At 55.0% G+C, this 115,343-nt stretch carries 94 protein-coding genes (2 of these 94 only partly in view); 52 read left to right on the top strand and 42 right to left on the bottom strand.

Going from position 1 to position 115,343, the window contains the following annotated elements:
- Both HII27_RS07280 and HII27_RS07275 read right to left on the bottom strand, forming a co-directional pair.
- Nucleotides 1-1,560, bottom strand: the 5' portion of a protein-coding gene (locus HII27_RS07280) for an ATP-binding protein (protein ID WP_185667259.1). It extends 93 nt beyond the left edge of the window; only the first 1,560 of its 1,653 coding nucleotides appear in the window; the start codon lies at nucleotides 1,558-1,560; its stop codon lies off the left edge, out of view.
- 148 nt (nucleotides 1,561-1,708) lie between these two features.
- Nucleotides 1,709-2,461, bottom strand: coding sequence for a DeoR/GlpR family DNA-binding transcription regulator (locus HII27_RS07275; RefSeq protein WP_185667258.1), 753 nt, complete (start codon nucleotides 2,459-2,461; stop codon nucleotides 1,709-1,711).
- Between the two features lie 82 nt (nucleotides 2,462-2,543).
- Between HII27_RS07275 and HII27_RS07270 the strand changes: the two genes are divergently transcribed.
- Entirely contained in the window at nucleotides 2,544-3,131 is a 588-nt protein-coding gene (locus HII27_RS07270) for an NUDIX domain-containing protein (RefSeq protein ID WP_185667257.1), read from the top strand.
- 60 nt (nucleotides 3,132-3,191) lie between these two features.
- Here HII27_RS07270 and HII27_RS07265 read toward each other — a convergent pair whose 3' ends face one another.
- The 20 genes from HII27_RS07265 to HII27_RS07170 all read right to left on the bottom strand — a co-directional run bounded on the left by HII27_RS07265 (nucleotide 3,192) and on the right by HII27_RS07170 (nucleotide 31,197).
- Entirely contained in the window at nucleotides 3,192-3,692 is a 501-nt protein-coding gene (locus tag HII27_RS07265) for a hypothetical protein (RefSeq protein ID WP_185667256.1), read from the bottom strand.
- 45 nt (nucleotides 3,693-3,737) lie between these two features.
- The gene (locus HII27_RS07260; RefSeq protein ID WP_185667255.1) at nucleotides 3,738-5,306 is read right to left on the bottom strand and encodes a formylglycine-generating enzyme family protein; all 1,569 of its coding nucleotides are present in this window, start codon (nucleotides 5,304-5,306) and stop codon (nucleotides 3,738-3,740) included.
- A gap of 47 nt (nucleotides 5,307-5,353) precedes the next feature.
- A complete protein-coding gene (locus HII27_RS07255; protein ID WP_223883165.1) occupies nucleotides 5,354-6,568 on the bottom strand; it encodes an ABC transporter permease in 1,215 nt (404 codons plus the stop codon).
- Nucleotides 6,558-7,283, bottom strand: coding sequence for an ABC transporter ATP-binding protein (locus HII27_RS07250; protein ID WP_185667254.1), 726 nt, complete (start codon nucleotides 7,281-7,283; stop codon nucleotides 6,558-6,560). Before HII27_RS07250 ends, HII27_RS07255 begins: the two co-directional genes overlap by 11 nt.
- Nucleotides 7,283-9,244, bottom strand: a complete 1,962-nt coding sequence (locus HII27_RS07245; RefSeq protein ID WP_223883164.1) for a vWA domain-containing protein — start codon at nucleotides 9,242-9,244, stop codon at nucleotides 7,283-7,285. Before HII27_RS07245 ends, HII27_RS07250 begins: the two co-directional genes overlap by 1 nt.
- A complete protein-coding gene (locus tag HII27_RS07240) occupies nucleotides 9,241-10,236 on the bottom strand; it encodes a hypothetical protein (protein WP_185667253.1) in 996 nt (331 codons plus the stop codon). Before HII27_RS07240 ends, HII27_RS07245 begins: the two co-directional genes overlap by 4 nt.
- The gene (locus HII27_RS07235; protein WP_185667252.1) at nucleotides 10,230-12,938 is read right to left on the bottom strand and encodes a virulence factor SrfC family protein; all 2,709 of its coding nucleotides are present in this window, start codon (nucleotides 12,936-12,938) and stop codon (nucleotides 10,230-10,232) included. Before HII27_RS07235 ends, HII27_RS07240 begins: the two co-directional genes overlap by 7 nt.
- Nucleotides 12,938-16,006: a virulence factor SrfB gene (locus tag HII27_RS07230; protein WP_185667251.1), complete on the bottom strand. Its 3,069-nt coding sequence runs from the start codon at nucleotides 16,004-16,006 to the stop codon at nucleotides 12,938-12,940. Before HII27_RS07230 ends, HII27_RS07235 begins: the two co-directional genes overlap by 1 nt.
- Before the next feature lie 17 nt (nucleotides 16,007-16,023).
- The gene (locus tag HII27_RS07225; protein WP_185667250.1) at nucleotides 16,024-17,547 is read right to left on the bottom strand and encodes an SrfA family protein; all 1,524 of its coding nucleotides are present in this window, start codon (nucleotides 17,545-17,547) and stop codon (nucleotides 16,024-16,026) included.
- A gap of 50 nt (nucleotides 17,548-17,597) precedes the next feature.
- Entirely contained in the window at nucleotides 17,598-18,740 is a 1,143-nt protein-coding gene (locus tag HII27_RS07220) for a tellurite resistance domain protein (protein ID WP_185667249.1), read from the bottom strand.
- A 114-nt stretch (nucleotides 18,741-18,854) separates the two neighbouring features.
- Nucleotides 18,855-19,337 (bottom strand): hypothetical protein, encoded by a 483-nt coding sequence (locus tag HII27_RS07215; RefSeq protein WP_185667248.1) that lies wholly within the window; start codon nucleotides 19,335-19,337, stop codon nucleotides 18,855-18,857.
- Between the two features lie 90 nt (nucleotides 19,338-19,427).
- The gene (locus tag HII27_RS07210) at nucleotides 19,428-20,258 is read right to left on the bottom strand and encodes a coiled-coil domain-containing protein (protein ID WP_223883163.1); all 831 of its coding nucleotides are present in this window, start codon (nucleotides 20,256-20,258) and stop codon (nucleotides 19,428-19,430) included.
- A 565-nt stretch (nucleotides 20,259-20,823) separates the two neighbouring features.
- Nucleotides 20,824-21,783 carry a lysozyme inhibitor LprI family protein gene (locus HII27_RS07205; RefSeq protein WP_185667247.1) on the bottom strand — a complete coding sequence of 320 codons (960 nt, stop codon included), beginning with the start codon at nucleotides 21,781-21,783 and terminating at the stop codon, nucleotides 20,824-20,826.
- A gap of 230 nt (nucleotides 21,784-22,013) precedes the next feature.
- Nucleotides 22,014-24,308 carry a formate C-acetyltransferase gene (gene pflB / locus HII27_RS07200; RefSeq protein ID WP_185667246.1) on the bottom strand — a complete coding sequence of 765 codons (2,295 nt, stop codon included), beginning with the start codon at nucleotides 24,306-24,308 and terminating at the stop codon, nucleotides 22,014-22,016.
- Nucleotides 24,309-24,337: 29 nt separating this feature from the next.
- Nucleotides 24,338-25,546, bottom strand: a complete 1,209-nt coding sequence (gene tdcD, locus HII27_RS07195) for a propionate kinase (protein WP_185667245.1) — start codon at nucleotides 25,544-25,546, stop codon at nucleotides 24,338-24,340.
- Between the two features lie 26 nt (nucleotides 25,547-25,572).
- Nucleotides 25,573-26,904, bottom strand: a complete 1,332-nt coding sequence (gene tdcC / locus HII27_RS07190; RefSeq protein ID WP_185667244.1) for a threonine/serine transporter TdcC — start codon at nucleotides 26,902-26,904, stop codon at nucleotides 25,573-25,575.
- A 31-nt stretch (nucleotides 26,905-26,935) separates the two neighbouring features.
- Complete coding sequence (tdcB, locus tag HII27_RS07185; RefSeq protein WP_185667243.1) at nucleotides 26,936-27,925, bottom strand: bifunctional threonine ammonia-lyase/L-serine ammonia-lyase TdcB; 990 nt, start codon at nucleotides 27,923-27,925, stop codon at nucleotides 26,936-26,938.
- 99 nt (nucleotides 27,926-28,024) lie between these two features.
- On the bottom strand, nucleotides 28,025-28,963 hold the full coding sequence (gene tdcA / locus HII27_RS07180) for a transcriptional regulator TdcA (RefSeq protein ID WP_185667242.1): 939 nt from the start codon (nucleotides 28,961-28,963) through the stop codon (nucleotides 28,025-28,027).
- A 675-nt stretch (nucleotides 28,964-29,638) separates the two neighbouring features.
- Nucleotides 29,639-30,265 carry a LysE family transporter gene (locus HII27_RS07175; RefSeq protein ID WP_185667241.1) on the bottom strand — a complete coding sequence of 209 codons (627 nt, stop codon included), beginning with the start codon at nucleotides 30,263-30,265 and terminating at the stop codon, nucleotides 29,639-29,641.
- A gap of 95 nt (nucleotides 30,266-30,360) precedes the next feature.
- Nucleotides 30,361-31,197: a LysR family transcriptional regulator gene (locus HII27_RS07170; RefSeq protein ID WP_185667240.1), complete on the bottom strand. Its 837-nt coding sequence runs from the start codon at nucleotides 31,195-31,197 to the stop codon at nucleotides 30,361-30,363.
- 96 nt (nucleotides 31,198-31,293) lie between these two features.
- Here HII27_RS07170 and HII27_RS07165 point away from each other — a divergent pair, with 96 nt between their 5' ends.
- The 5 genes from HII27_RS07165 (at nucleotide 31,294) to urtA (ending at nucleotide 39,758) form a co-directional block, all read left to right on the top strand.
- On the top strand, nucleotides 31,294-32,028 hold the full coding sequence (locus tag HII27_RS07165; protein ID WP_185667239.1) for an SDR family oxidoreductase: 735 nt from the start codon (nucleotides 31,294-31,296) through the stop codon (nucleotides 32,026-32,028).
- Nucleotides 32,029-32,299: 271 nt separating this feature from the next.
- Complete coding sequence (gene atzF, locus HII27_RS07160) at nucleotides 32,300-34,102, top strand: allophanate hydrolase (protein WP_185667238.1); 1,803 nt, start codon at nucleotides 32,300-32,302, stop codon at nucleotides 34,100-34,102.
- The gene (gene uca, locus HII27_RS07155; RefSeq protein ID WP_185667237.1) at nucleotides 34,095-37,712 is read left to right on the top strand and encodes an urea carboxylase; all 3,618 of its coding nucleotides are present in this window, start codon (nucleotides 34,095-34,097) and stop codon (nucleotides 37,710-37,712) included. The genes atzF and uca overlap by 8 nt, the downstream gene beginning before the upstream one ends.
- Before the next feature lie 10 nt (nucleotides 37,713-37,722).
- Nucleotides 37,723-38,421 carry a GntR family transcriptional regulator gene (locus HII27_RS07150; protein WP_185667236.1) on the top strand — a complete coding sequence of 233 codons (699 nt, stop codon included), beginning with the start codon at nucleotides 37,723-37,725 and terminating at the stop codon, nucleotides 38,419-38,421.
- Between the two features lie 65 nt (nucleotides 38,422-38,486).
- The gene (gene urtA, locus HII27_RS07145; RefSeq protein ID WP_185667235.1) at nucleotides 38,487-39,758 is read left to right on the top strand and encodes an urea ABC transporter substrate-binding protein; all 1,272 of its coding nucleotides are present in this window, start codon (nucleotides 38,487-38,489) and stop codon (nucleotides 39,756-39,758) included.
- Between the two features lie 506 nt (nucleotides 39,759-40,264).
- Here the strand turns inward: urtA and iutA are convergent.
- On the bottom strand, nucleotides 40,265-42,475 hold the full coding sequence (iutA, locus tag HII27_RS07140) for a ferric aerobactin receptor IutA (protein ID WP_185667323.1): 2,211 nt from the start codon (nucleotides 42,473-42,475) through the stop codon (nucleotides 40,265-40,267).
- 442 nt (nucleotides 42,476-42,917) lie between these two features.
- Here iutA and urtB point away from each other — a divergent pair, with 442 nt between their 5' ends.
- Genes urtB through urtE form a run of 4 tightly spaced genes read left to right on the top strand, consistent with a single transcriptional unit; the run spans nucleotide 42,918 to nucleotide 47,070 of the window.
- On the top strand, nucleotides 42,918-44,510 hold the full coding sequence (urtB, locus tag HII27_RS07135; protein ID WP_396401350.1) for an urea ABC transporter permease subunit UrtB: 1,593 nt from the start codon (nucleotides 42,918-42,920) through the stop codon (nucleotides 44,508-44,510).
- Nucleotides 44,510-45,586: an urea ABC transporter permease subunit UrtC gene (gene urtC / locus HII27_RS07130; RefSeq protein ID WP_185667234.1), complete on the top strand. Its 1,077-nt coding sequence runs from the start codon at nucleotides 44,510-44,512 to the stop codon at nucleotides 45,584-45,586. The genes urtB and urtC overlap by 1 nt, the downstream gene beginning before the upstream one ends.
- Entirely contained in the window at nucleotides 45,579-46,370 is a 792-nt protein-coding gene (gene urtD / locus HII27_RS07125; RefSeq protein WP_185667233.1) for an urea ABC transporter ATP-binding protein UrtD, read from the top strand. The genes urtC and urtD overlap by 8 nt, the downstream gene beginning before the upstream one ends.
- Nucleotide 46,371: 1 nt before the next feature.
- The gene (gene urtE / locus HII27_RS07120; RefSeq protein WP_185667232.1) at nucleotides 46,372-47,070 is read left to right on the top strand and encodes an urea ABC transporter ATP-binding subunit UrtE; all 699 of its coding nucleotides are present in this window, start codon (nucleotides 46,372-46,374) and stop codon (nucleotides 47,068-47,070) included.
- Nucleotides 47,071-47,128: 58 nt separating this feature from the next.
- On the opposite strand, the gene HII27_RS07115 is transcribed toward urtE, so the two are convergent.
- Nucleotides 47,129-48,037, bottom strand: coding sequence for a LysR substrate-binding domain-containing protein (locus HII27_RS07115; RefSeq protein ID WP_185667231.1), 909 nt, complete (start codon nucleotides 48,035-48,037; stop codon nucleotides 47,129-47,131).
- Nucleotides 48,038-48,173: 136 nt separating this feature from the next.
- Between HII27_RS07115 and HII27_RS07110 the strand changes: the two genes are divergently transcribed.
- Nucleotides 48,174-49,367 (top strand): MFS transporter, encoded by a 1,194-nt coding sequence (locus HII27_RS07110; protein WP_185667230.1) that lies wholly within the window; start codon nucleotides 48,174-48,176, stop codon nucleotides 49,365-49,367.
- Nucleotides 49,368-49,379: 12 nt separating this feature from the next.
- Nucleotides 49,380-50,561 carry an amidohydrolase gene (locus HII27_RS07105; RefSeq protein ID WP_185667229.1) on the top strand — a complete coding sequence of 394 codons (1,182 nt, stop codon included), beginning with the start codon at nucleotides 49,380-49,382 and terminating at the stop codon, nucleotides 50,559-50,561.
- Nucleotides 50,562-50,650: 89 nt separating this feature from the next.
- Here the strand turns inward: HII27_RS07105 and HII27_RS07100 are convergent, their stop codons facing one another.
- The gene (locus HII27_RS07100) at nucleotides 50,651-51,919 is read right to left on the bottom strand and encodes an MFS transporter (RefSeq protein WP_185667228.1); all 1,269 of its coding nucleotides are present in this window, start codon (nucleotides 51,917-51,919) and stop codon (nucleotides 50,651-50,653) included.
- A 321-nt stretch (nucleotides 51,920-52,240) separates the two neighbouring features.
- The gene (hpaR, locus tag HII27_RS07095) at nucleotides 52,241-52,654 is read right to left on the bottom strand and encodes a homoprotocatechuate degradation operon regulator HpaR (protein WP_185667227.1); all 414 of its coding nucleotides are present in this window, start codon (nucleotides 52,652-52,654) and stop codon (nucleotides 52,241-52,243) included.
- 264 nt (nucleotides 52,655-52,918) lie between these two features.
- On the opposite strand from hpaR, the gene hpaG reads away from it, so the two are divergent.
- From hpaG to HII27_RS07045, 10 genes are all read left to right on the top strand, one after another.
- Nucleotides 52,919-54,196: a 4-hydroxyphenylacetate degradation bifunctional isomerase/decarboxylase gene (gene hpaG, locus HII27_RS07090; protein ID WP_185667226.1), complete on the top strand. Its 1,278-nt coding sequence runs from the start codon at nucleotides 52,919-52,921 to the stop codon at nucleotides 54,194-54,196.
- Nucleotides 54,193-55,659, top strand: coding sequence for a 5-carboxymethyl-2-hydroxymuconate semialdehyde dehydrogenase (hpaE, locus tag HII27_RS07085; RefSeq protein WP_185667225.1), 1,467 nt, complete (start codon nucleotides 54,193-54,195; stop codon nucleotides 55,657-55,659). The genes hpaG and hpaE overlap by 4 nt, the downstream gene beginning before the upstream one ends.
- A gap of 1 nt (nucleotide 55,660) precedes the next feature.
- Nucleotides 55,661-56,512, top strand: a complete 852-nt coding sequence (gene hpaD, locus HII27_RS07080; RefSeq protein ID WP_185667224.1) for a 3,4-dihydroxyphenylacetate 2,3-dioxygenase — start codon at nucleotides 55,661-55,663, stop codon at nucleotides 56,510-56,512.
- 9 nt (nucleotides 56,513-56,521) lie between these two features.
- Nucleotides 56,522-56,902 (top strand): 5-carboxymethyl-2-hydroxymuconate Delta-isomerase, encoded by a 381-nt coding sequence (locus tag HII27_RS07075; protein WP_185667223.1) that lies wholly within the window; start codon nucleotides 56,522-56,524, stop codon nucleotides 56,900-56,902.
- A 132-nt stretch (nucleotides 56,903-57,034) separates the two neighbouring features.
- On the top strand, nucleotides 57,035-57,838 hold the full coding sequence (gene hpaH, locus HII27_RS07070; protein WP_185667222.1) for a 2-oxo-hept-4-ene-1,7-dioate hydratase: 804 nt from the start codon (nucleotides 57,035-57,037) through the stop codon (nucleotides 57,836-57,838).
- A gap of 14 nt (nucleotides 57,839-57,852) precedes the next feature.
- Nucleotides 57,853-58,644: a 4-hydroxy-2-oxoheptanedioate aldolase gene (gene hpaI / locus HII27_RS07065; protein ID WP_185667321.1), complete on the top strand. Its 792-nt coding sequence runs from the start codon at nucleotides 57,853-57,855 to the stop codon at nucleotides 58,642-58,644.
- Nucleotides 58,645-58,755: 111 nt separating this feature from the next.
- Nucleotides 58,756-60,132: a 4-hydroxyphenylacetate permease gene (gene hpaX, locus HII27_RS07060; protein ID WP_185667221.1), complete on the top strand. Its 1,377-nt coding sequence runs from the start codon at nucleotides 58,756-58,758 to the stop codon at nucleotides 60,130-60,132.
- Between the two features lie 12 nt (nucleotides 60,133-60,144).
- Complete coding sequence (gene hpaA / locus HII27_RS07055) at nucleotides 60,145-61,035, top strand: 4-hydroxyphenylacetate catabolism regulatory protein HpaA (protein ID WP_185667220.1); 891 nt, start codon at nucleotides 60,145-60,147, stop codon at nucleotides 61,033-61,035.
- 194 nt (nucleotides 61,036-61,229) lie between these two features.
- Nucleotides 61,230-62,792, top strand: coding sequence for a 4-hydroxyphenylacetate 3-monooxygenase, oxygenase component (gene hpaB / locus HII27_RS07050; protein WP_035896538.1), 1,563 nt, complete (start codon nucleotides 61,230-61,232; stop codon nucleotides 62,790-62,792).
- Between the two features lie 19 nt (nucleotides 62,793-62,811).
- The gene (locus HII27_RS07045; protein WP_185667219.1) at nucleotides 62,812-63,327 is read left to right on the top strand and encodes a 4-hydroxyphenylacetate 3-monooxygenase reductase subunit; all 516 of its coding nucleotides are present in this window, start codon (nucleotides 62,812-62,814) and stop codon (nucleotides 63,325-63,327) included.
- Between the two features lie 277 nt (nucleotides 63,328-63,604).
- Here HII27_RS07045 and HII27_RS07040 read toward each other — a convergent pair whose 3' ends face one another.
- Nucleotides 63,605-63,904, bottom strand: a complete 300-nt coding sequence (locus HII27_RS07040) for an ECs_2282 family putative zinc-binding protein (protein WP_185667218.1) — start codon at nucleotides 63,902-63,904, stop codon at nucleotides 63,605-63,607.
- A gap of 81 nt (nucleotides 63,905-63,985) precedes the next feature.
- Between HII27_RS07040 and HII27_RS07035 the strand changes: the two genes are divergently transcribed.
- The 8 genes from HII27_RS07035 to tauD all read left to right on the top strand — a co-directional run bounded on the left by HII27_RS07035 (nucleotide 63,986) and on the right by tauD (nucleotide 72,695).
- Nucleotides 63,986-65,284: a sensor domain-containing diguanylate cyclase gene (locus HII27_RS07035; protein WP_223883162.1), complete on the top strand. Its 1,299-nt coding sequence runs from the start codon at nucleotides 63,986-63,988 to the stop codon at nucleotides 65,282-65,284.
- 105 nt (nucleotides 65,285-65,389) lie between these two features.
- Nucleotides 65,390-66,511 (top strand): ribosomal protein uL16 3-hydroxylase, encoded by a 1,122-nt coding sequence (locus tag HII27_RS07030; RefSeq protein ID WP_185667217.1) that lies wholly within the window; start codon nucleotides 65,390-65,392, stop codon nucleotides 66,509-66,511.
- A 223-nt stretch (nucleotides 66,512-66,734) separates the two neighbouring features.
- Nucleotides 66,735-68,144, top strand: coding sequence for an S-methylmethionine permease (gene mmuP / locus HII27_RS07025; RefSeq protein WP_185667216.1), 1,410 nt, complete (start codon nucleotides 66,735-66,737; stop codon nucleotides 68,142-68,144).
- Nucleotides 68,131-69,063, top strand: a complete 933-nt coding sequence (mmuM, locus tag HII27_RS07020) for a homocysteine S-methyltransferase (RefSeq protein ID WP_185667215.1) — start codon at nucleotides 68,131-68,133, stop codon at nucleotides 69,061-69,063. The genes mmuP and mmuM overlap by 14 nt, the downstream gene beginning before the upstream one ends.
- Before the next feature lie 216 nt (nucleotides 69,064-69,279).
- Nucleotides 69,280-70,245, top strand: coding sequence for a taurine ABC transporter substrate-binding protein (gene tauA, locus HII27_RS07015; RefSeq protein ID WP_185667214.1), 966 nt, complete (start codon nucleotides 69,280-69,282; stop codon nucleotides 70,243-70,245).
- 10 nt (nucleotides 70,246-70,255) lie between these two features.
- Nucleotides 70,256-71,023: a taurine ABC transporter ATP-binding subunit gene (gene tauB / locus HII27_RS07010; RefSeq protein ID WP_185667319.1), complete on the top strand. Its 768-nt coding sequence runs from the start codon at nucleotides 70,256-70,258 to the stop codon at nucleotides 71,021-71,023.
- Complete coding sequence (gene tauC / locus HII27_RS07005) at nucleotides 71,020-71,847, top strand: taurine ABC transporter permease TauC (RefSeq protein ID WP_185667213.1); 828 nt, start codon at nucleotides 71,020-71,022, stop codon at nucleotides 71,845-71,847. The genes tauB and tauC overlap by 4 nt, the downstream gene beginning before the upstream one ends.
- Nucleotides 71,844-72,695: a taurine dioxygenase gene (gene tauD / locus HII27_RS07000; RefSeq protein WP_185667212.1), complete on the top strand. Its 852-nt coding sequence runs from the start codon at nucleotides 71,844-71,846 to the stop codon at nucleotides 72,693-72,695. The genes tauC and tauD overlap by 4 nt, the downstream gene beginning before the upstream one ends.
- A gap of 61 nt (nucleotides 72,696-72,756) precedes the next feature.
- Here tauD and HII27_RS06995 read toward each other — a convergent pair whose 3' ends face one another.
- Nucleotides 72,757-74,463: a lysophospholipid acyltransferase family protein gene (locus HII27_RS06995; RefSeq protein ID WP_185667211.1), complete on the bottom strand. Its 1,707-nt coding sequence runs from the start codon at nucleotides 74,461-74,463 to the stop codon at nucleotides 72,757-72,759.
- Nucleotides 74,464-74,663: 200 nt separating this feature from the next.
- The gene (gene hemB / locus HII27_RS06990; RefSeq protein WP_035895610.1) at nucleotides 74,664-75,638 is read right to left on the bottom strand and encodes a porphobilinogen synthase; all 975 of its coding nucleotides are present in this window, start codon (nucleotides 75,636-75,638) and stop codon (nucleotides 74,664-74,666) included.
- Nucleotides 75,639-76,167: 529 nt separating this feature from the next.
- Here hemB and ehaB point away from each other — a divergent pair.
- Nucleotides 76,168-79,092 (top strand): autotransporter adhesin EhaB, encoded by a 2,925-nt coding sequence (gene ehaB / locus HII27_RS06985; protein ID WP_185667210.1) that lies wholly within the window; start codon nucleotides 76,168-76,170, stop codon nucleotides 79,090-79,092.
- Nucleotides 79,093-79,184: 92 nt separating this feature from the next.
- Nucleotides 79,185-79,811 (top strand): helix-turn-helix domain-containing protein, encoded by a 627-nt coding sequence (locus HII27_RS06980; protein WP_185667209.1) that lies wholly within the window; start codon nucleotides 79,185-79,187, stop codon nucleotides 79,809-79,811.
- Here HII27_RS06980 and ampH read toward each other — a convergent pair.
- On the bottom strand, nucleotides 79,808-80,965 hold the full coding sequence (gene ampH, locus HII27_RS06975; protein ID WP_185667208.1) for a D-alanyl-D-alanine-carboxypeptidase/endopeptidase AmpH: 1,158 nt from the start codon (nucleotides 80,963-80,965) through the stop codon (nucleotides 79,808-79,810). The genes HII27_RS06980 and ampH overlap by 4 nt on opposite strands.
- Nucleotides 80,966-81,296: 331 nt before the next feature.
- Between ampH and sbmA the strand changes: the two genes are divergently transcribed.
- Together sbmA and HII27_RS06965 are read left to right on the top strand one after the other, a co-directional pair.
- Nucleotides 81,297-82,520 carry a peptide antibiotic transporter SbmA gene (gene sbmA / locus HII27_RS06970; RefSeq protein WP_185667207.1) on the top strand — a complete coding sequence of 408 codons (1,224 nt, stop codon included), beginning with the start codon at nucleotides 81,297-81,299 and terminating at the stop codon, nucleotides 82,518-82,520.
- 31 nt (nucleotides 82,521-82,551) lie between these two features.
- Nucleotides 82,552-83,655, top strand: coding sequence for a DUF1615 domain-containing protein (locus HII27_RS06965; RefSeq protein WP_185667206.1), 1,104 nt, complete (start codon nucleotides 82,552-82,554; stop codon nucleotides 83,653-83,655).
- Here the strand turns inward: HII27_RS06965 and HII27_RS06960 are convergent.
- The gene (locus tag HII27_RS06960; RefSeq protein WP_185667205.1) at nucleotides 83,652-83,954 is read right to left on the bottom strand and encodes a DUF2755 family protein; all 303 of its coding nucleotides are present in this window, start codon (nucleotides 83,952-83,954) and stop codon (nucleotides 83,652-83,654) included. The genes HII27_RS06965 and HII27_RS06960 overlap by 4 nt on opposite strands.
- A gap of 249 nt (nucleotides 83,955-84,203) precedes the next feature.
- Between HII27_RS06960 and HII27_RS06955 the strand changes: the two genes are divergently transcribed.
- A complete protein-coding gene (locus HII27_RS06955; protein ID WP_185667204.1) occupies nucleotides 84,204-84,398 on the top strand; it encodes a DUF2754 family protein in 195 nt (64 codons plus the stop codon).
- Between the two features lie 77 nt (nucleotides 84,399-84,475).
- Here the strand turns inward: HII27_RS06955 and ddlA are convergent, their stop codons facing one another.
- A complete protein-coding gene (gene ddlA, locus HII27_RS06950; RefSeq protein WP_185667203.1) occupies nucleotides 84,476-85,576 on the bottom strand; it encodes a D-alanine--D-alanine ligase in 1,101 nt (366 codons plus the stop codon).
- A 275-nt stretch (nucleotides 85,577-85,851) separates the two neighbouring features.
- Between ddlA and HII27_RS06945 the strand changes: the two genes are divergently transcribed.
- The 4 genes from HII27_RS06945 to HII27_RS06930 all read left to right on the top strand — a co-directional run bounded on the left by HII27_RS06945 (nucleotide 85,852) and on the right by HII27_RS06930 (nucleotide 89,561).
- Nucleotides 85,852-87,051, top strand: a complete 1,200-nt coding sequence (locus HII27_RS06945) for a multidrug efflux MFS transporter (RefSeq protein WP_185667202.1) — start codon at nucleotides 85,852-85,854, stop codon at nucleotides 87,049-87,051.
- A gap of 305 nt (nucleotides 87,052-87,356) precedes the next feature.
- Nucleotides 87,357-87,611, top strand: a complete 255-nt coding sequence (locus tag HII27_RS06940) for a sigma-S stabilization anti-adapter protein IraP (RefSeq protein ID WP_185667201.1) — start codon at nucleotides 87,357-87,359, stop codon at nucleotides 87,609-87,611.
- Between the two features lie 105 nt (nucleotides 87,612-87,716).
- A complete protein-coding gene (phoA, locus tag HII27_RS06935; protein WP_185667200.1) occupies nucleotides 87,717-89,126 on the top strand; it encodes an alkaline phosphatase in 1,410 nt (469 codons plus the stop codon).
- 99 nt (nucleotides 89,127-89,225) lie between these two features.
- Complete coding sequence (locus HII27_RS06930; protein ID WP_185667199.1) at nucleotides 89,226-89,561, top strand: PsiF family protein; 336 nt, start codon at nucleotides 89,226-89,228, stop codon at nucleotides 89,559-89,561.
- Nucleotides 89,562-89,629: 68 nt separating this feature from the next.
- On the opposite strand, the gene proC is transcribed toward HII27_RS06930, so the two are convergent.
- A complete protein-coding gene (gene proC, locus HII27_RS06925) occupies nucleotides 89,630-90,439 on the bottom strand; it encodes a pyrroline-5-carboxylate reductase (protein ID WP_185667198.1) in 810 nt (269 codons plus the stop codon).
- A 157-nt stretch (nucleotides 90,440-90,596) separates the two neighbouring features.
- Between proC and HII27_RS06920 the strand changes: the two genes are divergently transcribed.
- The 4 genes from HII27_RS06920 (at nucleotide 90,597) to ppnP (ending at nucleotide 93,181) form a co-directional block, all read left to right on the top strand.
- Complete coding sequence (locus HII27_RS06920) at nucleotides 90,597-91,049, top strand: YaiI/YqxD family protein (RefSeq protein ID WP_185667197.1); 453 nt, start codon at nucleotides 90,597-90,599, stop codon at nucleotides 91,047-91,049.
- Between the two features lie 272 nt (nucleotides 91,050-91,321).
- Nucleotides 91,322-91,846 (top strand): shikimate kinase AroL, encoded by a 525-nt coding sequence (gene aroL / locus HII27_RS06915; protein WP_185667196.1) that lies wholly within the window; start codon nucleotides 91,322-91,324, stop codon nucleotides 91,844-91,846.
- 294 nt (nucleotides 91,847-92,140) lie between these two features.
- Nucleotides 92,141-92,818: an AroM family protein gene (locus HII27_RS06910; protein WP_185667195.1), complete on the top strand. Its 678-nt coding sequence runs from the start codon at nucleotides 92,141-92,143 to the stop codon at nucleotides 92,816-92,818.
- Nucleotides 92,819-92,896: 78 nt separating this feature from the next.
- Entirely contained in the window at nucleotides 92,897-93,181 is a 285-nt protein-coding gene (gene ppnP / locus HII27_RS06905) for a pyrimidine/purine nucleoside phosphorylase (RefSeq protein ID WP_035895638.1), read from the top strand.
- 40 nt (nucleotides 93,182-93,221) lie between these two features.
- Here the strand turns inward: ppnP and rdgC are convergent, their stop codons facing one another.
- On the bottom strand, nucleotides 93,222-94,133 hold the full coding sequence (gene rdgC, locus HII27_RS06900) for a recombination-associated protein RdgC (protein ID WP_123649988.1): 912 nt from the start codon (nucleotides 94,131-94,133) through the stop codon (nucleotides 93,222-93,224).
- 87 nt (nucleotides 94,134-94,220) lie between these two features.
- Here rdgC and mak point away from each other — a divergent pair, with 87 nt between their 5' ends.
- Nucleotides 94,221-95,123 carry a fructokinase gene (gene mak / locus HII27_RS06895; RefSeq protein ID WP_185667194.1) on the top strand — a complete coding sequence of 301 codons (903 nt, stop codon included), beginning with the start codon at nucleotides 94,221-94,223 and terminating at the stop codon, nucleotides 95,121-95,123.
- 99 nt (nucleotides 95,124-95,222) lie between these two features.
- Here mak and sbcC read toward each other — a convergent pair whose 3' ends face one another.
- Both sbcC and sbcD read right to left on the bottom strand, forming a co-directional pair.
- Nucleotides 95,223-98,363, bottom strand: a complete 3,141-nt coding sequence (gene sbcC, locus HII27_RS06890; RefSeq protein ID WP_185667193.1) for an exonuclease subunit SbcC — start codon at nucleotides 98,361-98,363, stop codon at nucleotides 95,223-95,225.
- Nucleotides 98,360-99,562: an exonuclease subunit SbcD gene (gene sbcD / locus HII27_RS06885; protein WP_185667192.1), complete on the bottom strand. Its 1,203-nt coding sequence runs from the start codon at nucleotides 99,560-99,562 to the stop codon at nucleotides 98,360-98,362. Before sbcD ends, sbcC begins: the two co-directional genes overlap by 4 nt.
- Before the next feature lie 191 nt (nucleotides 99,563-99,753).
- On the opposite strand from sbcD, the gene phoB reads away from it, so the two are divergent.
- The 4 genes from phoB to proY all read left to right on the top strand — a co-directional run bounded on the left by phoB (nucleotide 99,754) and on the right by proY (nucleotide 104,970).
- Entirely contained in the window at nucleotides 99,754-100,443 is a 690-nt protein-coding gene (phoB, locus tag HII27_RS06880; protein ID WP_185667191.1) for a phosphate response regulator transcription factor PhoB, read from the top strand.
- A 21-nt stretch (nucleotides 100,444-100,464) separates the two neighbouring features.
- Nucleotides 100,465-101,760, top strand: coding sequence for a phosphate regulon sensor histidine kinase PhoR (phoR, locus tag HII27_RS06875; protein WP_185667190.1), 1,296 nt, complete (start codon nucleotides 100,465-100,467; stop codon nucleotides 101,758-101,760).
- 409 nt (nucleotides 101,761-102,169) lie between these two features.
- Nucleotides 102,170-103,489: a branched-chain amino acid transporter carrier protein BrnQ gene (gene brnQ, locus HII27_RS06870; RefSeq protein WP_185667189.1), complete on the top strand. Its 1,320-nt coding sequence runs from the start codon at nucleotides 102,170-102,172 to the stop codon at nucleotides 103,487-103,489.
- Between the two features lie 128 nt (nucleotides 103,490-103,617).
- The gene (gene proY / locus HII27_RS06865; protein WP_185667318.1) at nucleotides 103,618-104,970 is read left to right on the top strand and encodes a proline-specific permease ProY; all 1,353 of its coding nucleotides are present in this window, start codon (nucleotides 103,618-103,620) and stop codon (nucleotides 104,968-104,970) included.
- Nucleotides 104,971-105,078: 108 nt separating this feature from the next.
- On the opposite strand, the gene fba is transcribed toward proY, so the two are convergent.
- The 5 genes from fba to HII27_RS06840 form a co-directional block, all read right to left on the bottom strand.
- A complete protein-coding gene (gene fba, locus HII27_RS06860; RefSeq protein ID WP_185667188.1) occupies nucleotides 105,079-105,939 on the bottom strand; it encodes a class II fructose-1,6-bisphosphate aldolase in 861 nt (286 codons plus the stop codon).
- A 29-nt stretch (nucleotides 105,940-105,968) separates the two neighbouring features.
- Nucleotides 105,969-106,931, bottom strand: coding sequence for a carbohydrate kinase family protein (locus tag HII27_RS06855; protein WP_185667187.1), 963 nt, complete (start codon nucleotides 106,929-106,931; stop codon nucleotides 105,969-105,971).
- A 66-nt stretch (nucleotides 106,932-106,997) separates the two neighbouring features.
- Nucleotides 106,998-108,389, bottom strand: coding sequence for a PTS ascorbate transporter subunit IIC (locus HII27_RS06850; RefSeq protein WP_185667186.1), 1,392 nt, complete (start codon nucleotides 108,387-108,389; stop codon nucleotides 106,998-107,000).
- Between the two features lie 20 nt (nucleotides 108,390-108,409).
- Entirely contained in the window at nucleotides 108,410-108,697 is a 288-nt protein-coding gene (locus tag HII27_RS06845; protein WP_185667185.1) for a PTS sugar transporter subunit IIB, read from the bottom strand.
- Nucleotides 108,691-109,146 carry a PTS sugar transporter subunit IIA gene (locus HII27_RS06840; RefSeq protein ID WP_185667184.1) on the bottom strand — a complete coding sequence of 152 codons (456 nt, stop codon included), beginning with the start codon at nucleotides 109,144-109,146 and terminating at the stop codon, nucleotides 108,691-108,693. The genes HII27_RS06845 and HII27_RS06840 overlap by 7 nt, the downstream gene beginning before the upstream one ends.
- A 514-nt stretch (nucleotides 109,147-109,660) precedes the next feature.
- On the opposite strand from HII27_RS06840, the gene malZ reads away from it, so the two are divergent.
- Nucleotides 109,661-111,481: a maltodextrin glucosidase gene (gene malZ, locus HII27_RS06835; RefSeq protein ID WP_185667183.1), complete on the top strand. Its 1,821-nt coding sequence runs from the start codon at nucleotides 109,661-109,663 to the stop codon at nucleotides 111,479-111,481.
- On the opposite strand, the gene HII27_RS06830 is transcribed toward malZ, so the two are convergent.
- Nucleotides 111,475-112,377, bottom strand: a complete 903-nt coding sequence (locus HII27_RS06830; RefSeq protein WP_185667182.1) for a LysR family transcriptional regulator — start codon at nucleotides 112,375-112,377, stop codon at nucleotides 111,475-111,477. The genes malZ and HII27_RS06830 overlap by 7 nt on opposite strands.
- A gap of 251 nt (nucleotides 112,378-112,628) precedes the next feature.
- Here HII27_RS06830 and HII27_RS06825 point away from each other — a divergent pair, with 251 nt between their 5' ends.
- The 3 genes in view from HII27_RS06825 to HII27_RS06815 are tightly spaced (at most 60 nt apart) and all read left to right on the top strand, a layout consistent with a single transcriptional unit that may run on beyond the window.
- Nucleotides 112,629-113,270: a hydrolase gene (locus tag HII27_RS06825; protein ID WP_185667181.1), complete on the top strand. Its 642-nt coding sequence runs from the start codon at nucleotides 112,629-112,631 to the stop codon at nucleotides 113,268-113,270.
- A gap of 60 nt (nucleotides 113,271-113,330) precedes the next feature.
- Complete coding sequence (locus HII27_RS06820; RefSeq protein WP_370631759.1) at nucleotides 113,331-113,873, top strand: antibiotic biosynthesis monooxygenase; 543 nt, start codon at nucleotides 113,331-113,333, stop codon at nucleotides 113,871-113,873.
- Nucleotides 113,874-113,893: 20 nt separating this feature from the next.
- A protein-coding gene (locus tag HII27_RS06815) for an amidohydrolase (RefSeq protein ID WP_185667179.1) crosses the window boundary here: on the top strand, nucleotides 113,894-115,343 show its 5' portion. It continues 419 nt past the right edge of the window; the window shows 1,450 of its 1,869 coding nt (coding positions 1-1,450); it begins with the start codon at nucleotides 113,894-113,896; its stop codon lies off the right edge, out of view.

The raw sequence follows: 115,343 nt of genomic DNA, 5'->3' as shown, positions 1-115,343 counted from the left end.
GCTGCCGCCAGCCCGGCGCACATATCCCGCGACCAGGTAGAGGCCAATGCCGTGCTCTGAGCCGGTGAACTCGCTGCCGTCGGCGGATTTGCTGGTAAATCCTTGTTCAAAGATATGAGGTTTCATCGCTTCATCTACGCCGCAACCCCGGTCTGCCACCTCGATAACCAGCTCGTGGTTGCGGTCAGAAATATAGATTTCCACCGGCGCGGTGCGTGTGGTGGTATTCAGCGTGGCATCAACGGCGTTGTCCACCAGGTTGCCAATAACTGACATCAGCTCGGTTTCGCTCAGCCCTTCCGGCAGGCGTGACATCCGGCAGGCTGGGTCGAACGTCAGCTCCACGCCTTTCTCGCGTGCGCTAACGTATTTCCCCAGCAGCAGGCCGCACAGCGCCGGAGAGGCAAACTGCATTGAGAGGAAATCCAGCACCTGCTGAGCGCCTTCCGAATGCACCCGGATATAGCGCAGGGCATCGTCATAGCGCTGCATTTGCAGCAGGCCGACCAGCGTCGCGGTCCAGTTAAGCTGCTCGTGGCGCATGATGCGCAGGTTATCGGCATAACGGGTCACCTGGCTGAGCTGGCTGCTGAGCGTCGTGATATCGTTTCTGTCGCGGAAGCTGAAAACCCAACCGCTTTGGGTTCCCGGCTCCACCTCAATAGCGACGCGGTTAACGATGGTCTCCCGATGATTCAGCACGGTGATGTGATCATGATGACGGCTGTCGTACGCGGTATTGCCCGGCGCAAAGAATGCTGGCGGCAGCTGAATAACCTCATCCAGCGGCTTGCCGAGCAGCGCCTGCTCACTCTGCTGAATATTGAGCATCTCCCTGGCGGCGCGGTTGATAAGGATCAGCTGTTTATCGGCATTGACCGCAAATACCCCTTCGTACATCGCCTCAAGCAGCGCTTTTTGCTGGAGCACCAGCTGGGCGATATCCTTCGGCTCGAGGCCGAACATCTGCTTTTTTAGCGTGCGGGCCAGCACCCAGGAGAAGATAAACAGCAGCAGCAGTAGGGCAATGCCATACAGCCCGGTGCGCCACAGCAGGCGGGCGTTGATGTTGGCAATGTAGGAGGTGAGGTAGCCGACGGAGACAATACCGATAACCCGATGCTGGCTGTCGAAAATTGGCGCCTTGCTGCGCAGCGACACGCCAATCCCGCCTTTACGTATTGAGATAATGGTTTTGCCCTGCAGCACCTCGGCGTTATCGCCGCCGATCATCGGCAGGTTCAGACGCTCCGGTGATTCCGAATGGTAGAGGTGCTGCTCGCGGGCGTCGCCCACTACGATATAGCTAGCGTCGCTCTCGGCGCGTAGCGGCTGGATCAAACGTGCAATGCCGGGAATATCCCGCCGCTCGACCATGGCGGCAAGCCCCGGCATTAGCGCAATCTCGCTGGCCTGAATCCGGGCGCGCTGGCCCAAATCATGATGCAACTGGCGGTCGATAAAATGAAACAGCAGTGCGCCAAGCAGCGCCAGCAACAGGCAGGAGAACGCCAGCAGCGACAGAAACAGCTTCATCTGGAAGGTCAATCGGAGCGTCATACGGTTCGCCGCGGCCAGTGCCGAAAGGAGTCATCCAAAAAGCCTATCATGCGAAAATACGAACCGTTATCGAGCGACCGCAGAGTTGTGAGCTACCTACCTTCTCCGGGTTAAAGCCACTTCTGGGAATAAGGTCATTTGCGCCGCGTTACGCGATAACCGACACGTCGTGGCTGGCTAAGGCTGCCGTCAGCGGCGCATCCAGCTCGCCGTCGATAATCAGGGTGCTGGCGAGATTCAGCCCGCCAATCGCAAAGGCGGAAGCGGCGTTAATTTTCTCCTGCGAGGCCATTACGATGGTCTCCGAGGCCCGCTCGCTGAGCAGGCGCTTGACGGCCGCCTCTTCAAAGCTGCCGGTAGTAAAGCCCGCTCGGTGGTGCACGCCGGTCACGCCCATAAAAAACAGATCCGCGTTAATACGGCTGGCCGCTTCGCTCATGGCCGAGCCGGTGGTGACGACGGAGTGCTTGAACAGCGTGCCGCCCAGCAAAATCACCTCAATCGCCGGGTAATCAATCAGCCCGACGGCAACGCTCGGGCTGTGGGTGACCACGGTAAAGGGCAGATCGACTGGCAGCAGCTTGATCATCTCGGTGGTGGTGGTTCCCCCGTCGATGATGACTACCTGACCTGCGCCGATCAGCGAAACGGCTTTCTGGGCAATGGTTTTCTTTGCGTCTATTTGCACGTTTTTTCTTGCTTCGAACGGCGCAATGGCGGCAGAGACCGGCAGCGCGCCGCCGTGGACGCGCTGGAGTAATCCGGCGGCGGCAAGCTCCCTGAGGTCGCGGCGAATAGAGTCTTCCGAAACCTGAAACTGCTGGCTGAGCTCGGTGGAGTGAACCTGTTTATCCCGGGCGAGAATCGCCAGGATCTGCTGCTTTCGTTGGCTGGCTAACATGTTTTTTCTCATGCGTGTTTTTTCTTGATGCTGCACGATTATGCGTGATAGTTTGCAAAATGTCATCGACAGGAGAGAAAAAATGAGCGCTATTGAGCCGTTAGTGAAAAATATTCAGTCGCAGCTGCTTTCTGACGACTGGTACACCCTGAAAAAATACACCTTCGACCTGCGCCGCCGCGACGGCACGTGGCAGCGGCAGAGTCGCGAAGCCTACGATCGCGGCCACGGCGCAGTGGTGCTGCTTTACAACCGCCGTAAGCAGACGGTGGTGCTGACCCGCCAGTTCAGGATGCCGGTATACCTTCATGACGGCTGCGGGATGCTTATTGAGGCGGCGGCGGGGCTGCTGGACAGCGCTTCCCCGGAAGCGCGCATTATTGCTGAAGCAGAAGAAGAAACCGGCTTTCGCATTACGCAAATCGAACCGGTTTTCAGGGCCTTTATGAGCCCAGGTTCGGTGACCGAGAAGCTGTGGTTCTTTATCGCCGAATACCAGGATGAGGATCGCGTTAGCCACGGCGGCGGCGTAGCAGAAGAGGGCGAAGATATTGAAGTGCTGGAGTGGCCGCTACAGCAGGCGCTGCAGGCAGTCGCCAGCGGGGAGATTATGGATGCCAAGACCATTATGCTGCTGCAGTATGTGGCGTTGAATAAGCGGTTGGGGTAGGGCGATTACCGTCAAACGAGAAATAAGGGATGCAGCTATCGCATCCCTTATGGATGTTGATTATTGATTTATAAGGTCAACGACTCGGTCAAATTCACTGTCTTCCTCAGCGGCACGGCTAGAAATAGAACTGCTGCTCTGTGTGCCCACTTTGATGGGTTCTTTACATGCTTTATGGAAGATGGTTTTCCCGCTTTTTGTCACGACTACGCCTGACATATCACCACGTTGCTCTTTATCGTAGACAATATACTCGTAAGGACCTTTGACAATACGGATCCAGTATAAAGAGCCGCCAGAAATCATCCCCGCGTTGTAGTAGGCGGTAACGCCATGCTGATTAGTGACGAGATTGAGCTCTGAAGTTGGTGTCTGCGTTTTCCCCAGAGCGTACCCTGCTGCATCCTGAGCAATAAACGCACTGGCTAATTTATTGTTAGTTAATACGCATTCAAGCGTCAGTTGTTCCTGATCACCTTCGTTATAATGCTCGGCAAAGGCAGTATGGCTAACTGAAATACCACCTAAGATTACTGCAACTATTTTTAGCGCTAATTTCACGGTCGTCACTCCTTAAGCAATATGCGTATTAACGATGGATGAGTGTTAATTACTGCCTTTAATTTTCTTGCAGTTTTCCAGCCAACTGGCGGTATCAATTTTGCCATCAGCCAGATATTTTTGCTGATTCTGCCAGTGAGCCGTAAGGAATGGCTTAAGGCCAGAAAGTCGTTTATTCAGGGTGAGCATTTGATCGAAAACAGATACCTCCTGCTTCAGACCCTCTTGCCCATACAGAGTAGCTGAGTCGACCAGGCTGCTGGCGTAATACCCCGTAAGCTGCTGCAAACGATCGGATTGCTCACCGAGCTTGGTTTTTCGGAGTGCACAGTTGGCATCGCTGCTGTCTTTGTCCTTACACAGCAGTTCATAATTGTGATTCAGGAAGTCCAGAAAACGACCATCATCCTGCAACTTAGTGCAAAGGAAAGAACCTAGGTTAAGGCTTGCACGAATTGACTGTGCTCTTTCTTCCTGTTGTTGCTGGTTGCTGGCACGGAGCTGGTTTTCCAGATCTTTGAGTTTCTTTTTTAGCCCCGCATCTTCTACGCCTGAAGCCAGGCTGCCGAGAGCTTTAGCCGTATCTTTTGACTCGTCTTTATTTTTTTCGGCCCCCTTATTCTCCTCGCCGAGCGTGGACCACTCTTTCTGGAGCGCTTTAACGCGGGCAGGTGAGGTAATGGTTTGAGAAACCAGAACAAGACGCAGACCGGTTGTTTTCCCTGTGGAAGGCTGAGCGCCATCGTAGTAGTTGATTTCTTTACGAGCAGCGCTACGGATCTCTGACTCGTTTGACATCACGCTACCGCCACGGACTACATAGCCACCAGCCTGGCCATGAAGTCTATTTATCTTGTTGAGATAAAAGGGATTGAACATCATCTCAGAGACATTGCCCAGCATATCGTACAGACCGAGAGGGTTGGGATTAAGCAGGCCAACAAGCTGAACTTTACCGTTTGATGACTGTGAGCCGGAGTACCACTCAAAGTTCTTGATGTCATCCATCGGATAGCGCGTATCACGAAACTCGGCGCTGTTGACCTTCAGGCCACCGCGAGCGGCGAATTCCCATTCGGCTTCGGTTGGGAGGCGTAAAAATCCTGGATCGCCATCTTCCACCGGTAATTTATTGAGCGCATTGGTGCGTAACCACTGATTATATTTATCGGCGAGATTAACCGCCTCAAACCAGCTGATATTGGTCTCCGGGAGACTCAGTTTGCGAGATGGTGTTGGGCAGGCGCCACTGGTAAGTGCCTGATATTGCAGTGTTGTTAGTTCATATTTTGCTATTAAATAATAACGACCTTTGTTTTTATTTTTATCTGTAAAACTGCCAGAGATAAAGGTTGGATAGCTGTGTTCAACGACGCCCCAATCCCCGCCATCTTCTCCAAGGGTAATAGGTATATCACCGAGAGGCGTTGATGCTGGGATATCGACGCGGCGAAACACCATTGACCCCTCGCAGGGCATTGGCAAAATAATATCTTCGCTATCCGGTTTCGGGTTATAGGTTTTATCTGCCCAGGGTTCAGCCTGCACGGCAGACATTTTGATGAGCAGAGCAAGCGCCAGCCAGCGCGATAAATGAGAAGGAGTAAAAGCCATGAACGATCTCCGCAAATAATAAATTGCCAGGCAAATAAGGGCTAAGGTTATATTTCGCGCAGACTCTGCGCGGGTTCAATATTAATAGCGCGGTAGGCGCCAATGCTGGCGACCAGCGTAGCGACTACAAGCGTTAGCAATAGCGCTATCAGCGCATGTAGCGGCGTTATCTTACAAAGCATCTGACCCGTTGCCTGGCTTCCGGCCAGGGCACGGTTAAAGACCTGGCTGGCTAAAAAATAGATAGCAAAGCCACCAACGTAAGCCAATATACTCAGCATGCAGCCCTGGATAATCACATAAATACCCACTGCCGAGCGGGTAAAGCCAAGCAGGCGGAGTACCGCGATATGCTTGCGCTTACGATCAACGTTCGCAATAAAGGAACCAACCAGCGAGGCAATACAGCCAACGAGTGCGGTAGCAGCAATGGTATTAAAAATAATGCCAAGCACTCGATTAATGCTTTTTACATTCTCAATATCGGCCAGACGGCTACTGGTTTCTATCCGCTGTGCCCTGAGGTCGCGCTCAAGACTAGCTACCTGGTCAATATCTCGAGCATATAATCTGGCGCGAGCATAGCGTGGTAGTTTATTGGTAAGCGTGGCGCCTCGTGTATTTCCTAGTTCTGCTACTGAATAGCCGTCGCGAAAATGTTCAAGCGCCAGAAGGAGCGGCGTGCGCGTAAAAATGGCAGCACGGTTAAAATAGGTACCAGGCAAAATACCGACGACGGTAACGCTTTTACGCCCTGATTCTGCGCGATCGTCAAGTATCCTGCTGACCCTCAGCGTAACGGTGCTGCCCACGGTTACCGCCAGCTTCCGCGCGGCTTCCTGGGTAATGACCACATCACTTTCCTGGCGGAGCGTCAGCGTTCCTAGCAGGGGATCGCCTTCATCGGTAGGAATGACTTCCGCATTTTCAATAAAATGTGTGCTGTCTGTTTGCAGATCGGCCAGCGTATTAAGCGAGCGCGTTTGCCCGATGGCAAAGCCCACATCAGGGCGTTGCTGTAGATTTTCTATCCAGCGCTGGTCATAACTGCCGCTGCTTAACATGCGAATTTCAAGGTTGCGGGGATCGCGAGTCAGCTCCTCTTGTAGCTGATTTACAATCCCAAAACGCAGGCCGAATAGTAGTAACAGCGGCGCGATGACGGCGACGAGGGAAGATATGATGCAAAAAGAGATGATGCGGTCATGCCACAAATCCTGCATTGCCAGGCGGCCAAGCAGTCCGGCTCGGTTAAAGGACAAAGTAGGTTCCTCGCGGCTCATGCTCCGATGATGCGGTTAACGGTGCGATCTGGGCGGATAAGCAGGGTAAATTAAACTGCTGGACTAGCGGCCAGTCATGGCACACCACCAGCGCCATCATCCCTTCCTGGCGAACTAAATCGATAAACAGGCTAAAGAGTTGCTGTGCGTTGTAAGGATCCAACGCAGCAGTAGGTTCATCTGCTAGCACCAGTGCTGGGCGGTGTAAGATAGCGCGAGCGAAAGCCGTTCTCTGCCTTTCACCAAACGACAGTTGGGTGGGCAATTTCGCCAATAGGGGGGACAGTTTTAGCGCACTAATGATTCGGTCCAGCATCGATTTATCGGGAGTCAGCCCCAGCAGTTTGCACGGTAGCAAGATGTTATCTTTAACGCTCAGATAGGGGAGCAGCCCGCCATTTTGCAGAACAAAGCCAAGCTGGCGGGCGCGAATACCCGCTAACTCGTTATGCTGCTCGTCATCGATCAGTGCGGCAATATTAAACTGCTGAATACCGTCGTTGAGCTCAAAACGTCCTATCTTCTCAGGGCTTAGTAGTAAACCGATGGCCTCCAGCAATGTGCTTTTGCCACAGCCGCTTTCGCCCGTCACCGCCACTACCTGGCCTGGCCGCAGCATCAACTGCGGCAAGTTAACGTGGTGTGCCTGACTGCCCTGGCCGCGAACTATGCGCAGGTTTTCGATGTGCAGCATCAGGGCATCATTTCCAGTGGGATAGGGTAAACGCGATCGCGTGGATCGCTTCCTGGAGCCAGGGCAACCCAGCGATCGACATCGGCGTTATATTTCTGATAGTGGCGTAGTTTAGATGACAGCGTGCGGATAAATTTCTCCTGCGATAAGCCATCCCAACTTTTCCATGTCTCTTCATCGAGATTTAATACGTCGCTCTTGTACGGTAGATCGGCCAGATATTCACCCAGTACGCCGAGATCGCTAATGCGAGCCTTATCCTGTTGTTTTAACTGATTTGGGTCTGTACCCATCGTCGCTGCAACGGTGCGTAACTGCTCGAACATTTTGGTTGGCGAGATCATTCCTTCGTTTGCGGCTTTCAGGATCTGACTCACTGCATCGCTTAAATCGCTTAATTGTCCCTTTGTCAGGAGGACGCGCACGTCGGTCGTTGGGATGTTTTGTTTAATCAGATCGCGGTCGCTAATCCAGGCCTGGAAGACAAGCGGAGCCTCGGTGTTATTGCGTTTTCCCAGATACGCCAGCTGCATAGCATGCCCAATTAGTGCGGTATCCTGGAGCAGTTTCTGTTCTGGTGTGAGCTTCTGTCCGTCATCTTTGGAATACAGTGCGCTACCGATTGCGGCATCGCCCATATACGCGGATTTCACCTGCTGCGTTATGGCTGAAGCCAGAGCATCAACCTGCTGACCAAACATTTTGATGTCGCCCGCATTTACTGCCTGATAAAGGTTGGAATGGGTGCTATCAAAATTGGAGAGATCGCGATACTGACTCTCTGCTTTCGCATGGTTTTCTTTGCCGGATGGCGTTTTTAGGTGCAGCGTATAGATGGCAATGCCGCGATTACCTGCTTCAAGGCGAAGCTGGCTCGCATCCATACCGGTGCCGGAAAGCTTATTGCTACCTTCAATGGCGCCAGCATCGGTAATTAACACAACGTATCGAGCGCCAAATGGGCTCCAGTCTATGCCATCAATTGCTGACATCACGCCGGAATAGGCATCTTCATCGTACAGTGAGCTTGATACCTTCGCTTCTTTGAGGTCGGCAACCTTTTTAAGGAAGTCTGCACCATCTTTTACCTGATTGGGGTCGGCAAAAATCTTTGAACGATACTCCAGACCCGGAACGGCTTTGGTGTTCGAACGATAAGAGACCAGACCAAATTTCACCTGACCTTCCAGGTGCTCTTGTTTGATCTTGTCATAGATCTTATTAACCGCTTCCTTGGTGCGCTCAATGTAGGGTCCCATCGAAATCGTGGAGTCGATAACGAAAACCACCGACGCGTTAAAACCTTTCAACTGATTTACACTGTCTTTTGGTTTTGGTGCCGGATCCGCTTTACTGACGGATGCTACATCCAGTAGGCGAGTGTAGAAGCCATCTTCAGTCATGACCTCTTCAGCTTTCAGGATCGGCAGCAGATAGAACTGCTTTTGCAGATCCACAAAATACTCAGGTTCTTGCGCCTGAATACCTTCGGCATGACCATCTCGCTTTAGCTTAGCGCGCAGCGGTGCCACCAGTGCGACCGGGTCTGGTGCGGAGAGAATATCATCCAGGCTTTTCTTCTCTTTGAAGAAGATCAGGCGGTCACGGTTCGCCGGGTTGGTAAAGGCCAGCGTGAGCTGAATTTTCCAGTCAACGGTGCAGGATTTCGGGAGCCAGCCGATGGTTTTACCATAGCTGTCTGGCCCAACTTTGATCCAGCTTTGCCCTTTATTATCCGACTTTTCATACACGTACAGACTGCTGAATGCAGGCTGGAGCTGACCATTATCATCACCAGCGCTTTTGACAAGCTTACAGCCAGGCGTGGTAAGTACGCGCTGGTATAACGTTTTCTTACCTTCCTGAAGTAGCGGTTTGTCTCCATCGGCAGCAAAAGCGTGCCCGCTGAGTATCAGCCCGCAAAGGGACAGAACGAGGTAACGTGCTGTGTTTCTGATCATTTCCCTAACTCCTCAAGGCGTTGTTTTGCCGTTTGGTTGTTGGGTTCTGTTTGCAGTACCGTTTCGTACCAATAGGCGGCAGTATCTTTATCCGGCGCTTTGAAACACTCGCTTGGCTGGTGGTATTTCGGGTCGTACTCACTCGCATAGACGATGGCGACTTTGGTGTCGCCGCCCTGGGCGCGGTTAGCATACAGACGCTGCGCTACGCCGCATTTCTTCGCGTCTTTTGCTGCCTGGACAATAGCGAGTAGTTTGTCGCTGTCGAGTTTTTCCTGTACGCAGCTTTGGACGAAATCCAGCTCGTTAAGGCTGTTTAAGCTCTCGGTGGTGCAGCCGTTCTGCTCGGTTTTTTCGGAGGTTGATTCAGTGGCTGGAGCTTCTTGCTGAGCCTGTGCTGCTGGCACAACGTCCGGGGATTTATCACGACCCAGGAACCACCACAGTGCACCGGCTATTACCACCAGGGCCAGTACCGACGTACCGATTAATGGCAGACGTGACGGGCTGGGTTTCCGTTGTGTTCGATCTTCGGTATGGAGCACCGGCTCCACCGGATCAGGTTCCACAATGGCTGCGGGGGCTGAAGATGGTTCTGGCGTTTGTAGCATACTGCTGCCGCTGTAGTTACTGGTTTCACCACGAGCATCTGAAGAGAACAGTTCGTCGCGCACCAACTGGAGCGTAGTGCTGCGCTGCTCACCAGAAGCCAACGTTATCTGGATCTGAACCTGGCTTGCAGTAGCCAGCAGCGGATCCAGTAGCGTTGGGCCGATACGGAAACCGCTGCCGTTGGCCAGCGCGTAGCCACCGTTGACTATAAAGATGTGCGGTGCTGGGCTCCAATTACCGTCGGGTTGAAGGTAGTTTTGCTCGTTATTGCAAAGCGTAAAATTCAGCTCCGGCAATAGCGCATTATCGCCACGCAGGCGAACCATCAATTGCGCAGTACCCGGCACTGCTGGTTGGCAGGCGATGATTTTAGCTAGCATGGCATGTTCTCTTGTTTCAATTGGCTGATAATCAGGCCAAGTTGTCGATTATGTTCGAAGGAAATATCTCGGGTGGCGCTATGGCCCGCGTTATCCAGCACGACGCTCATTAGGGCTGAAAGCCAGTCGCCCAGGTAGGTGATACCCGGCTGTGGTGCAACGGCGGCAAGCTGAGGTAGCTCATCGCTGGCCAGCTTCGTCTGGCGTGCGAAGACCTTATTCTTCTCGCCTACATAACTGTTCGGCACATTTTCTGGCGGCAGTGCGAGATAACCAAACCAGGCGATAAAATCGCGCATTGTCAGTTGAGCACGCAGCACCTGGCGCGCCATCAGATGTTCACGGCGGGTTCCCGTTTGTTCCTGACCTGCCAGTGCACGTTTTAGCGTGCCTTCCAGGTCTAAACGCGTAGCGGCAGTGATAAGTTCTTCACAGAGATAGTTGACTAATTCATTACTCAAACCGAGCTGCCGCCACTGGGACATCTGCTGCGGTAATTCGCGCAAGTGAGCCACCCAGGCTTTAAAGGTCTGATGGGCGAACTCATCGTCTTGACCCACTCTTTCCTGAGGTACTGGCGCTGGTGTCTCGCTTGCTGTGGACACTGTCGTCGCAGAGGAAAACGGATCGGTGGCAAATGGATTGTCACCAAATGGGTTGTTGCCAAATGGATTGGCAATAACGGTATTTGCAGTCTGGCTCTCGCTGTTTGACTGTGGTTCCTGGTCGCGGATACTCAGATAGATATTGTTGAGCACGTGGGTTGGCAGATCCAGATGTACCATTACCTCACCCATGCCGTGAGGACAGGCGGATAACCCCTGCCACAGTTCTTTGGCGATGGCTTGCTTTTTGACTATCTGCCCGTCGCCATCTTGTTCGAACCAACGTCCTAACTGGCGGTCTCCTGTGTCCTGACGGCATTGTTCGAGCTGCTGGCGCAAACGTTCCAGCTTAAAGTTCAGATTGGCTACTCCGCGCAACGCCTGGGTCAGACGTGCCATACCGCCATCGTTGAGTTCGAGCATGGCCTGCCAGGAGGCTCGAGGTTCAGCTACATGGCGAATTACGTTTTTGCCACATACGAAAGCGTTGGCCATGGTGTCGAGCACATCACGGTAGCGTTCGGTAACACCCACTTCATTAAGATGTTCCTGGCCTGAATCCCCCTCCACCTGCAGGAACGGATTATCGAGGCCGGGTTTACGCACCAGGAAACAGTTATTGAAGGGTTGATTTGGCGCCCATTGCTGTAGCCAGTCATACTGTGAGAAGCGCTCAAGCAGGGTCATGTGCACCATGCCTTCCATACCTTCTTTCAGTTGGGCTTCTGTATGCTGCAAGCTGTTGTTGATGCGCATATCACACATAGTTATGGCCCAGAACAAGCCCGGCTTCCGCTCTTTGCGCTCCTCGGCACTTTTACCCTGCGTTTTCTCAACCCAACGATTCAGGACCGGGCCTACATCTACGACGTCGCTTTGCTTAGCGGAGCTGGCGCATACGACAAGCGCATTCATCTCCTGGTTATCGGTATAACGCTCGAAAAGATAGGCTACTTTTCCGCGAAGCAGAAGCTGAGAAATCGCGTTAAGCCCATCCCGGCCAGCTTCTTCCAATGCAGTGATCTTCAGACGACCGCGATAGCCTGGGAAATCAAGCAGATCAACATGTTCTACGATGCTGTTCGCCTCAACTTCGGCCAGCGGGAAAATCAGTTCAGTGGTTAATGCAGCCAGCTCGGCTTGGGTTAAGCTGGCGCTGCCAATTTGCTGTTCTTCTTTCCAGTAGCGAATCTCAACGTTGCGATCCTGGCTGGAGCCCAGTCGATTAAGGCTATCAACGTTCATGATGCTGCCGCTGGTGTGATCGGTGAGCGTCTCCAGGGGCGCAAAGACCATCCGGGCATGGTTGAGCTTAGCGAGCACGTTTGCTAATGAACGGTAGGTTTCGGTGAGTGCGGGCTGCTCTCCCCACAGGAGTGAAAAGAGCTCAGCACGTTCACCAGGACTCAATGCAGGTGCAATTTTTAATACCTGCGGCCACCAGGCATGTTCAAGCTTCTCAACTGATTTTTTAAAGGAGGCGTTCAGGTAATCCCACAGAGCCACGACATCTTCCTGATTTACCCCATTGTAGCCCTGGCTTTGCACGGTACGATGCAGGAAAGGGCGTAGGTTTTCATCAATCCGGCTTTGGTCAATCTGGTAGCTAAGCTGCTCATGGTTAAAGTCGTTAAACCAGGCATTCGCCAGGATTTTTGCCAGATCGATTTCGCTGAACAGTCGTAAAGGAACCGGGTAACCGGCGGGGGCCGCCGGGGCCTGACGGGTAAAGCGGGTAACGAGCCCGGTGGCTTCTTTTCCGCCGCCGACGGGGTTAACTTCTTTGATAAAGTTAACGCGGCGTTCTCCATACAACGCTTCCAGTGAGCCGTTGCTGCCCGCAGCTAGTGCTGAAATGAGATATGATTTCCCGGCCTGTGAGATACCAAAAAATCCAACGGTCATTGGCGTTCTGGCAACCTGAGTCAGGCTATTTGCCTGATTGCGGGTGCGAAGCAGAGTCAGGCTGAGCTTGTCGGCTTCGTTATCCAGACGTCGTGAACCACCGCGAACGGTATCCACCCAACCGAGCGCATCGAGGCAACCCTGAGCGATAGCTGCCCAACCTTGAGTGAGAGATTTTTGATCGTTATTCATTATTTTTTAACACTCCCGCTATCGAGCCAGTGTCGGCTATCAATGAGCCCAGTATCCGGCATGGTATTGAGTTCCAGGTCTAAATCACGTTTGCTAAACGATTTATCGGTATTGCTGCTTACGTCGGCGATGGTCAGGAGATCGCTAATCAGCCCTAATTGGCGAGCGCGCTTTCCTTTGTCGATTGTCAGTCTGACTTTGAGGTATGGCGATCCGTTATCTGTAGACGCGGCGGTGGAGAATTTCTTACGACCTTCTTCACTAAAACGCAGCGTGTAGAGCGGCGCAGCCGCCCAGCGCTCGGCATCCAGTTGGCGATAACCCAGACGCAGGTCACCGCGCATGATGATGCTTTGCGTGGTCTTCTCACCGTTTTCATCGGTAATAGCCGGTAGCTTGATCTGTCCATTTTCAGATTCAATATGGCGATATACGATGTCGGCATCACGGATCTGACTGTCCATATCAATGGTGCCGATATGGCGAATAGTTGAGTATGGTTTCAGCGCCGATGTCCGGAAATGGAAGTTCGGAATGCTGTGATTGGCACAGAGCTGGGTCAGCATTGCGCCCACGGAGGCGGTGCTTTTCGGGTCGTCAATCTGACCATTTTTATGGAACGGATACCAGGTTCCGGTCTGATAACCGTGCAGGGGTAAAATACGTCCCGGAGGCAGCGGAAGGTTTCGACGAATGATTGCCTGAATACCCGGCAGTTGTGACGGCCGTCCGGTCAGCAGAAGCAGATCGCAGTTGTAGCAGGCCAGCACTTCACACAGTGCCGTTAAGGCCTTATCAATATTGAATTTGCCTGAACAGAGGTCGCTGTGCAGTCTGGACAGCGGCAGATTAAGCGTGATGTTTTCCAGTTTAAAATCGCTCGGGCCGCCGGCTTTCTGCACTTCACGACGAACAAACCCTTCCACTTCATCGCTTATACAACCCGCAAACAGCAGCTCGCCAACGCGTTGGTTAATCAGGGTATGAGTTTGCTCATCCTGCAGATCATATTGTTCATACTTGCTCAAAATACTCAGCGCGAGAGGAACAAACAATTGCAGGCTGAGCTGCTGACGCAGCACTGCCTCGGCAGCACTAATATTCTGCGAGCCGCACAGCTGAGACATAAGTGTTTCAACGGACATCACACCCGCTTCGCGCAGCGATGCTTCAAATGCAGGAAGAATATAGGATTGAATAACGTCCAGTAGAATATCGTCGCCCGCAATCTTGACGCTGTCACGAAAACGCTGGTGAGGGATGATATGCACGTTGGCACCGCCGCCGGAAAGACCGTTGCGATCGAGATGGTAATCGGTGATCACCAGGTCAGTGGTACCACCACCAATATCGATGGATGCAACCGTGATGCTTTCACGACTGTCGCGGTCAGGGCGGCCAAGCGTATTGAAGAAGACTTCCGGATGACCAGCAAAGTTCTGGTTAATTTCGGTGTAGAGATAGACCAGCTGTGCGCAGGAGGCTTCGTCCCATTCAACCCTGATTTTAGGCAGTGGGATCTTGATGTGCGCCTGGGTATGATCTTCCTGTTCATCCTGGTACGGATCGTTCTCACCGTTGTGCCAGCGTAGCGATTTCCAGACGAGGCCGACGGCCTGGCGCATTCTTTCATCCAGGATGCAGCGTTCAGCCATTGGCATTCCCGGTGGAACGGTCAGAATAATATGTCGCAGCTGGCGTGGAATGCCCGCATGTCCCTGACGGATACGCTGTTCTGGGCTGTTAATCTGGCTAATCGCCTGAGTCAGAACTTCCGACAGCATAAAGGTCATGAGTGAGCTGCGTGAGTAGCGTGGCGTAAAGACGGGAATACGGTCCATCTCATCTTCAATGGTGTGCAGCGCTTCGCCACGTTCATCGATGAGGTTGGCAAACGGTGCTGCGGTTGCTAATGGGTTGCTGTCCTGCACATAGCTGCCGTTAAAACGCCAGCCTTGACCATAATATTTTTCGTCCCAGAGATAGCGTTTCGGGCTGGATAAGCCCGTTGAACCTTCACTGCCTTTACGGCGAGCAGCCAAACGGCTAGCTTCACCGCCAATGCGAGCAATGGTTGGCCATTGGAATGCATCGTGGCGACCGCTGCGCACTGAGCAGTGATCTTTCCCAAAAAATGCCTGTGAGAATTCAACCCGACTTTCAAAGGGATCGGTATAAACGTGTTCTGGCGCGCTGAGATCGCGAAGCTTGAGGACATAATTATGCCGCATGCCTGAGCCAGACTGACCATGATCCTCAATCAGAATACCGCAGGTACGAGAGTTACCCACATCGAGTATCAGATCGACCGCGATGGGTTTAATGGCATTCGTTTCCCGATTTGCAATGACTCTGAACTGCGGCAGTTCAATAACGGGAGCCGTTTGATTTTGCAATCCTTCAACGGGAATCGCCATCAGTGAAAGGAGATTAAGGTAGTGCGCCAGAGGATACTGCATAGCAAGCTCTTGCTCACGTTCGTCAATATCCCGGCCTTTGCTAGCCTCTTTGAACACCTCTTTGAGCCAATCTGCGATCCACTCTTGCGCGAGGTACCAGTTCAGAGCATATGTTGCTGTTGCGACGGCGAAGGTTGCTCCCGCATTGACATCTTCCTGGTTTGGACTGAGGTCGGCGGCTGCCTGCTGCTTGGCCATAATACGCGTGTCGATAGCCAGCGTCATACGATAGCTATGCCCGTCCATATCTGGTTCAGCCAGCTTCACTATACGAAAACGTGCCCAGTTCAGCGGCCCTTCCTGATATACATTTGGCGGGCTAAAGCGCAGCAGGGGAAGCGGCAGCCAGATACCATCAAACAGCTTAAGACTCTGATCAACGGGGATATCGTACTGGCTTTTTGCCTTCTCAATATTTTCAGGCGTCGGTTGATAGAAATAGTAATCACGCTGCTCGTTATAGATTAAACGAGTCAGGATACCATTCGCTAATTTCACAAATTCGCCGGCAGGCTGACGTCCTGGGGATAGACCGAAATCCATAAATTGGATCCCGGAGTCACCGACCAGGGTGATTTGACGGTCAAAAGAAACAATCTCAGGCAACATAGTTATCTCGTCCCTGTTCAGGAATTAGGTTGAAGCATACGGATAGGGAACGTTTTTTCCCCGTCGTTGCTGCCAATACAATCGGCGTGGCCGGCAGCAGGCGATTTGCACTCGATGGTTGGAACAATAAAATTCGAGCCGTCGCTGCATTTCATCTGCTCAGGATTAGTAATGCTAAGCGCCCCTTGCTGTACGTTACCGCTGGCCGGTCCGCTGCAGGTCACGCCGTTGGACTGGCGTACGCTGACGGTGCCATTGCCTTGTGCAAAGTTATATTTCAACTGCAAAGGACGCCCGGTGAGCTTGTCCTGTATGCCGCCATTGACGCGCCATTCACCGTTAAGGAATTGTGCGGGACCATTGGGCAGGGTCGCGGGAAGCGTCAGGGGAGTGCCCTGCACCGGGATTACCGGTGGGGTGGTCACGGGGTCGACGCCAGGGGGGGGCGTTTGTGCATCTGGTGTTTCAGGGGTGACCGAATCCGCAGGGTTAGGCTGCGGACTCGTATTTGCTTCATCCGCGATAGTTGGCGGAGTGGTGGCACTACCCTCGGTATCTGCACCCGTAGACGTCAGTGCAGAGGCGTCTGACGGGAGCGCTGATGCTTCAGCTGATGCAGAGTTCTCTGTTGGCGCTGCGGTCACTATCTTATGGGAATCAACCACTGTACCGTCTACTGCGCCAGGTACGACGGTTGACCCAACGACGGTTTCCACGCTTGGCCGGGAGACTCGCGTTGTCACATCCGGAGACGTGACGTTAGGGGTAGGGATGATAGGGTCCGTAACTGCCGCGGTTTTATCTGTAGAAATGGCCGGTAAGCCAGGAATAGAAACGGATGGCGCACACCCACGCAATAGCCCTAATAGCAGAGCGAGCAATAGCAGTGCAAGGAGTAACCACAGCAACCAACGCCAGTTCCAGCGCCAGCGACGTGTACGTGTCTGCACGTCCATGGCTGAATCGACGACTGGAGCGACGACTGGTTTCGCTGCTTCCTGTAATTTTTCGGCCGCTAGAGGGGCTACCGGAACTGACGATGGGCTCAGCCAATGCATCGGGCTGCGATGCTCTCCTTCTGGGTGAACAAATCCCCAGAAGGTAATCACCAGAATGCCGTTGACGAGGTAAACAAATTCATAGTCAGGGAAGTTGACTACCGACTTTAACAATTGGGCAAAAACGCGACGGTCTCCACCGGTTCCGCTCTGCTCTGTATTGAGCAGCTGTTCGCTGAGCGACTGAACCGCCGTTTGAAACGCAGTAAACTGCTGTCGAGCTGACTCTCGCTCGGCCTCATTTGCGCCGCTCCATGGAATCACATCACCCGGGAAGCTACTGTACCAGTCGGTTCTGTCTCCGCCTTGATCATTTTGCGGAATGGCCAGATGCCGTGCCAGATCTCGACCGGCATCAAGACGATAGATAGCTTCACGTAGCTGGAAGGCCATTTTAAACACCGGATAGCCTGTTTCACCCAGCGCCTTGAATGAAGAGTTATGCCCGGTGCGCAGCAGTGGTCCCTGTATTGAATTTCGCATTATCTAACCCTTTGAAGGCTATGGTTTAATAAAAGCCGCAGTCATGCAGGCTAATTCTTGCTCGCGCCAGGCGTCCAGGTAAAATCCCAGCCATACTGTTTGGCTAGCGACTCCCTGTTAGGATAAAAACTGTCCAGACGCTCCACTTTAATATCGCCATCAATGTTTTTGAGTCGTGCGATGGCCGCTACGTTATTGCGCTGATTGCCATCCGTGAGCGTAGATGTTATCGGCGGCTGATCGGGAACATAGATAGTGATGGTGGCATTTGTGCCTTTCCAGTTATCCGTTCCGCCATAGATGAAGCTGTAAACCAGTACCTCATCGATGTCTTGCCAGTGGCTGCCGTTGATGAAAAGCCATTCTCCATCCTGGTCATTACCTTCGCGTAGATCCTCTTGCAGCATCATGTACGGTGGTTTGTCGTAGCTGCCGAGATATTTACTAAGGGCTTCTGCACCGCCAATTTTTCCGTTTTTAAGGCGAATAAAGGCCGCGATATCGAGGTCGATAGGCTCTTTTTGATTGCCTTGCTGCCAGGTCAGGTTGACCTTAATGCGGCCAAAGTCCTTTCGTTTCACCAGGCTAATAGTGGGATTATCCTGAGTTAATTCAGTGCTGGTGGGAGCGATAACAGGAGCGGCAACGGAAGCAGGCACCTGTGGAATGGGAGCGCGATGCTTTGACCACCACCAGTAGGTACAGGCGAGCAGTATTAAAAGGAGTAGCAGTAATAGCCAGGGGAGAAAACGTCGCCATAGCGAGGGAATTACCGTCGTAGGGAGAGGAGAAAGAGCCTCTTGTTTCACGATGGCCCAGTTGATTAACACGGGTTCTCCGCCCACGCTATAGCAGTTGAGATCGCGTGAATTCGTTAATAGCGTTTGCAGTGTATGCGCTGAGTGCTCATCGCCTTGAGCGGTCAATTGGCTGATGAACCCCGCTAAGATCTCTTGATACTGCAGACGTTTTGCTTGTACGGAAGCCTGTTCAGCTTCGCTAAGTGCAGAGAACGTCTGTGCCAGACCCTGGCGCGCAGTCCACCATTCCAGTTGTCCTTCTGAATTACGGCGAGCAGTGGCAAAGAGCAGCCCAAGAGATGGCGGAAGATGACGGTGTATGAGGGCAACCGTTTCTTCATAGATAGCCAGTGTTGCGTCATCAATTGGTGCAGCTGTTGTTAGTCGTTGCATAACCAGAATCGTTGTTGTTGTGAAATAGTAGCGGCGGGTTTTCCAGCACGCATAGTCAGGGTCAGGCCGTCAGTGAAAAGTGGCCTATGTTTTAGAGCCACTCGCATTTCACCTTTAGTTAACGGTGTTTGCTTCCTCCAGGACTTTTATATGCTGTCTGGCATCCGCGACTTTTTTCTCAATTGCTGTAATTTCACTGGCGCTGCTGGCCTTCTGCGACTGCTTCTGCAGATCCTGCAAACGCTGTATTTCTTTCTGGCGTTCACTGCTTTTCAGTTTGCTGGACTTAACCTGTGCGAGGGTTTGTGACAGATCGGATTGCACTTTATTTAACCTGGCCCGCTCATCGGCCAACTTTTTATCCAGATCTTGCTGTCGATTTTGGGTATAAGTTTGCTGCTGCTTAGCTGACTCGTTTTGATATTGGCTGAGTCGAACTTGCTGTTCTTTTTGATCGACCTGTTGGCGATAGCCGCCAGACGTTGCGCAGCTTAGCTTGGTTAAGAAACTTGGATCTTGTGCATGTAAGTCGCAGTCCTGAGGTGAAGTAGTGCAACCCGTCAGTACGATAGCTGCGAGAAGTAAGTATTTTCTCATCGAATAGTCCATGAATAGCGTCAAATTAAGACGGCTTAATATCGATAAGCCGTCTACTAAAAAACCGATATAGATGTCGGTTAATTGCTGTTATCCCAGAGAAATGGCCTGGCGCTGTTCGTACAGGTCGTTAGTCTCTTTTTCCAGGTCGGCAATTTTGCTATTCAGGGTTGCGTATTCTTTGTTCAGGCTAGCAAGCTTAGCCTTGTCAGCATCGGTCGTGGCTGTCTGTCCCTGTAAGGCAGTTTTATAGGCGGCATCTTTGTCCTTCATGCCTTTCATCGTTTCTTTCATTTTGCCGATGTTGGCATCAATTTGGGCTAGCTGGGTCTTGGCGCTGGCTTTATCAAACCCGGCCTTATCCTTTTCAATGCTGATACGCGTTAAGGTTGCCTGGTTATCGTTGATAACTTGTTTCATCGCGAAGGTTGATTTATCCACTGCCACAGTATCTTTATTGATATCTGTATTCATTGCCTGAAGGCGATCTGCGGTTGTTGCATAATCTTTTTTCAGGCCATCAAGATAGTAGTTGGCTGTCATACCAGCTGCACACCCGGCTGCTCCACCGATTGCGGCACCAGCCAGCGCTTTTTTACCGTCACCAGCGAGAGCGCCGACTAACGCTCCCAGCACTGCGCCTGCTACCGCGCCTGTACCACAGCCCTGTGCACCTGATGCGCTAAAAAATTTGGCCTGTTCAGTGGTGTTCAGTCGAGGATCGGGTTTTGTCCCGGATAGCAGAGAACTGCCAGTATTGGCACAGCCACTCAGCAACAGCGTTACGGAGATTAACAAGCATGCTGTATTTCGGTTAAAAGCGTTCACTATTTTTTCCTTAACAAATGAATTAAGTAACAATAAAAAAGCATCATTATGAATAAAATTTAAGCAAGTGATGTTTTGAATTAGTTGAAACAAAATCCTGCATTTTAAAAAAGTTAAAAATATATATTTTATTATCGCAAAAGAGCCTAATAATAAGCTTGGGATTAATACCCATGCGTTACTATCTGCACGAAAACAATAATGAAATGAATTATTTGTTTTTTTTCAATGTGAATTTTTTATTTATCATTTGTGATGTGAGTTCAGGCCGATATTGTTGGGTTTATCACAGCGTACTCGTGATAAATCACCGGTAAAGGCATAAAAAGGAGGGTGTCCCTCTCACAAACATAAAATTTTACTGAAGTATATCTTGTTATTCACGGCGTGAATTTATCTTAACTCTACACGATTGTTTATGCTTGCAGTTAAGGTATTGATTATATAGATTGATCTGCGTCAAAAATCAAATGCAATTTAACAAAAACACCAAAAATGGGAGGTGCATTCATATATTCAGCTTTGTTTTTGACGTTAAGTATTTTGAGTTTTTTTTTGAAAATAGTGCACCTCCCGTTATGCATCTGTGGTGAAGAGGTGAATTGTCACCGTACATGCCTGGATGTTGATTTATTACGACACCAGGCATTCCGTATTTTTATTTTGCGGCGACAAGCTGAGATACTCTTTGCTGTGTCATGTCGTACTGGCATTGGAACATTCTGATGATGTCTGTATCCGAACCCTTAAGTGAAATTTTTCCGCAAATTGATTCTTTATTTCTTATCCACTGTCTTTGCTCAGGCAGCAACGCTTTTTGTCTTGACTGACCAAGTTCATGCCAGGTTGTACTTAGGTTTCTATCGGCTTCCATAAAGCGTTCACGGGCTTCATTTACCGTTAGTTCCTGTTGTGATGGCGCTGCTGTTTGAGCTACTGGCTGAGATTGTGGGGTTGCAGGAGTTTCAGACTGTACGTTTTGCACTTGCGTTTGTGTTTGCTGTTTTAATTGTTCTTTTTTAGCTGCTTGCTCAGCCTGCTGTTCGGCAAGAGCCTGTTGCTGTTTTGCGCGCTGAACTTTTTCCTGCTCAACAATTGGCTGCATTATTGATAGCGTGGAGATAAATGCGGCTCCTGCGGAGGCACCGTTATTGGCTACTGACTTTACAAATACTGTTTTTTTGTCGTCCGTCGGCTGAACGGTGTAGTCAATTTTTGTTGAAAAAGTATTGGCATTCTGTTCCAGGTTGTAGCTCTCCATCGTTTTATCAAAGTTTCGTTGGTAATTTTTGCTGTAAAAATCACTGAGATCATTGTACTCATTAGCATCAATTTTCAGACTGACAGTAGCTGAACATGTTCTTAATGTACTATTTGGGTCTTTGCTGGTCGTAATAATGTTAGATACGGTAAAAATGACTTTTTCCAGCGAGGATCGTTTCATTGCATTTGTCACTGAAGACGGTGCAACGGATTCAGGGGCCGTTTGTTCAAGTGCGAATTTTTGTAATAGCTCTACTAATGTTTGGGTGCTGATGTCGGATGAACATTCAATAGTATCGTCCCCACATCCCGCTAAAACGAAGGCGGGAAGTAGGAGTAGCGCTTTTTTATTCATTTCAGTTTGTGCCTCAAGTGCATCATTATTTTATAAAGGTATCGGCAGATCTATCAGAGACTTGAGATAGAAAGTTGACCCATGATTAAACCGCTAACCGCCAAAACAAAAAAAGGTGCACAACTGTGCACCAAAGGAGAGACAAACACACTTTTTTGTCAACAACACATCGCTTAACTGGCCGCATGTTGCCGCGCGGCCAGCCATGCTATTTCACGGGGCTTCCAGCGTTACAGCGCCTGGGTGAACGTCCGCGAAATCACATCCTGCTGCTGCTCGCGGGTCAGCGCGTTAAAGCGCACCGCGTAGCCAGAAACACGGATCGTCAGGTTCGGATAGTTCTCCGGATGCTGAATGGCATCCAGCAGCATCTCCCGGTTCAGCACGTTAACGTTCAGATGCTGCCCACCCTCGACGTGTGCTTCGTGGTGGAAGTAACCGTCGAGCAGCCCCACCAGGTTGGTTTTCCGTACGGCATCCTCTTTGCCCAGCGCCGCCGGTACGATAGAGAAGGTGTAGGAGATCCCATCTTTGGCATAGGTGAACGGCAGTTTCGCCACTGAAGTCAGCGAGGCGACGGCGCCTTTGCGATCGCGGCCGTGCATCGGGTTCGCCCCTGGTGCAAACGGCGTGCCGCCGCGGCGACCATCAGGGGTGTTACCGGTTTTCTGGCCGTACACCACGTTAGAGGTGATGGTCAGAATGGACTGCGTTGGCACGGCGTCGCGATAGGTTGGCAGCACCTGAATTTTCTTCATAAAGCGCTCAACCAAATCGCAGGCAATGCTGTCCACGCGCTCATCGTTGTTGCCGTACTGCGGATACTCCCCTTCAATCACGAAATCGACCGCCAGCCCGGTATGGTCGCGCACCGGTTTTACCTGCGCGTATTTGATAGCCGAAAGGGAATCCGCTGCCACCGACAGCCCGGCAATGCCGCAGGCCATGGTGCGATAAACGTCGCGGTCGTGCAGCGCCATCAGCGAGGCTTCGTAGCTGTATTTATCGTGCATGAAGTGGATGATGTTCAGCGCACTGATGTACTGCACCGCCAGCCAATCCATAAAGTGGTCGAGGCTCTCCATCACCGTATCGTAGTCGAGGACCTCATCCATCAGCGGTGCCGTTTTCGGGCCGACCTGAATCTTCAGCTTCTCATCCACGCCGCCGTTAATTGCGTACAGCAACGTTTTGGCGAGGTTGGCGCGCGCGCCGAAGAACTGCATCTGCTTACCGATGACCATCGGGCTCACGCAGCAGGCAATGGCGTAATCGTCGCTGTTGAAGTCGGCGCGCATCAGATCGTCGTTCTCGTACTGCAGCGAGGAGGTGACGATAGACACCTGGGCGGCGTACTTTTTAAAGGCCACCGGCAGCGCTTCTGACCACAGCACCGTCAGGTTCGGCTCCGGCGCTGGCCCCATGGTGTGCAGGGTATGCAGATAGCGGAACGCGTTCTTAGTGACCAGCGTGCGCCCGTCCATTCCCATCCCGCCGATCACTTCGGTCGCCCAGATAGGGTCGCCGGAGAACAGGGTGTCGAACTCCGGCGTACGCAGGAAGCGCACCATGCGAATCTTCATAATGAAGTGGTCAATCAGCTCCTGCGCCTGCTGCTCGGTCAGCAAGCCGGCTTTAAAATCGCGCTCAATATAGACGTCGAGGAACGACGCGGTACGGCCGAGCGACATCGCGCCGCCGTTCTGTGATTTCACCGCGGCGAGATAGGCAAAGTAGAGCCACTGCACCGCTTCCTGGGCGTTACGCGCCGGGCGGGAGATATCGCAGCCGTACTTCGCCGCCATCTCCTGCATTTGCAGCAGCGCGCGGCGGTGCTCCGACAGCTCTTCGCGCAGGCGAATGGTCGCTTCGAGGTTCTCACCGCGTTGCAGGTTGGACTGGAGGTCGGCGAACTGCTGTTCGCGTTCGCGTACCAGATACTGAATGCCGTACAGCGCCACGCGGCGGTAGTCGCCGATGATACGCCCACGGCCATAGCCGTCCGGCAGACCGGTCAGCACGCCGGATTTGCGGCAGCGCAGCATGTCCGGGGAGTAGGCATCAAACACGCCCTGGTTGTGGGTTTTACGCAGCTCGGTAAACAGATATTCGAAGTTCGGGTCCATCTCACGACCGTAGGCATCGAACGAGCTTTTGATCATGTTGACGCCGCCGTAAGGGTGCAGCGCGCGCTTCAGCGGCTTGTCGGTTTGCAGGCCGACGATCTTTTCCAGACTCTGGTCGATATAGCCCGCGTCGTGAGCGGTAATGGTGGTGGCAATATTGGTATCGAAGTCGACCGGTGCGTGCGTGGCGTTCTCGATGCGAATGCCCGCCATCACCTTCTCCCAGAGGGCGAGGGTGGCCGATGTCGCTTCAGCAAGGAAGGATTCATCGCCTTCATACGGCGTGTAGTTATGCTGAATAAAATCGCGGACGTTAATACTCTCTTTCCAGTCCGTGCCGTTAAATCCCTGCCATGCTTCGGCGTACAGCTTATCGCCGGTATCGATATTTACCTTCATGGATATTCTCTCTGCTGACTAACCGTTAATTACGCGTATTCGACGCTGGCGCTAATTTCGCCTAAATGAATCGCATCGAGGGCAATCATCTTTTCTTCATTGGTTGGAATAACGCTGCACACCACGCGGGCATCGTGGGTGGAAATAATTCGCTCGCCGTAGGCGTTCGGTAAATTATTTCGCTCGCTGTCGATATTCACCCCCAGCACGGCGAGGTGCTCAATCACCAGGCGGCGAATTAAAACCGAGTTCTCACCAATACCGCCGGTGAAAATAATCCCATCGAGGCGATGCAGCGAAGCCGCGTGCCCGGCAATATGGCGGGCGATACGATGGACGAAGGTTTTGATCGCCAGCTGGGCGCGTTCATGCCCTTCATGCCATGCTTTTTCCAGCACCCGCAGGTCAGAGGAGAGGCCGGAAATGCCGAGCAGACCAGACTCCTTATTCACCACGCGCTCCAGGTCAGCGAGCGTCTGCTGGGTTTCACTGGCAACCCAGGCCATAGCGCCGAAGTCCACGTCACCGCTGCGGGTGCCCATCATCAGCCCTTCGAGCGGGGTCATACCCATAGAGGTATCCACGCTCTGACCGTTACGCACCGCACAGATAGATGCACCGTTACCGAGGTGAGCAACCACCAGGCCGGAGTCCTGCTCTGGCAGGCTAAGCAGGTCATGGGCGCGCTGAGAGACGTAGCGATGCGACGTGCCGTGGAAGCCGTAACGGCGTACGCCCAGCTCTTCAAAATATTTCCACGGCAGACCGTAGAGATAGGCTTCTGGCGGCAGCGTCTGGTGGAAGCTGGTATCAAATACCGCCACCTGCGTGACGCCTGGGAACAGTTGCTGGGCAGACTCAATACCGCTGAGGTTGGCGTAATTATGCAGCGGGGCCAGCGGGGATACTCTGCGGATATTCTCGATGACTTCATCAGTAATAATGGCAGATTCAGTAAAGATATTTCCGCCGTGGGCAATACGGTGGCCAATTAAGGCCATGCTGTCATTTAAATCACGCTTTTCGAGTTCAAAGGCAATCGCCTTTAATGCGCCTTCGTAGCTGTGGTGAGCCAGCGTAGCTGGCTCACCTCCATTTACGGATAAGAACGCATTTTCAGTATTAATACCATCAGCAATACCCGCCATTAATACATCGCAGTTGGTTGCATCCAGTACTGAAAACTTAATTGAAGATGATCCACAGTTAATCACTAATACGACCGGGAATTCATTCATTTTACGACTCATCCTGAGCTTACAGATTAAAACAGTTTGTACACGATGTTGAGAATGGTCAGCAGACCAATAATGGTGACAAACACGTTATCCAGACGACCACGGTATTTCGCCAGCGATGGCGCTTTACGGATGGCGTACATCGGTAACAGGCACAGCAGGGAAGCGATAATCGGCGCACCCATGGCTTCAATCAGGTCCAGAATGTTCGGGTTGGCGTAAGCGACGACCCAGGTGGAGCCCATGATGAAGATCATGCTGATGGTGTTCAGTTTCCCGGAGGAGACTTTGGTTTTATCGCCTTTGTAGCCAAACTTCAGCACCAGGCCGTTCAGCCCTTCCAGCGTGCCGAGGTAGTGGCCGAAGAAGGATTTAAAGATAGCCACCAGGGCGATGATAGAGGCACCGTACTCCAGCGTGGTGGCGAAGGTCGACTTCGAACCAGACATAGAGGCAAAGTGGTTTGCCAGGTAAGAGAGCACCGGAATGTTCTGCGCTTTAGCTTCCGCCATGTTCTGCGGAGAGAGCGTAAACAGGCAGCTGAAGGCGAAGAACATCACCACGGCAACCATCAGTACGCTGGCGCGGGAGATAATCTGCGAACATTTCTGCTCGGTGAATTCACGGCCAAAGTCCTTCTCATACTCTTCGCGCTTGGAGACCACGAAGGAAGAGACGATTGGCGAGAAGTTAAAGGAGAACACCATGATGGAGATACCCAGCCATACGGTCACCAGGATACCGTCGTGCCCGGTCATCGCGATATTGCTGAGGTCCACCTGATCGATAGCGGCAGAGTTCCAGTAAGGGATCAGCGACAGCGAAATCAGCACCAGGCAGGCAATGAACGGCCAGACCAGGTAGCTCATCACTTTAACCATCAGGTCTTTACCAAACCAGATAACGAAAGCCATCAGCAGCAGCAGGAACAGGGCGACAAAGCCACGGTTCAGCGCTGGCATCTGCAGCTGGTTTTCCCAGAAGGTCATAAAGGTGTTGGTAATGGTGACGCCATAGATCCACAGCAGCGGGCAGATGGCGAAGAAGTACAGGAAGGTGATTACCACGCCGCCCGTCTTACCAAAATGCTCCTCTACCGTTTCGGTGATGTTGCCGGAGGGGTTAGACCCTGACAGGCACAGACGCGCCAGCGCGCGGTGGCAGTAGAAGGCAATTGGGTAAGCCAACAGCAGCATCAGGAGAATGGGGATTAGCCCACCAAACCCGGCGCGAATCGGGAAGAACAATACCCCGGCGCCGATGGCGGTGCCGAATAAACCCAGGGTCCACGTAGTATCTGATTTACGCCAGACAGATTGTTTGGTCTGACTGGATATAATGCTTTCAGTAGTACTCATATCCTATCCTCAGCGAAGTGTAATAGTAGAATTAAGCGTCAACTAAACCGGTAATTTGTGATACGCGAGATAAGTCGATATTCCCGCCAGAAATAATGCTGACCGTTTTTCTGTTTTGGATATAGCTATCTAATTTGCCGCTTAATAATGCCGCACAGGCCAGGGCACCAGCACCTTCGGTAACGACTTTATTACGCTGAATAAGGGCGATCATGCTTTTACGAATTTCATCTTCGTTGACCAGCACAATATCATCGACGAGGTCACGAACGATTTCATAGGTTAAATTACCCGGGCGAGAGACGTCACAGCCGTCTGCCAGGGTGCCGGTCGTTCGGTGCGTGGTTATATTTCCGGCATAGTAAGAGGCAGCCATGCCGTGAACGTTTTCCGATTGAACGCCGATCACTTTAATCGTTGGGTTAATTGATTTAATGGCGATAGCAATACCGGCAATTAAACCGCCGCCGCCGATGGGCACAATCACGTTATCGACATCATAGAGGTCTTCGAGAATTTCCAGACCAATGGTGCCTTGCCCGGCAATCACTTTCGGGTCGTCATACGGAGGGATAAAAATACGGCCTTCCATTTCAACAATTTCGCTTACCTTGGCGATGGTATCGTTGAAGTTATCGCCGTGCAGAACCACTTCCGCAGAGTAGTCGCAGGTGGCGGCCACTTTAGATTTCGGCGCGCCTTTTGGCATCACCACTTTGCCGTCAATGCCCAGCATGGCGCAGGAGAGTGAAACGCCCTGCGCATGGTTGCCCGCCGAGCAGGCCACCACGCCTTTACGTCTTTCGGCTTCGGTCAGGGAGCTGAGTTTATTAAAGGCGCCACGGATTTTAAACGAACCCGTACGTTGCATATTTTCGAACTTCAGGAAGATATCGCCTTTGCATTGCTCACTAAAATAGTTTGAGCGCGGCATACCGGTTTTATAAATTTTACCTGCGAGGCGTTTTTTGGCTTCAATAATATCTTCAATTGCAACCGGGAGATCGTATGTAATATGCATGATAACCTCATAACCTAAGTATTAGGGTAATAGATGTCCGTCACCACTGACCGATAAATAGATCGGTGGTATTTGTAATGGGCTTTTAAAACTACTGGGTTATTTAATATTCATTATTTGTTTTTGCCTGCGTCCATTGCAGGCCGAGTATTCCTTTGCTAATTGCACCAGAATTGATGCGGCTTTTTTTATTCGATAATTCTTTGACCACACGGCGGCGTAGCGCGCCACGGGAAGTACTTCTTCAACCTCGAGCGTAATAAACTGGTCTGAGCCAAAAGGTGCGGTCATATCGCAAGGAATTACCGTCAGAAAATCGGCATTGAGAACAAGATTATAAATAGTGACCACCGAGTCGGTCTTAACAATGTTTTCAATGCTGATGCCATTTCGTTGTAGCGTAATAAGCAGTTCGCTGTAGTAGCCCATATTAGTTTGTGGTAACACCCACTGTGCGTCTTTCAGCGAAGCCAGCGTGGGGTTACCGCTGCATGTTCGGGATTTGTTTGCCACCACCACAAACTCTGACTCGAAAAGCGGCTCAACGTGCAGGTCCTGCAGCTTCATCTCATCGCTTAAAGTGCCAATCGCGAAATCCAGGCGACCATCGCGCAGGGCGGGCAGGAACGAGGAGAGCTGTGCTTCGAACATTGAGATCTGTACCTTCGGGAACACCTCTTTAAATTTTTGAATCATGTCAGACATAAAGGTGAAGCCAATCAGCGACGGAAAGCCGAATGAGACGTCTACGGCCGCATCGTCGGTCATGCTGTTCATCTCATTCACCATGTTGGTCATCTCACGGGTGATGGATTCCGACCAGGAGAGCAGCACCTGGCCTGGGTGAGTCAGCGTGACGCCGGTATTCTTGCGAACGATAAGCTCGGCACCAAAGTAAGTTTCAATATCGCTTATGATTTTACTGACTGCAGGCTGCGTTAACCCCAGCTCTTTTGCTGCAGAACCAATAGAACCACTACGGATCACTTCCTGAAAGACCACCAGATTCTGTATTTTAGGGAGAATAAATGTGTTCATAACAATCCGTGTTAATTACTTTGTTGACGGAAATAAGTGTAACAAATTAACCGGTTGGGGATTTGTGCGAGCACTCACAAATTGTCTTTTGATGAATTTCAGTACGCTAAGGTTTGCTTAATAAATTAAGTAATATCAATATGTTATCTGTTTTAATATAACGATTTGTCCTGATTTTAATCAAAAAATTATGGGGGGATAACAATATTTTATGGCGATAACGATGGCCATTTTTTTGCGGCACTAATAATCGCCATCTGGCGATCTTTCAAGCAATTATCGGGTAATTAACGGTCAATAAATGGCTTAAATTTAATGTGTAATTTATCAACTTAAATTTTAAATGAATCATTATTCTTATTAAAGAATGTCGGGTATCACATTTTTCACCCGCGATTGTGCTGAAAGATACGTATTAGTTATTAACTCTAAAAACATTATCTACAATTTATTATCATATATAACATTTATTTAACTATGGTTTTTTGCCCATTTTTTGGGTGTTCATTTTGGTTATGAAATCGGTTGCTTTTGTTTTGTGTTGTGAAAAGTTTGATGGGTAGTGTTTTGTGTTGATGCTCACAGATCTGCATTCTTCTTTGCGAGGGGGGAAAGCGGGGGATGATAACGCGAAGAGAAAAGGGTAACCCGATGGGCTACCCCAATAGCTGAATATCAGCTCAGCGCCACCTTAATGCCCAGCGCAATCAGCAACCCACCCAGCATCTTATCAATAATTTTCTGTGCTTTTGCCAGCCCACGGCGTACCGGCGCGCTCTGGATAAGCACCACCAGCATTGGCCACCAGATGACGGAAACGGTGAGGATCACCCCGGCGTACCAGAGTTTCTCCGGGAAACCGGATTTCACGTTCAGTACCTGAGTGAAAATAGAGAGGAAGAACAACGTGGCTTTCGGGTTCAGCAGGTTACACAGATAGCCTTGCAAAAACGCCTTTTTTAGCGTGGTTTCCTGCTGAACAACGCCGGTCATGTCCATGCTTTTATGCCCGCGCGCCAGCAGCGCCAGCAGACCCACCCAGATAAGATAGGCTGCGCCCGCGTACTTCAGAATATCGAACAGCCATGGCGTGGTGGTGATCACTACCGCCAGACCGGCCACGCAGTAAGACATATGCGTCAGCACGCCGCAGGTGATGCCAAAGGCGGTCATCATGGCGGGCAGTCGGCGATAGCGCGCGGCGTTTTTAATGACCATAAAGAAGTCCGGGCCGGGTGACAAAATGCCGAGCGTGGCAATAGACGCAACGAACGCCGTTGCACCAATAGAAGGTATGAACATTAGGGTGATCTCTTATCAGGAAGGCGAATAAATTAGAGCGGGATCACAAAACCCACTATGACCGGAATCAAGGTTTCCGCGTAATTATCCGCGCTTTATCCTGCAAGCGTCGCCGTCTCGTTGAGCTGCTCCAGCAACTGATTGACCGCCGGGTTCTCCACCGCCTGAACCGCATAGCAAATGCCAATTCGCCGTAGTAACGGATACCCCGGCAGCGCCCGGGCGCTGAGGTCGCAGCGGGCTTCAATCAGCGAGCGTGGCGCAATCGCCAGACCAAACCCTGCCTCGACCAGATCCAGCGCCAGCGTAAAGCTGCCCGCATTGGCGCTGGGCGCTCCGGCCGCCGTGCCGTAAAACGGCAGGAAGCGCTGATGAGAATCGTGGGCCGGATACATCACCCAAGGGTAGCTATAGAGCTGCTCCAGCGTCAGCTCCGCCACCTGCGCCAGCGGATGGTCGCAGGGGAACGCCAGCATATAGTGCTCGTCGAACAGCGGCATAAACAGCTCGTCTTCGCAGCGCAGGCTCTCGCAGCCGAGACGAATATCCCCGGTACAGCCAGGGTCGAGCGTGACCAGTGTCTCCGGCATCTCAAGATGAATACGCTGTAGCAGTGAGGCCAGACACGGCGAGGCGATGTCCTGCTCGACGCCGATATTCAGCGGCGCGCGGTCCTGGCGTTTACGAAAGCGCGAGGTGAGGGTCGCCATCTCCTGAAGCATACGGCAGGCGTGCGGATAGAGCGCGCGCGCATCTTCCGTCACCTCCACGCCGCGGGGCTTACGTACAAAGAGTTGCGTACCGAGTTCCTCTTCCAGTGCTTTCACGGTGGCAGAGAGCGCAGGCTGTGTCAGACTTAACTGTTCAGCCGCGCGGGTAATATTGCGCTCTTCAAATACGCAGATGAAGGCGCTGAGCTGTCGCTTATCCATAGATTTATTTTATGGCTGTGAAAAAAACAAACCATTTTTCACCATTCTCATCCGGATTTAAAGTAGCGCCATCAATTTTATTTATGAGGAATACCAATGAACGCTGCATCTAAACCATTAGTCGTGATTACCGGTGCCAGCTCCGGGATTGGCCTGGCCACGGCAAAACTGCTGTCAGAACGCGGACATGCGCTGCTGCTGCTGGCGCGTCGTGTGGATCGCATGACCGCGCTGAACTTGCCGCGCACTCTGTGCCGTTCGGTAGACGTCACCAACCGTCAGGCGGTGGCCGACGCCATTGCCGAGGCGGAACAGCAATTTGGGCCGGTTGATGCGATGGTCAACAACGCGGGCGTGATGCTGCTGGGCAATATCGACGATCAAAACCCGGATGAATGGGAACAGATGATCGACGTTAACGTCAAAGGGTTGCTGAACGGCGTTCACGCGGTGACGAAAGGGATGATTGAGCGCAAAGCGGGCACCATCATCAATATCAGCTCCATTGCCGGGCGCAAAACCTTCCCGAACCACGTGGTCTACGTCGGCACCAAGTTTGCGGTGCACGGCCTGTCCGAAAACCTGCGTGAAGAGCTGTCGCCGCACAACGTGCGCGTGGTGGTGATTGCACCGGGGGCGGTGGAAACCGAACTGCTGAGCCACACGACCAGCGACGACATTAAAGCCGGTTATCAGAGCTGGAAGCAGGATATGGGCGGTAAAGTGCTGAGCCCGGAAGATGTGGCCCATGCCATCGAGTACGCCTATTCCCAGCCGCAGTACGTTTGTATTCGTGAAATTGTGCTAGCGGCGACCCGTCAGGGCGCATAATTTATCGTGAAATAAAAAATAGATAGCCATATTGATAACATTGTTATTTATGTGGCTATTTTCATAATAGATTATTCTGACCCGATTCTACGTTATTTATTTTTCCTATGACCTGCTGCACTGTTATTGCGCCTGATGTACTTTTACGGTGCGTGCTAATTTTATGACTACGTCATTATTTATTTAAAAACTCTATAAAAACAGTCTATTAAATATCTGGCACGTGCCTTGCTAATTGAATTCCATCTTGTATACCAACAGGAATTCAACGATGGCATTAATGACAGGACAAACGCTGGCCGCATGGCGTCAGCAAATCAGTCAGGACAGCGACTCCGTTCTTACGCTTTTAATTGAACATATTAATACCTTCTCCGCAGAGGATAACGCGTGGCTGGCGATCGCCAGCGAAGCGCAGTTGAAGGCACAATTAGCCGCGTTAATTCCGCTGTATCAAAATAACCCGCAAGCCCTGCCATTATTTGGTATTCCGTTTGCGGTCAAAGACAACGTGGACGTGGCGGGATGGCCGACCACCGCGGCCTGTCCGGCGTTTGAATATATTGCCGAGCAGGATGCCACGGCGGTTGCCCGACTAAAAGCCGCCGGGGCGATTGTGGTGGGCAAAACCAACCTCGATCAGTTCGCCACCGGGCTGGTGGGTACGCGCTCTCCCTACGGTGCGGTGGTCAATACGTTCAACCCCGATTACGTCAGCGGCGGCTCCAGCTCCGGCTCGGCCTCCGTGGTGGCGCGTGGCCTGGTGCCGTTCGCCTTTGGCACCGACACCGCCGGTTCCGGGCGCGTGCCCGCCGGGTTTAACAATATCGTCGGCCTTAAACCGACCAAAGGCTGGCTCTCAGCCAAAGGCGTAGTCCCGGCCTGCCGACTCAATGACACCCTGTCAGTATTTGCCCTGACGGTAGACGACGCCTTTTATATCGCCTCGCTGGCGGGCGGCGCGGATGATGAGGATGCTTACTCGCGCGCCAACCCGGCGACGGCACCCGCTACGCTTGCACCGAACCCGACCTTTGCCGTGCCGGAGACGCTGAACTTCTTCGGCGACGTGCAGGCGCAGGCGGCGTGGGAACAGGCTATTGATGCGCTGTGTGCAAGTGGCGTCACGCTAAAACCTATCGATTTCTCCGTCTTTACCCAGCTTGCTGAACAGCTCTATCAGGGCTCGTGGGTCGCTGAGCGCACGGCGGCGGTGGGCGACATGCTCCAGCACCCCGAACAGATGGACCCGACCGTTTACACCATCGTCTCTGCGGGCCTGAATTACAGCGCGGTCGATGCCTATAACGCTGAATACCTGCGCGCCGAGCTGGCGCAAAAAATCCAGCAGACGCTGGGCGAGGTCGACGCGCTGGTGGTGCCAACGTCGCCGACCATTCATACCCTGAAGGAGATGGAGCAGGAACCGATTCGCTTCAACTCCCAGTTTGGGACCTACACCAACTTCACCAACCTTGCTGACCTCAGCGCGCTGGCGTTGCCCGCGCCGTTCCGCGCCGATGGCCTACCGGCAGGTATCACCTTGCTTGCTCCCGCGTGGCACGACCGGGCGCTGGCCGATTTTGGTCAACGCTGGCAGCAACAGCTGGCGCTGCCATTAGGGGCCACCGGGCTGCCGTTCACACCAAACGCCACCGCGCTGCCGCCGTCCCCGCATCACGTGCGCATTGCCGTGGTCGGCGCGCACCTGCGCGGTATGCCGCTCAACTTCCAACTCACTACCCGTCATGCCGTCTTTGTGGAAGCCACGCTGACGGCGGCGACCTATCGGCTGTACGCGCTGGCCAATACCCAGCCGCAAAAGCCGGGGCTGGCCCGTGATGCCTCCGGCGCGGCGATTGAAGTTGAGCTGTGGGATATCCCGCTGGCGCGCTTTGGCGAGTTCGTGGCGGAAATTCCGTCGCCGCTGGGCATTGGCTCGCTGGAGCTTTGCGATGGCCGTTGGGTGAAAGGCTTTATCTGTGAACCGGCAGCGCTGAACGACGCCGTAGACATTACCGAATTCAAGGGCTGGCGGCACTGGGTTGCCCGTAAGGAGAGCCACCATGTTTAACACCGTGCTGATTGCTAACCGTGGCGAAATTGCCTGCCGCGCTATCCGAACCCTGAAGCGTCTCGGTATCACCAGCGTGGCGGTCTACTCCGACGCCGATAAAAATGCCGAACACGTTAAGCAGGCTGATATTGCATTGGCGCTGGGCGGCGAAAAGGCCAGCGACAGCTACCTGAAAATTGACGCGATTATTGCCGCTGCGCGGGAAAGCGGCGCCCAGGCTATCTGGCCGGGCTACGGTTTTCTCTCGGAAAGCCTGCCGTTTGCCGACGCCTGTGACAAGGCGGGCATTGTGTTTATCGGCCCTACCGCGCAGCAGATTGGCGAGTTTGGCCTGAAGCACCGCGCTCGCGAGCTGGCCGCTGAAGCGGGTGTACCGATGACCCCGGGGACCGGGTTGCTTAACTCGCTCGACGAGGCGCTGAATGCGGCGCAGAACATTGGCTACCCGGTGATGCTGAAAAGCACGGCGGGCGGCGGTGGGATTGGTCTGACGCGCTGTGCCGACGCACAGGCTCTGGCGCAGGGTTGGGAGAGCGTGCGTCGTCTGGGCGAGCAGTTCTTTAGTGATGCCGGGGTGTTTGTTGAGCGCTGCGTGGATCGTGCGCGCCATATCGAAGTGCAGATTTTTGGCGACGGCAAAGGCAACGTGGTGGCGCTCGGCGAGCGCGACTGTTCGCTCCAGCGCCGCAACCAGAAGGTGGTGGAAGAGACGCCTGCACCGAATCTGCCTGCGGCGACCCGCAAAGCGATTCTCGATGCCGCGGTACAGCTCGGTAAGCTGGTCAGCTACCGCAGTGCCGGGACGGTGGAGTTTATCTACGATGCCGCGCTGGACGCGTTTTATTTCCTCGAAGTGAATACCCGTCTTCAGGTTGAGCACCCGGTGACCGAATGCGTTACCGGGCTGGATCTGGTGGAGTGCATGCTGCGCGTGGCGGCCGATGAGCCTATCGACTGGGCGCGTCTGGCAAAAGCGCCGCAGGGGGCGGCGATTGAAGTGCGTCTTTATGCTGAAAGCCCGCTAAAAAACTTCCAGCCGAGCCCCGGCGTCCTGACCGAAGTGGTCTTCCCGGACGATGTGCGCATTGATACCGGCGTGACCACCGGCAGCGAAGTCTCCGCGTTTTACGACCCGATGATCGCCAAGCTGATTGTCCATGCGCCAACCCGCGCGGCGGCGCTGGCAAAACTGGCGACGGCGCTTGACGCCACGCGACTGCACGGCATCGCCACTAACCTCGACTACCTGCGGCAGATTACCGCCAGCGAGGCGTTTGTCAGCGGCACCGCCTGGACGCGGATGCTCGACAGCGTGGTGGCGCAGTCGCCGATGATTGAAGTCTTGCAGCCTGGCACCTGGAGCAGCGTGCAGGATTATCCGGGCCGTCAGGGCTACTGGGATATCGGCGTGCCGCCGTCCGGCCCGATGGATGATTTTGCCTTCCGCCTGGCGAACCGCATTGTCGGTAACCACGAATCGGCGGCCGGGCTGGAGTTCACCCTGCAGGGACCGGTGCTGCAGTTCCATGCCGACGCGCTGATTGCCCTGACCGGGGCCGACTGTCAGGCGAAGCTGGACGATGAAGCGGTGCCGATGTGGCAGCCAGTAGCGGTGAAAGCAGGGCAAACCCTGAGCTTGGGCCGCGCGCAACGCGGCTGTCGGGGGTATCTGGCGGTGCGTAACGGTCTTGATGTGCCGGTCTATCTCGGCAGCCGTTCCACCTTCGCGCTGGGACAGTTTGGCGGCCACGCGGGGCGCACGCTGAAGGTTGCGGACCTGCTGCCCATCTCACGTCCTGAGCTGGCGGCCTGCACGACGCCCGCGCCTATTTCCGAGCCGAAGGCACTCTCGACGGCGCTGATCCCCGAATACGGTGAAGTCTGGCGCATTGGCGTGCTCTACGGGCCGCACGGCGCGCCGGACTTTTTCACCCAGGAGGCTATCGACGAGTTCTTCGCCAGCGACTGGCAGGTGCACTACAACTCCAACCGCCTCGGCGTGCGCTTAGTCGGCCCTAAACCGAGCTGGACGCGCCCGAACGGCGGTGAGGCGGGGCTACATCCGTCGAACGTGCATGACTGCGAATACGCCATTGGCGCGATTAACTTTACCGGCGACTTCCCGGTGATCCTCACCCGCGACGGCCCAAGCCTCGGCGGCTTTGTCTGCCCGGTGACTATCGCCAAAGCGGAGCTGTGGAAAGTCGGGCAGGTGAAGCCGGGCGACCGCATTCGCTTCTACCCGATCAGCGTGGAAGATGCGGTGGCGCGGGAAAATGCGATGGACCGCAGCGTGGACACCCTGCAAACCACCGCGCTGCCGGAATTTGCCATGCCGTCGCTTGCCGACCGCGACGGCGTTTCCGCCACCGGGCTGGTGTCGCTGCCTGCGACCTTCAGCACCCCGGCGATTGTTTATCGTCAGGCGGGCGACAACTACATCCTGATTGAGTACGGCGAGAACGTGCTGGATCTGGCGCTGCGCCTGCGCGTTCACGTGCTGATGGAGCAGCTGCGCGAACGGGCGCATCCGGGCATTAAAGAGCTTTCTCCCGGCGTGCGTTCGCTGCAGGTGCGCTACGACAGCCGTGAAATCAGCCAGGCCGCGCTGGTGGCGCTGCTGCTGGAACAGGAGGCGCGCATCGGTGATGTCACCCGCATGAAAGTGCCATCTCGCGTTGTCCATCTGCCGATGGCCTTTGAAGACAGCGCCACGCTGGACGCCGTCAGCCGCTACGCCGATACCGTGCGCGCGACCGCGCCGTGGCTGCCGAACAACGTCGACTTTATCCAGCGTATTAACGGCCTGCCGACCCGTGAAGCGGTGATGGAGACCCTGTTTGATGCCAGCTATCTGATTCTGGGGCTGGGCGACGTCTACCTCGGCGCGCCGTGTGCGGTGCCGGTGGATCCACGTCATCGCCTGCTGAGCTCCAAGTACAACCCGGCGCGCACCTTCACCGCCGAAGGCACGGTGGGCATCGGCGGCATGTACATGTGCATCTACGGCATGGACTCGCCGGGCGGCTATCAGCTGGTGGGGCGCACGCTGCCCATCTGGAACAAATTCCTCAAAAACGCGCAGTTCAGCGAGGGTGAGCCGTGGCTACTGCGTTTCTTCGACCAGGTGCGTTTCTACCCGGTGAGCGAAGCGGAGCTGACCCTGCTGCGCGATGATTTCCGCGAAGGCCGCGCGGCGGTGCGTATTGAAGAGACGGTGTTCGACTTTGCCGAGCACCTGCAGTTCCTCGATGACAACGCCGACGACATCGCCCGTTTCCGTCAGCTGCAGTCTGCGGCGTTTGAAGCGGAGGTGGAGCGCTGGCATCTGGACGACCAGGAGGCCGACGTTGAAAGCCTGCTGCCGACGCAGGAAGAGGCCATCGACGACGGCGCGCTGCCGGTGACCGCCGATATGAACGGCAATATCTGGAAGGTGCTGGTCGCGCCTGGCGAGACGGTGGAAGCCGGCCAGACGCTGGTCATCGTGGAAGCGATGAAAATGGAGCTGGCGATTCACGCCCCGCAGGCGGGCATCGTTAAACGCATCGGCTGCCAGCCGGGCCGCCCGGTGAGCCCGGGTGACGCGCTGCTGTGGCTGGAATAGGGAGAAGCAGATGACGGAAGCGAACGGCAAAAAGCGCACGGTGGGGCTGGCGGAGCGTATCTATCTGGCGCTGAAAAACGACATTTTTGATTTCCGCCTGATGCCCGGCGAGCACTTTAGCGAAAACGAAATCTCCGAGCGCATGGCGGCCAGCCGCACGCCGGTGCGCCAGGCGCTGTTCTGGCTGGAGCACGAAGGCTATGTGCAGGTTTACTCGCGCAGCGGCTGGCAGGTGAAACCGTTCGACTTCACCTATTTCGAGGCGCTGTACGACTTCCGCATCGTGCTGGAAATGGAGGCGGTGAAGCGTCTGTGCGCCATGCCATCGCAGGAGCGCGTGGCCCATCTCGCGCCGCTGCTCGCCTTCTGGTGCGATGCGCCGCAGATGCCGCCGGGTAAGGAACTCTCGCGGCACGATGAGGCGTTTCATACCGCACTGGTGAGCGCCACCGGCAACGGCGAGATGGCGCGCGTGCACGTCGAGTTGACGGAGAAAATGCGCATTATTCGCCACCTCGACTTCACCCGCGAGGACCGCGTGGACGCGACCTACAGCGAACACGCACAGGTGCTTCGCGCCATAGTGCAGCAGCAAACTGAAGAGGCGCAGCGGATCCTCACTGCGCATATTTCACAGAGTAAGGCCGAGGTCAGAAAAATAACCCTACATCGGCTACAGCAGGCCCGTTTACAACCCGTTTCACCGTAGTTGTGGCTTCCGCCCCATCCCGGTGGGGAACTTTTATCACTCAATATCGTTTAGGGGTTTTGGTCATGAAAAGACGTTCTTTACTGAAAGCATTTGCCCTGTCGGCCACCTTTTTGAGCATGGGCTTCTCTTTGCAGGCATACGCAGCGGACACCATTAAAATCGGCATTATGCATTCGCTCTCCGGCACCATGGCGATTTCCGAAACGCCGCTGAAAGACGTGGCGCTGATGACCATCGATGAGATCAATGCCAAGGGCGGCGTGCTGGGCAAAAAGCTCGAGCCGGTAGTGGTTGACCCGGCCTCCAACTGGCCGCTGTTCGCGGAGAAAGCGCGCCAACTGCTGACCCAGGATAAAGTGGCGGCGGTGTTCGGCTGCTGGACCTCGGTATCGCGTAAATCCGTGCTGCCGGTGTTTGAAGAGCTGAACGGCCTGCTGTTCTACCCGGTGCAGTATGAAGGCGAAGAGATGTCGCCAAACGTCTTCTACACCGGCGCGGCGCCAAACCAGCAGGCGATTCCGGCGGTGGAATATATGATGAGCGAAGACGGCGGCAGCGCGAAGCGCTTCTTCCTGCTCGGCACCGACTATGTCTACCCGCGCACCACCAACAAGATCCTGCGCGCCTTCCTGCACTCGAAAGGGGTTCAGGATAAAGATATTGAAGAGGTCTACACGCCGTTTGGCTACAGCGACTACCAGACCATCGTGGCGAACATCAAAAAATTCTCCGCGGGCGGTAAAACGGCGGTGATCTCCACCATCAACGGCGACTCTAACGTACCGTTCTACAAAGAGCTGGCCAACCAGGGCATTAAAGCCACCGATGTGCCGGTGGTGGCGTTCTCCGTCGGTGAAGAAGAGCTACGCGGCATTGATACCAAACCGCTGGTGGGGCATCTGGCGGCGTGGAACTACTTTGAGTCGGTGAGTAACCCGGTGAACGAGAAGTTTGTCGCGGATTATCGCGCTTATGCCAAAGCGCACAAGCTGCCGAACGCCGATACCGTGGTCACCAACGACCCGATGGAAGCAACCTACGTCGGCATTCATATGTGGGCGCAGGCGGTGGAGAAGGCGGGAACGACCGACGTGGATAAGGTGCGTGCGGCGATGGCCGGGCAGACCTTTGCGGCACCGAGCGGCTTTACGTTGACCATGGACGCGACCAACCACCATCTGCATAAGCCGGTGATGATTGGCGAAATTGAAGAGAACGGTCAGTTTAACGTGGTGTGGAACACCGATAAGCCGGTGCGTGCACAGCCGTGGAGCCCGTATATTCCAGGGAATGATAAGAAGCCGGATACGCCGGTGAAAACGGGTGGGAAGTAAGGTTTGGTAACGGGGGCAGTGGTTTGATGGAGGGGAGATCCATCTGGGTTTATCACTCTGTTGCGCTCCCTTCCAGCGCGAGCCATATAAACTGCGCGGGAGCAGGGAGCGATTTGGCGATTTAGACGCCATCAAAAAACGTGCGGTCTTTTAGCTAACAGCAAAAACCAAAGTCACTGAAACCGATGAGTCCCCGCTGGAAATCGGCGAGCCGTAGCACGGAAGACAAGGTCAGTCCGCCATGGATGGCGGACTGAGGCGAACCGAGACAGGACGTCGAGTTTCGCCGTGCCGCAGGCTGGAGTCGTAGGCGAGCGTAGTGCGAAGCACCGATTTCCCTGCGGGGCCGCGGGGATTGCGAAGGGGTGCGCGGCCGCACCCCTTGGCCCGTTCACCGGTGAAGGAACTTCATATTCCACCCGACGTAAAGTGAACGGAACCCTTCACCTTACTGACAAATATCAGGTTTTTTTGCCCTGGCTCGAGCTAACAGCGTAACTCTTCCATCAGAACAGCACCGAATAATTCAACCCAAACGTCCGCCCGCGGCCTTTGTAGTCATACAGCGACGCCGGGCCATAGCCAGGGCTGTAGTACATCGGCGCACGCTGACCCCACACGGTGGTGTAATCACGGTCGAAGAGGTTTTCGACGCTGAAGCTCAGCTTACCAACCGGCAGAGCGTAGCTGCCGAGCAGGTCGATAGTGGTGTAACCATCAATCTCATTGCCCGCTTCGTCACGCAGCTTAAACGACGTTGTACTCTGCACGCGCAGGCTCCACGGGTCCGGTGCCCAGCCGATATAGGCGGTAGCTTTCGACGGGCTGGCAACCTTCACGTCATATTTTTCCCAGTTGCCGTTCACCTTCGACTCGGTTTTCAACACGTTAAAGTTGCCGCCGGTGCTCCAGTTGGTGTCCGGAATAAAGTAGTCCACCGCGCCTTCCACGCCGTAAATACGACGTTTATCGTCGATTACGCTGATGGTCAGATCTTTATTCGCCTTCACGTTCTTATCGGACAGCGAGTAGTAAGCCGCGATTTGAGTACGCAGGTTATCGCCGGTGTAGCGCCAGCCAAGCTCATAAGAGTTGACCTTGATCCCCTCCAGTTTGCTGTCATCGACGTTAACGCTGTTGACGAGCGGCAGATGCCCGTTGACCGCTGGGCCATATTTCCCTCGGCCATAGTATTTCCCCGGATCGGGTAACTCCACGCCCTGAGAGAAGTTAAACCACGTCTGCTGCCGCTCGGTGATGTGCATCAGTAGCCCGGCATTAAACAGGAAGTTGTCGTAATCGGTAGACCCGCCCGGTATCGCATCGGCCGAGGTGGCCGTGCCGTCGGCAATCTGCTGCTGCTCGCCATAACCGACAAAATCATCGATCTTATTCTCGGTGTACTGGTAACGCACGCCGCCGCTGAGGGTGAAGATCTCGTTGATGTCGTAGCTTGACTGTAAAAATGCCGCCAGGTTGCTGATGTCGTAGGAAGGGTAGCGCCCGGTGGTGTAAATCTGCTGGTTGTTCATCCCGCCGGAAGCGTTAGCCAGATCCTTATTGAAGTACATCTGGTTGGAGGTAAAGCGTTCGTGATCGGCATCCAGTCCATAGGTGAGCTGCCAGCCGTCCAGCGGCGTACTGTTCAGGGTGAGCTTAGCGCCGTACTGGTTGGTTTTTTGCTGTGAGGCAGAGAAACTCGACATGGTGTTGATATCGTTGATTTTTGTGACCGTCGGGAAAGGATAGAACTTCAACGATTCATCACGATAGTAAACCTGACCAACCAGTTCCTGACCAAGGAAGTCGCTGTTGGAATACTGCAGGCTTATCAGGTGACGCTCAGTGCCAGGAATACGATCCGAGTTCAGCCCGCTGCTGACGTACGGTTTAGATGTACCGTTCAGCGCCGAGAAATCTTTCCCCAGATTCAGGCCATAATCATCATCGCCCTGACTTTTATAATATTGGCTGACCAGCTGTAGCTGCTGATTTTCATCAATATTCAGCGTCCCGGTGCCCATCAGATCCAGACGGTCGGAATACTGTAGCCCGGTCTGAGTGTTGTCGAGCAGGGTGGCATCGCCGTTACCGTCGTACCAGCCGCCAAATTTCTGATAGGCCACCGACATGCGCCCGGAGATATGCTCGTTACCGCCGGAGACGGCGCTGGCAATACGCTCGTCGTGATCTTTACTGCTGTTGAAGCCGCTTTTGGTGCCCGCTTCGAACTCGACCTGGGTTTCCGGCTGGCCTTTTTTGGTCACGATATTGATAAGCCCGCCGGTACTGCCGCCGCCGTACAGCGAGGTCGCGCCGGAGATCACTTCAATGTGTTCGATGTTGAATGGGTCGATGGAGTCCAACTGGCGGCTGTCGGTACGTGAGGAGTTGAGGCGCACGCCGTCAATCAGCACGACCAGCGGGCGACCGCGCACGTTCATGCCGTAGTTGGTGCGGCTTTGGCTGCTGACGTCCAGGCCGGGAATCAGCTGGGCCAGCGCGTCTTTCAGTTCTTTACCGCCCTGAATCTGTTGTTCCAGTTCGGCATTTTCGATAACCCAGGTGGTTTGCGCCATCTCGGCTACGGTGCGGTTGTTACGGCTGGCGGATATCACCATATTTTCGTCATCGCTTTGTTGGGCGACGGCGGGTGCCATCATGGCAAGCAGCAAGGGGTTAAGCGCCCAGAGAGTATATTTCTTATTAATCATCATCATTCCTGCGCACGGGCAGACAACGATCGGCCCAAAGATGCGCGTAGTGAGTTAAAGAAGCAGCGTGGTGCTACATGAAAAAATGCAAATGCGAATTTTGTGTATAACATTTCTCATTATCAATAACCGATTTTGATAGTTGCATATTCCTTCACACTTTGAATAATTTTTTTTCGTCCTGAAATAACCGCGTAAATAACATGGAATAAGAGAGGGGAGAGATATAAATAATTATTTTGACCGACGATTAAATCTATTTATTTTCCCTATGACGAACTGCGCTATTACCGTGCGCGGATGTACTGTGGCGGTGCGATAGAATATGGAATAAAGATATTGTTTTTATTTTAATTCTAATAAAATCAGTTTGTTATATATTTGGCATGCACATTGCTAATTGAATTCCATCTTGTATACCAACAGGAATTCAACGATGAACATAATGATGAGACAACGCGCGGCGCTGTACTTCCCCGCCTTGCTCTTTCTCTTTTTAAGCGGCCTGTTGACCAGTCTTCCTGCGCGGGCCGGTGCGGCGGCCGATTACGGTCATGCCAGCCGTACCGAGCAGGCGCAGCTGCTTCAGGCGTGGGCTGCCGCCCCGCAGGCTGACCGTCTGCCACTGTTGCAGGCGCTGAGCCAGGAATCGGTGGTCAGCGATGCTGAGGGCCAGCTGTTTACGGAAAAAAATGGCCAGCTAACACCGCTGGAAGGGAGCGCTGCGCCTGCTGGCAGCACCAAAAAAGTGTTTATGAATAACCGCATTCGCGGACTGGTGGCCAGCGCGTTAGCCTCGCATCAACTGGTCAGCAACGACGTGAAGGTGCGCCTGAACGCGGCGCTGACCTTGCAAAACAGCGCCCAGCAGGACCAACTGCCGATGCTCAGCCAGCGTCTGGCAGTCGAAGCGGATACCGGTGTGCACACCGCGCTGGCGATTGCCGTCGCCAATTTACAGCTCTCCGATAGCCGTGCAGACCAGCGCCTCAACGCCGTGAAGCTGTTGGGTGAAGCCAGCGACCCGCAGGTGCAGGCGAGCCTCAGCCGACTGACGCAGCCGCAAAATGAACCCGACCCGGCGGTACGCGCCGCCGCCGCCGAAAGCCTGAAGCAGGTGCAGCAGCGCCTGAAGTGGGGCGACTGGCTGGGGCAGGCGTTTAGCGGTATTTCCCTCGGTTCCATTCTGCTGCTTGCCGCGCTGGGGCTGGCGATCACCTACGGCCTGCTGGGCGTTATCAATATGGCCCACGGCGAGATGCTAATGCTTGGCGCCTATGCTACCTGGATGGTGCAGGACGCGTTCCAACGCCTGGCGCCGGAGTGGCTGGCGCTTTATCCGCTGGTGGCGCTGCCGGTGGCCTTCTTTATGACTGCGGCGATTGGGATGTTGCTGGAGCGCACTATTATTCGCCACCTGTATGGTCGCCCGCTGGAGACGCTGCTGGCCACCTGGGGCATCAGTCTGATGCTGATCCAACTGGTGCGCGTGCTGTTTGGCACGCAGAACCTTGAGGTGGCGAACCCCTCCTGGCTCTCCGGCGGCTGGAACGTACTGCCAAACCTGGTGCTGCCGTACAACCGCATTGCGGTGATCCTCTTCGTGATTGGCGTATTAGCGCTGACCTGGCTGCTGCTCAACAAAACCCGTCTCGGTATGAACGTGCGGGCGGTAACGCAAAACCGCCGCATGGCGGACTGCTGCGGGGTGCCCACCGGGCGCGTGGATATGCTGGCGTTTGGCCTCGGTTCCGGCATTGCCGGGCTGGGCGGCGTGGCGCTGTCGCAGCTTGGCAACGTTGGCCCGGAGCTAGGGCAGGGGTACATCATTGACTCCTTCCTGGTGGTGGTGACCGGCGGCGTAGGGCAACTGGCTGGCACCGTGGTGGCCGCGCTGGGGCTGGGCGTGCTGAACAAAGTGCTGGAGCCGCAGATTGGCGCGGTGCTGGGCAAAATTGCCATTCTGGTCCTGATTGTGCTGTTTATTCAGAAACGGCCGCAGGGGTTGTTCGCATTCAAAGGGCGGGTAATTGACTGATGAGCCAACCTATTACGTTAACTCTCGCGCGGCGTGCGCCGCGACTGACCTGCTCGCTGGCGGCGCTGGCGCTGATGGTTCTGCTGGTGCTGCCGTTTCTGGCGCTGCTACCAGCGGATAATCCGCTGGCTATCTCCACCTACACGCTGACGCTGCTGGGTAAGATCCTCTGCTATGCGGTCGTGGCGGTAGCGCTGGATCTGGTCTGGGGCTACGCCGGGCTGCTGTCGCTGGGGCACGGGCTGTTCTTTGCCCTCGGCGGCTACGCGATGGGCATGTACCTGATGCGCCAGGCGTCCGGCGACGGCCTGCCAGCGTTTATGTCGTTCCTGTCGTGGAGCGAGCTGCCGTGGTTCTGGGCGGGCACCCAACATTTTGCCTGGGCGCTGTGTCTGATTATCCTCGTCCCCGGCCTGCTGGCGCTGGTGTTTGGCTACTTTGCCTTCCGCTCGCGCATTAAGGATGTCTACTTCTCGATCATGACTCAGGCGCTGACCTACGCCGGGATGCTGCTGTTTTTCCGCAACGAAACGGGCTTTGGTGGCAACAACGGCTTTACCGGTTTCACCACGCTGCTGGGCTTTCCGGTATCGGCGACCGGCACGCGCATTGCGCTGTTTGTCGCCACCGTGCTGCTGCTGGCGGGCTCGCTGGCGATTGGCCTGATGCTCACCCGCAGCAAGTTTGGTCGGGTGCTGACCGCCGTGCGCGATGCGGAAAACCGCCTGATGTTCTGCGGCTACGATCCAAAAGGCTTCAAGCTGTTCGTCTGGACGCTCTCCGCCGTGCTGTGCGGGCTGGCGGGGGCGCTGTACGTGCCGCAGGTGGGGATTATCAACCCCAGCGAAATGTCGCCAACCAACTCGATTGAAGCCGCCATCTGGGTGGCGCTCGGTGGGCGCGGCACGCTGATTGGCCCGATCCTCGGCGCGGGGATCGTCAACGGGGCGAAAAGCTTCTTCACCGTCGCCTTCCCGGACTTCTGGCTCTTTTTCCTCGGCCTGATGTTTATTCTCGTCACCCTGTTCCTGCCGCGCGGCGTGATTGGCCTGCTCAAAAGGAGAAAGCATGACTGATTCCCTGTTCACCCAGCCGCAGCCGCAGGACCGCTATCGCGACACCACCGACCCGGTGCTGCAGTTGGAAAATATCAACGTCAGCTTCGACTCGTTTCGCGCCCTGACCGACCTGTCGCTGTCGATTGGCGTCGGCGAACTGCGCTGTGTGATTGGCCCCAACGGTGCGGGAAAAACCACGCTGATGGATGTGATCACCGGCAAAACGCGGCCGGACAGCGGCAAAGTCACCTACGACCAGAACGTCGACCTGATGGGGCTGTCGTCGGTGGAGATTGCCCGCGCGGGCATTGGCCGCAAGTTCCAGAAGCCGACGGTGTTTGAGGCGTTGAGCGTGATGGAAAACCTCGAAATCGCCCTGAAGATGGATAAATCGGTCTGGACCTGCCTGCGCGCCACGCTCAACGGCAGCCAGCGGGATCGCATTGACGAAGTGCTGGAGCTGCTGCGGCTGACCGCGCATCGCCATCGCCCGTCGGGGCTGCTTTCCCACGGGCAAAAGCAGTTTCTGGAAATCGGCATGCTGCTGGTGCAGGAACCGCACCTGCTGCTGCTTGATGAACCCGCCGCCGGTCTGACCGATGCGGAAACGGACTATATTGCCGAGCTGTTTCGCGGGCTGGCGGGCAAGCACTCGTTGATGGTGGTGGAGCACGATATGGGCTTTGTTGAGACCATTGCCGACCACGTCACCGTGCTGCATCAGGGGCAGGTGTTGGCCGAGGGCTCGCTGCGCGAGGTGCAGGCCAACGAGCAGGTTATCGACGTCTATCTGGGGCGCTAATATGTTACAGGTAAATGATTTAAATCAGTATTACGGCGGCAGCCATATTCTGCGCGGCCTGTCGTTTGAGACCACGCCGGGCGAGATTACCTGCCTGCTGGGGCGCAACGGCGTGGGCAAAACCACGCTGCTGAAATGCCTGATGGGCATCATCCCGGCGAAATCCGGCACGCTGCACTGGCAGGGCAAGCTGATTAACCACTGCAAGCCGCACCAGCGGGTGCAGCAGGGGATTGCCTACGTGCCGCAGGGGCGTGAGATTTTTCCGCGGCTGACGGTGGAAGAAAACCTGCTGATGGGGCTGTCGCGCTTTTCTGGCTCGCAGGCCAAAAGCGTGCCGGAGGAGATTTACGCGCTGTTCCCGGTGCTGCGTGAGATGAAGCAGCGGCGGGGCGGGGATCTCTCGGGCGGACAGCAGCAGCAACTGGCGATCGGTCGGGCGCTGGCGTGTAAGCCGCAGCTATTGATCCTCGACGAGCCAACCGAGGGGATCCAGCCGTCGGTGATCAAAGAGATCGGCGCGGTGATTCGCAGCCTCGCCAACCGTGGCGATATGGCGATTCTGCTGGTGGAGCAGTTTTATGATTTTGCCGCCGAGCTGGCGGACAGCTATCTGGTGATGTCGCGCGGCACCATCGTGCAGCGCGGGCGCGGTGACGACATGGAGGCACAGGGTGTGCGTCAGTTAGTGGCGATATAACACCGGGATAAGGGAAAAGTCGCCCGGCCAGGCGAAGCGCCGCCGGGATGGCGGCGAGCTACCAGCTATACCCCTGACACGCCCCGCGCAGCCGCGATAAAAACTGCTGGGCGTTAGCCGTAAGCGCCGATTTCTGCGACCAGACCGCGCAATACTGCGCGGCGGGCAGGGTGGAGACCGGCAGCGTGACGATTTTCCCTTCCAGTTTAAGCGGTTGGCTCATGGCGCGGGCGACGATGGTCAGGTAGTCGGATTCCAGCACCATATTCAGCCCGGTTATCACCGAATCGGTACGCAGCGGCGCAATGGCCAGCTGGCGATAGAAGTGGGCGAGTTCATTCTGTAGCTGCTGGTAGTAGCCCATCGGCGACTCCGGCAGCAGCCACTTTGCTCGCCGCAGCGCCATCAAATCCCCCTCATTGGCCAGCGGATGCCCATGGCGCGCCACCACGCAAAACGGCGTGGTGAACAGCGGTTCAATCATCACCCCTTCCGGCGGGTGCATCGGGTCGATGGAGCCGACGGCCAGGTCTATCTCACCGCTGCGCACGCCGGGCAACAGCGAAGAGAGCTGCCCCTCTTTGAGGGTGAGCGCCACCTGCGGCAGCGCCTGCTTAAAGGCGTCGGCGACGGCGGGAAAAACCGTCAGCGCAATGAGCGACGAGTAGCCGATGGTCAGTCGGCCGTGGGTCGCATGGTTTATCTGCTCCACCTCATCGGCGGCGCGCCGCAACTCCTCCAGCACCCACTCCGCGCGCTGCGAAAAGGCGCAGCCTGCTTCAGTCAGGGTGATGCCTTCTTTGCTGCGCAGTAAAAGTTGCGTCCCCAGGGTTTGCTCCAGCTCACGCAACGTGCGGCTGAGCGCGGGCTGAGACTGCCCTAATTCGCGGGCGGCCGCACGGATGCTGCCGCTGCGCGCCACCTGCTTTAGCGCCTGCAGCTGGTTCACTTTTGGTAAATATTTCACCGCTTACCCCTATCAGAAAAAAGCATCACCTATAGAAAAATTACATCTTCCCGCCTTTCGGGTAAAGGGCCAGGATACGTAGGGGCAATCGTCCTCACACAACATCTATCCTCATGAGACACAAGGCGGAAAAATAATGAAAAGTCAGTCTCAAATGATCTTTTTGCTGTTTATTGGCTACGTATTTGTCTACATCGACAAGACCGTGACCGGCTTTGCTTTACTGCCGATCGAAAAAGAGTTTGGCCTTAACGCCGAACAGCTGGGCTATATCACCGGGATCTTCTTCCTCGCCTATTCACTGTTTCAGGTGCCTGCCGGCTGGCTGAACGACCGCATTGGTTACAAAACCATGCTGGTGCTGTCGCTGGCGGCGCTGGGCATTTTTGCCCTCTGCTTCGGTGCGCTGGGCGCGAGTTTTGGTTTACTGCTGCTGTTTCGTTTTCTGGCGGGGGTGGGCCATTCCGGCTACCCGTGCTCCTGCGCCAAGGCGGTAGTCAGTAATTTCAGCGTCGAGAAGCGCACCTTTGCCCAGTCGATTTTGCTCTCCTCCGCAGGGCTGGCGATGACCATCGGGCCGATTATTGCGGTGAACGCGCTGGCAATCATGGGCTGGCACACCTCGTTTACCGTTCTGGGGGTGTTGGTCTGCGTGATTGCCGCGCTGATTGCCCTGCGCGTCCCGCGCCAGCAGGTGACGCCGAGCGTGAAAAAGCAGTCCGTCTCCGGCGCGGCGCTGTGGCGTAACCCGACGGTTATCCTGCTGTTTCTGTCGATTTTCTGCGTCAACATCCCCAGCTACGGCCTGATGGCGTGGCTGCCGAAATTCTTCGTCCAGCATATGGGGATGTCGCTATCGGCTTCCGGCTATGTGGTGGCGGCAGGCGGTCTTGGGATCTGGATCTCTTCGCTCGGTACCGGTTGGCTGGTGGGCAAATATTTCCTCAATCGTGAACCACTGGTGATTGCCATCAGCGCGCTGCTGAGCGCCGTGGCGATTTTCGCCATCTTCCATGCGGCCACGCCGCTGACCGCCAGCCTGCTGCTGTTCGTCGGCGAGGTCTTCCTGATGGCGACGTTTGTCACCGCCTTTACGCTGCCGATGAAGCGGCTGCCGGAAAATATGATGGGCTCGGCGATTGGCCTGATTAATACCGGCGGCACGCTGGGCGGCTTTGTCTCACCTATCGTGATTGGCTACCTGGTGGAGAACACCCACGGTTACGCCAGCGCGTTTACGTTTCTGTCACTGGCGATGGTCTGCTCCGCTCTGGCGGTGCTGCCGCTGATGAAGCGCCGTACCGTCGCCAGCCTGCCTGTTGTTGAGTAGAAGGAAAATCTGATGAATCACACCACTGAACAGTTAATCTCCGCGGCCTTTGAAGATGCGCTGCGCTGGCGTCGCCATATTCACGCCCACCCGGATTTATCGTTTCAGGAGAAGCCAACGGCGGACTATATCGCCCACGAGCTGGCGTCGTTTGCCGGCCTGGAAATCAGCCGCCCGGTGGAGAATTGCGTGATTGCCGTGCTGCGCGGCGCGCATCCGGGGCCGATGTGGGCGCTGCGCGCCGATATCGATGCCCTGCCGCTACAGGAAGAGAGCGGGGAAAGCTTCTGTTCAACCGTGCCCGGCGTGATGCACGCCTGCGGTCACGATGCCCATGCGGCAATGCTGATGGGGGCGGTCAAGGTGCTCTGCCAGCTGCGTGACCGGCTGCACGGCAGCATCAAGTTTATCTTCCAGCCTGCCGAAGAGGTGCCGCCGGGCGGCGCGCGCGAGCTGGTTGAACTGGGCGTGGTGGACGATGTGGAGCATATTTTCGGTCTGCACGTTTTCCCGACCAGCCCGGTGGGGACGATCGCCTTAAAAGAGGGCGTTTATGTGGCCTCCAGCGACAACTTTGATATCACCATTCGCGGTAAAGGTGGCCACGGTTCGATGCCGCAGCACTGTATTGACCCGGTGACCATTGGCGCTGAAATGGTCGGTGCCTTACAGCAGATTGTGGCGCGTAATATCGACCCTGGCACCGCGCCGGTGCTGACCATTGCCACCTTCCAGGCGGGCGATAGCTATAACGTTATCCCCGACAGCGCGCGCCTGGCGGGTACGCTGCGTACCCACAATCAGCAGGTGCGGGAAGCGGTGCCGGGGCTGATGTCGCGCATTGTGAACGGTATTGCGGCGGCGCACGGCGCAGGTTGCGATATCCAGTGGCAGAAGGGCTATGCGGTGGGCAATAACCATGAGGTGACCAACACGATTGCCCGCGAAGCGATTGGCCGCCACTTCCCGGCGGGCACGCTGAAGCTGGAAGAAAAGGCGTTGTTCGGCAGTGAAGATTTCTCCTCATATCAGGAGAAAATTCCGGGGACGTTCCTGTTTATCGGCTGCGGTAATAAAGAGAAAGGGGCGACGTGGAACGTGCATAACCCGCATTTCCGCATTGACGAGGATGCGCTGGCGGTGGGGATTAAGACCCATATTGCGTTGGTGAGTCAGTTGTTGAATCTTGAGTAAATCGGCTTGCCACCCCGGGGTCGGCTAGCGCCTCGCCCGGGCTACCGTTCATGTAGCCCGGCCAAGCGTAGCGCCGCCGGGGGGTTAGGTCAGATGGCTGGATTCACTTCCAGCTCAGGCGCTGGCGAACGCAGTAGCGCCCACAGAATAATCGCACCAATCACGTCAAACGCCGCCAGCACCGCGAACAGCGGGCTGAAGCCTAAGGTGTCGGCCAGTGCACCAACCACTAAGGCGAACAGCGTGCTCGCCGTCCATGCTGCCATGCCGGTAAAACCGTTGGCGGTGGCCACTTCACCCGGATCGAACATATCGGAAGAGAGTGTAATCAGCGCGCCGGACAGCGACTGATGAGCAAAGCCGCCGACGCACAGCAGGGCGATGGCGACGAACGGGCTGCTGAACAGGCCGACCATGCCTGGCAGGATCATCAGCGCTGCGCCCATGGTCACCACCAGTTTGCGGGACACCACGATATTCACGCCAAAGACGCGCTGGAAAATCCCCGGCAGATAGCCACCGATGATGCAGCCCATATCGGCAAACAGCATCGGGATCCACGCGAACATGGCGATATCTTTCAGGTTAAAGCCGTAGGTGTGCACCATAAACAGCGGGATCCACGCGTTGAACGTCCCCCATGCCGGTTCGGCAAGGAAGCGCGGCAGGGCGATACCCCAGAATTTACGCTGACGCAGCAGCTGACCGATATGCACCTTATCCACTACTTTGCGCTCCGGCTGGCCATCGGTGATGTAGTCGAACTCCTCTTTGCTCAGGCTTTTGCACTGCCCTGGGCGGTTATAAACCAGATACCAGCCCAGCGCCCAGACCATGCTGGCAATCCCGACGATGATAAATGCCAGACGCCAGCTGTGAATGAAGATGGCCCATGCGACCAGCGGCGGCGCAATAATCGCCCCCATGGAGGAGCCGACGTTGAAATAGCCGACGGCGACGGAACGTTCGTTATCCGGGAACCATTCGGTAACGGACTTCAGACCGGCGGGGATCATCGCACTCTCAGCGAAGCCGCCCAGGCCGCGGCACAGCGCCAGACCCTGCCAGCTGTTGGTGAAGGCCGCGCCAATGCAGAAGATGGCCCACATGCCGCCGAACAGGGTGTAGCCAACTTTGGTACCAAGGGTATCCAGCACATAACCTGCGATAGGCTGTGCGATGGTGTAACAAGCGGAGAAGGTGGCCACAATCCAGGAATATTGCTGGGTCGTGATGTGCAGATCGCTTTGCAGCGTTGGTGCTGCGGCCGAAATAGTATTGCGGGTTAAATAACACAGAATCGTGCCAAGCGTGACAAGAGCCACCATAAACCAGCGCGTATGACCAGTGGTGCGCATAAAACTTTCCTTTACTTCTTAGAATGTGAAACGGCCTGTGTTGGGTGGACAGGCACAACTACGGTCATACAGAGAGAAGATAATTTGCCGGGCCAAAAAGAGGCTGGAGCAACGCACTGCGGTCCATTTATGAGATTTAGTGAATCCGTGTCACATTTTTTCCGAATACTAAACCCATGTTTCAGAAATTTTTGTGATCTAATTCAAAATTATTAAGATGACGTACCACCTAAGTGTATCAAGGTAAGTAACGGCGTAATGAGGCGTGAAGAGAGCGGGATGCTGCCTGATTTACATCAATAAACAGGCAGATTTTGGAAACTATTTTTGCAGGGAGATGAACTCGTGCAGCAGGGCGGTGAGCTGCTTCATTTTTTCAGGCGTGAACTGTTTTTCAATCTGTTGATAGGCCTCTTCCACTTTTGCCTGCGCGCGCTCGTAAAGCGCATACCCCTCTTTGGTTAGCGAGACGTACAGCTTGCGCTGATCGTTCACCGGCTTTAAGCGCAGCACCAGGCCATCGCGTTCCATACGCGTGAGGATCCCGGTCAGACTGGGGCGCAAAATACAGGTAGCGGCGGCCAGGTCGTGGAAATCCATCGATGGGTTATCGACCAGCACGCGGACAATGCGCCACTGCTGCTCCGTCAGATTATGCTGCTTTACGATCGGCCGAAAATAGGTCATCGCCACTTCCCGCGCCTGCATCAGGGCGATGGTTAAAGAATCGTGCATTCTGCCACTCCAGCCTTCTCATCATTAATATATGAACAATATAGCAATGTTGCTTTTATCGACAGCTGATTTTTACCGAAACCTGACGTTAATGCAATGTTGTTTTTATAACTAATTGATAAATATGTATATGATTTATTTTATGTGAAATTATTGTTAATCAAGTCACAAAAAATTGACTTGTGTTTGCTAAATGAGCGGCGGAAGCATAAAACACATCATTAACATATTAATGAATTGTTCGTCGTCTCTGAGGAGCTGTAAATGAAAGGTACCGTTTTCGCCGTGGCGCTCAACCACCGCAGCCAGCTTGATGCCTGGCGCGACGCGTTCGAGCAGGCACCCTACAAGGCACCGCCTAAAACCGCCGTCTGGTTTATCAAACCGCACAATACCGTTACCGAAGGCGGTCAGCCGATCCCGTTCCCAGAGGGTGAAACGGTATTAAGCGGCGCGACGGTGGCGCTGGTGGTGGGCAAAACGGCCCGTAAAGTCCGCGTAGAGGAAGCCGCAGACTATATCGCCGGTTACGCGCTGGCGAACGAAGTCAGCCTGCCGGAAGAGAGCTTCTACCGCCCGGCGATTAAAGCCAAATGCCGCGACGGCTTCTGCCCGCTGGGTGACGTGGTGAGCGTTGATAACGTTGACAACCTGACCATCATTACCGAAATCAACGGTCGTCATGCTGACCAGTGGAGCACCGCTGACCTTAAGCGCAGCGCCGCCGAGTTGCTGAGTGCCCTGAGCGATTTCGCCACCCTGAACCCAGGCGATGCCATTCTGATAGGTACCCCGCACAGCCGCGTTGCGCTGCGTCCCGGTGACCAGGTACGCGTGTTGGCGGAAGGCTTCCCGCCGCTGGAAAACCCGGTGGTTGCCGAAGCGGACGCCCGCCCGGTGCCGCGCCCGCACGACCATGGCACGCTGTTCGCGCTGGGGCTGAACTACGCTGACCACGCCAGCGAGCTGGACTTTAAGCCGCCGGAAGAGCCGCTGGTGTTTATCAAAGCGCCTAACACTTTCAATGGTGACAACCAGACTTCGGTACGCCCGGACAACGTCGAGTACATGCACTATGAGTCTGAGCTGGTGGTGGTGATTGGCAAAACCGCGCACAAGGTGAGCGAAGCCGACGCCATGGACTACGTCGCGGGCTACACGGTCTGCAATGACTACGCCATCCGCGACTACCTGGAAAACTACTACCGCCCGAACCTGCGGGTAAAAAGCCGCGATGGGCTGACGCCGATCTCCCCCAACGTGGTGCCTAAAGCGGCGATTCCCGACCCGCATAACCTCACCCTGCGCACCTATGTTAACGGCGAGCTGCGCCAGGAAGGCACCACCGCGGATCTGATCTTCAGCGTGCCGTTCCTGGTCTCGTACCTCAGCGAATTTATGACCCTGCAACCGGGCGACATGATCGCCACCGGCACGCCGAAAGGGCTGTCCGACGTGGTGCCGGGCGATGAAGTGGTGGTGGAAGTTGAGGGCGTGGGTCGCCTGGTGAACCGGATTATCAGCGAGGAGTCTGCAAAATGAAAAAGATTAACCATTGGATCAACGGCAAAAACGTCGCCGGTCAGGACTATTTTCACACCACCAACCCGGCAACCGGCGAGGTGCTGGCAGAAGTTGCCTCCGGCGGTGAAGCGGAAGTGAACCAGGCGGTCGCGGCGGCGAAAGAGGCTTTCCCGAAGTGGGCTAACCTGCCGATGAAAGAGCGCGCGCGCCTGATGCGCCGTCTGGGTGACCTGATTGACCAGAACGTGCCGGAAATTGCGGCGATGGAAACCGCCGACACCGGCCTGCCGATCCACCAGACCAAAAACGTGCTGATCCCACGCGCGTCGCATAACTTCGAGTTCTTCGCCGAAGTGTGCCAGCAGATGAACGGCAAAACCTACCCGGTTGACGACAAGATGCTCAACTACACCCTTGTGCAGCCAGTGGGGGTGTGTGCGCTGGTATCGCCGTGGAACGTACCGTTTATGACCGCCACCTGGAAGGTCGCGCCGTGCCTGGCGCTGGGCAACACCGCGGTGCTGAAAATGTCCGAACTGTCGCCGCTGACCGCCGACCGTCTGGGCGAGCTGGCGCTGGAAGCCGGTATTCCGGCGGGCGTGCTGAACGTGGTGCAGGGCTACGGCGCCAGCGCCGGTGATGCGCTGGTACGCCATCATGACGTACGCGCCGTCTCCTTTACCGGTGGCACCGCCACCGGGCGCAACATCATGAAAAACGCCGGGCTGAAGAAGTATTCCATGGAGCTCGGCGGCAAATCGCCGGTGCTGATTTTTGAAGACGCCGATATTGAACGGGCGCTGGACGCCGCGCTGTTCACCATCTTCTCCATCAACGGCGAACGCTGCACCGCCGGTTCGCGCATTTTTATCCAGCAGAGCATCTACCCGGAGTTCGTCAAACGCTTTGCCGAGCGTGCCAACCGTCTGCGCGTCGGTGACCCGAACGACCCAAATACTCAGGTCGGCGCGCTGATTAGCCAACAGCACTGGGAAAAAGTCTCCGGCTACATCCGCCTTGGCATCGAAGAGGGCGCGACCCTGCTGGCCGGTGGCCCGGAAAAACCGACCGATCTGCCTGCGCATCTTAAGAACGGCAACTTCCTGCGCCCAACGGTGCTGGCGGACGTCGACAACCGTATGCGCGTGGCCCAGGAAGAGATTTTCGGCCCGGTAGCCTGCCTGCTGCCGTTCAAAGACGAGGCGGAAGGTCTGCGTCTGGCGAACGATATTGAGTACGGCCTGGCCTCTTATATCTGGACCCAGGACATCAGCAAAGTGCTGCGTCTGGCACGCGGTATCGAGGCCGGGATGGTGTTCGTCAACACCCAGAACGTGCGCGACCTGCGTCAGCCGTTCGGCGGCGTGAAGGCTTCCGGAACCGGTCGCGAGGGCGGCGAGTACAGCTTCGAAGTGTTCGCGGAGATGAAAAACGTCTGCATCTCTATGGGCGACCATCCCATCCCGAAATGGGGAGTTTGATATGGGTAAGTTAGCGTTAGCAGCAAAAATCACGCACGTGCCGTCGATGTACCTTTCTGAAATTCCGGGGAAAAACTTCGGCTGTCGTCAGGCGGCGATTGACGGGCATAAAGAGATTGGCAAGCGCTGCCGCGAGATGGGCGTCGACACCATTATCGTGTTCGATACCCACTGGCTGGTGAACAGCGCCTACCACATCAACTGCGCGGAGAGCTTTAAGGGCATCTATACCAGCAACGAGCTGCCGCACTTTATCCGCGACATGACCTACGACTATGAAGGCAACCCGGCGCTGGGTCAGCTGATTGCCGATGAAGCCGTGGCGCTGGGCGTGCGCGCCAAAGCGCACAACATTCCGAGCCTGAAGCTGGAGTACGGCACGCTGGTGCCGATGCGCTATATGAACGCCGATAAGCACTTCAAAGTGGTCTCTATTTCGGCGTTCTGTACCGTGCACGACTTTGCCGATAGCCGCAGGCTGGGCGAAGCAATCCTGAAAGCCATCGAGAAATACGACGGCACGGTGGCGGTGTTTGCCAGCGGCTCGCTGTCGCACCGCTTTATCGACGACCAGCGCGCGGAAGAGGGAATGAACAGCTACACCCGCGAGTTCGACCATCAGATGGACGAGCGCGTGGTCAAACTGTGGCGCGAAGGCAAGTTCAAAGAGTTTTGCACCATGCTGCCGGAGTACGCCGATTACTGCTACGGCGAAGGCAATATGCACGACACCGTGATGCTGCTGGGGATGCTGGGCTGGGATAAGTACGACGGCAAGGTGGAGTTTATCACTGACCTGTTCGCCAGCTCCGGTACCGGGCAGGTGAACGCCGTATTCCCGCTGCCCGCGTGAGGAACAACCATGCCGCACTTTATTGCTGAATGCACCACCAACATCCGTGAACAGGCCGACCTGCCGGGCCTGTTTGGCAAGGTGAACGAGGCGCTGGCCGCCACCGGGATTTTCCCGATCGGCGGCATCCGCAGCCGCGCCCACTGGCTGGATACGTGGCAGATGGCCGACGGTAAGCACGATTACGCGTTTGTGCATATGACGCTGAAAATCGGTACTGGGCGCAGCCTGGAGAGCCGTCAGGAGGTGGGGGAGATGCTGTTCGGGTTGATTAAAGCCCACTTCGCCACGCTGATGGACAGCCGCTATCTGGCGCTGTCGTTTGAGATGGACGAGCTGCACCCGACGCTGAATTACAAACAGAACAACGTGCACGCGTTATTTAAATAAGACATGTGCTCGGTCGGTCCCCTCGCCCCTTTGGGGAGAGGGTTAGGGTGAGGGGGCACCTCAGCGGCCTGATGCCCTCACCCCGGCCCTCTCCCACAGGGAGAGGGAGAAAACACAGCCACAGGAATCACTATGCTCGATAAACAAACCCGTACCCTGATTGCCCAGCGGCTGAATCAGGCTGAAAAACAGCGTGAGCAGATCCGTGCTGTCTCGCTGGATTACCCGGACATCACCATCGAAGACGCCTACGCCATACAGCGCGAATGGGTTGAGATGAAGATTGCTGAAGGTCGCACGCTCAAAGGCCACAAAATCGGCCTGACCTCAAAAGCGATGCAGGCCAGTTCGCAGATTAGCGAACCGGACTACGGCGCGCTGCTCGACGACATGTTCTTCCACGACGGCAGCGATATTCCGACCGACCGCTTTATCGTGCCGCGTATTGAAGTTGAACTGGCGTTCGTGCTGGCAAAACCGCTGCGCGGACCGAACTGCACGCTGTTCGATGTTTATAACGCCACCGACTACGTGATCCCGGCGCTGGAGTTGATTGACGCCCGCAGCCACAACGTGGACCCGGTAACCCAGCGACCGCGCAAGGTGTTCGACACCATCTCCGACAACGCCGCCAATGCGGGGGTGATCCTCGGCGGCCGGCCGATTAAGCCCGACGAACTGGATCTGCGCTGGATCTCCGCGCTGCTCTATCGCAACGGCGTGATTGAAGAGACCGGCGTCGCCGCAGGGGTGCTCAACCATCCGGCCAACGGCGTGGCGTGGCTGGCAAACAAGCTGGCGCCGTACGACGTTCAGCTGGAAGCGGGGCAGATTATTCTCGGCGGCTCGTTCACCCGCCCGGTACCGGCGCGTAAGGGCGACACCTTCCACGTCGACTACGGCAACATGGGCGCGATCACCTGTCGGTTCGTATAAAGGAAAAAACGATGATGAAGAACAGTTTCAAAGACGCGCTGAAAGCCGGCCAGCCGCAGATTGGCCTGTGGCTGGGGCTCTCCAGTAGCTACAGCGCTGAACTGCTGGCGGGGGCGGGCTTCGACTGGCTGCTGATTGACGGCGAACATGCGCCGAACAACGTCCAGACCGTGCTGACCCAACTGCAGGCGATTGCGCCATACCCAAGCCAGCCGGTGGTGCGCCCGTCGTGGAACGACGCGGTGCAGATTAAACAACTGCTCGACGTAGGCGCCCAGACCCTGCTGGTGCCGATGGTGCAGAACGCCGATGAAGCGCGGGCGGCGGTTGCCGCGACCCGCTACCCGCCGCAGGGCATTCGTGGCGTAGGCAGCGCGCTGGCGCGTGCATCGCGCTGGAACCGTATGCCGGACTATCTCCATCAGGCTAACGACGCGATGTGCGTGCTGGTGCAGATTGAAACCCGCGAAGCGGTCAGCAATCTGGCGCAGATCCTCGACGTCGACGGCGTGGACGGCGTGTTTATCGGCCCGGCGGATCTCAGCGCCGATATGGGCTATGCCGGTAATCCGCAGCACCCGGAAGTGCAGGCGACGATTGAAAAGGCCATCGTGCAGATTCGTGCGGCGGGGAAAGCGCCGGGGATTTTGATGGCAAACGAACAGTTGGCGAAGCGCTATCTGGAACTGGGGGCGCTGTTTGTCGCCGTCGGCGTCGATACCACGCTGCTGGCCCGCGGCGCAGAAGCGCTGGCGGCGCGCTTTGGCGCGGAGAAAACCTCGCTGGGTTCGTCCGGCGTGTATTAACCCCTGCCGAACGGCGCTGCGCTTATCCGGCCTATCCGTAGGCCCGGCAAGCGCAGCGCCCCGGGCAAAACCAGCTTCACCCTACGCAAATTCCCATCAGAGGAAAGGATAATGAGCGACACATCACCTGCAATCCCGGAGCAACTCAACCCGGCCGACCAGCACAAGCAGCTGACGGCGGGCCAACAATCGGTTATCAACAAACTGTTTCGTCGTTTGGTTCTGTTTTTGTTTGTGCTGTTTATCTTCTCATTCTTAGACCGTATTAATATCGGCTTTGCCGGGCTGACGATGGGGGCGGATCTCGGCCTCAACGCCACCATGTTCGGCCTCGCCACCACGCTGTTCTACGCCACCTACGTGATTTTCGGTATTCCCAGCAACATTATGCTGAGCATCGTCGGCGCGCGACGCTGGATTGCCACCATTATGGTGCTGTGGGGCATCGCCTCCACCGCCACCATGTTCGCCGTCGGGCCGAAAAGTCTCTACGTGCTGCGCATGTTGGTGGGCATCACCGAAGCCGGGTTCCTGCCCGGCATTCTGCTCTACTTAACCTACTGGTTCCCGGCGTTTTTCCGCGCCCGCGCCAATGCCCTGTTTATGATTGCCATGCCGGTGACCACCGCGCTGGGTTCGATTGTCTCGGGCTATATTCTGTCGATGGATGGCCTGCTGAACATGCACGGCTGGCAGTGGCTGTTCCTGCTGGAAGGCTTCCCGGCAGTGCTGCTTGGCGTGATGGTCTGGTACTGGCTTGATGACTCCCCGGCGAAGGCTAAATGGCTGACTGACGAGGATAAAAAGTGCCTGCAGGAGATGATGGATAAAGACCATCTGACCCTCGTGCAGCCCGAGGGCGCGATTAGCCACCGCGCCATGCAGCAGCGCAGCCTGTGGCGCGAAGTGTTTACGCCGATCGTCCTGATGTACACGCTGGCCTACTTCTGCCTGACCAACACCCTGAGCGCCATCAGCATCTGGACGCCGCAGATCCTCAAGAGCTTTAACGAGGGCAGCAGCAACATCACCATCGGCCTGCTGGCGGCGATCCCGCAGGTGTGCACTATTCTCGGCATGATTTACTGGAGCCGCCATTCGGATAAGTACCAGGAGCGTAAGCATCACACGGCGCTGCCGTTCCTGTTTGCCGCCGCCGGCTGGCTGCTGGCCTCGGCCACCAACCATAGCCTGATCCAGCTGTTGGGAATCGTGATGGCGTCGACCGGCTCCTTTAGCGCAATGGCGATCTTCTGGACCACGCCGGATCAGTCCATCAGCCTGCGGGCGAGGGCGATCGGCATTGCGGTGATCAACGCCACCGGCAACATCGGATCGGCATTGAGTCCGTTTATGATCGGCTGGTTGAAAGATGTGACCGGCAGCTTTAACAGCGGATTGTGGTTTGTCGCCGCGCTGCTGGTGCTGGGGTCGGTGATTATCTGGATTATCCCGATGAAATCCTCGCGCCCGCGCGCCACGCCGTAAGGAGCCGCCGCTATGTGCCAGCGTGCGATTACCAATATCGACATCAGCACCGAGTATGAGGAGAGTCTCGGCAGCAAGGATGTGCACTATCAGTCGTTCGCTCGCATGGCGGCGTTTTTTGGCCGCGATATGCAGGCGCATCGACACGATCAGTTTTTCCAGATGCATTTTCTTGATACCGGGCAGATTGAGCTGCAGCTCGACGATCATCGCTATTCGGTGCAGGCACCGCTTTTCGTGCTGACGCCACCGTCGGTACCGCACGCGTTTATCACCGAGTCGGACAGCGACGGCCACGTGCTGACGGTTCGCGAAGATTTGGTCTGGCCGCTGCTGGAGGTGCTGTATCCCGGCACCCGCGAGGCGTTTGGCCTGCCGGGGATGTGCCTGTCGCTGGCGGACAAGCCTGAAGAGCTGGCGGCGCTGGCGCACTACTGGCGGCTGATTCAGCGCGAGTCGACGTCCGACCTGGCGGGGCGAGAGCACACGCTGGTGCTGCTGGCGCAGGCGGTGTTCACGCTGCTACTGCGCAACGCGCCGCTGGACGACCACGCGGCCAGCGGCGTACGCGGCGAGCTGAAGCTGTTTCAGCGCTTTAACCAGATGATTGATACCCACTATCACCGTCACTGGACGGTACCGGACTACGCCAACGAGCTGCATCTGACCGAATCCCGGCTGACGGATATCTGCCGCCGCTTCGCCAACCGCCCGCCGAAGAGGTTGATATTCGACAGGCAACTGCGCGAGGCCAAGCGGCTGCTGCTGTTTTCCGACAGCGCGGTGAGCGAGATTGCCTGGCAGCTTGGGTTTAAGGATCCGGCCTATTTTGCCCGCTTTTTTAACCGCTTAGTGGGATGTTCGCCGAGTGCGTTTCGCGCGCAGAAAGTACCGGTGTCGTGATTTTTCCCCGGCCAAGCGAAGCGCCGCCGGGAACCGCACCAAACCCTACCCAGATCACAGAACCACCCCTCGCCCGAAAAGTACCAGCCGTTGACCCAAAAGTCTCTTCACCGCCTGCCCTTTAAACGCTTCAATTACGAAACAAGAACAAAACATAAATTTAACAAATCCGATGAATACTGGAGTGTACCCGAATGAAACCTGAAGATTTCCGCGCAGACACCAAACGCCCGTTAACCGGTGAAGAGTACCTGAAAAGCCTGCAGGATGGCCGTGAGATCTACATCTACGGCGAACGCGTCAAGGATGTCACCACCCACCCTGCGTTCCGCAACGCGGCGGCCTCGGTGGGCCAGCTGTACGATGCGCTGCACAAACCGGAAATGCAGGACAAGCTGTGCTGGAACACCGATACCGGCAGCGGCGGCTACACTCACAAATTCTTCCGCGTGGCGAAAAGTGCCGACGACCTGCGCCAGCAGCGCGACGCCATCGCCGAGTGGTCACGTCTCTCCTACGGCTGGATGGGGCGCACCCCGGACTACAAAGCGGCCTTCGGCAGCGCGCTGGGCGCGAACCCGGCGTTCTACGGCCAGTTCGAGCAGAACGCCCGCCACTGGTACTCGCGCATTCAGGAAACTGGCCTGTACTTCAACCACGCGATCGTCAACCCGCCAATTGACCGTCACAAGCCAGCGGATGAAGTGAAAGATGTCTACATCAAGCTGGAAAAAGAGACCGATGCCGGGATTATCGTCAGCGGCGCGAAAGTGGTGGCGACCAACTCGGCGCTGACTCACTACAACATGATTGGCTTTGGCTCCGCGCAGGTGATGGGCGAAAACCCGGACTTCGCGCTGATGTTCGTCGCGCCGATGGATGCCGAAGGCGTGAAGCTGATTTCCCGCGCTTCCTACGAGCTGGTGGCGGGCGCAACTGGTTCACCGTACGACTATCCGCTCTCCAGCCGCTTTGACGAGAACGACGCGATCCTGGTGATGGATAAAGTACTGATCCCGTGGGAAAACGTGCTGATCTACCGCGATTTCGATCGCTGCCGTCGCTGGACGATGGAAGGCGGTTTTGCCCGTATGTATCCGTTGCAGGCGTGCGTACGTCTGGCGGTGAAGCTCGACTTTATTACCGGCCTGCTGAAGAAATCGCTGGAGTGTACCGGCACTTCTGAGTTCCGCGGCGTGCAGGCGGATCTTGGTGAAGTGGTGGCATGGCGCAACATGTTCTGGGCGCTGAGCGACTCCATGTGCTCTGAAGCGACCCCGTGGGTTAACGGCGCGTACCTGCCGGACCACGCGGCGCTGCAAACCTACCGCGTGATGGCCCCGATGGCCTACGCCAAGATCAAAAACATCATTGAACGTAACGTCACCAGTGGGCTTATCTACCTGCCGTCGAGCGCCCGTGACCTGAACAACCCGCAGATCGACCAGTACCTGGCGAAGTACGTGCGCGGCTCCAACGGGATGGATCACGTCGAGCGTATCAAGATCTTAAAACTGATGTGGGATGCGATCGGCAGCGAGTTCGGCGGCCGCCACGAGCTGTATGAAATTAACTACTCCGGTAGCCAGGATGAGATCCGCCTGCAGTGTCTGCGTCAGGCGCAAACCTCCGGCAACATGGACAAAATGATGGCGATGGTCGATCGCTGCCTGTCTGAATACGATCAGAACGGCTGGACGGTGCCACACCTGCACAACAACGCTGATATTAATCTGCTGGATAAGCTGCTGAAGTAATTCGCAGCGGGAGGTCACAATGCAATTAGATGAACAACGTCTGCGTTTTCGCGATGCCATGGCCAGCCTGTCGGCCGCCGTTAACGTCGTCACCACCGAAGGGGAAGCGGGCCGCTGCGGCATCACCGCCACTGCGGTTTGTTCGGTAACGGATTCACCGCCGTCGGTGATGGTCTGTATCAACGCCAACAGCGCGATGAACCCGGTATTTCAGGGCAACGGCAAGCTGTGCATCAACGTGCTCAACCACGAGCAGGAGATCATGGCCCGTCACTTCGCCGGGATGACCGGTATGGCGATGGACGAGCGCTTCGGGCTCTCCGGCTGGCAGCGCGGCGTACTGGAACAACCGGTGCTGAAAGGGTCGCTGGCAAGCCTGGAAGGTGAAATTCGTCAGGTGCAGACCATCGGTAGCCATCTGGTCTATCTGGTGGAGATTCAGAACATTGCATTGGGGGAAGCGGAGAGCCACGGGCTTATCTATTTCAAACGCCGTTTTCATCCGGTGATGATGGAAGCGGAAGCGTTAGTCTAACCCTCTCTCTTGTCGCCCGGACAAGGCGCGTAAGCGCCGACTCCGGGTTTTACCCTGCCTCTACCTGCCGCTCAACTTATCAGAATCAAATAAATATTTAAAATATCAGGCGTAGGGATATTTGTTGGATTGAGAAATAAAGGGGCTGTTGATATTGTTGGCAGAAGGGAAGGCTGTCTGAAGTATTATTTATATCGCTTTTATATGAGATGGAAGCTATTTTCCCCGCGCACTAATACATTAGTGCTATAAACCAATCAAAGTACGTGCTTCGTTATTATTTATCAGTGTCTTTTTTTAATCGTGATAATGCGCACTTTATCATCTCTTCCGCACGCTGACGGGCAAAATTAGCCAACGTCGTTTTGCTAAAATGCTGACCGCAGCCAGCGCAGCATAAAGGATATTCGTCAGCGGAGTTCGTTATTTTTTCAACATCGGTAATTTCTGTTGTATGGTTACATTTAGGACATGAATATTTTATTAAAATCACAAACCGGCCTCCTTTATTCTTGCTATAAAATAGTTCAATAGCACATATTGTTAAAGCATTTGTGATTATTAAATAGCCACTCATTATGTGTTGGTTGATGAAGTGGTTGTTTTTTAACCGTGCAGTAAAGCAAGCGGGGCGCTAACGGAAAAGGACGGGAAAGCAATGGATAAGCAATTCGCGCAGGGGAGTATGAGCGCAGCCGATAAGCTCGCGGATCTTCTCAACCACAATACGGATTGGATCTGGGAGGTTGACGCGCAGGGGCGCTATGTGTGGGTATCCAACGTGGTGAATAACCTGCTGGGCTACTCGCCTGAAGAGGTGCTGGGCCGCGCACCGTTTGATTTTATGGAACCGGCAGAGTCAGAGCGGGTACAGAAATTCTTTGGCGATGTTCTGGCTTCCCGGCAGCCCTTCAACGGCATGATTAACCGCAACCGTCGGGCAGATGGCAGCGCGGTAATCATCGAAACCAGCGGCATTCCGCTTTTTGATGCCGAGGGAGAGTTAACCGGGTATCGCGGTATCGACCGCGACATCTCGCAGCTTGGTGAACGGGTATTGCAGCTGGAGTCTATCTACCAGAACACGCCGCTGGCGCTGTGCGTGATCAATCGTTTTGGACAGCTCACCAAAGCGAATAAAGCGATGGGCGAGCTGCTTGGGCAGCCGGAAGATGTGCTGATTGGCCAGTGCCTACGGGATATCATGCCAGAATGGAATCTGTTGTTTCAGCAGGATTTTATTCGACTTGATGCCGGAGAGGAAATCACCAGCAAAGAAGTATTCCTCTACGGACGCTACTTCTATATTAAGCCAATGCCGGTGTATGACGCGGGCGGAAACGTGGCGGGGATCTCCTCCGCGTGGATGGACATTACCGACCGCAAACTGGCGGAACAGCAGCTCGCCAGCGCTAACCAGGTACTGCTGCAGTACGCCGAGCGGGACCATCTGACCGGATTATTTAACCGCCGCTACATGGACGAACGGCTGAACTATGAAATCACCCGCGCCCAGCGTGAGGGGGCATCACTCTCACTGTGTATGGCCGACCTCGATTTTTTCAAACGCTATAACGATACCTACGGCCATCAGGCGGGCGACCGCGTGCTGAAGGCCGTGGCGGACGCGTTGAAGGGCGGGCTGAGGCCGGACGATAGCGTCAGCCGCTATGGCGGCGAAGAGTTTTTAATCATGCTGCCGGATACCGGTGCAGAGGGGGCGCGAGCGGTGGCCGAACGTCTGCGCGAACGGGTGATGGATCTGAATATCGAACATGAAACCAGCCCGCTTGGCGGCGTGCTGACCATCAGCCTTGGCGTGATGACCTGGGATGCGCCGCTGTATGTTTGCAGCATCCAGAGCCCGGCGGATATTGGTGCCGAGCTTATCCACAGCAGCGATGCGGCGCTTTATCGCGCCAAACAGCAGGGGCGTAACCGCGTTGTCGCGGTGTAAGCATAGGGCTCGGCAATTGATTCACCACATTGATTCACCACAAAGAGGCCCGCAGCGGGCCTCTTTATAATCGGGCCTACTCCTCTACTGTGATGGTAAAGAAACATGGCTTATCAACTGAACCTCAACTGGCCGGAATTTTTAGAAAAATACTGGCAGAAGCAACCGGTCGTCCTGAAGAACGCGTTCCCGAACTTCGTTGACCCGATTACCCCGGATGAACTGGCCGGTCTGGCAATGGAGATGGAAGTCGATAGCCGTCTGGTCAGCCACGCCGACGGCAAATGGCAGGCCAGCAACGGCCCGTTTGAAGATTTTGACCATCTGGGTGAGGAAAACTGGTCACTGCTGGCGCAGGCGGTGAACCACTGGCATGAACCTTCCGCCGAACTGGTGCGTCCGTTCCGCGTGCTGCCGGACTGGCGGCTGGATGACCTGATGATCTCCTTCTCGGTACCGGGCGGCGGCGTCGGGCCGCACATTGACCCGTACGACGTATTTATTATCCAGGGCATGGGCCGCCGTCGTTGGCGTGTGGGCGATGCGCTGCCGTTAAAACAGCACTGCCCGCACCCGGCGTTGCTGCATGTCGAACCCTTTACGCCAATTATCGAAGTGGAAATGGAACCGGGCGATATTCTCTATATTCCGCCTGGATTCCCGCACGATGGTTATACCTTTGAAGCGACGCTGAACTACTCCGTTGGCTTCCGTGGGCCGAACGGTCGCGATCTGATCAGCAGCTTTGCGGACTACGCGTTGGAAAACGATCTGGGTGAGAAGTACTACACCGACCCGGATCTGACCTGCCGCGAACACGCGGGGAAAGTGGAAGATCATGAGCTGGAGCGTCTGCGCACCATGATGATCGATATGATCCGCCAGCCGGATGATTTTAAGCAGTGGTTCGGCAGCTTTATCAGCACGCCGCGTCATGAGCTGGATCTGGCACCAGCCGAGCCGCCGTACGAGCCGGAAGAGGTTGCTGCCGCGCTGGAAGACGGTGAAACCCTGCGTCGTCTGAACGGCCTGCGGGTGCTGAATATCGGCGGCTGCTTCTTTATTAACAGCGAGCGGGTGGAGACCTGCGCGCCACAGGCGATGGATGCGCTGAGCCGCTATACCGAAGTGAATAGCACGTTGCTCGGCGAGGCGTTGCATAATCCTGCTTTTGTGGTGGAGCTGACGGCGTTGATTAATCAGGGGTACTGGTTCTTCGACGAGTAATCGGTGAGGGTGCGCGTTGTACCCTCACCCCGGCCCTCTCCCTGGAAGGGAGAGGGAGAAAAGCGGTCCCCTCGCCCCTACGGGGAGAGGGTTAGGGTGAGGGGGAAAACCCCGCACCCTCCCTCATTTCTGGTGATCCCCCCGCTTTGCAATTGACCCGCAATCGTTGTATAACCTCCTTCTGATTTGGATGTTTAGATGTCCATACGTTTAGAAGGTAATAATGCAAAACACAACACAACAACAAGGTGGGCAGTTAAAGCGCACCATGAAAACCCGCCACCTGATTATGCTGTCGCTGGGTGGCGTTATTGGCACAGGGCTGTTTTTCAATACCGGCTATATCATCTCCACCACCGGCGCGGCGGGTACGCTGCTGGCCTATCTGATTGGCGCGCTGGTCGTCTGGCTGGTGATGCAGTGTCTTGGCGAACTGTCGGTGGCGATGCCGGAAACCGGCGCGTTTCACCTTTACGCCTCACGCTACCTTGGCCCGGCCACCGGCTACACCGTGGCGTGGCTCTACTGGCTCACCTGGACGGTGGCGCTCGGTTCGAGCTTTACCGCCGCCGGTTTCTGTATGCAGTACTGGTTCCCGCAGGTACCGGTGTGGATCTGGTGTCTGCTGTTCTGCGTACTCATTTTCGGCCTTAACGTCATTTCGACCCGCTTCTTTGCCGAAGGCGAGTTCTGGTTCTCGCTGGTGAAGGTCATCACCATCGTGGCGTTTATCATCCTTGGTGGCGCGGCTATCTTTGGCTTTATTCCGATGCAGGACGGCTCGCCCGCACCGGGGCTGTCGAACATTACCGCTGAGGGCTGGTTCCCGCACGGCGGGCTGCCTATCCTGATGACCATGGTGGCGGTGAACTTTGCTTTCTCGGGCACCGAGCTTATCGGTATTGCCGCAGGGGAAACCGAGAACCCGCACAAGGTGATTCCGGTCGCCATTCGCACCACTATTGCGCGGCTGATTATCTTCTTTATCGGTACCGTGTTTGTGTTAGCGGCGCTGATCCCGATGCAGCAGGCGGGCGTGGAAAAGAGCCCGTTCGTGCTGGTATTTGAAAAGGTGGGGATTCCGTACGCGGCGGATATTTTCAACTTCGTGATTCTGACGGCGATACTTTCGGCGGCGAACTCCGGGCTGTATGCCTCAGGCCGCATGTTGTGGTCGCTCTCCAATGAACGCACGCTGCCGCGCTGCTTCTCGCAGCTGACCAAAAACGGCGTGCCGCTGGTGGCGCTGTCGGTCAGTATGCTCGGCGGGCTGCTGGCGCTGTTCTCAAGCATCGTTGCGCCGGATACCGTGTTTGTCGCACTGTCGGCAATTTCTGGCTTTGCAGTGGTGGCGGTGTGGATTAGCATCTGCGCCTCGCACTTTATGTTCCGCCGTCGTCATTTGCAGCAGGGGAAAGCGTTGAGCGAACTGCACTACCGCGCGCCGTGGTACCCGCTGGTGCCGGTGCTGGGCTTTGTGCTCTGCGTGGTGGCCTGTCTTGGCCTGGCTTTTGACCCTTCGCAGCGGATTGCGCTGTGGTGCGGGATCCCGTTTGTGGCGCTGTGTTATGGTGCCTACTATCTCACACGTTCACGCCCGACCGAGGAGGCGCCGCAGCATGCCGCAGAATAATCCCTTAACCTCAATTCTGACCGACCATCCCTTTGTACTGCTCGACGGCGCGATGGCCACCGAGCTGGAGGCGCGCGGCTGCGACCTGGCCGATAGCCTGTGGTCGGCGAAAGTGCTGATGGAAAATCCGCAGCTGATTTATGACGTGCATCTCGACTACTTCCGCGCCGGGGCGCAGGTAGCGATTACTGCCAGCTATCAGGCGACGCCGGACGGCTTTGCCGCGCGTGGGCTCAATGAAGCGCAGGCCCGCTCGCTGATCGCCAAAAGCGTAGAGCTGGCGAAGCAGGCTCGTGACTCGTACCGTGCGGAAAATCCGGCGGCGAAGGGGCTGCTGATTGCCGGTTCCGTGGGGCCGTATGGGGCTTACCTGGCGGACGGTTCGGAGTATCGCGGCGACTACCAGCGCAGTGCGCAGGTGTTCCAGGATTTCCATCGCCCGCGCGTTGAGGCCTTGCTGGAGGCGGGCGTTGACCTGCTGGCCTGTGAAACCCTGCCGTCGTTCGATGAAATTCGCGCGCTGGCGCAACTGCTGGAAGCGTACCCGGTAGCGCAGGCATGGTTCTCGTTTACCCTGCGCGATGCTCAGCACCTGAGCGACGGCACACCGCTGCGCGACGTGCTGGCGCTACTGGCGGACTATCCGCAGATTCTGGCGGTGGGCATTAACTGTATCGCGCTGGAAAATACCGTTGAGGCGCTGGAATATCTGCACAGCCTGACGCCGCTGCCGCTGGTGGTCTATCCCAACTCCGGCGAGCACTACGATGCGGTAAGTAAAACCTGGCATCACCACGGCGAAGCCTGCGCTACGCTGGAAGGCTATCTGCCGCAGTGGCTGGCGGCCGGGGCGAAGCTGATTGGCGGCTGCTGCCGGACCACGCCGAAGGATATTGCGGCGCTGAAGGCGCACTGCTGAACCTGAGTTTTCCCGGTGTCACTGCGTTCGGCCGGGCTACGAAATATAGGTAGCCCGGGCAAGCGTCAGCGACCCTGGGGAAATCCCACCCTCCAACTATCTTTTGCCACTTTTCTTCTAAAAACGAATTGGAATTAACAAGCATTTTTAATTCCTTTATCAATTACCCCGCGCCGGAAATACTGCCTCCATAACAAGACATGGGAGCAGGACATTATGGCAATCGCATCGCGTTTCACCCTTATCGCCGCTACGCTGGCACTGTTGGCATTCCAGGCGCAGGCCGTGGACGTCACTATCGCCTATCAAACCTCCGCCGAGCCCGCCAAAGTGGCGCAGGCGGATAAAACCTTCGAAAAACTGAGCGGTGCAAAACCGGACTGGCGCAAGTTTGACAGCGGCGCGAGCATCGTGCGCGCGCTGGCTTCCGGCGACGTTCAGATTGGCAACCTCGGCTCAAGCCCGCTGGCCGTTGCCGCCAGCCAACAGGTGCCGATTGAGGTTTTCCTGCTGGCCTCACAGCTCGGTAACTCCGAAGCGCTGGTGGTGAAAAAAGCCATCACCAAGCCTGAAGATCTGATTGGCAAACGCATTGCCGTACCGTTTATCTCTACCACCCACTACAGCCTGCTGGCGGCGCTCAAACATTGGGGTATCAAGCCGGGTCAGGTACAGATCCTGAACCTGCAGCCACCGGCGATTATTGCCGCCTGGCAGCGTGGTGATATTGACGGTGCCTACGTGTGGGCACCGGCGGTGAACGAGCTGGAAAAAGACGGCACCGTGCTGACTGACTCCGCCAAAGTCGGTGAGTGGGGCGCGCCAACGCTCGATGTCTGGGTCGTGCGCAAAGACTTTGCCGACAAACATCCAGACGTGGTGAAAGCCTTCGCCAAAAGCGCAATTGAGGCCCAGCGCGGCTATATCGACAACCCGGATAAATGGCTGGCCCAGCCGGAGAACATCAGCAAGCTGGCGCGCCTGAGCGGCGTTCCTGAAGCGGACGTTCCGGGGCTGGTGAAGGGCAACACCTATCTCACCGCCGAACAGCAGGCGCAGGCGCTTAACGGCCCGGTGAATAAGGCGATTGTCGACACCGCGCAGTTCCTCAAAGAGCAGGGCAAAGTCCCGGCGGTGGCGACCGACTACAGCCAGTACGTCACCGATCGTTTCGTGAAGTAAGGAGGCCATGATGCTGCAAATCTCGCATCTTTCTGCCGACTACGGCGGTAAACCGGCGCTGGCAGATATCAATCTCACGCTGGATAGCGGCGAACTGCTGGTAGTGCTGGGGCCGTCCGGCTGCGGTAAAACCACGCTGCTGAACCTGATTGCCGGATTCGTGCCGTATCAGCACGGCAGCATCATCCTTGATGGAAAACACGTTGATGGCCCGGGGGCCGAGCGCGGCGTGGTCTTTCAGAATGAAGGGCTACTGCCGTGGCGCAATGTGCAGGATAACGTCGCGCTGGGGCTGCAGTTGGCTGGAGTGAACAAAACCGAGCGTCGGGAGATTGCCGCGCTGATGCTGAAAAAGGTCGGGCTGGAGGGGGCTGAAAAGCGCTTTATCTGGCAACTCTCCGGCGGCCAGCGCCAGCGAGTGGGCATTGCCCGCGCGCTGGCGGCGAACCCGCAGTTGCTGCTGCTGGATGAGCCGTTCGGCGCGCTTGATGCCTTTACCCGCGAGCAGATGCAAACCCTGTTGCTCAAGCTGTGGCATGAAACCGGTAAAAAGGTGTTGTTGATTACCCATGACATCGAAGAAGCGGTGTTTATGGCGACCGAACTGGTGCTGCTGTCACCGGGGCCGGGCCGCGTGCTGGAGCGTTTATCCCTCGATTTTGCCCGCCGGTTTGTCGCCGGGGAATCGTGCCGCAGCATTAAGTCTGACCCGCAGTTTATTGCTCAGCGTGAATACGTGCTGAGCCGAGTGTTTGAGCAACGGGAGGCGTTCTCATGAGCGTGGTGATTAATGATAAACCGCGGCCACGCACGCTGAAGCTGCGCTGGCCGCTCTCGCGCCACCTGACGCTGAGCCTCGCTACGCTGCTGGTGCTGCTGGCTATCTGGTGGGCGGTCGCGGCGGCACACTGGGTTAGCCCGCTGTTTTTACCGGCGCCGGGGCAGGTGCTGAATAAGCTGCTGACCATCGCCAGCCCACAGGGGTTTATGGATGCCACGCTGTGGCAGCATCTGGCGGCGAGCCTTGGACGTATCGTCGTGGCGCTGTTGGCGGCGACGATCATCGGCATTCCGGTGGGGATCGCCATGGGCCTGAGCCCGACGGTGCGTGGGATCCTCGACCCGTTGATTGAGCTTTACCGCCCGGTGCCGCCGCTGGCCTATTTGCCGCTAATGGTTATCTGGTTTGGGATCGGCGAAACCTCGAAGATCTTGTTGATCTACCTGGCGATTTTCGCCCCAGTGGCGATGTCGGCACTGGCGGGGGTGAAAAGCGCGCAGCAGGTACGTATTCGTGCCGCGCAATCTCTCGGTGCCAGCCGCGCTCAGGTATTGTGGCTGGTGATTTTACCCGGCGCGCTGCCGGAGATTCTGACCGGACTGCGCATTGGGTTAGGCGTGGGCTGGTCGACGCTGGTGGCCGCCGAGCTTATCGCGGCGACCCGCGGGTTAGGTTTTATGGTGCAGTCCGCCGGGGAGTTTTTAGCCACCGACGTAGTGCTGGCCGGCATCGCGGTGATCGCGATTATCGCTTTTAGTCTGGAACTCGGGCTGCGTGCGCTTCAGCGCCGTCTGACCCCCTGGCATGGAGAAATACAATGAGTGAACGTCTGGCAATTACCCCGCTAGGGCCGTATATCGGTGCACAGATTTCCGGCGCGGACCTGACCCGTCCGTTGAGCGATAACCAGTTTGAACAGCTGTATCACGCGGTGCTTCGCCATCAGGTCGTTTTCCTGCGCGAACAGTTGATCACCCCGGAGCAGCAGCGTGAACTGGCGCTGCGCTTTGGTGACCTGCACATTCACCCGGTTTACCCACATGCGCCGGGCGTGGACGAGATTATCGTGCTGGATACTCACGACAATAATCCGCCGGATAACGACAACTGGCATACCGATGTCACCTTTATTGAGACGCCGCCTGCCGGGGCCATTCTGGCGGCGAAAGAGCTGCCGTCTACCGGCGGTGACACGCTGTGGACCAGCGGCATTGCGGCCTATGATGCGCTCTCCGAGCCGTTTAAGGCGCTGCTAAGCGGCCTGCGTGCCGAGCACGATTTCCGTAAATCGTTCCAGGAGTATAAGTACCGCAAAACCGAAGAGGAGCACCAGCGCTGGCAGGAAGCGGTCGCCAAAAATCCACCGTTGCTGCACCCGGTGGTGCGTACTCATCCGGTTACCGGCAAGCAGGCGCTGTTCGTCAACGAAGGGTTTACCACGCGCATAGTCGACGTGACGGAAAAAGAGAGCGAGGCGTTGCTGAGTTTCCTGTTTACTCACGTCACTAAGCCGGAGTTTCAGGTGCGCTGGCGCTGGCAGCCAAACGATGTGGCGATTTGGGATAACCGGGTAACGCAGCATTACGCGAATGCGGATTATCTGCCGCAGCGGCGGATTATGCATCGGGCGACGATTTTGGGGGATAAGCCGTTTTATCGCGTGCCGTAAAAGAACATTGCGCCGGACTGTTCCCTCTCCCCTTTGGGGAGAGGGTTAGGGTGAGGGGGCACTACTGACCCAAATGCGCCCCGATATACCGCTGATACCGATTCGCCTTCAGGTAGGTCAAATCCACTAACACCAGCCCATCCACGCAGTTGTTAAACTCCGGGTCGCTGCCAAAGTCGATAAACTGCACGCCGCCGGGTTCGCACACTTCCGAATACTGCTTATAAAGCGGCGGAATACCGCAGCCGAGGTTGCCGAGCAGCGATTTTAGCCGCGTCAGATCTTCGCTGTAATCTTCACCGCCAAACTGCGCCAGCACATCGGGAAGCGAAGCGGGATATGGTCTGCGTGACTCCGCCAGCGGATGTGTGGCCGGGAACCATAGGCGGTAAAAGGCAACCAGCAGGTCCCGTGCCGACGGCGGCAGGCCACCGGAGATGGAGACTGGGCCAAACAGATAGCGATAGTGCGGATAACGCGCCAGATAGGCACCGATGCCGGACCACAGATAATCCAGCCCGCGACGACCCCAGTAGCGCGGCTGAATAAAGCTGCGCCCCAGCTCAATCCCGTGTTGCAGAATGTCGTCCATTCGTGCGTCGTAGTGGAACAGGCTGTAGCTGTAAATGCCATCCAGCCCGCGTTTTTCTAACTGCATGGCGGTAGGCATAAAGCGATAGGCGCCGACGATTTCCAGATCCTCTTCATCCCAAAGAATCAGATGCAGATAGTCATCATCATAGCCATCGACATCGCGGCGCTTACCGCTCCCTTCACCCACCGCCCGGAAGGCAATTTCACGCAGGCGTCCCAGCTCGCGCAGCAGCGGCGCGTCCTCCTGGCCCTTACGTTGCCACAGGTAAATCACTTTGCCATCTGCCGTGCGTCCCAGACACTCCGCCTGGCTCAGTTCGCGCTTCAGTAAGGCGCGGGCTTCCGGGCGTGCGATGGCGCTTTCGGTTTTAAATATCCCCGGCAGTCCTTTACCTAACAGATGAACGTGGCGATAGCATTTCTCGGTCATTTCGCGCGACGTGGCCTGTGGGTTAAACCACGCGGACCAGGCGATCTGCTCGCCAATCGTCACCGGCAGGCTGCCGTTACGGCGGCGGAACATTTGCTGCATCAACAGCAGCAGCGGCAGATGTTGTGATATCAACGTGCTGGCGTAGAACAGGGCGCTATTACGACCGTCGATCCATGCCGGTAGCAGCGGCGCGCGGTATTTGGCCGCGAGCTTAATAAAGCCGGAATGCCATTTTTTATCGCGGATCCCCCGGCGCGTGAGTCGTGACACTTCGCCTGCCGGGAAGAAAATCAGTACACCGCCGTTTTGCAGCTGAGCATCCATCTGCTGAAGCGCCGCTTTTGAGGTGCGACCGTTGATATTATCAACCGGAATAAACAGCGAGCTGAGCGGTTCAAGGTGGGTAAGCATACGGTTGGTGACGACTTTCACATCGCGACGCACGCGGGAAACCGCGTAGAGCAGGGCCAGACCATCGAGCGTGCCGGTAGGGTGATTGGCGATGATGACCAGTGGGCCATTTTCAGGGATTTGTTCCAGGCAGCGAACCGGAACCGCGCAGTCAATATTGAGATGTTCCAGCACCTGTTCGACGGTATCTAACCCTTTCAGGTGGCGGTGGCGTGCGGCAAACTGTTGAAATTCTTCTTCATGCAGCAATTTCTTCAGAACTTTTTTCTGCCAGGGGGCGGGCCTCGCCTGAGGCCACAGGTCATCGAGTACGTTGTCGAGACTAAACATGGTGGCTCCTCCTCCGTCATGCTGTGACAGTAGAAGGGAGATATGTCGGTTGTATGGCGGTTTGGTGACGTTTTGAGGGGCATTGAAATGTAGTGCAGCGCCGCCGGGAAAACCCGGAGCCGGCGTAAACGCCTCGTCCGGGCTACCTGAACTAGCGTAGCCCGGCCAAGCGTAGCGCCGCCGGAAAATTCAGCGCGTGATTAACGCAGGATTTTCTTCTCGGCTAAGTCGAGTGCGAAGTAGCTAAAGATAAGGTCTGCGCCCGCACGTTTGATGGCGCCAAGGCTTTCCAGCACCACTTTCTCTTCATCAATTGCCCCGGCCTGCGCAGCGAATTTAATCATCGCGTATTCACCGCTCACTTGGTAGGCGCCAATCGGCAGCTCGGTACGCTCGCGGATATCGCGCAGGATATCGAGGTACGCGCCCGCCGGTTTTACCATCAGGCAGTCGGCGCCCTGAGCTTCGTCCAGCAGTGACTCGCGAATCGCCTCGCGACGGTTCATCGGGTTCATTTGATAGGTTTTACGATCGCCCTTCAGCGCGGTGCCAGCTGCTTCACGGAACGGGCCGTAGAAGGAGGAGGCGAATTTGGTGGAGTAGGACATGATGGCGGTATCAGTGAAGCCTGCCGCATCAAGCGCCTGGCGAATGGCCTGCACCTGGCCATCCATCGCCGCAGAAGGGGCGATAAAGTCCGCGCCTGCTGCCGCGGCAACGACGGCCTGCTTGCCGAGGTTGGCAAGGGTCAGATCGTTATCAACGCCGTGGTCGCACAGCACGCCGCAGTGGCCGTGGGAGGTGTATTCGCAGAAGCAGGTATCGGACATGACGATCATCTCCGGTACGGTCTGCTTGCAGATGCGCGACATGCGCGCCACCAGGCCGTCTTCTTTCCAGGCATCGCTGCCGGTGTCATCGGTGTGGTGGGAGATCCCAAAGGTCATCACCGAGCGTATGCCGGCGTTAGCAATGCGTTCAATCTCGCGGGCCAGATGCTTTTCTGGAATGCGCATCACGCCTGGCATTGCCTCGATGGCTTTGTAGTCGTTGATTTCTTCTTCAACAAAAATCGGCAACACCAGGTCATTTAAGCTCAGTGTTGTCTCTTCAAACATAGCGCGCAGCGCAGGAGATTTGCGCAGGCGACGGGGGCGATGGAGTAAGTCTGTCATGGTATGCCTGATGTTTGTGAAACAAGGAACGCTATTGTAACCGAATCAGGGTGAAGATGTTTTACCAAAGTGGTGCTTATGCGCCTGGTGGTGACTAGGTGCTCAGTGAATGTAAGAAGTGGCTTAATAATAATCTGGGTGGATAATCTTATATTCTTATTATCCTTTTAAGGTATATATAATTTGTGTGGTTTCATTCTATTTATAGATGCAATTTTTAAGTGTTTCATTGTGTATGATTTTTATAATTTGTTTTTTATTCACCTGTTGAATTTTAAATGTTTTATTTATTTACTAAAATATGCGTAATTTTTTCTTAACTTGTTGATTTTTATCATCTTGATTTTTTTTGTTTATTTGTCGCGCAAGCGGTTTTATTTATTCATTGTGTCCGGATTCGAACTATGCATAAACTATAATTGAACCATTTGTCATGAGCGTCGCATAATTCTCTCCGCATACATAGAAATGTTTTATTGCAATTGTTAATTGATGGACCAACATATATATCCCTGAGGAGGGATGACAAATGCACTCCTGGAAAAAGAAACTTGTAGTATCACAATTAGCATTGGCCTGCACTTTGGCGCTCGCTTCTCAGGCAAATGCTTCTACCGATATCTCTGGCACCACCTACACCACCTTTAACCACTATAACGACTCAACTTATTCTGACGGCGTTTACTTTAATGGTTATGCAGGCTGGAACAACTACGCGACCGATAGCGTTTATAACGGCAATATCTATCCGGTAATCAATAACGCTACCGTTAACGGCGTGATTTCTACCTATTATCTGGATGATGGTCTTTCTACCAACACCAATACCAACAGCCTGACCATTAAAAACAGCACCATCCACGGCATGATCACCTCTGAGTGCATGACCACCGATTGCGCCGATCGTGATGCAACCGGTTATGTCTACGATCGTCTGGCGCTGACCGTTGATAACTCAACCATCGATGATAACTACGAACATTATACTTATAATGGCACGTATACTGATAACACTGCAGATACTCACGTCGTTAATGTATATGACCTGGGCACTGCGATCACGCTGGACCAGGAAGTTGATCTGGTTATCAAAAATAACTCCCATGTTGCTGGTATTACCCTGACTCAGGGTTATGAGTGGAGTGACGTTGACGATAATACCGTTAGCACCGGCGTTAACAGCAGCGAAGTGTTCACCAACACTATCAATGTGACTGATTCTACCGTGACCTCTGGTTCATGGTCTGATGAAGGCACCTCCGGCTGGTTCGGTAATAACGGCAACGCAAGCGATTATAGCGGTTCCAGCTTCAACGCTGATGACGTTGCTATTTCTGCTATTGCTAACCCGTATGCAGATAACGCGATGCAGACCACCGTTAACCTCGATAACTCGACTCTGAACGGCGACATCCTTTTCTCCAGCAACTTTGACGAGAACTTCTTCCCTAACGGCGCTGACAGCTATCGCGATACCGATTCCACCGTTGACACGAACGGCTGGGACGGTACAGACCGTATGGATGTTACCCTGGATAACGGCAGCAAGTGGGTCGGCGCGGCAATTTCTGCGCACCAGGTTGACACTGACGGTGATGGCGTTTACGACAGCTATGCGGCAGGTACTGAAGCCACTGCTACGCTGATTGACGTTGCGGCTAACAGCCTGTGGCCGTGGTCAACCTATGGGATTGATAACAGCAATACCGCTTATGATGAAGACGGTCACGTTGTTGGCAAAAACGTCTACCAGAGTGGCCTGTTCAATGTGACCCTGAACAATGGCTCACAGTGGGATACGACTAAAACCTCTCTGATCGACACCCTGAGCATTAACAGCGGTTCTGTCGTTAACGTTGCTGATTCTACGCTGATTTCCGACACCATCTCTCTGACCGGTGGTTCCGCGCTTAATATCAACGAAGATGGCCATGTTGCGACTGATGAACTGACCATCAACAACAGTACCGTCACTATTGCTGATGATGTTGCTGCCGGTTGGGGCGTAGGCGATGCAGCACTGTATGCCAACACCATCAACGTCACCAACAGCGGCGTTCTGGATGTGGGTAACAGCACCGCGTATGCGTTGCAGACCGACACGCTGAATCTGACCAGCACCACAAACGCTAACGGTAAGGTGAAGGCTGGCGTATTTGATATTCATAGCAACAACTTTGTGCTGAATGCCGATCTGACCAACGACCGTACCAACGACACCACCAAATCTAACTATGGCTACGGTGTTATCGCCATGAACTCTGACGGTCACCTGACCATCAACGGTAACGGTGATTCAGATACCTCTTCCGACCTGTCTGAAGTGGATAACTCTGGCGATAGCGTTGCAGCAGCGAGCGGTAACTATAAAGTTCGTATCGATAACGCAACAGGTAAAGGTTCCATTGCTGATTACAAAGGCAATGAGCTTATCTACGTTAACGATCAGAACAGCACCGCCACCTTCTCTGCGGCAAACAAAGCCGATCTGGGTGCTTACACCTATCAGGCTAAGCAGGTTGGCAACACGGTAGTGATGGAACAGACTCGCCTGACCGACTACGCGAATATGGCGCTGAGCATCCCATCTGCTAACACCAACATCTGGAACCTGCAGCAGGATGCCCTGAGCACCCGTCTAAACACGGCTCGTCACGGCTTCACCGACAACGGCGGCGCATGGGTCAGCTACTTTGGCGGTAGCTTCAGTGGTGACAACGATGCCATCAACTACGACCAGGATGTCAACGGCATCATGGTGGGTGTGGACTCTAAGATCGACGGCAATAATGCACAGTGGATCGTCGGTGCCGCTGCTGGCTTCGCGAAAGGCGACATGAATGAACGTACTGGTCAGGTTGACCAGGACAGCCAGTCTGCCTACATCTACTCCAGCGCTCGTTTCGCAAACAACATCTTTGTTGATGGCAACCTGAACTACAGCCGCTTCAACAACGATCTGACTGCAAACATGAGCGACGGCACCTATGTTGATGGTAACTCCACTGCAAATGCATGGGGCTTCGGTCTGAAAATGGGCTACGACTGGAAAATCAACGACGCGGGTTACGTGACTCCGTACGGTGCAATTTCTGGTCTGTTCCAGTCTGGCGATCACTATCGTCTGAGCAACGATATGAAAGTTCAGGGCCAGGACTACGACAGCATGCGCTATGAACTCGGTTTCGATGCCGGTTACAGCTTCAACTTTGGCGACCAAGCGGTATCTCCGTACTTCAAACTGGCTTACGTGTATGACGATTCCAGCAACGATGCCACCGTTAATGGCGACAGTATCGACAATGGCGTGAAAGGTTCAGCGGTTCGCGTTGGTCTGGGTAGCCAGGTTAGCTTCACCAAGAACTTCAGCGCTTACACCGGTGTGAACTACCTCGGCGGCGGCGATGTTGATCAGGATTGGGCGGCTAACGCCGGTGTGAAATACACCTGGTAATCCTCATAACACCGGGAAGGAGACTTTCCGGTGTTTTACGCTTTATTCCACGCCCGTCATGATGACGGGCTTTTTTGCAGGGATTGCATAACATGCCTTCTTCAAGCAAGCCGCTCAATGAATTCATGGCTCTTGATAAAAAACTGTCTCAAATCGGGACGCGCTTCCAGATTGCTGCTGGGGAGATGCTTCTTCCTGCCAATTGCACCATGAATGATGTCACGGTTGTCGTTCAGCAGGGCGCGGTGTCGCTGCACCGCAGTGAGGGGCATATTCTGTACGGCATCGTACACAGTCCGTCGATTTTTGGTCTGGCGGCTGCTGCTAATACCATCCGTAATGAATACCAGTTGGTCGCAGAGAGCAACTGCCGTGGTTACTATCTTCCGTCACGGGAAACGCTCAAGTGCCTGGAGCGCTATCAGCTATGGCGAGAAGCATTTTACTGGATGACATGGCAAATCCGGATGCTGGAAATGCGTGACAGACAGCTCATTGGCACCAACCATTACCACCAGATCCGCTCGACGCTGCTGACGATGATCGACTGGGATGAAGATATCCGTTCGCGAATGGGGGTGCTGAGCTATATTCAGCAGCGCACGCGAATCTCACGTTCAGTCATAGCCGAAGTGCTCTCCGCGTTACGCAAAGGGGAGTATATCGAGATGGAGAAAGGCAAACTCGTTAGCATCACGCGCTTGCCTACTCACTATTAAGACGCCGGAATGACGGCAGCTTTGTTGCCGCTCAGTTCGGTTACCAACTCGTTGATACCGTCGCTCATATTCACAAAGCGGGTAAGCGGAGAACGCGTGACCACCACAAATGCGCCCACGTTAGCCTGAGGTATCATCGCCATATAGGTGATAAAACCGCCGCCACCGCCGGTTTTCTGGATAATACCCGGTCGGCCATTTTTCGGCGCCATATAGACCCAGCCTAACCCTAACGCATCAGCATGACCCGGAACGTCCATACCCACCACGCGAGTGAGTTGATTACGCTTGTAAACCAGGGTTTGCATGCGATCGGCCTGACTGCTGCGATGATAGAAATCCGATGAAAGATACTGCTGCATCCAGCGCATCATATCGCCCGGCGTGGAATAAACGCCGCCGCTGCCCATTGCCGCGAGGGTGTTATTGCACGGGCTTGCCCCTTTTTCCGCGACCATCAGACGACCACATTGATCCGGTGAGGGGGTAAAGGTGGTGTCCTTCATGCCCAGCGGACGGGCAATCTGCTCTTCAAACAGCTGCGGATAAGGCTTATGCGTGGCGTTGCCCAGCGCATCGGCCAACAGGTCAAACGCTAGATTCGAATAGCTCGCCTGTGATCCTGGCGCGGCATGCAGTTTTGCCGTGGAGAGATAGCTCCAGCGCTGAGACTGCGTTGGCCAGACGAAGACCGGGCGATTAGCCGCACCGCCTGGCATTTCGCGCGGCAGGCTGCTGGTATGGGTTGCCAGATTGACCAGGGTTATCGGCGTGCCGTTATAGGTTGGAACACGTGCACCCGGCGGGGCATATTTGCTGAGCGGATCGTCAAGCTTCACCACGCCCTGGTCGAGCAGTTTTACCAGCATCTCGCTGGTCATTAGCTTACTCAGTGAGGCAATACGGATAACGGAATCGAGCTGGGGATGCACGTTGTTGCCTGGGCGCGTCTCGCCAAAGCTTCTGAACACCCGCTGGTTACCATCGATAACCACCAGTGCCATACCGGTTGCACCGCTGCCGTAATAAATATGATTGGCGTAGCGGTCAACAATATCGGACGCAAACGCGGGGGGGGTAAGAGGCTGAGCGGCCTGCACCGAGGTCAATGACGCCACGCAGAGCGCGGCAGAAAAAAGCAGACTACGTTTCAACGGATGCATCCATAAATAGAAATGGGGAAGTAATGCGTATTTATACTAAAAATACAATGAATCGGCATCTGGCACAGCGCCATTAAACGGTATGATAGCGGGAAAAACGTAACCGAGCGTAAATGCAGAGATTATTCATTGAGGTGGATACGCACTTTTGTGATCCGGCGCGTATGATACATACGATGCCGTCTGGCGAACTCTATCGCCATTTTCAGGTCTGATTGCACAGTTACATCGCCTAATACCTCTTTACGGTAAAAATGATCCGTAGCGGTATTCTGTTGTCACAGCACAAAGCAGAATCATAAGAAGTTAGCAGGAGAGCACTATGTTTAAGTCTTTTTTCCCTAAGCCGGGTCCATTTTTTCTCTCGGCATTTATTTGGGCAATGGTAGCGGTCATTTTCTGGCAGGTGGGCGGCGGCAGCTACTTACTTCGCCTGACGGGCGCGAGTAACGATGTTCCGATCAGCGCCGCGCGCTTCTGGTCGATGAACTACCTGATCTTTTATGCTTACTATCTGGTGTGCGTTGGCTTGTTTGCTGGCTATTGGTTTATTCGCAGCCCGCATCGCTGGCAGTACTGGTCCATACTGGGCACCGCGCTCATCATCTTCGTGACATGGTTTATGGTGGAAGTCGGCGTGGCGATTAACGCCTGGTATGCACCGTTCTACGACCTCATCCAGACCGCATTGGCAACGCCGAACAAAGTCTCGATTAACCAGTTTTACCAGGAGATCGGTATCTTCCTGGGGATTGCGCTTATCGCCGTGGTGATTGGGGTACTGAATAACTTCTTTGTCAGCCATTATGTCTTCCGCTGGCGTACGGCGATGAACGAACACTATATGACACACTGGCAGCATCTGCGTCATATCGAAGGTGCCGCGCAGCGTGTGCAGGAAGATACGATGCGCTTTGCCTCGACGCTGGAAGATATGGGCACCAGCTTTATCAATGCCATTATGACACTGATTGCCTTCCTGCCGGTGCTGGTAACGCTCTCGACGCACGTTCCTGACCTGCCGATTATTGGCCATGTTCCTTATGGGCTGGTGATTGCGGCTATCGTCTGGTCGCTGATGGGGACTGGGATGCTGGCTGTGGTGGGGATCAAACTGCCGGGGCTGAACTTTAAGAATCAGCGTGTCGAAGCGGCTTATCGTAAAGAACTGGTGTACGGTGAAGATGATGCGAGCCGCGCGACGCCGCCAACCGTGCGAGAACTGTTTAGCGCGGTACGTCAGAACTACTTCCGCCTTTACTTCCATTACATGTACTTCAATATCGCCCGCATTTTGTATCTGCAGGTGGATAACGTTTTCGGGTTGTTCCTGCTGTTTCCGTCAATTGTTGCCGGTACGATTACGCTCGGCCTGATGACGCAGATTACCAACGTTTTCGGCCAGGTACGTGGGTCATTCCAGTACCTGATTAGCTCCTGGACCACGCTGGTGGAACTGATGTCCATCTACAAACGTCTGCGCAGCTTTGAGCGAGAACTGGATAATAAAGACATACCGGATGAGATTGCTCAGCCGCAGGCTTAATAAAAACGCTTTAATTTTATAAGGATATCTTATGGCGATTGCCGCATCGCGCTACCTTGCGCTCCCTGTGCCTTTCCTGGCGGTACTGCTTAGCGCCTGTACCAGCCAGCAGGCACCCACGATGAAGGCGGGAGAAAAACCGGTAGATGTGGCAAGCGTCGTGCGGCAAAAAATGCCGGCCAGCGTGAAGGATCGCGATGCCTGGGCGCAGGCGCTGGCGAAAACGTTTGAAAGCCAGAAGCTTGCACCAACCGAGGAAAATATCTGTTCGGTGCTGGCGGTGGCGCAGCAGGAGTCTAACTACCAGGCAGATCCGGCGGTGCCGGGGTTAAGCAAAATTGCCTGGCAGGAGATCGATCGTCGTGCCGAGAAAATGCATATCCCCGTCTTCCTGGTGCATACGGCGCTGAAGATTAACTCTCCTACCGGTAAGAGCTACAGTGAACGGCTGGATACGGTCAAAACGGAAAAACAGCTCAGCGCTATTTTTGATGACTTTATCGGTATGGTGCCGATGGGGCAGAAGCTGTTCGGCTCGTTGAATCCGGTACATACCGGAGGACCGATGCAGGTAAGCATCGCCTTTGCCGAGCAGCACCAGAACGGCTATCCATGGAAGATGGACGGTACCGTGCGTCAGGAGGTCTTTACCCTGCGCGGCGGCCTGTGGTTTGGTACTTATCATCTGCTGAATTATCCGGCTAGCTACACGGCGCCGATTTATCGTTTTGCTGATTTTAACGCTGGCTGGTATGCCAGCCGTAATGCGGCATTCCAGTACGCGGTGAGCAAGGCCACTGGCGTGAAACTGGCGCTCGACGGTGATGTGATTCTCTACGGTAGCGATGAGCCGGGCAGCACGGAAATGGCGGTCAGAAAGCTTGCCAGCAAGCTTTCGCTCAGCAATAGCGACATCCATCGTCAGTTGCAAAAAGGCGATAGCCAGGCGTTTGAAACTACGGCGCTCTATCAAGGGGTTTATAAAATTGCGGAGCAGAAGGCGGGTAAATCGCTGGCAAAAGAGATGTTGCCGGGGATTCAGCTTGAAAGCCCGAAGATCACCCGTAAATTAACCACGGCGTGGTTTGCAAAACGGGTGGATGAGCGTCGGGCCAAATGTATGGCCATCAATTAATCGTGATGACGCAGGCGGCGTACGAGGGAGACCACGCCCAGAATAGCGCAGCCTGCCAGGAACGGCACCACGCCAAATAGCGTACTCACGCCAAGGCCAATTTCAACGCGCGGGCGACCACTGTCCTGCATTTGCATCAGATGTTCATAGACACCGGGTGCGTGAACCACCAGAGTCAACAGTTGCGCGCCGACCGAAAAGCAGAGCAGAACGAAAAGCGCGTAGGCCAGATTGCCTGAGGCGGAGGAGTCCCTCTTTTTCCCACTGAACATGAGTTTTGACAACGTGAAATCTGTCATTGAGACCTCCAGGATAACGTAAATGCCGATCGTTTCGTGATACTGGGGTGAGTGTGGCAGCAGAAAGGGATTGTCAATATCGGATTTATGGTAAATTTTGAGCAGGAATAGTCCTGGATTATCACTCTGACTTATTGATTGTCCGTTTCCGGCTTGACGTTAATTGATTTAACATCTGCGAATTGTTGTTTACACCACAGACGCTGACGCGGGTTTATGGCATCATCGTTTTTTTATGCTGGAGCCGCTATGAACCTGCCTGCAAAAATTCGCCGTGACTGGCATTACTATGCCTTTGCCATTGGTCTTATCTTTATTCTGAACGGGATTGTCGGGCTGCTCGGGTTCGAGGCTAAAGGCTGGCAAACCTATGCCGTGGGGATGGTGACCTGGGTGATTAGCTTCTGGCTGGCCGGTTTTATCATTCGCCGTCGGGAAGAGTAATTTGTTTTGCGAATGTATTTCCGACGTCGCTGCACAACCGGTAGCCCGGCCGAGCGCAGCGACACCGGGGAAAAGCCTTAGTCGTTCATCGACGTTTTCAGCGCCTTATCGGCCTGATGACGTTCCAGCGCCAGCTCAATCAAACGCGTAATCAGCGACGTGTAATCCAGACCGCTGGCCTGCCACAGTTTTGGATACATGCTGATATTGGTGAAGCCCGGCAGAGTGTTGATTTCGTTAATCACCACCTCGTTGTTTTCGGTCAGGAACACGTCAACGCGCGCCATCCCGCTGCAGCCTAAGGTCTGGTAGGCTTCAATCGCAACATGACGAATCTTGTCGTTCACTTCGGCGGAGATCGCCGCCGGAACCACCACTTTCGCGCCGTTATCGTCAATATACTTGGTGTCGTAGGCGTAGAATTCGCTGTTCAGGACGATTTCGCCACAGGTGCTGGCCTGCGGGTCATCGTTGCCAAGCACCGCGCACTCAATTTCACGCCCTTTAATGCCCTGTTCAACCACCACTTTGTGGTCAAATTCAAACGCCAGCGCCACGGCCTGTTGATACTGTTCGGCACTGTTCACCTTGCTGACGCCGACGGATGACCCCTGGTTTGCCGGTTTAACGAACAGCGGCAGACCGAGCTTCGCTTTAATCTCATCGAACGAGAAGCTGTCACGGGTGCGACGGGTTAACGTCACAAACGGCGCGATAGAAAGCCCGGCGTCGCGCAGCAGACGCTTGGTGACGTCTTTATCCATACAGGCAGCGGAACCCAGGACGTCAGAGCCGACGAACGGCAGGTTTGCCATACGCAGCATGCCCTGCAGGGAACCGTCTTCACCCAGGGTGCCGTGAACAATCGGGAAAATCACATCGATGGCATCCAGCGGTTGGCCGCTTGCAGCATTGATCATCTGCTGATGCGCTTTGCCAGGGATATGGGCCAGCGTGATATCGGAAGGGCGTAGCGCGATATGGGCAGGATCGTGGGCGTTTAACAGGTAGTTTTGCGCATCGCTGATGTGCCACTGCCCCTGCTTATCGATCCCCAGCAGAACGACCTCAAAACGCGTCTTATCAATCGCTTCTACGATATTTTTAGCAGACTGTAGGGAGACTTCGTGCTCCGCTGATTTGCCGCCAAAAACAATCCCAACCCGCAACTTTGCCATCTCAAATTCCATCCATTCCAAACGCAAAGCACATAACATACCACGGGTGCGGGGAGGCATCTGCCTTTTCCATATCAAAGTGCGTAAATCGCAGGCAGAGCTTAAGAATAAGTGACTGCATAATAGCGTCTGAAGCGTGATATTTATCACACAAAAGCGCTGAGTGGCTGATATTGTTCTGAAATAATGCATTAAGCATCTCTGACAATACGGCGCAAAGCGCAACTTGCTAACCTGTTTACTTGTCCTCACAAAAAGAACGAATACGTGTAGTTATGGAATCCTGGAAGGTTAACCTTATTTCAGTTTGGCTCGGTTGTTTTTTCACCGGGTTGGCTATCAGCCAGATCTTACCGTTTTTGCCGCTTTACGTGGCGCAGTTGGGCGTCACCTCCCATGAATCTCTCTCCATGTGGTCCGGGTTAACCTTCAGCGTCACCTTCCTGGTTTCTGCCATTGTTTCGCCAATGTGGGGCAGCCTGGCCGACCGTAAAGGCCGTAAGCTTATGCTGCTGCGTGCCTCGTTGGGGATGGCGATTGCTATCCTGCTGCAGGCTTTTGCAACCAACGTCTGGCAGCTCTTTTTCCTGCGTGCGGTAATGGGCTTAACCTCCGGCTACATTCCTAATGCGATGGCGCTGGTGGCCTCCCAGGTGCCGCGTGAGCGCAGCGGTTGGGCACTCAGCACGCTGTCCACGGCGCAAATCACTGGCGTTATCGGTGGGCCGCTGCTTGGCGGCTTCCTGGCCGACCACGTTGGCCTGAGAATGGTCTTTTACATCACCGCGTTCCTGCTGCTGGTGAGCTTCCTGGTGACGTTGTTCCTGATTAAAGAGGGCCCGCGCCCGCAGTTCAATAAAGGGGAGAAGCTCAGCGGGAAAGCGGTATTTGCGACGCTGCCTTATCCGGGGCTGGTGATTAGCCTGTTCGTCACCACCATGGTTATCCAGTTGTGTAACGGGTCAATCAGCCCGATTCTGGCGCTGTTTATTAAATCGATGTCGCCAGACAGCAGTAATATCGCCTTCTTGAGCGGCATGATTGCCGCCGTCCCCGGCGTGTCGGCGCTCATTTCGGCTCCGAGGTTGGGTAAGCTTGGCGATCGTATCGGCACGGGCCGCATATTGCTGGGTACGCTTACGTTTGCAGTGGTGCTGTTCTTTGCTATGTCGTTTGTCACCACGCCGTTCCAGTTGGGCGTGCTGCGCTTTATTCTTGGCTTTGCCGATGGCGCGATGCTGCCTGCGGTACAAACGCTGCTGCTGAAGTATATTAGCGAGCGCGTCACCGGGCGTATTTTTGGTTATAACCAGTCCTTTATGTACCTGGGTAACGTGGCCGGCCCGTTAATAGGTGCATCCATTTCGGCGATGGCCGGCTTCCGCTGGGTATTTATTGTCACCGCGGTGATTGTGCTGATTAACCTCTGGCAATTAGCGGTAATGCTGCGTCGGGCGCAACCCGTACGTCAGTAATACCGGCATTGAGAGGGGAATAAACGCGGCGGCGTTTATTCCCTGATTACCGCACTACACTCTTCATATTCCCTCTTTGCGCCTTGCATTATTTAATGAGAAAAACGTTTCGCTGGCGATATCGGTAAGTAATTCCATGATATTGATGAGGATTATATTTTTGCCGAGGACTATTGCAGAATACGTAATATATTGTAATTCTATTCGGTGTTGCTGAAGGGGGAATAGCGCCGTAAGGTTTTGCGGTCTATTTATTTTTTCAGGGCTTGAGTCCTGCCCACGCCGTCATACAAGGAAAACGCGCGATGAAAAATTTCATTGCAGAACTGCTGGTCAAACTGGCCGAAAAGGAAGATGAAGCAAACGCGTTACGTATTCAGGTCGATGCACTTGAAGTGGTGGTGACCACGCTTTTACAGCATGTACAGCAAGGCTCTGGCCCGGTACTGGAGGATGAAATAGCCGCGACGTTGAATAAACTCGCCCCTGCAGAACACACCAGCGACCATAATAGCGAACTCTTATATAACCATGTTAAACGGTTATTTCTGCATCCCTAAAATTAGTAGGTAATGACATCATTTTGGGTGTCATTAAAATGTCACGCACTTTTCTTACAGTCTCCATGTTTCATTTTTTAAGTATTTGTACATGGAGAAACTAACGTGAAATACAGTGCTATTTTTGCCGCATTATTACCTCTTCTGGGTTTATCTGCCGCACACGCGGACACATCAACTGCCGTTCTGGATAACCGTGCCGCGCAAGGGGATATTACCCAACCGGGCGGTGCTCGCCGTTTATCTGCCGATCAAACTGAAGCCATTCGCGCCTCTTTGAATAATAAGCAGGCCAAAAACGTTATTCTGCTGATTGGCGATGGGATGGGCGATTCTGAAATTACCGCTGCGCGTAACTATGCTGAAGGGGCGGGCGGTTATTTCAAAGGTATCGATGCGCTGCCGTTAACCGGGCAGTACACGCACTACGCGCTGAATAAAAAAACCGGTAAGCCGGATTATGTCACCGATTCTGCGGCGTCCGCGACGGCCTGGAGTACCGGGGTGAAAACCTATAACGGTGCGCTGGGCGTGGACATCCACGAAAAAGATCATCAGACCATTCTCGAGCTGGCAAAAGCAGCTGGCCTGGCAACGGGGAACGTTTCTACCGCCGAACTGCAGGACGCCACTCCTGCTGCGCTGGTATCGCATGTGACCTCACGTAAATGCTACGGCCCGAGCGTGACCAGCGAAAAATGCCCAACCAATGCGCTGGAGAAAGGCGGCAAGGGCTCCATCACCGAACAGCTGCTGAATGCACGCGCGGACGTGACGCTGGGCGGCGGTGCGAAGACCTTTGCTGAAACCGCAACGGCGGGGGAATGGCAGGGGAAAACGCTGCGTGAACAGGCGCAGGCGCGGGGTTATCAGCTCGTTGATAACGCCACGACGCTGGCGGCGATTACCCAGGCAGACCAGGATAAACCGCTGCTGGGTCTGTTCTCAGACGGCAACATGCCGGTACGCTGGGAAGGGCCGAAAGCCTCCTTCCACGGTAACCTCGATAAACCTGTCGTGACCTGTGCGCCGAACCCGAAACGCGATGCCAGCGTACCGACCCTTGCGCAGATGACCGATAAAGCTATCTCTCTGCTGAGCACCAGTGAAAAAGGGTTCTTCCTGCAGGTAGAGGGCGCGTCGATTGATAAACAGGACCACGCGGCAAACCCGTGTGGCCAGATTGGCGAAACGGTTGATCTGGATGAAGCGGTACAGAAAGCACTGGAATTTGCCAAAAAAGACGGCAATACGCTGGTGATCGTCACCGCTGACCACGCTCACGCCAGCCAGATTATCCCACCGGAAACGAAGGCACCTGGCCTGACGCAGGCGCTCAACACCAAAGATGGTTCGGTGATGGTAATGAGCTACGGCAACTCGGAAGAGGAGTCGATGGAGCATACCGGCACCCAGTTGCGCATTGCGGCCTACGGCCCGCACGCGGCGAACGTGGTTGGCCTGACCGACCAGACGGACCTCTACTACACCATGAAAGCGGCGCTGGGGCTTTAAGCCCTGACACTCGCCCGACGGCAATATTTTGTCGTCGGGTTGGTAATATTCCTTCCAGCGACCAGACTTACAGAGTTCTACTCACAAAAGGATGGTGCAATGAAAACAACATTACTGGTTACCCTACTATGTGGTCTGTTTACGGCGGGCGCCGTGTCTGCGGCAACGACGGCGGCAGCGCCGGAGAAAACCCTGACGCCGCAGCAGCAGCGCATGAGCACGTGTAATCATGAAGCCGCGTCAAAAACCCTGAAAGGTGATGAGCGTAAAACCTTTATGAGCAGCTGTCTGAAGGGGGAAAGTGCGGCCGCTGATGGCAAAAAACTGACCCCGCAGCAGCAAAAAATGAAGGACTGTAACGCGCAGGCAGCCACCAAAACCTTAAAGGGCGACGAACGTAAAACCTTTATGAGTACCTGTCTGAAAAACAAATAACTAACGGCGCCGTGGGCGCTTTTTTTATGGCAAGAAAATCAGGCCCGGCGCGATGCCGGGCCTGCGACTTATGATTTACTCATCTTCTCTGATTTTTCCATGCATTTGGCCATCGCTTCGATGACCGCAGAGCGGAAGCCTTTCTCTTCCAGCACGCGCACGGCTTCAATGGTGGTGCCGCCAGGGGAGCAGACCATATCCTTCAGCTCACCCGGATGCTTACCGGTTTCCAGCACCATCTTCGCTGAGCCCATGACCGCCTGTGCGGCAAACTTATAGGCCTGAGCGCGTGGCATACCGCCCAACACGGCGGCATCGGCCATCGCTTCGATAAACATAAAGACATAGGCTGGAGCCGAGCCGCTAACGCCCACCACTGGGTGGATCATCGCTTCAGCGATCTCTTCAGCCGCACCAAAGCAGCGGAAAATATTCAGCACATCGGCGATATCTTCCGGTGTCACCAGCGCGTTCGGGGTAACGGAGGTCATCCCGGCATTCACCAGCGATGGAGTATTAGGCATGGCGCGTACGATTTTACGATCGTGGCCCAGCGCGCGCGCCAGCTGCTCCAGGGTTACGCCCGCTGCGATGGACACTACCAGTGAGTCTTTATTCAGGCTCGAGGCGATATCACTCAACACTTTAACCATGATGCCCGGCTTCACGGCACCAAAGACGATGTCGGCAACCTGAGCCACTTCCTGCGGGCTTTGCGCCGCGTTAATGCCGAATTCGTCGCGCAGCGCGGCCACTTTATCCGGTGACGGCGTGTAGACCCAAATCTGCCCAGGAAGTACCTGGCCGCTGGCAATCAGGCCACCAAGAATGGCTTTCCCCATGTTGCCGCAGCCAATGAAGCCAATCTTCTTCTCCATTTCACTCTCCCTCTGTCTGTTTTTTTCGTAGTTTACTGTTATAGGCGATTCCCGGCGATGGGTAACCTACTTTTATCATTCAGCTGGCAATTATTACGTACGCGTCCCGGCTCTCTGTATAATCACGCTTTGCGATAATATTCACTCAGGAGTATCGATGACCATTTGGGTTGATGCGGACGCTTGTCCGAACGTGATTAAAGAGGTGCTGTTTCGCGCCGCAGACCGCACGCAGATTGAGCTGGTACTGGTCGCTAACCAGTATCTGCGCGTGCCGCCGTCGCGTTTTATCCGCGCAATGGTGGTGCCAAAAGGGTTCGACGTGGCCGATAACGAAATCGTTCGCCTCTGCGAGCCCGGCGATCTGGTGATCACCGCCGATATCCCGCTGGCGGCTGAGGTGTTAGAAAAGGGTGGCGCGGCGCTGAATCCTCGCGGTGAACGCTACAGCGAGGCGACCATCAAAGAGCGCTTAACCCTGCGTGATTTTATGGACACCATGCGCTCCAGCGGTATTCAGACTGGCGGGCCTGCGGCGCTCTCCCAGCGCGATCGCCAACAGTTTGCCGCTGGGCTGGATAAATGGCTGCTGGCGGTCAAACGCGGCTGACGTGATTTCTGTCACATAAATGTGCTACCTTTTGCCGCAATGTCTGGCTTGTCAAAGCCTGACACTTTCATGTACTGTTAGCGACACGTTTGTGGCATGTTTTTTTTACGCTTAATTTGCGCATTATAGCAGCGTGTAGCGGTAAAACAGGTCTCCAGTCATATCAGAATGTAATATAAAGTTTACACTTACTTGCGTACTAGTTTGGTGATATCATTGGCGCATCATCTACACATCCCGCATTTACGCGTCATCAGGGGGAATTCCAGGTCATGACACAGCCGATTTTTCTTATCGGAGCCCGAGGCTGCGGAAAAACGACGATAGGTCAAGCGCTTACCCATGCCTGCCATTTTCACTTTGTTGATACTGACCTGGCGTTGCAGCAGCAGTCCGGCATGAGTGTGGCGGAGATTGTTGACCTCGAAGGCTGGGCGGGATTTCGCGCACGCGAGACTCAAACATTGATGTCAGTCACTCAACCGAGCACGGTGGTGGCAACGGGCGGCGGTATTATTCTTGCACCCGTTAACCGCGAATTTATGCGCCAGAACGGTGTGGTTATCTATTTGAACGCCCCGGTACCGGTTCTGGCGCGTCGTCTGGAAGCCTTTCCAGAAGAGTCCCAGCGCCCGACGCTGACCGGTAAACCGATTAGCGAAGAAGTGGCGGAAGTACTGGCGCAGCGAGATGCGCTGTACCGTGAAACCGCTCATTACGTTGTTGATGCCTCTGCGGCACCAGAACGTGTTGTCACGCTGATTCTTGATGCTCTGCACCTGGCCACGGCCAGCTAGCAGGGCCCGTCTGCTCTCTCTTTTCTCTCTTTATTTTCTCCTCCTCAGGTTTTCCTTCTGACTGCCGATATAACCACTTTTATTTCGTGGTTATATTGTGCGTAAGTCACATTTTTAGCTTATTATTAATGTTATAGAAAAGTTAAAATACAAACATATCAGGAGAGTATTGGAAATAACTGGAATCTTTACATTCCACCCGTTGGATGAACTGCTACGCTTCTGAGCGGTATTTTTCATCCATCCAGGTGGCTATGTGTAAAACGAGCATGTGAGAAGCAGAAGGTAGATAACATGAGTGCAACGATGGCGATTCTTACGATAGGGGTGGTGCCCGTCAGTGAAGTATTGCCGCTATTGACCGAGCACATCAGGGAAGATCAAATCACCCACATTAGCCTGTTAGGCAAAATGAGCCGTGCGCAAGTCATGGAAGAGTATGCACCAGAACCCGGTGAAGCACGTTTGCTGGTTCTGTTGAATGATAACCAGTTTGTTGAAGTTTCCCGTCTGAAAGTCGAGCACAGCCTGCAGGCCGTCATTGAGGTGCTGGACAATCAATCCTATGACGTCATTCTTTTACTGAATACGTTTAAATTACGCAGCATGGTGGCGCGCAATGCGATACTGCTGGAACCTCAGCGTATTATTCCACCGTTGGTCGCCTCTATCGTCGAGGGACATCAGGTCGGGGTATTGGTCCCCATTGAAGCGATTCTCGATGCCCAACAGGAGAAGTGGCAGATGCTGTCCAATTTGCCCTATTACGCGCTGGCGAACCCGAATATTGATACCGACCAGCATCTGATTTCAGCCGGCAACTCGCTGCTGGAACAGGGGGCCGACGTGTTGGTACTCGACTCGTTGAGCTATCACCAGCGTCACCGCGACTTGTTACAAAAAGCGCTGGATGTGCCGGTTCTATTGTCGAATGTGCTGGTGGCCAGACTGGCGGCAGAATTATTGTGTTAAGCATATGATTTCGCGTGACAGGCTTCTGTTCGCAACTCTATATTGGTCTTTTGACGATAAGATAATAAGGGCCTGTTTATGCTTCAGAGCAACGAGTACTTTGAGGGAAAAGTGAAATCCATTGGCTTTACCAGCAGCAGCACGGGTCGTGCCAGCGTGGGCGTGATGGCGGAAGGTGAATACACCTTTGGTACCGCACAGCCGGAAGAAATGACCGTGATTAGCGGTGCGCTGAACGTGCTGTTACCGGGTGAAATTGAGTGGAAAGTCTACTCCGCAGGGGAAGTATTCAACGTGCCGGGCCACAGTGAATTTAATCTGCAGGTTGCAGAGCCAACCTCTTATCTGTGCCGCTATCTGTAATCTATTCCCTTCCTGCTGCGGCAGGAAGGGAATATCTCGCTTAACGCTGGGCTTCGCCGCCTAAACCTTCTACCAGGCTTTTAATCATTGCAGCCAGTTCGCCGGTCATCAGAATAAAGTCCGCGTCGAAACGCTGAGCATAATCATCTCGGTCGATATCTTCGTTCTGATCGCGCAGTTCGTCACAGAACTTCAGACGCTTGATGGAACCGTCATCGCACATCACAAACTGAATGCGCTGCTGCCAGTCGAGCGCCAGCTTGGTCACCAGCTTGCCGGCTTCGATATGACAGGCTATCTCATCGCACACCAGATCTTGTTTCTTCGCGCGGATCACGCCGCCGTCTTCGAGGATCGCTTTCAGCTCGGCTTCGTCCAGAATCTGGAAGCTTTGTGCGGCAGATCCAGAACGTACCCATTCAGTCAGGGTCAGTTCGATCGGGTTTTCCAGCGTCAGCGGCACTACCGGCAGCGAGCCGAGGCTTTTACGCAGCAGCGCCAGCGTATCTTCCGCCTTTTTGGCGCTGGCGCAGTCAACCATAATCAGATCGTTAACGGTGTCGATCCACATCATCGTCTGGCTGAAACGGCTGAAAGCGCGCGGCAGCAGAGAGTGCAGGACTTCATCCTTCAGCGAATCTTTTTCGGTTTTCTTGAGCTTGCGGCCTTGATCGGCTTCGAGCTTTTGGATCTTCGCTTCCAGCGCTTGTTTAATCACCGGAGAGGGCAGGATCTTCTCTTCTTTGCGGGCGCAAATGATGATCTGACCATTTACTGTGTGCGTCAGCGCATCGCTGTGTGAGCCCATCGGCGGTACCCAGCCGGTTTTTGCCATATCCTGGCTGCCGCATGGGGTGAAGGTCATCTCAGCGAGCTGTTTCTCCATCTCTTCCGCGCGCAGGGAGATGTCGCGGCTGAGACGATAAACCATTAAATTTTTGAACCACAGCATGATAATTTCCACGGTGTTGTCGTTAAATCAGCGGGCAATGATAACGAATTGTCCTCGGCCTTGCATTGTTTTAAACAGGAGTAATGAATGCGAATTGGTATCGATCTGGGTGGAACGAAAACCGAAGTCATTGCGCTAAGCGACCAGGGTGAGCAGCTTTATCGCCACCGTTTGCCGACGCCGCGTGACTATCAGCAAACCATTGAGAACATTGCGCATCTCGTTGCTCTCGCCGAAGAGGCAACCGGGCAAACGGGGACCGTTGGCATGGGGATTCCCGGTTCGATTTCGCCCTATACCGGGGTGGTAAAAAACGCTAACTCTACCTGGCTTAACGGCCAGCCGTTTGATAAAGACCTCAGCCGTCGACTGAATCGTGAAGTACGACTGGCGAACGATGCAAACTGTCTGGCGGTATCTGAAGCGGTAGACGGCGCGGCGGCGGGCGCGCAGACGGTGTTTGCGGTGATTATCGGTACCGGCTGCGGCGCGGGCGTGGCGTTGGGCGGCCGCGCACATATCGGTGGTAACGGTACGGCGGGCGAGTGGGGACATAATCCGCTGCCGTGGATGAACGACGACGAGCTGCGCTTCCGGGCGGAAGTCCCCTGTTATTGTGGTAAGCAGGGCTGTATTGAAACCTTTATTTCCGGTACCGGCTTTGCTACGGATTATCACCGCCTGAGCGGTAATCCACTAAAAGGCAGTGAGATTATGCAGCTAGTGAGCGAAGGCGACGCGCTGGCCGAGCAGGCGCTGAGTCGTTACGAGCAGCGGCTGGCGAAATCGCTGGCGCACGTGGTGAATATTCTCGACCCTGACGTGATTGTGCTGGGCGGCGGGATGAGCAACGTTGAACGGTTGTATCAGACGGTACCGCAGCTGGTGAAAGAGTGGGTATTCGGCGGTGAGTGTGAAACACCGATTCGCAAGGCGCTGCACGGGGATTCCAGCGGGGTACGTGGGGCGGCGTGGTTGTGGCCAGCGTGATGTTGCCCTCACCCTAACCCTCTCCCAAAGGGAGAGGGAACCGTTCGGTATCGCTTTTCACCCTCTCCCTCCGGGAGAGGGCCGGGGTGAGGGGAAACCTCACTCCACGCTAAACATTTTATCCAATCGGCTATACCCCAATCCGTTAATCTTCTTCACCTTAATCTGTACCGGAATCCGCTCTTTCATCGCCTCTACGTGGCTAATCACGCCGATGATTTTACCGCTGGCGTTGAGCGTATCCAGCGCGTCCAGCGCCGTGTCCAGCGTTTCGCTATCCAGCGTGCCAAACCCTTCATCGAGGAACAGAGAGTCGATGCGCGTTTTATGGCTCACCAGGTCGGAGAGCGCCAGCGCCAGCGAAAGGCTGACGAGGAAGCTTTCACCGCCGGAGAGGGTGCGGGTATCGCGCACCGCGTCCGCCTGCCAGGTATCGACCACTTCCAGTTCCAGCGCGTCGCTGACCTTGCGCTGAAGCAGATAGCGACCGTGCAGGCGGCTGAGCTGTTCGTTGGCGAGCCACACCAGATTATCCAGCGTCAGCCCCTGGGCAAATTTGCGGAACTTATCGCCCTCTTTAGAGCCAATCAGCGCATTCAGATGCGCCCAGTCCTCCAGCGCGGCGCTGGCTTTTTCTATCTCCAGGAACAACGACTGCTGCTGCTGGCGATTCTCTTCATCCTGTTTCAACTGCTGGCGCAGCTCGCCCTGGCGTTCGCTGTTTTCACGCAGTTGGCGGGAAATATGCTGGAGCTGCGTCTGGGCATCTGCCAGCGTCAACGCCTCGCTCAGTGTTTCCGGGCGCTGAGTCAGATGACGTTGTATTGCCTCCTGCGCCTGTGCCGCTAACGTCTGGCACTGCTGATGCTGCGTTTCCAGCGTCTGTTTTAGCTGCTCCAGACGAAGACGTTCCGCGTTGTCCAGCAGGGCGCTAAGGAAGTCCTGGCGATCGCTAAAGTGCGACTCGGCCAGCGCCTGGTCGAAGGCCTGCTCGGCCTGTTGCAGACGTTGTTTCTCCTGCGCTTCTTGCTGCTGGAGCGTGTGCCACTGGCTCTCCAGCGACACGCAATCATGGTGCACCTGCTGCCAGCCGTCGAGCGCCACCGGATGGGCATCTTCAGGGTTTTGCACCGCAGGAAGGGTGTCGAGCAGCGGTTGGAGCAGCACGAGCTGCTGCTGAATCTCCAGACTCTGTTTCTGCTGCTGCTGCCAGCGCTGGGTATCCGCTTCACGGGCAGCCAGCCAGCGGTGCGCTTCGTCGGGCTGCGGAAGGGCAAGGCCGAAGCCAGCGAGCGTCTGGGTAAGCAAAGCGGTACGCTGCGCCAGTTCATCCTGCTGCTGGGTATACTGGGTGCGTAGCTCACGAATTTGCGCGTCGAGCGTCAGGCGCTGGCTGTAGTGATAGCGCTGCTGCTCGGCCTCTTCCTGCGCCGCCAGCCAGCCGTTGATATCGTCAGCGGGCTGTAGCGTGATATCCAACCCCTGAATGACCGTCTGCCACTGTGATGTAAGTGCTTGCTCTCGCTCACAAAGCGACTCCAGCTCTGCATTTTCAAGCTGCTGCTGTTTTTCCAGCGCGGCCTGCTGACCGCGCAGCGTGGCGCCTTCTTCCGCGAGTCGGGCAACCTCTTTTTCCAGCGCATCGCGGCGGGCTTTGTTGGCATCCGGGGCTAACGCCTGGTACTCCGCCAGCGCCGGGTGGCTGGTTGAGCCGCACAGCGGGCAGGGCGCGCCTGGCTGCAAACGTGCGCGCTCAGCCTTGAGGTGAACGATCGTCGCCTCCAGCTCGCAGATGGCATTGACGTCATCGCGCTGCTGCTTTTTCTCTTTATAGACCTGACGGAGCTGGGTGAGCCCGGCGGTCAGCGTCTCCAGCTGTTGCTGGCGCTGCTGCTGTGCGTGCAAAAGCTGCTGGCGGCGCGTTTGCAGGGGTATGAACTGCGAATGCAGTGCGCTTAGCTGCTGGCGCAGCGGGCGGCTGGCCGCGTGCTGGGCAATTTGCCCGGCCACTTCTTCCTGAGTCAGCGTCAATGCCGAAGGAGGCAATTGGGCGAGCTGTTTTTCCAGCTCAGCCAGACGCTGTGTGGCGGTCTCTAGCTGAACGCGTTCACGGGCCTGTTGAGTGAAGGCACTACGCCAGCCGGTCAGTTCCCCCAGCCACTGCTGGATGTGTTCGTTTTCCTGCAGCCACTGCTGAAGCTGGCTTTGGGTCTGCTGGAGCGTGGTGGCCTGCTGCTCAGCGCTCACTCGGATACGGTCGCGAAGGCGGCGGGAGTCATGTAAGCGAGTATTTACTTGCTCTACTAACTGGTGGGTTTTCGCCACCGTGGCGGCCTGTTCCTGTAGCTGCGTCCAGCGCGGGCGTAACGCTTCCGCAGGCTGCGCCCGGTTGAGTGCAGCAAGCTGTGGCTGCGCTTCTCCCAACGCCTGGTGGGCAGTATTAAGCGACTGCTGGTGGGTTTTCCCGTCCTGTTCCAGCTCCTGCTGACGGGTGAGCCACTGCTGATGCAGTGCGGCGACGGTCTGCTGTTGTTGCCACTGCTGCTCGTCAGAAGTAAGCGCCTGCAAACTCTGTGTCAGGGTCTGCTGCTGCTCTTCGTTCAGCAGGACTACGCCGCTGGCCTGCGCCTGAAGCTTCTCCAGCTCGCCGCGCGCGTGTTTATGTTTTTCAAATACCTGCGCAGAGATCTGGCCGTAAATTTCGGTGCCGGTCAGCTCTTCCAGCAGTTCGGCGCGCTCTTTCGGTTCAGCGTTGAGGAAGGCGGCAAACTGGCCCTGAGACAACATCATCGAGCGGGTAAAACGACCGTAGTCGAGGCCGGTCAACGAGGCGGTCATCTCCAGTTTGTCTTTAATTTTGTCCGCCAGAATTTGCCCGTCGTCGCAGCGAGCGAGTTCGACGCGCGGCGCCTGTAGGTTGCCGTCCGGTTGGTTGCGGGCGCGGTTCTGGCTCCAGAAGGCGCGATAGGCCACGCCCTGAACCTCGAACTCGACTTCCGCAAGACATTCGGCGGTGTCGCGGGTCATCAGGTCGTTTTGCGATTGGGAGACGTTACTTAAGCGTGGCGTCTTGTGGTACAGCGCCAGGCAGATGGCGTCCAGCAGCGTGGTTTTCCCCGCGCCGGTTGGGCCGGTAATAGCAAACAGACCGTTGCTGGCAAACGGTTCCTGGGTGAAGTCGATTTTCCACTCGCCTTTGAGCGAGTTAAGGTTTTTCAGACGCAGGCTGAGAATTTTCATGGCTGTTCCTCTTCGCCAAGGCTCTGGAGCGTGTCATTAAACAGCGCGTGCAGGCGCTGTTGCTGCGGCTCCTCCAGCGTTTCCAGCGCCAGACGACGCTGAAATACCTCTTCGACGCTCAGTTCGCTCAAGGTTTCGCGCTCAAGGCTTGCCAGAATGCGCTGACGCTGTTCGCGGCTACGGCGCACCAGCAGCACGTCGACCGGTAGGTCATCGGTGATGGCCTGAATTTTACGTTGAATATCATGCAGGTATTCGTCGCTGGTGATTTCAATATCCACCCAGGTGCTCGGCTCTGCGGCGGCATCGCGCCATTCGGCGAGCTGGGCGCTGATAGCGTCAAAATCGCCTTTGATCACCGCCAGCGGCTGAGTTACGGGGACGGTTAGCGGTGTGACGTCGGCAAGCTTGCCGTCGGTGAAGCTCACCAGATTGACGCTTTTGGCTTTGCCGGTTTCATCAAAGCTGAGAGCGATAGGCGAACCGCTGTAGCGAATATGCTCGCTGCCGCCGATTTTCTGCGCTCGGTGGATGTGGCCCAGCGCGATATAGTCGGCAGGCGGGAAGTTTTGCGCCGGAAAAGCGTCCAGTGTGCCAATATAAATGTCGCGCACCGCATCACTTTTGCTGGCCCCGACGGTGGTCAGATGGCCGCTGGCAATAATCGGCAGCGTGGCATCGCCGCGCAGTTCACAAGCCTGCTGGTATTGCTGCTGGTAATAGTCGGTAATGCTCGCCAGCACCTGTTGGACTTTTTCGCCGCCGGAGAGTCCCGCCTGACTGGTAATAATGTCACGCGGGCGCAGGAACGGCACCGGGCAGAACACCGCGCCAGGCGTGCCGTCGCGGTGATTCAGAATAAAGGGCTCATGACCGGCACTGGCAATCACCGTGGTATTCAGAAATGAGAGAATATCGCGGGATTCATTCAGCGTTGCCACGGAGTCATGGTTGCCCGCCAGCACCACCAGATGGCAGCCGGTCTGCTGCAAATTGACCACAAATCGGTTGTACAGTTCGCGCGCATAGCTTGGCGGGGAGCCGGTATCGAAGATATCGCCCGCGACAATAATAGCATCCACCTGCTCATGTTCGGCGGTGGTGAGCAGCCAGTTCAGGAACGCGTCATGTTCAGCCGCGCGGCTTTTGCTGTAGAAGTTCTGGCCAAGGTGCCAGTCCGAAGTGTGGATGATGCGCATAGCGGTTCCGTGAGAAGTGGCGTAAAGTTGATTATAAACATCAGCCTACGTTGAGGTCGATGAGCGCGTTTTGCGTGTGTCATAAACGGTAAACCGCGATCATCTAACGGTCATGTTTTTCATAAATCTGTCATAAATCTGACGCATAATGACGCCGTATATAATACTGATGTCTAAAAACAGGGCAAATAATGGCAAGACGTATTCTGGTCGTTGAAGATGAAGCGCCAATCCGCGAGATGGTCTGTTTCGTTCTGGAGCAAAACGGTTTTCAGCCGGTGGAAGCAGAAGATTACGATACCGCTATCAGCAAACTGAATGAACCCTGGCCCGACCTTATTCTGCTCGACTGGATGTTACCGGGCGGCTCGGGACTGCAATTTATTAAGCATATCAAACGTGAAGCGCTGACGCGTGACATTCCGGTAGTGATGCTCACTGCCCGTGGTGAAGAAGAAGACCGCGTGCGGGGCCTCGAAACCGGCGCCGACGATTACATCACCAAACCTTTCTCGCCAAAAGAGCTGGTCGCCCGCATTAAAGCGGTGATGCGCCGTATTTCGCCAATGGCAGTGGAAGAGGTGATTGAGATGCAGGGGCTGAGCCTTGACCCGACCTCTCACCGCGTGATGACCGGTGAAAACCCGCTGGATATGGGGCCAACCGAATTTAAGCTGTTGCATTTCTTTATGACGCACCCGGAGCGCGTGTACAGCCGCGAACAGCTGCTGAACCACGTTTGGGGTACCAACGTTTATGTTGAAGACCGTACCGTCGACGTGCATATTCGTCGTCTGCGTAAGGCGCTGGAACACAGTGGTCATGACCGCATGGTGCAAACCGTTCGCGGCACGGGTTATCGTTTCTCTGCCCGTTTTTAATTTTTGACAGGAGTGTGACGCGTGCTGGAACGGCTGTCATGGAAAAGGCTGGTGCTGGAGCTGCTGTTATGCTGTCTCCCGGCCGCGATACTGGGACTGATTTTTGGTTATCTGCCGTGGTTTTTACTGGCGGCGGTGACCGGGCTGCTCATCTGGCATTTCTGGAATTTACTGCGACTCTCCTGGTGGCTTTGGGTCGACCGAAGTATGACCCCTCCGCCGGGACGCGGCAGCTGGGAGCCCTTGCTCTATGGGCTTAACCAGATGCAGCTGCGTAATAAAAAACGCCGCCGCGAGCTGGGTAATCTGATTAAACGCTTCCGTAGCGGTGCCGAGTCGCTGCCAGATGCGGTGGTGCTCACCACCGAAGAGGGGGCCATTTTCTGGTGTAATGGCCTGGCCCAGCAGCTGCTGGGGCTTCGCTGGCCCGACGATAGCGGGCAGAACATCTTAAACCTGCTGCGTTACCCCGAATTTACCCAACACCTCAAAAAGCGCGATTTCTTAAAGCCGTTGCATCTGGTGCTGAACAGCGGTCGCCATCTGGAGATTCGTGTGATGCCGTACACCGACCGTCAGCTTCTGATGGTGGCGCGCGATGTCACGCAAATGCACCAGCTGGAAGGGGCGCGGCGTAACTTCTTCGCCAACGTCAGCCATGAGCTGCGCACGCCGTTGACCGTGCTGCAGGGCTACCTGGAGATGATGCAGGAGCAGGTGCTGGAAGGGAACGTGCGTGAGAAAGCGCTGCACACCATGCGTGAGCAGACGCAGCGTATGGAAGGGCTGGTTCGACAGCTGCTGACGCTCTCTAAAATCGAGGCTTCACCGACGCTGGCGTTGAACGAAAAGATTGATGTGCCGATGATGCTGAAGGTGGTGGAACGCGAGGCGCAGACGCTCAGCCAGCATAAGCATCAGTTCCACTTTGAGATTGATGAGACGCTGAAAGCGCTGGGTAACGAAGAACAACTGCGAAGCGCGATGTCGAACCTGGTCTATAACGCGGTAAACCATACGCCGGAAGGCACGTTGATTACCGTACGCTGGCAGCGTGCGTCGCATGGGGCGTTGTTCAGCGTAGAGGATAATGGCCCGGGCATTGCGCCTGAGCATCTGCCAAGACTGACCGAACGTTTTTATCGCGTTGATAAAGCACGCTCGCGGCAGACCGGCGGTAGCGGTTTGGGGCTGGCAATTGTTAAACATGCGGTTAATCATCACGATAGCCGGCTGGATATTACCAGCACGCTCGGCAAAGGTTCGTGTTTCAGTTTCCTGCTGCCGGAACGTTTAATTGCCAGAAATAGCGAGTAACTTTGCGCTTGTCAGCTTAACTTTCCACAGACCAGCCTCGGCTGGTCTGTTTGCTTTGCAGTCAAGTAAACGCCGCGTGATTTACGAACGTCTGATTATTTTTTGTTCGCATGATTAGCCGGATGTTTTTCTTAAATCCAGTTAATACGTCTGCCTATTTTTTCACTATCAATATAATCATCTGGTTTTGCGATCCCGTGTTGCTTTAAAACGTTATAAGCGTTTAAATTGGCCCCCATGCAGTCGTAAACAGACTGTATATGCGCGGTAAATCAAAAAACTATTCTTCTCTACGCCGCGAAGGGAGCATATCCCGCTGAGTTTATTGTCAGTTTCCTCTGCATCATTCCACAGGCGCTGACACAATAAATTTGTTTTACAACACCACATCCACAGGCTGTAGTTACATATGACCCATCAATTAAAATCGCGTGACATCATCGCTCTGGGCTTTATGACCTTCGCGTTGTTCGTTGGCGCAGGCAACATCATTTTCCCTCCAATGGTTGGTTTGCAGGCCGGTCCTCACGTCTGGACTGCCGCGATCGGCTTCCTGATTACCGCCGTTGGTCTTCCGGTGCTGACCGTGGTCGCGCTGGCGAAAGTGGGCGGCGGCGTGGACAGCCTGAGTACGCCAATTGGTAAAGTGGCGGGCGTGCTGCTCGCTACGGTCTGTTACCTGGCGGTGGGCCCGCTGTTTGCGACCCCGCGTACCGCGACCGTCTCGTTTGAAATCGGTATCGCGCCGCTGACCGGCAGCGGTGAACTGCCACTGTTCATCTACAGCCTGGTTTACTTCGCGCTGGTGATTCTGGTGTCGCTCTATCCGGGCAAACTGCTGGATACCGTGGGTAACTTCCTCGCGCCGCTGAAAATCCTGGCGCTGATTATTCTGTCCGTTGCCGCCGTGATGTGGCCAGCTGGCCCGATTAGCCACGCGATGGAAGCCTATGAAACCGCTGCGTTCTCAAATGGTTTCGTGAACGGCTATCTGACCATGGATACGCTGGGCGCGATGGTGTTTGGTATCGTTATTGTTAACGCCGCGCGTTCCCGCGGTGTGACCGAAGCGCGTCTGCTGACTCGCTATACCATCTGGGCTGGCCTGATGGCCGGTGTCGGCCTGACGCTGCTGTACCTGGCGCTGTTCCGCCTGGGTTCCGACAGCGCGACGCTGGTCGATCAGAACGCGAACGGTGCGGCAATCCTGCACGCTTACGTACAGCACACCTTCGGCGGCGCGGGTAGCTTCATGCTGGCGGCATTGATCTTCATCGCTTGTCTGGTGACCGCGGTGGGCCTGACCTGTGCTTGTGCTGAGTTCTTTGCCCAGTACCTGCCATTCTCCTACCGTACGCTGGTGTTTATCCTCGGCCTGTTCTCCATGGCGGTGTCGAATCTGGGGCTGAGCCACCTGATTCAAATCTCTATTCCGGTGCTGACTGCGATTTATCCGCCATGTATCGCACTCGTAGTGCTGAGTTTTACCCGCAATTGGTGGCATAATTCGGGCCGCGTTATTGCACCACCGATGTTTATCAGCCTGGTATTTGGTATTCTTGACGGCATCAAAGCCTCTGCCTTTGCAGATGTGCTGCCGGCGTGGACTGCCCGTTTACCGCTGGCCGAGCAAGGCCTTGCATGGCTGATGCCGACGGTTGTGATGGCGGTTCTGGCGATTATCTGGGACCGTACAGCAGGTCGTCAGGTGACATCAAGCGCCCACTAACCGGCGTTTACATCAAGGTGTTTTAACCACGGAACGTGATGTTCCGTGGTTTTTTATTTTGGGTACTTTCACCTAAGTTGTTCGCGTTGCGGCGCGATGATGATGGGTATGACATGGCACTGGAAACGATGGAAAACAACAAGCTGAAGCGCGGGTTAAGCACCCGACACATTCGCTTTATGGCCCTCGGATCGGCCATCGGCACGGGGCTGTTCTACGGCTCCGCCGATGCGATTAAGATGGCCGGGCCTAGCGTTCTGCTGGCCTATATTATTGGCGGCGTTGCCGCGTATATCATTATGCGTGCGCTGGGCGAAATGTCCGTGCATAACCCGTCTGCCAGCTCCTTCTCTCGCTATGCGCAGGACAACCTGGGGCCGCTGGCGGGCTATATCACCGGCTGGACCTACTGCTTTGAGATCCTGATTGTGGCGATTGCTGACGTGACCGCCTTTGGTATCTATATGGGCGTCTGGTTCCCGGCGGTGCCGCACTGGATATGGGTGCTCAGCGTGGTGCTGATCATCTGCGCCATCAACCTGATGAGCGTGAAGGTGTTCGGCGAGCTGGAATTCTGGTTCTCGTTCTTCAAAGTCGCCACCATTATCATCATGATCGTGGCCGGTTTTGGCATCATTATCTGGGGTATCGGCAACGGCGGGCAGCCAACGGGTATTCATAACCTGTGGAGCAACGGCGGCTTCTTCAGCAACGGCTGGCTCGGTATGGTGATGTCGCTGCAGATGGTGATGTTTGCCTATGGCGGTATCGAGATTATCGGTATCACGGCCGGTGAAGCGAAAGACCCGCAGACCTCTATTCCGCGCGCGATCAACTCCGTGCCGATGCGAATTCTGGTGTTCTACGTGGGTACCCTGTTCGTCATTATGTCCATCTATCCGTGGAACCAGGTCGGCACCAACGGCAGCCCATTTGTGATGACCTTCCAGCATCTGGGGATCACCTTCGCAGCCAGCATCCTTAACTTTGTGGTACTGACGGCATCACTGTCGGCGATTAACTCCGATGTGTTCGGCGTGGGTCGTATGCTGCACGGTATGGCGGAGCAGGGCAGCGCACCGAAGGTGTTCGCTAAAACCTCCCGCCGCGGTATTCCGTGGGTGACGGTGATGGTGATGACCATCGCGCTACTGTTTGCGGTGTACCTCAACTACATCATGCCGGAAAACGTCTTCCTGGTGATTGCGTCGCTGGCGACCTTCGCCACCGTGTGGGTGTGGATTATGATCCTGCTCTCGCAGGTGGCCTTCCGTCGACGTCTGTCGGCTGATGAAATCAAAGCGCTGAAGTTTAAAGTGCCTGGCGGCGTGGCGACGACCATCGTCGGTATCGTCTTCCTGGTCTTTATTATTGCGCTCATTGGTTACCACCCGGATACCCGCATTTCGCTGTACGTGGGCTTTGCGTGGATTCTACTGCTGTTAGTCGGCTGGGCATTGAAAACCCGTCGCAGCAAATAATCTGCTCTATCACGTAGCCCGGACGAGGTGCGTATGCACCGACTCCGGGTCTTTCCCGGCGTCGCTTCGCTCGGCCGGGCTACTGCCTTTGTCACGCGTCTCTATTTCCTAATAGCGGTTTTGCGAACCAAAGAGCTCGATACGTCGTGCAATCATTTGGCGTACCGGCTTCAACCCCTGATTAATCACTTTCCGCGGGTCGTTTACATCGTGGCCAGTGTCGGCGGCAAATATCGCTTTCACCTCCTGGCACCAGGCGTACATATTTTCGGTATTGACGTTAATTTTAGCCGTGCCACAGGCAATGGCTTTACGCATATCCTCGTCAGCAATGCCGGTACCACCGTGTAGTACCAACGGTACTTTTACGCGCTCTGCAATGGCTTTCATCTCCGTAAACCCCAGTTTAGCTTTACCCTTGTAGAGACCATGGGTTGACCCAAGCGCTGCTGCCAGACAGTCAACCTGGGTTTCGCTGACCAGGGTGTAACACTCCTGCGGATCGGCATAAATAACCTCAGAGTTAACGATCCCATCTTCGCTGCCAGCAATGGTGCCTAACTCTGCCTCAACTGAAATACCTTTGCTGTGCGCCAGTTCGACCAGATGACGGGTGATGGCCAGGTTCTCCTTAAATGGCAGGTGTGAACCATCAAACATAATAGAGCTGAATCCAGCTTCGATGGCGGCTTCGCAGGCTTCACGAGTGGTTCCATGATCCAAATGCAGTGCTACCGGAGTATCAATCTCTAAATAATCCATCGCATTAACCACGATGTCATGAATACATTTTAATCCCAGCATATGTTTAACCGTGCCGCCGGAAACACCTAAAATAACCGGTGAGCGCAACTGCTGGCCGGTACGTAATACAGCACCAACCCATTCCAGATTATTAATATTGAACTGCCCTACGGCATAGCCGTCCCGTAGGGCATGCTGAAGCATGTCCTTCATAGAAACTAACATAATCACCTCTTGATATTTACGAAATGCCTTTATTCACCAAAATATTGCGTTAAGTTTCTTTCGTAACTTTTTAGCGAATGATGGACAACGGCAAGGTCTGGCATTGACTCACGGACACCTTTTTTCTCAATAGAAATTGCAGCAGTCAGGCTGGCAAATAAAATGATATTATCAATGTGCCATGAGTAATGTACGCCGTAGGTAAAGGCGCCATGGAATACATCGCCAGCACCGGTAGTATCTACAGCATTGCATAGCCAGGAAGGGACGATTTGTAGCATTCCACTCTTTAAAAATGCACAGCCTTTTTCCCCAAGAGTAATAAATGCTTCGCCACGGCAAATTTTATTTAACTCAATGAGCGCCAATTTTATTTCTGCTTCAGAACTCAGTGATTTATATCCCATATAATCACGAGCAAAATGCTCACTGACCACAAAGTAATCTGTCCAGGCTGCAAGTTTAATATTACTGGCACGTAATGAACCACCATCCATAACCACTCTAGCTGTAGGTAGTTTCTTGATTAAATATTCACTGATTTCTGCTTCATGACCATCAATTAAAAGCGTTACTGGCTCTTCTGATGCAATTAAGCGCTCAGCTAAACTGTCTAGCTTGAGCTTCTGGTCATAGGTCAGCGTCGGCGGACTCTGCATTTTACGCGTAATGATTGTTCGCGAACCCGTTAAGCGATTCACCAAAACTGACGCCAGCGGCGTGATCATTTCATCGGAGAAAACCACCTGGCTAGTATCAACGCCCGCCTCAGCAAACTCATCGATAATGCGCTGGCCGTAAAGATCCTGATTCAAGTGGCCAATGTAATAAACATCTTCGCCCCATAGTCCCAGAAGCCACGCTGCATTTGCTGCCGGACCGCCACCGCTCTCAATGAAGTCATGGCAGAAATTTTTGGTATTTTCCTGCGGCCATTCATTCAAAAAGAAAAACTGATCAAAACATGAAAACCCAATGGACAAGATAGCCATAACAACTCCTGATTATTTTGTCTGCTGCGGGAAGACGTCCCTTCCCGCAGGGAAAAATGAAAATGCTTACTCATTTTTCTTATTCGCGGTGAGTTCCTCATAGCTGAGCGTGTCACCGACTACACGAACCGAACGGAAGCAGAATGGCACCAGCAGCGCGACAATCAGTATCAGGCAAATCAGATAGATAGTTATCTGGCCAAACTGGGTGAAGGCGTTACCGATAATGATTCCCCAGACCGCAAAATCGAAATCGGCAAAAGTACTGTTTTCGAAGCCCAGGTTGCCTAACGCCGGGAGTAGCATCGCCGGGAGGAATGCAAGGAAGATACCGCCGATAAATGAAGCAATAATGCAGCCGCGCTTACCGCCAAGCTTGTCGGCAAATACTCCGGAGGTCCCACCGCAGAAGAAGTGCGGGACCATCCCTGGGATAATTAGCGCCATACCCAATGCCCCCAAGAAAAGCATCCCGACCAGACCGCCGATGAATGAACTGATAAAGCCAACGACAACGGCAGTCGGGCTAAAGGTGAAGAACACTGCGCAGTCCACGGCGGGGATCGAGTTTGGTATCAGTTTCTGACTAATTCCCTGGAAGGCAGGAACCAGATCGCCGAGGATCAGTCGTACGCCGTTGTAAACGATGGCGACGCCAACCGCAAACTGCAGGCCGGTAAGGATTGAGAAGATCAGCATATTCTGATCCGTTATTGTACGCAGATACTCAGTACCGGCGACGGCGCTACACACAAAGTAGATAACGAACATCACGATCCCGGTGGTGACCGTGGTATCGCGTAAAAAGCCCCATTTTTCTGAGATTTCAGTGTCGGCAAATGAGTTTGCCGGGTTGCCGGTTTTCGTGGCAATCCAGGCTGAGATGTAATAGCCCAGGGAACCAAAGTGCCCCATGGCAATACCACCATCTTCCGTCACCTGCTTGGTATAGCGCTGCCCGATTGCTGGAGAAATAGCCGACCATGAACCAAGCAGGAATCCGCCGATTAATACCAACATCCAGCCACGGAATTCTGCCGCCTGCAATACCGCTGAGAATAGACAGGCCAGGAAGAAAGAGTGATGACCGGTAAGAAAGATGTATTTGTACTTAGTAAAGCGAGCAATAAGCAGGTTAAAAATAAAACCTAGTAGCAAGATACTCATGGTTTCCACGCCCAGCACTTTCTGTGCAACGGAAACAATGGCTTCGTTGTTAGGGATTACTCCACGGATATTAAATCCGGCTTCGATAATCCCACCGAGTGGGTTCAGGTTAGCAACGATAACGCCAGCGCCAGCGCTTAACATTAAATAACCTAAAATCGGCTTTAAGGTACCGGTGAGTAATTTATTTCCAGGGGAGCGCAATGCCACTAAACCGACGAATGCGATAATCCCCATCAAAAATGCGGGTTGACTAAATATCTCTGACAGAAAACTAAGAATAGCCTGCATGATCGTTCCCTCAATAATGATTAAGAGTGAGTTGCAGCAATATTGGCGAGTGCCTCAGTAATATCTTCAGCTATTTTCGCTTTATGTACATAACTGCGAATAATGGCGACATTACAGTGCGCAGGAAATTGGGTTGCCAATTCTTTGATGGTAACGTAAAGATCGGCTTTTTCTCCTACTGCGTTAGCGAAATCAACGGAGGCAACGTCGGCTTTGATGCCTAGTTCATCACATATTTTTTTGACATTATTCGCAGCCATTAATGAGCTGCCAATACCGTTACCACAAACTGTTCTGATAACTAACATAACGACGACTCCATTTGTTTTTGGATAAAATGTAATACTGAATTAACTTCATGCTCCTGTTGAAGAAAGGTCACAAGGTCGGACTCTATGAGTGAAGCAATCAGTTGGATCATCCTTATATGGTTATTTGCATCCACGCCGGCGATAGCGATGATGACGTTAACGGGGTCAAACTCCTCATTGCCAAAGTTGATAGGTTGCTGGCTGGTGACTAAAGAAAACCCGGTTTGTAATGCGCCTTTTTCTGGCCGAGCGTGAGGCATTGCCAGACCGTAGTCGATAACGATGGCGGGACCAAAATCTTGGTAGACCTCGAGCATTGATTCGACATATTCCGGGCGACAAATATTTTGTCGGATAAGCAATGTGCCAGCGAATTCGATAGCCTGTTCTGCGCTGGAAAGAGGTTGCTTAAGCGCAATCAATTCAGGGTTAAAAATAATATTCATTACCTAATCCTTAATGTATGCGTATTCCTGTGATAAAGCATGACTAAATATGTTGATGAAAATCATAACGCAGGTCACATCTGTACTTTTAAATAGTGACATTAATCACATTGAGAGGTTGTTGGAAATATTTGGCTCATAAAAAATAAGTCTATTAAATGCTTTAATATCATATTGTTGTGTTTTGTCTTTTAGCGATGAAAAAAATAAATGTGAAGAGGGATGGCTAGCCTTCTGTATTTATATTCAATAAATTGAATGTTCATCACAAATATTGGGGTATTGTTTTTTAAAACTTTGAACATCACCTCAAAAAGACGCGTATCACTAATATTTATGAAAAGGTTGTCTTGCTCTGAAGGCTGGAAGACTCGTGTCCCGTAGGACTTTACTGCGCGGACATGAGGGCCTGCTACCCTCCGCCCCCGTCCTCCTCCCTACAAAAAAGTACAAAAGATGAGTAGGGTGCAATAGTCGTATGGCAAGGTGGGCTCACTTTGAGGATAGGGGATAGATGATGTTGAACGCCTGGCACCTTCCTGTTGCTCCCTTTATTAAACAGCAGCAGGACAAACTCATTATCACGCTGTGGCTTCGCGGCGATGACCTGCCGCAGCGGGTGACGATGCGCTCGGAAGTCGATAACGAAGAGATGGCGGTGCCGATGCGCCGCAGTGGCAAAGCGCCGAGCCACGATATCGTACAATGGCGCGCGGAAATTGGTCTGCATGAAGGCCAACCGCGCCGTCGTTACGCCTTTAAACTGCTGTGGGATGACCGCCAGCAGTGGTTTTCGCCAACAGGCTTTAGCGCCTTTCCGCCAGCCAAGCTGGCGCTTTTCGCCTTTGATAGCCCGGATGCGGGCCCGCAGTGGGTGACTGAACAGGTTTTCTATCAGATTTTCCCGGACCGTTTTGCCCGTAGCCCGGATCGTAGCGATCGGCAGGACAACGTCTACCACCATCATGCGGCCGGTCACGACATCGTTCTGCGCGACTGGGATGAACCACTTACTGCCGAAGCGGGCGGCTCGACCTTTTACGGCGGTGACCTCGACGGTATCAGCGAAAAGCTGCCCTACCTGAAAGCGCTTGGGGTGACCGCGCTGTACCTGAACCCGGTATTTACCGCGCCCAGCGTGCATAAATACGATACCGAAGATTATCGTGAAGTTGACCCGCAGTTTGGCGGTAACGATGCGCTGCTGCGCCTGCGCCATCACACCCAGCGTGAGGGGATGCGCCTCGTCCTCGACGGCGTGTTTAACCACAGCGGTGACACTCACGCCTGGTTTGACCGCCACAACCGCACAGCGAGCGGAGCCTGTCATCATCCGGACTCACCGTGGCGCGACCACTACAGCTTTTCACCGGAGGGAAAAGCGCTCGACTGGCTGGGCTACGCCAGCTTGCCGAAGCTCGATTACCAGTCTCAGGCGCTGATTAACGAAATCTACGGCGGCGAAGACAGTATTGTTCGTCACTGGCTGAAAGCGCCGTGGAATATGGACGGCTGGCGGCTGGACGTGGTGCACATGCTTGGCGAAGCGGGCGGCGCGAAGAATAACCTGAAGCACGTGGCGGCGATAACCCAGGCGGCGAAAGCCGCGCGGCCGGATGCCTATGTGCTCGGCGAACACTTTGGTGATGCGCGCCAGTGGCTACAGCAGGATGCGGAAGATGCGGCGATGAACTACCGCGGATTTACCTTCCCGCTGTGGGGTTTCCTCGCCAATACCGATATCTCCTACGACCCGCAGAAAATTGATGCGCAGACCTGCATCGCGTGGATGGAGGATTACCGTGCCGGGCTGTCGCATCAGCAGCAGCTGCGCATGTTTAACCAGCTTGATAGCCACGATACGGCACGCTTTAAATCGCTGCTCGGCCGTGATGTGGCGCGTCTACCGCTGGCGGTGGTCTGGCTGTTTAGCTGGCCCGGCGTGCCTTGTATTTACTACGGTGATGAAGTCGGACTGGATGGCGATAACGACCCGTTCTGCCGTAAGCCATTCCCGTGGGATGAAAATAAACAGGATAAAAACCTGCTAGCGCTCTACCAGCGTCTGGCGGCGCTGCGTAAAGCCACGCCTGCGCTGCGCCTTGGCGCCTGCCAGGTGCTCTATGCGGTGGGAGATGTGGTGGTGTTCCTGCGCGTACTTGGCGCGGAGCGCGTGCTGGTTGGGATTAATCGCGGGGAAGCCTGCGACATCACGTTAGCGGACTCTCCGTTGCTGCACGTGGCCCGCTGGCAGCGCCGGGAGGGCGATGCGCAGCTTGAGGGCATGGACCTGACGCTACCGGCTGTCTCCGCGTCGGTGTGGATCGGTCACTGATAGAGACGGCGAATCTCAGCGCTGGCGAGCAGGGTTTCACGCCACCAGCGCTGAGCGAGCCCGTCGCTGCCGTTGCGCCAGGCGATATAGGCGACATCTTTCTGGCGAAACGAGTTTACCGTTTTCTCCACCAGTTCTCCTGCTGCCAGCCACGGACTGGCAATATGGCGGGGGAGGAACCCGCAGCCCATACCGGCACGAAGCAGCGTCACCTTGCTGTGAAAATCGTCGACGCGAATCTGCGGCTGTTCATCCATCAGGTTGGTCTGCAAGGGGTGGCATACCCGCGCGCTATCGCTTATCACCACCGCGCGATGTAAACAGAGCTGCTCGTTGGTTAAGCCCTCTGAGGCGGTCGCCAGAGGGTGATTTGGGGCGACGACAAACACGTTATCCAGCGTGCCGAGCATACGATATGACCAGGCAGCCGAGGTGGGCGGTTCGTTAATTGCGCCGAGGATAATATCCGCGCCGTTATGGGTCAGTTCTTCCCAGGAACCCGCCAGCGTGTGGTGAGTAAAGTTAAGGCGCGTCTGTTTATTCAGTGCATAAAATGCGTCGATCGTCGGCAATAGCGCAGCAAAGGGAAATGAGTCGTCCAGCGCAATCGCCAGCTCTTTTTCCCAGCCAGAAGTTAGCTGTATCGCCTGTTTTTCGAGATCTTTTGCCGCATTGAGCAGCAGACGGCCCTTTTCCAGCATCATACGCCCGGTATCGGTAAATTTTGCCCGATGCCCGGAGCGGTCAAGCAGGGTAATGTTCAGGTCGCTTTCCAGCTTTTGAATCATATAGCTAAGTGCGGCTGGCGTTTTAAACAGCGAATCGGCGGCGGCGGCAAAGGTTCCGTGTTTCTCAAGAGCATCAAGAATAAGCAGTACGTCCAGATTGATTCGCATAATGGGAAAATATCCTGAAAATTAAACCACTACGTTGTAACGAATAGTGAAAAACAAAGCCAGTGAATAAATTAGATATAAGCATCGCATTTTTTTGATGCTGATTTATTACCGTCACAAGATGGTAAGTTTTCTTTAATAACTCGTTAGAAATTTCCCGCTATACTCAACAAGCTTTCTGATTCAGGATCCTGCTGCTGACGGCAGTTTAAGACCGTTGCCTTTTAACTTATTGATTAAGAAGGTGTGTTATGTCTATCCGGGAACTGATTGACCCTAAGAACTCTGCGCTTATTTTTATTGACCATCAGCCACAAATGTCATTTGGCGTGGCGAATATTGATCGCCAGACATTAAAAAATAATACCGTAGCGTTAGCGAAAGCCGGGAAAATATTTAATGTTCCGGTCATTTATACCTCCGTCGAAACGAAAAGTTTTAGCGGTTATATCTGGCCAGAATTACTCGCCGTTCACCCTGACGTTAAGCCTATCGAACGTACTTCAATGAACTCCTGGGAAGACGCAGCTTTTGTGAAAGCGGTGGAAGCGACCGGACGCAAAAAACTGATTATCTCCGCGCTGTGGACCGAAGTCTGCCTGACCTTCCCGGCGCTGATGGCGCTGGAAGCGGGCTATGAGGTTTACGTGGTGACCGATACCTCTGGTGGCACCTCCGTGGATGCCCACGAACGTTCTATCGACCGCATGGTACAGGCCGGTGCGGTGCCGGTGACCTGGCAGCAGGTGCTGCTGGAGTACCAGCGTGACTGGTCGCGTAAAGAGACCTACGACGCGGTGATGGATCTGGTGCGTGAACACAGCGGCGCCTATGGGATGGGCGTGGATTACGCCTACACCATGGTGCATGGCGCGCCTGAGCGCAAAGCTTAAGGCCTGAGATCCGGTGGGGCGATGACCCCGCCGGTTTGCAAGCGCAAGGAACCTATCGTCATGACGCAAAAGCATGTCACGCTGGTCATTACCCACGCTATTCGCCCCGAACACGTTGCGCAGTATGAAGCCTGGCTGGGCGAGATTATGCCTATCGCCGCTAACTATCCGGGCCATCTGGGGGCCAACGTTATTCGCCCGGTCGATGGGCAAACGGCCTGGAATATCATCATCCGCTTCGACACCATCGAACACCTTTATGGCTGGACCCAGTCTGACGTGCGGCGCAAGCTGGTTGAGGAGATTGCCCCGGTGCTCGGAGAGGGCGACCGTACCGAAGTGCGCACTGAAGCCGCCTTCTGGTTTACCCCGCCCGCCGCCAACGTCCGTCAGCCGAAGCGCTGGAAACAGTTTCTGATAACGCTGCTGGTGATTTTCCCCAGTACCAATCTGGTGCCCGCGATTACCGGCATGCTGCTGCCGTCGTTAAAGGGAACCCTGTCGCTGCATTTTATCAATGATGCCTGTGTGGTCGCGCTGGTGGTCTGGTTCTGGATGCCCATCGTGACCCGCCTGTTTGCCGGTTGGCTGAAAAAAGCCTGAACCGACGCGAGGAGAACGCTATGTCACAAACCGCTACCCTGATTTTAACCCAGGGGCAGATTCACACGCTTGACCCGCAACAGCCGCTCGTGGACGCGGTGGCCATTGCCGACGGCAAAATTCTGGCCGTCGGCAGCGACGCGCAGATGATGTCCTGGGCGGGCGAAGGCACGCAGATTGTCGACCTGCATGGTCACACGGTGATCCCTGGCCTTAACGATTCACACCTGCACCTGATTCGCGGTGGGCTGAACTACAACCTGGAGCTGCGCTGGGAAGGCGTACCGTCGCTGGCGGATGCACTACGCATGCTCAAAGAGCAGGCCGACCGTACGCCGTCGCCGCAGTGGGTGCGCGTGGTGGGCGGCTGGAGCGAGTTCCAGTTTGCCGAACGCCGGATGCCAACGCTGCAGGAGCTTAACGACGCCGCGCCAGATACGCCGGTATTTGTGCTGCACCTCTACGATCGCGCGCTGCTCAACCGCGCCGCGCTGAAGGCGGTGGGCTACACCAAAGATACGCCAGCTCCTGCGGGCGGCGAGATTGTCCGTGATAACAACGGCAACCCGACCGGGATGCTGATTGCCAAACCTAACGCCATGATCCTCTATGCGACGCTGGCCAAAGGGCCGAAGCTGCCGCTGGAGATGCAGGTCAACTCCACCCGTCAGTTTATGCGCGAGCTGAACCGACTGGGGCTGACCAGCGCCATTGATGCGGGCGGCGGCTTCCAGAACTACCCGGAAGATTACGAAATTATTGAGCAGCTGCACGCCAATAAGCAGATGACTATCCGCATCGCCTATAACCTGTTTACCCAGCGTCCGAAGCAGGAGGTCGAGGATTTCGAACGCTGGACGGATATGCTGAAACCGGGGCAGGGCACTGACTTCTACCGTGCCAACGGCGCGGGCGAGATGCTGGTCTTCTCGGCGGCCGACTTTGAAGATTTCCTGCAGCCGCGTCCGGATCTGCCACCGGGGATGGAAGATGAGCTTGAACGCGTCGTCCGTCACCTGGTCGAACATCGCTGGCCGTTCCGTCTGCACGCCACTTACGATGAATCAATCAGCCGCATGCTGGACGTGTTCGAGAAGGTTAACCGTGATATTCCGTTTAATGGCCTTCATTGGTTCTTTGACCACGCAGAGACCATCACCGAGCGCAATATTGAGCGTGTGAAGGCGCTGGGCGGCGGGATTGCGGTGCAGCACCGTATGGCCTTCCAGGGGGAATACTTTGTCGATCGCTACGGCAAAGACGCGGTGAAACACACGCCGCCGGTGGCAAAAATGCTGGAGATGGGCGTTCCTGTTGGCCTGGGGACGGACGCCACCCGCGTGGCAAGCTACAACCCGTGGACGGCGCTCTACTGGCTGGTTTCCGGGCGCACTGTCGGCGGTATGGCGATGTATGACGATGAAAACCGTCTGCCGCGCGATGTCGCGCTGGAACTGTGGACCGCGGGTA

The sequence above is a fragment of the Kluyvera sichuanensis genome (assembly GCF_014218705.1).
GTDB classification, from domain to species: Bacteria; Pseudomonadota; Gammaproteobacteria; order Enterobacterales; family Enterobacteriaceae; genus Kluyvera; species Kluyvera sichuanensis.
Note: the sequence above shows the minus strand (reverse complement) of the source record. Positions and strands in the feature narration are given on the sequence as shown.

What these genes read in the sequence shown, in the direction of transcription:
- tauD (WP_185667212.1), top strand. Translation starts at nt 71,844, where the DNA reads ATGAGTGAACGTCTGGCAATTACCCCGCTAGGGCCGTATATCGGTGCA.
- hpaX (WP_185667221.1), top strand. Translation starts at nt 58,756, where the DNA reads ATGAGCGACACATCACCTGCAATCCCGGAGCAACTCAACCCGGCCGAC.
- HII27_RS06840 (WP_185667184.1), bottom strand. Translation starts at nt 109,146, where the DNA reads ATGAATATTATTTTTAACCCTGAATTGATTGCGCTTAAGCAACCTCTT.
- HII27_RS06930 (WP_185667199.1), top strand. Translation starts at nt 89,226, where the DNA reads ATGAAAACAACATTACTGGTTACCCTACTATGTGGTCTGTTTACGGCG.
- atzF (WP_185667238.1), top strand. Translation starts at nt 32,300, where the DNA reads ATGGCATTAATGACAGGACAAACGCTGGCCGCATGGCGTCAGCAAATC.
- HII27_RS06820 (WP_370631759.1), top strand. Translation starts at nt 113,331, where the DNA reads ATGACGCAAAAGCATGTCACGCTGGTCATTACCCACGCTATTCGCCCC.
- urtE (WP_185667232.1), top strand. Translation starts at nt 46,372, where the DNA reads ATGTTACAGGTAAATGATTTAAATCAGTATTACGGCGGCAGCCATATT.
- HII27_RS06960 (WP_185667205.1), bottom strand. Translation starts at nt 83,954, where the DNA reads ATGACAGATTTCACGTTGTCAAAACTCATGTTCAGTGGGAAAAAGAGG.
- urtA (WP_185667235.1), top strand. Translation starts at nt 38,487, where the DNA reads ATGAAAAGACGTTCTTTACTGAAAGCATTTGCCCTGTCGGCCACCTTT.
- HII27_RS06980 (WP_185667209.1), top strand. Translation starts at nt 79,185, where the DNA reads ATGCCTTCTTCAAGCAAGCCGCTCAATGAATTCATGGCTCTTGATAAA.
- HII27_RS07030 (WP_185667217.1), top strand. Translation starts at nt 65,390, where the DNA reads ATGGCTTATCAACTGAACCTCAACTGGCCGGAATTTTTAGAAAAATAC.
- HII27_RS07205 (WP_185667247.1), bottom strand. Translation starts at nt 21,783, where the DNA reads ATGAATAAAAAAGCGCTACTCCTACTTCCCGCCTTCGTTTTAGCGGGA.
- HII27_RS07110 (WP_185667230.1), top strand. Translation starts at nt 48,174, where the DNA reads ATGAAAAGTCAGTCTCAAATGATCTTTTTGCTGTTTATTGGCTACGTA.
- urtB (WP_396401350.1), top strand. Translation starts at nt 42,918, where the DNA reads ATGATGAGACAACGCGCGGCGCTGTACTTCCCCGCCTTGCTCTTTCTC.
- tdcA (WP_185667242.1), bottom strand. Translation starts at nt 28,963, where the DNA reads ATGAACACATTTATTCTCCCTAAAATACAGAATCTGGTGGTCTTTCAG.
- HII27_RS07040 (WP_185667218.1), bottom strand. Translation starts at nt 63,904, where the DNA reads ATGAGTGGCTATTTAATAATCACAAATGCTTTAACAATATGTGCTATT.
- rdgC (WP_123649988.1), bottom strand. Translation starts at nt 94,133, where the DNA reads ATGCTGTGGTTCAAAAATTTAATGGTTTATCGTCTCAGCCGCGACATC.
- HII27_RS07045 (WP_185667219.1), top strand. Translation starts at nt 62,812, where the DNA reads ATGCAATTAGATGAACAACGTCTGCGTTTTCGCGATGCCATGGCCAGC.
- ppnP (WP_035895638.1), top strand. Translation starts at nt 92,897, where the DNA reads ATGCTTCAGAGCAACGAGTACTTTGAGGGAAAAGTGAAATCCATTGGC.
- HII27_RS07260 (WP_185667255.1), bottom strand. Translation starts at nt 5,306, where the DNA reads ATGGCTTTTACTCCTTCTCATTTATCGCGCTGGCTGGCGCTTGCTCTG.
- ehaB (WP_185667210.1), top strand. Translation starts at nt 76,168, where the DNA reads ATGCACTCCTGGAAAAAGAAACTTGTAGTATCACAATTAGCATTGGCC.
- HII27_RS07035 (WP_223883162.1), top strand. Translation starts at nt 63,986, where the DNA reads ATGGATAAGCAATTCGCGCAGGGGAGTATGAGCGCAGCCGATAAGCTC.
- sbmA (WP_185667207.1), top strand. Translation starts at nt 81,297, where the DNA reads ATGTTTAAGTCTTTTTTCCCTAAGCCGGGTCCATTTTTTCTCTCGGCA.
- HII27_RS07100 (WP_185667228.1), bottom strand. Translation starts at nt 51,919, where the DNA reads ATGCGCACCACTGGTCATACGCGCTGGTTTATGGTGGCTCTTGTCACG.
- HII27_RS06845 (WP_185667185.1), bottom strand. Translation starts at nt 108,697, where the DNA reads ATGTTAGTTATCAGAACAGTTTGTGGTAACGGTATTGGCAGCTCATTA.
- hpaD (WP_185667224.1), top strand. Translation starts at nt 55,661, where the DNA reads ATGGGTAAGTTAGCGTTAGCAGCAAAAATCACGCACGTGCCGTCGATG.
- fba (WP_185667188.1), bottom strand. Translation starts at nt 105,939, where the DNA reads ATGTTAGTTTCTATGAAGGACATGCTTCAGCATGCCCTACGGGACGGC.
- HII27_RS07075 (WP_185667223.1), top strand. Translation starts at nt 56,522, where the DNA reads ATGCCGCACTTTATTGCTGAATGCACCACCAACATCCGTGAACAGGCC.
- HII27_RS07235 (WP_185667252.1), bottom strand. Translation starts at nt 12,938, where the DNA reads ATGAATAACGATCAAAAATCTCTCACTCAAGGTTGGGCAGCTATCGCT.
- tauC (WP_185667213.1), top strand. Translation starts at nt 71,020, where the DNA reads ATGAGCGTGGTGATTAATGATAAACCGCGGCCACGCACGCTGAAGCTG.
- HII27_RS06830 (WP_185667182.1), bottom strand. Translation starts at nt 112,377, where the DNA reads ATGCGAATCAATCTGGACGTACTGCTTATTCTTGATGCTCTTGAGAAA.
- phoB (WP_185667191.1), top strand. Translation starts at nt 99,754, where the DNA reads ATGGCAAGACGTATTCTGGTCGTTGAAGATGAAGCGCCAATCCGCGAG.
- HII27_RS07270 (WP_185667257.1), top strand. Translation starts at nt 2,544, where the DNA reads ATGAGCGCTATTGAGCCGTTAGTGAAAAATATTCAGTCGCAGCTGCTT.
- HII27_RS06850 (WP_185667186.1), bottom strand. Translation starts at nt 108,389, where the DNA reads ATGCAGGCTATTCTTAGTTTTCTGTCAGAGATATTTAGTCAACCCGCA.
- HII27_RS06855 (WP_185667187.1), bottom strand. Translation starts at nt 106,931, where the DNA reads ATGGCTATCTTGTCCATTGGGTTTTCATGTTTTGATCAGTTTTTCTTT.
- HII27_RS07170 (WP_185667240.1), bottom strand. Translation starts at nt 31,197, where the DNA reads ATGGATAAGCGACAGCTCAGCGCCTTCATCTGCGTATTTGAAGAGCGC.
- hpaH (WP_185667222.1), top strand. Translation starts at nt 57,035, where the DNA reads ATGCTCGATAAACAAACCCGTACCCTGATTGCCCAGCGGCTGAATCAG.
- HII27_RS07175 (WP_185667241.1), bottom strand. Translation starts at nt 30,265, where the DNA reads ATGTTCATACCTTCTATTGGTGCAACGGCGTTCGTTGCGTCTATTGCC.
- HII27_RS06910 (WP_185667195.1), top strand. Translation starts at nt 92,141, where the DNA reads ATGAGTGCAACGATGGCGATTCTTACGATAGGGGTGGTGCCCGTCAGT.
- mmuP (WP_185667216.1), top strand. Translation starts at nt 66,735, where the DNA reads ATGCAAAACACAACACAACAACAAGGTGGGCAGTTAAAGCGCACCATG.
- mmuM (WP_185667215.1), top strand. Translation starts at nt 68,131, where the DNA reads ATGCCGCAGAATAATCCCTTAACCTCAATTCTGACCGACCATCCCTTT.
- urtD (WP_185667233.1), top strand. Translation starts at nt 45,579, where the DNA reads ATGACTGATTCCCTGTTCACCCAGCCGCAGCCGCAGGACCGCTATCGC.
- uca (WP_185667237.1), top strand. Translation starts at nt 34,095, where the DNA reads ATGTTTAACACCGTGCTGATTGCTAACCGTGGCGAAATTGCCTGCCGC.
- pflB (WP_185667246.1), bottom strand. Translation starts at nt 24,308, where the DNA reads ATGAAGGTAAATATCGATACCGGCGATAAGCTGTACGCCGAAGCATGG.
- HII27_RS07275 (WP_185667258.1), bottom strand. Translation starts at nt 2,461, where the DNA reads ATGTTAGCCAGCCAACGAAAGCAGCAGATCCTGGCGATTCTCGCCCGG.
- HII27_RS06825 (WP_185667181.1), top strand. Translation starts at nt 112,629, where the DNA reads ATGTCTATCCGGGAACTGATTGACCCTAAGAACTCTGCGCTTATTTTT.
- HII27_RS07250 (WP_185667254.1), bottom strand. Translation starts at nt 7,283, where the DNA reads ATGCTGCACATCGAAAACCTGCGCATAGTTCGCGGCCAGGGCAGTCAG.
- HII27_RS07150 (WP_185667236.1), top strand. Translation starts at nt 37,723, where the DNA reads ATGACGGAAGCGAACGGCAAAAAGCGCACGGTGGGGCTGGCGGAGCGT.
- HII27_RS07165 (WP_185667239.1), top strand. Translation starts at nt 31,294, where the DNA reads ATGAACGCTGCATCTAAACCATTAGTCGTGATTACCGGTGCCAGCTCC.
- hpaE (WP_185667225.1), top strand. Translation starts at nt 54,193, where the DNA reads ATGAAAAAGATTAACCATTGGATCAACGGCAAAAACGTCGCCGGTCAG.
- hpaB (WP_035896538.1), top strand. Translation starts at nt 61,230, where the DNA reads ATGAAACCTGAAGATTTCCGCGCAGACACCAAACGCCCGTTAACCGGT.
- proY (WP_185667318.1), top strand. Translation starts at nt 103,618, where the DNA reads ATGGAAAACAACAAGCTGAAGCGCGGGTTAAGCACCCGACACATTCGC.
- mak (WP_185667194.1), top strand. Translation starts at nt 94,221, where the DNA reads ATGCGAATTGGTATCGATCTGGGTGGAACGAAAACCGAAGTCATTGCG.
- malZ (WP_185667183.1), top strand. Translation starts at nt 109,661, where the DNA reads ATGATGTTGAACGCCTGGCACCTTCCTGTTGCTCCCTTTATTAAACAG.
- HII27_RS07105 (WP_185667229.1), top strand. Translation starts at nt 49,380, where the DNA reads ATGAATCACACCACTGAACAGTTAATCTCCGCGGCCTTTGAAGATGCG.
- tdcB (WP_185667243.1), bottom strand. Translation starts at nt 27,925, where the DNA reads ATGCATATTACATACGATCTCCCGGTTGCAATTGAAGATATTATTGAA.
- HII27_RS06940 (WP_185667201.1), top strand. Translation starts at nt 87,357, where the DNA reads ATGAAAAATTTCATTGCAGAACTGCTGGTCAAACTGGCCGAAAAGGAA.
- proC (WP_185667198.1), bottom strand. Translation starts at nt 90,439, where the DNA reads ATGGAGAAGAAGATTGGCTTCATTGGCTGCGGCAACATGGGGAAAGCC.
- hemB (WP_035895610.1), bottom strand. Translation starts at nt 75,638, where the DNA reads ATGACAGACTTACTCCATCGCCCCCGTCGCCTGCGCAAATCTCCTGCG.
- HII27_RS07245 (WP_223883164.1), bottom strand. Translation starts at nt 9,244, where the DNA reads ATGATCAGAAACACAGCACGTTACCTCGTTCTGTCCCTTTGCGGGCTG.
- sbcC (WP_185667193.1), bottom strand. Translation starts at nt 98,363, where the DNA reads ATGAAAATTCTCAGCCTGCGTCTGAAAAACCTTAACTCGCTCAAAGGC.
- hpaR (WP_185667227.1), bottom strand. Translation starts at nt 52,654, where the DNA reads ATGCACGATTCTTTAACCATCGCCCTGATGCAGGCGCGGGAAGTGGCG.
- tdcC (WP_185667244.1), bottom strand. Translation starts at nt 26,904, where the DNA reads ATGAGTACTACTGAAAGCATTATATCCAGTCAGACCAAACAATCTGTC.
- sbcD (WP_185667192.1), bottom strand. Translation starts at nt 99,562, where the DNA reads ATGCGCATCATCCACACTTCGGACTGGCACCTTGGCCAGAACTTCTAC.
- HII27_RS07225 (WP_185667250.1), bottom strand. Translation starts at nt 17,547, where the DNA reads ATGCGAAATTCAATACAGGGACCACTGCTGCGCACCGGGCATAACTCT.
- aroL (WP_185667196.1), top strand. Translation starts at nt 91,322, where the DNA reads ATGACACAGCCGATTTTTCTTATCGGAGCCCGAGGCTGCGGAAAAACG.
- brnQ (WP_185667189.1), top strand. Translation starts at nt 102,170, where the DNA reads ATGACCCATCAATTAAAATCGCGTGACATCATCGCTCTGGGCTTTATG.
- hpaA (WP_185667220.1), top strand. Translation starts at nt 60,145, where the DNA reads ATGTGCCAGCGTGCGATTACCAATATCGACATCAGCACCGAGTATGAG.
- tdcD (WP_185667245.1), bottom strand. Translation starts at nt 25,546, where the DNA reads ATGAATGAATTCCCGGTCGTATTAGTGATTAACTGTGGATCATCTTCA.
- HII27_RS07240 (WP_185667253.1), bottom strand. Translation starts at nt 10,236, where the DNA reads ATGCTAGCTAAAATCATCGCCTGCCAACCAGCAGTGCCGGGTACTGCG.
- HII27_RS06995 (WP_185667211.1), bottom strand. Translation starts at nt 74,463, where the DNA reads ATGTTTAGTCTCGACAACGTACTCGATGACCTGTGGCCTCAGGCGAGG.
- iutA (WP_185667323.1), bottom strand. Translation starts at nt 42,475, where the DNA reads ATGATGATTAATAAGAAATATACTCTCTGGGCGCTTAACCCCTTGCTG.
- tauA (WP_185667214.1), top strand. Translation starts at nt 69,280, where the DNA reads ATGGCAATCGCATCGCGTTTCACCCTTATCGCCGCTACGCTGGCACTG.
- HII27_RS06955 (WP_185667204.1), top strand. Translation starts at nt 84,204, where the DNA reads ATGAACCTGCCTGCAAAAATTCGCCGTGACTGGCATTACTATGCCTTT.
- tauB (WP_185667319.1), top strand. Translation starts at nt 70,256, where the DNA reads ATGCTGCAAATCTCGCATCTTTCTGCCGACTACGGCGGTAAACCGGCG.
- ddlA (WP_185667203.1), bottom strand. Translation starts at nt 85,576, where the DNA reads ATGGCAAAGTTGCGGGTTGGGATTGTTTTTGGCGGCAAATCAGCGGAG.
- HII27_RS07230 (WP_185667251.1), bottom strand. Translation starts at nt 16,006, where the DNA reads ATGTTGCCTGAGATTGTTTCTTTTGACCGTCAAATCACCCTGGTCGGT.
- HII27_RS06965 (WP_185667206.1), top strand. Translation starts at nt 82,552, where the DNA reads ATGGCGATTGCCGCATCGCGCTACCTTGCGCTCCCTGTGCCTTTCCTG.
- HII27_RS07220 (WP_185667249.1), bottom strand. Translation starts at nt 18,740, where the DNA reads ATGCAACGACTAACAACAGCTGCACCAATTGATGACGCAACACTGGCT.
- hpaI (WP_185667321.1), top strand. Translation starts at nt 57,853, where the DNA reads ATGAAGAACAGTTTCAAAGACGCGCTGAAAGCCGGCCAGCCGCAGATT.
- HII27_RS07215 (WP_185667248.1), bottom strand. Translation starts at nt 19,337, where the DNA reads ATGAGAAAATACTTACTTCTCGCAGCTATCGTACTGACGGGTTGCACT.
- HII27_RS06920 (WP_185667197.1), top strand. Translation starts at nt 90,597, where the DNA reads ATGACCATTTGGGTTGATGCGGACGCTTGTCCGAACGTGATTAAAGAG.
- HII27_RS06945 (WP_185667202.1), top strand. Translation starts at nt 85,852, where the DNA reads ATGGAATCCTGGAAGGTTAACCTTATTTCAGTTTGGCTCGGTTGTTTT.
- hpaG (WP_185667226.1), top strand. Translation starts at nt 52,919, where the DNA reads ATGAAAGGTACCGTTTTCGCCGTGGCGCTCAACCACCGCAGCCAGCTT.
- urtC (WP_185667234.1), top strand. Translation starts at nt 44,510, where the DNA reads ATGAGCCAACCTATTACGTTAACTCTCGCGCGGCGTGCGCCGCGACTG.